This is a genomic window from Streptomyces sp. NPDC031210, from assembly GCF_055570395.1.
On record NZ_JBVIHH010000004.1, the window covers coordinates 198,759 to 290,122 of the forward strand.

At 71.3% G+C, this 91,364-nt stretch carries 84 protein-coding genes and 2 pseudogenes; 43 read left to right on the forward strand and 43 right to left on the reverse strand.

Annotation, left to right across the window (positions count from 1 at the left end; genetic code table 11):
• Positions 1-135 precede the first annotated feature (135 nt).
• The 6 genes from ACZ45Z_RS10375 to ACZ45Z_RS10400 form a co-directional block, all read right to left on the reverse strand.
• On the reverse strand, positions 136-2,811 hold the full coding sequence (locus ACZ45Z_RS10375) for a SpoIIE family protein phosphatase (RefSeq protein ID WP_468359789.1): 2,676 nt from the start codon (positions 2,809-2,811) through the stop codon (positions 136-138).
• A 171-nt stretch (positions 2,812-2,982) separates the two neighbouring features.
• Complete coding sequence (locus tag ACZ45Z_RS10380) at positions 2,983-3,444, reverse strand: ATP-binding protein (protein ID WP_468359792.1); 462 nt, start codon at positions 3,442-3,444, stop codon at positions 2,983-2,985.
• A gap of 171 nt (positions 3,445-3,615) precedes the next feature.
• Positions 3,616-4,059, reverse strand: a complete 444-nt coding sequence (locus ACZ45Z_RS10385; RefSeq protein WP_468359203.1) for a (deoxy)nucleoside triphosphate pyrophosphohydrolase — start codon at positions 4,057-4,059, stop codon at positions 3,616-3,618.
• 51 nt (positions 4,060-4,110) lie between these two features.
• A complete protein-coding gene (locus ACZ45Z_RS10390; protein WP_468359205.1) occupies positions 4,111-4,290 on the reverse strand; it encodes an SPOR domain-containing protein in 180 nt (59 codons plus the stop codon).
• A 209-nt stretch (positions 4,291-4,499) separates the two neighbouring features.
• Entirely contained in the window at positions 4,500-6,308 is a 1,809-nt protein-coding gene (locus tag ACZ45Z_RS10395; RefSeq protein WP_468359208.1) for an APC family permease, read from the reverse strand.
• 556 nt (positions 6,309-6,864) lie between these two features.
• Positions 6,865-7,617, reverse strand: coding sequence for a GntR family transcriptional regulator (locus ACZ45Z_RS10400; RefSeq protein ID WP_468359211.1), 753 nt, complete (start codon positions 7,615-7,617; stop codon positions 6,865-6,867).
• 612 nt (positions 7,618-8,229) lie between these two features.
• On the opposite strand from ACZ45Z_RS10400, the gene ACZ45Z_RS10405 reads away from it, so the two are divergent.
• Positions 8,230-8,949 carry a PIG-L deacetylase family protein gene (locus tag ACZ45Z_RS10405; protein WP_468359796.1) on the forward strand — a complete coding sequence of 240 codons (720 nt, stop codon included), beginning with the start codon at positions 8,230-8,232 and terminating at the stop codon, positions 8,947-8,949.
• Positions 8,950-9,188: 239 nt separating this feature from the next.
• Here the strand turns inward: ACZ45Z_RS10405 and ACZ45Z_RS10410 are convergent, their stop codons facing one another.
• On the reverse strand, positions 9,189-10,067 hold the full coding sequence (locus ACZ45Z_RS10410) for an alpha/beta fold hydrolase (protein WP_468359214.1): 879 nt from the start codon (positions 10,065-10,067) through the stop codon (positions 9,189-9,191).
• Between the two features lie 270 nt (positions 10,068-10,337).
• Here ACZ45Z_RS10410 and ACZ45Z_RS10415 point away from each other — a divergent pair, with 270 nt between their 5' ends.
• Positions 10,338-10,787 (forward strand): SRPBCC family protein, encoded by a 450-nt coding sequence (locus tag ACZ45Z_RS10415; protein ID WP_468359216.1) that lies wholly within the window; start codon positions 10,338-10,340, stop codon positions 10,785-10,787.
• Positions 10,788-11,320: 533 nt separating this feature from the next.
• On the opposite strand, the gene ACZ45Z_RS10420 is transcribed toward ACZ45Z_RS10415, so the two are convergent.
• Positions 11,321-11,764, reverse strand: a complete 444-nt coding sequence (locus ACZ45Z_RS10420; RefSeq protein ID WP_468359219.1) for a hypothetical protein — start codon at positions 11,762-11,764, stop codon at positions 11,321-11,323.
• A gap of 107 nt (positions 11,765-11,871) precedes the next feature.
• On the opposite strand from ACZ45Z_RS10420, the gene ACZ45Z_RS10425 reads away from it, so the two are divergent.
• Positions 11,872-12,453, forward strand: a complete 582-nt coding sequence (locus tag ACZ45Z_RS10425; protein ID WP_468359222.1) for a Uma2 family endonuclease — start codon at positions 11,872-11,874, stop codon at positions 12,451-12,453.
• 122 nt (positions 12,454-12,575) lie between these two features.
• Here ACZ45Z_RS10425 and ychF read toward each other — a convergent pair whose 3' ends face one another.
• Positions 12,576-13,664 carry a redox-regulated ATPase YchF gene (ychF, locus tag ACZ45Z_RS10430; protein ID WP_468359224.1) on the reverse strand — a complete coding sequence of 363 codons (1,089 nt, stop codon included), beginning with the start codon at positions 13,662-13,664 and terminating at the stop codon, positions 12,576-12,578.
• Between the two features lie 661 nt (positions 13,665-14,325).
• Between ychF and ACZ45Z_RS10435 the strand changes: the two are divergent.
• A pseudogene (locus ACZ45Z_RS10435) lies at positions 14,326-14,616 on the forward strand (DUF6542 domain-containing protein); the annotation flags it as partial.
• 61 nt (positions 14,617-14,677) lie between these two features.
• Here ACZ45Z_RS10435 and ppgK read toward each other — a convergent pair.
• Positions 14,678-15,541, reverse strand: a complete 864-nt coding sequence (gene ppgK, locus ACZ45Z_RS10440; RefSeq protein WP_468359227.1) for a polyphosphate--glucose phosphotransferase — start codon at positions 15,539-15,541, stop codon at positions 14,678-14,680.
• A gap of 146 nt (positions 15,542-15,687) precedes the next feature.
• Entirely contained in the window at positions 15,688-16,719 is a 1,032-nt protein-coding gene (locus ACZ45Z_RS10445; RefSeq protein WP_468359230.1) for a 4-hydroxy-3-methylbut-2-enyl diphosphate reductase, read from the reverse strand.
• Positions 16,720-16,801: 82 nt separating this feature from the next.
• On the opposite strand from ACZ45Z_RS10445, the gene ACZ45Z_RS10450 reads away from it, so the two are divergent.
• From ACZ45Z_RS10450 to ACZ45Z_RS10465, 4 genes are all read left to right on the forward strand, one after another.
• The gene (locus ACZ45Z_RS10450; protein WP_468359233.1) at positions 16,802-18,253 is read left to right on the forward strand and encodes an APC family permease; all 1,452 of its coding nucleotides are present in this window, start codon (positions 16,802-16,804) and stop codon (positions 18,251-18,253) included.
• A 151-nt stretch (positions 18,254-18,404) separates the two neighbouring features.
• The gene (gene xseA, locus ACZ45Z_RS10455) at positions 18,405-19,640 is read left to right on the forward strand and encodes an exodeoxyribonuclease VII large subunit (protein WP_468359236.1); all 1,236 of its coding nucleotides are present in this window, start codon (positions 18,405-18,407) and stop codon (positions 19,638-19,640) included.
• Between the two features lie 10 nt (positions 19,641-19,650).
• Positions 19,651-20,007 (forward strand): exodeoxyribonuclease VII small subunit, encoded by a 357-nt coding sequence (locus ACZ45Z_RS10460; RefSeq protein ID WP_468359238.1) that lies wholly within the window; start codon positions 19,651-19,653, stop codon positions 20,005-20,007.
• Between the two features lie 196 nt (positions 20,008-20,203).
• Positions 20,204-20,797, forward strand: coding sequence for a malonic semialdehyde reductase (locus ACZ45Z_RS10465; protein WP_468359241.1), 594 nt, complete (start codon positions 20,204-20,206; stop codon positions 20,795-20,797).
• 106 nt (positions 20,798-20,903) lie between these two features.
• Here ACZ45Z_RS10465 and ACZ45Z_RS10470 read toward each other — a convergent pair whose 3' ends face one another.
• Positions 20,904-21,440 (reverse strand): DUF4245 domain-containing protein, encoded by a 537-nt coding sequence (locus ACZ45Z_RS10470; protein WP_468359799.1) that lies wholly within the window; start codon positions 21,438-21,440, stop codon positions 20,904-20,906.
• A 263-nt stretch (positions 21,441-21,703) separates the two neighbouring features.
• Between ACZ45Z_RS10470 and glpX the strand changes: the two genes are divergently transcribed.
• The gene (gene glpX, locus ACZ45Z_RS10475; protein ID WP_468359244.1) at positions 21,704-22,735 is read left to right on the forward strand and encodes a class II fructose-bisphosphatase; all 1,032 of its coding nucleotides are present in this window, start codon (positions 21,704-21,706) and stop codon (positions 22,733-22,735) included.
• A gap of 137 nt (positions 22,736-22,872) precedes the next feature.
• Here glpX and ACZ45Z_RS10480 read toward each other — a convergent pair whose 3' ends face one another.
• Together ACZ45Z_RS10480 and ACZ45Z_RS10485 are read right to left on the reverse strand one after the other, a co-directional pair.
• A complete protein-coding gene (locus ACZ45Z_RS10480) occupies positions 22,873-23,232 on the reverse strand; it encodes a WhiB family transcriptional regulator (RefSeq protein WP_468359246.1) in 360 nt (119 codons plus the stop codon).
• Between the two features lie 155 nt (positions 23,233-23,387).
• Complete coding sequence (locus tag ACZ45Z_RS10485) at positions 23,388-24,095, reverse strand: DUF1707 SHOCT-like domain-containing protein (RefSeq protein WP_468359249.1); 708 nt, start codon at positions 24,093-24,095, stop codon at positions 23,388-23,390.
• A gap of 264 nt (positions 24,096-24,359) precedes the next feature.
• On the opposite strand from ACZ45Z_RS10485, the gene ACZ45Z_RS10490 reads away from it, so the two are divergent.
• The 8 genes and pseudogenes from ACZ45Z_RS10490 to ACZ45Z_RS10525 all read left to right on the forward strand — a co-directional run bounded on the left by ACZ45Z_RS10490 (position 24,360) and on the right by ACZ45Z_RS10525 (position 31,370).
• Positions 24,360-26,042, forward strand: coding sequence for a fumarate hydratase (locus tag ACZ45Z_RS10490; protein WP_468359252.1), 1,683 nt, complete (start codon positions 24,360-24,362; stop codon positions 26,040-26,042).
• A 352-nt stretch (positions 26,043-26,394) separates the two neighbouring features.
• Positions 26,395-26,850 (forward strand): DUF6879 family protein, encoded by a 456-nt coding sequence (locus tag ACZ45Z_RS10495; RefSeq protein ID WP_468359255.1) that lies wholly within the window; start codon positions 26,395-26,397, stop codon positions 26,848-26,850.
• A 15-nt stretch (positions 26,851-26,865) separates the two neighbouring features.
• Positions 26,866-27,714, forward strand: a pseudogene (locus tag ACZ45Z_RS10500) (helix-turn-helix domain-containing protein).
• A 642-nt stretch (positions 27,715-28,356) separates the two neighbouring features.
• Complete coding sequence (locus tag ACZ45Z_RS10505; RefSeq protein ID WP_423554114.1) at positions 28,357-28,491, forward strand: hypothetical protein; 135 nt, start codon at positions 28,357-28,359, stop codon at positions 28,489-28,491.
• Positions 28,492-28,707, forward strand: coding sequence for a hypothetical protein (locus tag ACZ45Z_RS10510; protein ID WP_468359837.1), 216 nt, complete (start codon positions 28,492-28,494; stop codon positions 28,705-28,707). It abuts the gene before it with no gap.
• The gene (locus ACZ45Z_RS10515; protein WP_468359259.1) at positions 28,619-29,635 is read left to right on the forward strand and encodes a methyltransferase domain-containing protein; all 1,017 of its coding nucleotides are present in this window, start codon (positions 28,619-28,621) and stop codon (positions 29,633-29,635) included. The genes ACZ45Z_RS10510 and ACZ45Z_RS10515 overlap by 89 nt, the downstream gene beginning before the upstream one ends.
• 755 nt (positions 29,636-30,390) lie before the next feature.
• A complete protein-coding gene (locus tag ACZ45Z_RS10520) occupies positions 30,391-30,555 on the forward strand; it encodes a hypothetical protein (protein WP_468359262.1) in 165 nt (54 codons plus the stop codon).
• A gap of 230 nt (positions 30,556-30,785) precedes the next feature.
• Positions 30,786-31,370, forward strand: a complete 585-nt coding sequence (locus ACZ45Z_RS10525; RefSeq protein WP_468359265.1) for a hypothetical protein — start codon at positions 30,786-30,788, stop codon at positions 31,368-31,370.
• Between the two features lie 252 nt (positions 31,371-31,622).
• On the opposite strand, the gene ACZ45Z_RS10530 is transcribed toward ACZ45Z_RS10525, so the two are convergent.
• A complete protein-coding gene (locus ACZ45Z_RS10530) occupies positions 31,623-32,060 on the reverse strand; it encodes a hypothetical protein (RefSeq protein ID WP_468359267.1) in 438 nt (145 codons plus the stop codon).
• A gap of 213 nt (positions 32,061-32,273) precedes the next feature.
• A complete protein-coding gene (locus ACZ45Z_RS10535; protein WP_468359270.1) occupies positions 32,274-33,842 on the reverse strand; it encodes a recombinase family protein in 1,569 nt (522 codons plus the stop codon).
• Between the two features lie 270 nt (positions 33,843-34,112).
• Between ACZ45Z_RS10535 and ACZ45Z_RS10540 the strand changes: the two genes are divergently transcribed.
• From ACZ45Z_RS10540 to ACZ45Z_RS10555, 4 genes are all read left to right on the forward strand, one after another.
• Positions 34,113-35,534: a class II fumarate hydratase gene (locus ACZ45Z_RS10540; RefSeq protein ID WP_468359273.1), complete on the forward strand. Its 1,422-nt coding sequence runs from the start codon at positions 34,113-34,115 to the stop codon at positions 35,532-35,534.
• Positions 35,535-35,590: 56 nt separating this feature from the next.
• Complete coding sequence (gene fomD / locus ACZ45Z_RS10545) at positions 35,591-36,310, forward strand: cytidylyl-2-hydroxypropylphosphonate hydrolase (RefSeq protein WP_468359276.1); 720 nt, start codon at positions 35,591-35,593, stop codon at positions 36,308-36,310.
• Positions 36,311-36,539: 229 nt separating this feature from the next.
• The gene (locus ACZ45Z_RS10550; protein WP_468359278.1) at positions 36,540-37,223 is read left to right on the forward strand and encodes a class I SAM-dependent DNA methyltransferase; all 684 of its coding nucleotides are present in this window, start codon (positions 36,540-36,542) and stop codon (positions 37,221-37,223) included.
• 569 nt (positions 37,224-37,792) lie between these two features.
• Positions 37,793-39,982 (forward strand): SpoIIE family protein phosphatase, encoded by a 2,190-nt coding sequence (locus tag ACZ45Z_RS10555; RefSeq protein WP_468359802.1) that lies wholly within the window; start codon positions 37,793-37,795, stop codon positions 39,980-39,982.
• Positions 39,983-40,070: 88 nt separating this feature from the next.
• Here the strand turns inward: ACZ45Z_RS10555 and ACZ45Z_RS10560 are convergent, their stop codons facing one another.
• Positions 40,071-42,344 (reverse strand): transglycosylase domain-containing protein, encoded by a 2,274-nt coding sequence (locus ACZ45Z_RS10560; protein WP_468359281.1) that lies wholly within the window; start codon positions 42,342-42,344, stop codon positions 40,071-40,073.
• Positions 42,345-42,608: 264 nt separating this feature from the next.
• On the opposite strand from ACZ45Z_RS10560, the gene ACZ45Z_RS10565 reads away from it, so the two are divergent.
• The 5 genes from ACZ45Z_RS10565 (at position 42,609) to ACZ45Z_RS10585 (ending at position 47,656) form a co-directional block, all read left to right on the forward strand.
• Positions 42,609-43,580 (forward strand): SPFH domain-containing protein, encoded by a 972-nt coding sequence (locus tag ACZ45Z_RS10565; protein ID WP_468359284.1) that lies wholly within the window; start codon positions 42,609-42,611, stop codon positions 43,578-43,580.
• On the forward strand, positions 43,577-43,861 hold the full coding sequence (locus ACZ45Z_RS10570; protein ID WP_468359287.1) for a type II toxin-antitoxin system antitoxin: 285 nt from the start codon (positions 43,577-43,579) through the stop codon (positions 43,859-43,861). The genes ACZ45Z_RS10565 and ACZ45Z_RS10570 overlap by 4 nt, the downstream gene beginning before the upstream one ends.
• A 131-nt stretch (positions 43,862-43,992) precedes the next feature.
• On the forward strand, positions 43,993-44,517 hold the full coding sequence (locus ACZ45Z_RS10575; RefSeq protein ID WP_468359290.1) for a PadR family transcriptional regulator: 525 nt from the start codon (positions 43,993-43,995) through the stop codon (positions 44,515-44,517).
• On the forward strand, positions 44,514-45,203 hold the full coding sequence (locus tag ACZ45Z_RS10580) for an ABC transporter ATP-binding protein (protein WP_468359293.1): 690 nt from the start codon (positions 44,514-44,516) through the stop codon (positions 45,201-45,203). Before ACZ45Z_RS10575 ends, ACZ45Z_RS10580 begins: the two co-directional genes overlap by 4 nt.
• Positions 45,200-47,656: an ABC transporter permease gene (locus tag ACZ45Z_RS10585; RefSeq protein ID WP_468359296.1), complete on the forward strand. Its 2,457-nt coding sequence runs from the start codon at positions 45,200-45,202 to the stop codon at positions 47,654-47,656. The genes ACZ45Z_RS10580 and ACZ45Z_RS10585 overlap by 4 nt, the downstream gene beginning before the upstream one ends.
• Before the next feature lie 83 nt (positions 47,657-47,739).
• On the opposite strand, the gene ACZ45Z_RS10590 is transcribed toward ACZ45Z_RS10585, so the two are convergent.
• Positions 47,740-48,699, reverse strand: coding sequence for a hydrogen peroxide-inducible genes activator (locus tag ACZ45Z_RS10590; protein WP_468359300.1), 960 nt, complete (start codon positions 48,697-48,699; stop codon positions 47,740-47,742).
• Between the two features lie 247 nt (positions 48,700-48,946).
• Here ACZ45Z_RS10590 and ACZ45Z_RS10595 point away from each other — a divergent pair, with 247 nt between their 5' ends.
• Complete coding sequence (locus tag ACZ45Z_RS10595) at positions 48,947-49,501, forward strand: peroxiredoxin (RefSeq protein WP_468359303.1); 555 nt, start codon at positions 48,947-48,949, stop codon at positions 49,499-49,501.
• An 11-nt stretch (positions 49,502-49,512) separates the two neighbouring features.
• Positions 49,513-50,046, forward strand: a complete 534-nt coding sequence (locus ACZ45Z_RS10600; RefSeq protein ID WP_468359306.1) for an alkyl hydroperoxide reductase — start codon at positions 49,513-49,515, stop codon at positions 50,044-50,046.
• Positions 50,047-50,150: 104 nt separating this feature from the next.
• Here the strand turns inward: ACZ45Z_RS10600 and ACZ45Z_RS10605 are convergent, their stop codons facing one another.
• The 4 genes from ACZ45Z_RS10605 to ACZ45Z_RS10620 form a co-directional block, all read right to left on the reverse strand.
• Positions 50,151-51,638 (reverse strand): AI-2E family transporter, encoded by a 1,488-nt coding sequence (locus ACZ45Z_RS10605; RefSeq protein ID WP_468359309.1) that lies wholly within the window; start codon positions 51,636-51,638, stop codon positions 50,151-50,153.
• Positions 51,639-51,772: 134 nt separating this feature from the next.
• Positions 51,773-52,471 carry an aggregation-promoting factor C-terminal-like domain-containing protein gene (locus tag ACZ45Z_RS10610; RefSeq protein WP_468359312.1) on the reverse strand — a complete coding sequence of 233 codons (699 nt, stop codon included), beginning with the start codon at positions 52,469-52,471 and terminating at the stop codon, positions 51,773-51,775.
• Between the two features lie 406 nt (positions 52,472-52,877).
• Positions 52,878-54,215, reverse strand: a complete 1,338-nt coding sequence (locus ACZ45Z_RS10615; protein ID WP_468359315.1) for a PhoH family protein — start codon at positions 54,213-54,215, stop codon at positions 52,878-52,880.
• Between the two features lie 317 nt (positions 54,216-54,532).
• On the reverse strand, positions 54,533-55,330 hold the full coding sequence (locus ACZ45Z_RS10620) for an isoprenyl transferase (RefSeq protein ID WP_468359317.1): 798 nt from the start codon (positions 55,328-55,330) through the stop codon (positions 54,533-54,535).
• 124 nt (positions 55,331-55,454) lie between these two features.
• Here ACZ45Z_RS10620 and mgrA point away from each other — a divergent pair, with 124 nt between their 5' ends.
• Entirely contained in the window at positions 55,455-56,492 is a 1,038-nt protein-coding gene (mgrA, locus tag ACZ45Z_RS10625) for an L-glyceraldehyde 3-phosphate reductase (RefSeq protein WP_468359320.1), read from the forward strand.
• A gap of 246 nt (positions 56,493-56,738) precedes the next feature.
• Here the strand turns inward: mgrA and ACZ45Z_RS10630 are convergent, their stop codons facing one another.
• Positions 56,739-57,476 (reverse strand): prepilin peptidase, encoded by a 738-nt coding sequence (locus ACZ45Z_RS10630; RefSeq protein ID WP_468359322.1) that lies wholly within the window; start codon positions 57,474-57,476, stop codon positions 56,739-56,741.
• A 32-nt stretch (positions 57,477-57,508) separates the two neighbouring features.
• On the opposite strand from ACZ45Z_RS10630, the gene ACZ45Z_RS10635 reads away from it, so the two are divergent.
• The gene (locus ACZ45Z_RS10635; RefSeq protein ID WP_468359325.1) at positions 57,509-57,889 is read left to right on the forward strand and encodes a DUF192 domain-containing protein; all 381 of its coding nucleotides are present in this window, start codon (positions 57,509-57,511) and stop codon (positions 57,887-57,889) included.
• Here ACZ45Z_RS10635 and ACZ45Z_RS10640 read toward each other — a convergent pair.
• The 12 genes from ACZ45Z_RS10640 to ACZ45Z_RS10695 form a co-directional block, all read right to left on the reverse strand.
• Positions 57,864-58,538 carry an OmpA family protein gene (locus ACZ45Z_RS10640; protein ID WP_468359328.1) on the reverse strand — a complete coding sequence of 225 codons (675 nt, stop codon included), beginning with the start codon at positions 58,536-58,538 and terminating at the stop codon, positions 57,864-57,866. The two genes, ACZ45Z_RS10635 and ACZ45Z_RS10640, sit on opposite strands and share 26 nt — an antisense overlap.
• A gap of 8 nt (positions 58,539-58,546) precedes the next feature.
• Positions 58,547-59,131 (reverse strand): hypothetical protein, encoded by a 585-nt coding sequence (locus ACZ45Z_RS10645; RefSeq protein ID WP_468359331.1) that lies wholly within the window; start codon positions 59,129-59,131, stop codon positions 58,547-58,549.
• Positions 59,132-59,261: 130 nt separating this feature from the next.
• Positions 59,262-59,972: a pilus assembly protein TadG-related protein gene (locus ACZ45Z_RS10650; RefSeq protein WP_468359334.1), complete on the reverse strand. Its 711-nt coding sequence runs from the start codon at positions 59,970-59,972 to the stop codon at positions 59,262-59,264.
• Between the two features lie 14 nt (positions 59,973-59,986).
• Positions 59,987-60,151: a membrane protein gene (locus ACZ45Z_RS10655; RefSeq protein ID WP_033266190.1), complete on the reverse strand. Its 165-nt coding sequence runs from the start codon at positions 60,149-60,151 to the stop codon at positions 59,987-59,989.
• Positions 60,152-60,567: 416 nt separating this feature from the next.
• Positions 60,568-61,461 carry a DUF5936 domain-containing protein gene (locus tag ACZ45Z_RS10660; protein ID WP_468359337.1) on the reverse strand — a complete coding sequence of 298 codons (894 nt, stop codon included), beginning with the start codon at positions 61,459-61,461 and terminating at the stop codon, positions 60,568-60,570.
• A gap of 15 nt (positions 61,462-61,476) precedes the next feature.
• A complete protein-coding gene (locus ACZ45Z_RS10665) occupies positions 61,477-62,424 on the reverse strand; it encodes a type II secretion system F family protein (protein ID WP_468359340.1) in 948 nt (315 codons plus the stop codon).
• The gene (locus tag ACZ45Z_RS10670; RefSeq protein WP_468359344.1) at positions 62,421-63,761 is read right to left on the reverse strand and encodes a CpaF family protein; all 1,341 of its coding nucleotides are present in this window, start codon (positions 63,759-63,761) and stop codon (positions 62,421-62,423) included. The genes ACZ45Z_RS10665 and ACZ45Z_RS10670 overlap by 4 nt, the downstream gene beginning before the upstream one ends.
• Positions 63,758-64,288 (reverse strand): TadE/TadG family type IV pilus assembly protein, encoded by a 531-nt coding sequence (locus ACZ45Z_RS10675; protein ID WP_468359347.1) that lies wholly within the window; start codon positions 64,286-64,288, stop codon positions 63,758-63,760. The genes ACZ45Z_RS10670 and ACZ45Z_RS10675 overlap by 4 nt, the downstream gene beginning before the upstream one ends.
• Entirely contained in the window at positions 64,285-64,668 is a 384-nt protein-coding gene (locus ACZ45Z_RS10680) for a TadE/TadG family type IV pilus assembly protein (RefSeq protein WP_468359350.1), read from the reverse strand. Before ACZ45Z_RS10680 ends, ACZ45Z_RS10675 begins: the two co-directional genes overlap by 4 nt.
• A 3-nt stretch (positions 64,669-64,671) precedes the next feature.
• On the reverse strand, positions 64,672-66,012 hold the full coding sequence (locus ACZ45Z_RS10685) for an AAA family ATPase (protein WP_468359353.1): 1,341 nt from the start codon (positions 66,010-66,012) through the stop codon (positions 64,672-64,674).
• 13 nt (positions 66,013-66,025) lie between these two features.
• The gene (gene cpaB / locus ACZ45Z_RS10690) at positions 66,026-66,742 is read right to left on the reverse strand and encodes a Flp pilus assembly protein CpaB (protein ID WP_468359356.1); all 717 of its coding nucleotides are present in this window, start codon (positions 66,740-66,742) and stop codon (positions 66,026-66,028) included.
• Between the two features lie 90 nt (positions 66,743-66,832).
• Positions 66,833-67,960, reverse strand: a complete 1,128-nt coding sequence (locus ACZ45Z_RS10695; protein ID WP_468359359.1) for a hypothetical protein — start codon at positions 67,958-67,960, stop codon at positions 66,833-66,835.
• A 277-nt stretch (positions 67,961-68,237) separates the two neighbouring features.
• Here ACZ45Z_RS10695 and ACZ45Z_RS10700 point away from each other — a divergent pair, with 277 nt between their 5' ends.
• A complete protein-coding gene (locus ACZ45Z_RS10700) occupies positions 68,238-69,251 on the forward strand; it encodes a chitinase (protein ID WP_468359362.1) in 1,014 nt (337 codons plus the stop codon).
• A 242-nt stretch (positions 69,252-69,493) separates the two neighbouring features.
• Here the strand turns inward: ACZ45Z_RS10700 and ACZ45Z_RS10705 are convergent, their stop codons facing one another.
• On the reverse strand, positions 69,494-70,408 hold the full coding sequence (locus ACZ45Z_RS10705) for a trypsin-like peptidase domain-containing protein (protein WP_468359365.1): 915 nt from the start codon (positions 70,406-70,408) through the stop codon (positions 69,494-69,496).
• 263 nt (positions 70,409-70,671) lie between these two features.
• On the opposite strand from ACZ45Z_RS10705, the gene ACZ45Z_RS10710 reads away from it, so the two are divergent.
• From ACZ45Z_RS10710 to ACZ45Z_RS10730, 5 genes are all read left to right on the forward strand, one after another.
• Complete coding sequence (locus ACZ45Z_RS10710) at positions 70,672-72,030, forward strand: M14 family metallopeptidase (protein ID WP_468359368.1); 1,359 nt, start codon at positions 70,672-70,674, stop codon at positions 72,028-72,030.
• Between the two features lie 390 nt (positions 72,031-72,420).
• Positions 72,421-74,148, forward strand: coding sequence for an asparagine synthase-related protein (locus ACZ45Z_RS10715; RefSeq protein ID WP_468359371.1), 1,728 nt, complete (start codon positions 72,421-72,423; stop codon positions 74,146-74,148).
• On the forward strand, positions 74,145-74,429 hold the full coding sequence (locus tag ACZ45Z_RS10720; protein WP_468359374.1) for a PqqD family protein: 285 nt from the start codon (positions 74,145-74,147) through the stop codon (positions 74,427-74,429). The genes ACZ45Z_RS10715 and ACZ45Z_RS10720 overlap by 4 nt, the downstream gene beginning before the upstream one ends.
• Positions 74,429-74,938, forward strand: coding sequence for a lasso peptide biosynthesis B2 protein (locus ACZ45Z_RS10725; RefSeq protein WP_468359377.1), 510 nt, complete (start codon positions 74,429-74,431; stop codon positions 74,936-74,938). Before ACZ45Z_RS10720 ends, ACZ45Z_RS10725 begins: the two co-directional genes overlap by 1 nt.
• The gene (locus ACZ45Z_RS10730; protein ID WP_468359380.1) at positions 74,938-76,719 is read left to right on the forward strand and encodes an ABC transporter ATP-binding protein; all 1,782 of its coding nucleotides are present in this window, start codon (positions 74,938-74,940) and stop codon (positions 76,717-76,719) included. The genes ACZ45Z_RS10725 and ACZ45Z_RS10730 overlap by 1 nt, the downstream gene beginning before the upstream one ends.
• A 35-nt stretch (positions 76,720-76,754) precedes the next feature.
• Here the strand turns inward: ACZ45Z_RS10730 and ACZ45Z_RS10735 are convergent, their stop codons facing one another.
• From ACZ45Z_RS10735 to ACZ45Z_RS10745, 3 genes are read right to left on the reverse strand one after another with little or no spacing between them, the layout of a single operon-like run.
• Positions 76,755-77,165 (reverse strand): RidA family protein, encoded by a 411-nt coding sequence (locus ACZ45Z_RS10735; protein ID WP_468359382.1) that lies wholly within the window; start codon positions 77,163-77,165, stop codon positions 76,755-76,757.
• Positions 77,162-77,926 carry an IclR family transcriptional regulator gene (locus ACZ45Z_RS10740; RefSeq protein ID WP_468359385.1) on the reverse strand — a complete coding sequence of 255 codons (765 nt, stop codon included), beginning with the start codon at positions 77,924-77,926 and terminating at the stop codon, positions 77,162-77,164. Before ACZ45Z_RS10740 ends, ACZ45Z_RS10735 begins: the two co-directional genes overlap by 4 nt.
• On the reverse strand, positions 77,923-78,960 hold the full coding sequence (locus ACZ45Z_RS10745) for a sugar kinase (protein WP_468359806.1): 1,038 nt from the start codon (positions 78,958-78,960) through the stop codon (positions 77,923-77,925). The genes ACZ45Z_RS10740 and ACZ45Z_RS10745 overlap by 4 nt, the downstream gene beginning before the upstream one ends.
• A gap of 255 nt (positions 78,961-79,215) precedes the next feature.
• On the opposite strand from ACZ45Z_RS10745, the gene ACZ45Z_RS10750 reads away from it, so the two are divergent.
• Together ACZ45Z_RS10750 and ACZ45Z_RS10755 are read left to right on the forward strand one after the other, a co-directional pair.
• On the forward strand, positions 79,216-80,505 hold the full coding sequence (locus ACZ45Z_RS10750) for an alanine racemase (RefSeq protein WP_468359388.1): 1,290 nt from the start codon (positions 79,216-79,218) through the stop codon (positions 80,503-80,505).
• Positions 80,506-80,521: 16 nt separating this feature from the next.
• Complete coding sequence (locus ACZ45Z_RS10755; protein ID WP_468359391.1) at positions 80,522-82,180, forward strand: N-acyl-D-amino-acid deacylase family protein; 1,659 nt, start codon at positions 80,522-80,524, stop codon at positions 82,178-82,180.
• 34 nt (positions 82,181-82,214) lie between these two features.
• On the opposite strand, the gene ACZ45Z_RS10760 is transcribed toward ACZ45Z_RS10755, so the two are convergent.
• Genes ACZ45Z_RS10760 through ACZ45Z_RS10770 form a run of 3 tightly spaced genes read right to left on the reverse strand, consistent with a single transcriptional unit; the run spans position 82,215 to position 85,615 of the window.
• Positions 82,215-84,449 carry a P-loop NTPase fold protein gene (locus ACZ45Z_RS10760; protein WP_468359394.1) on the reverse strand — a complete coding sequence of 745 codons (2,235 nt, stop codon included), beginning with the start codon at positions 84,447-84,449 and terminating at the stop codon, positions 82,215-82,217.
• A gap of 40 nt (positions 84,450-84,489) precedes the next feature.
• Complete coding sequence (locus tag ACZ45Z_RS10765) at positions 84,490-84,783, reverse strand: DUF397 domain-containing protein (RefSeq protein ID WP_468359397.1); 294 nt, start codon at positions 84,781-84,783, stop codon at positions 84,490-84,492.
• Positions 84,764-85,615 (reverse strand): helix-turn-helix domain-containing protein, encoded by an 852-nt coding sequence (locus ACZ45Z_RS10770; protein WP_468359400.1) that lies wholly within the window; start codon positions 85,613-85,615, stop codon positions 84,764-84,766. The genes ACZ45Z_RS10765 and ACZ45Z_RS10770 overlap by 20 nt, the downstream gene beginning before the upstream one ends.
• A 109-nt stretch (positions 85,616-85,724) precedes the next feature.
• Here ACZ45Z_RS10770 and ACZ45Z_RS10775 point away from each other — a divergent pair, with 109 nt between their 5' ends.
• The 4 genes from ACZ45Z_RS10775 to ACZ45Z_RS10790 all read left to right on the forward strand — a co-directional run bounded on the left by ACZ45Z_RS10775 (position 85,725) and on the right by ACZ45Z_RS10790 (position 88,321).
• On the forward strand, positions 85,725-85,943 hold the full coding sequence (locus ACZ45Z_RS10775) for a hypothetical protein (protein ID WP_468359403.1): 219 nt from the start codon (positions 85,725-85,727) through the stop codon (positions 85,941-85,943).
• Positions 85,944-86,009: 66 nt separating this feature from the next.
• The gene (locus ACZ45Z_RS10780) at positions 86,010-86,339 is read left to right on the forward strand and encodes a hypothetical protein (RefSeq protein ID WP_468359405.1); all 330 of its coding nucleotides are present in this window, start codon (positions 86,010-86,012) and stop codon (positions 86,337-86,339) included.
• Positions 86,340-86,581: 242 nt separating this feature from the next.
• A complete protein-coding gene (locus tag ACZ45Z_RS10785; protein ID WP_468359408.1) occupies positions 86,582-87,793 on the forward strand; it encodes a pyridoxal phosphate-dependent aminotransferase in 1,212 nt (403 codons plus the stop codon).
• Positions 87,794-87,877: 84 nt separating this feature from the next.
• Positions 87,878-88,321, forward strand: coding sequence for an SCO4983 family protein (locus ACZ45Z_RS10790; protein WP_468359410.1), 444 nt, complete (start codon positions 87,878-87,880; stop codon positions 88,319-88,321).
• 64 nt (positions 88,322-88,385) lie between these two features.
• Here ACZ45Z_RS10790 and ACZ45Z_RS10795 read toward each other — a convergent pair whose 3' ends face one another.
• On the reverse strand, positions 88,386-90,206 hold the full coding sequence (locus ACZ45Z_RS10795) for a phosphoenolpyruvate carboxykinase (GTP) (protein WP_468359413.1): 1,821 nt from the start codon (positions 90,204-90,206) through the stop codon (positions 88,386-88,388).
• A 242-nt stretch (positions 90,207-90,448) separates the two neighbouring features.
• On the opposite strand from ACZ45Z_RS10795, the gene trhA reads away from it, so the two are divergent.
• Entirely contained in the window at positions 90,449-91,174 is a 726-nt protein-coding gene (gene trhA, locus ACZ45Z_RS10800) for a PAQR family membrane homeostasis protein TrhA (RefSeq protein WP_468359415.1), read from the forward strand.
• Positions 91,175-91,364: the final 190 nt, after the last annotated feature.

Consider the following 91,364-nt stretch of genomic DNA (forward strand, 5'->3'; position numbering starts at 1 on the left):
ACTAGAAGCCCACCCGTTGCTTTGAGGCGAGAAACAGACGCGCGGTGGGGGGGAGGGAACAGCGGCGAGCCTCCTCTCCGGGCCGGGGGGGGCCGCCGCCCCCCCCCCCCCCGCCCCCCCCCCCCCCCCCCACGCTCAGAACAGGCTCAGCAGCGCTTCCGCCGCGTCCGCGGGCTCCGACTCACCGTCGGGGAGCGCGAGTTCGAACCAGACGGTCTTGCCGCGGGGGGTGCGGCGGCTGCCCCACCCGGCGCTGAGCAGACCGACCAGTTGCAGGCCGCGGCCGCCCTCGTCGGTGTCCCGGGCGCGGCGGCGGCGCGGCTGCGCCAGGTCCGCGTCCCACACCTCGCACACCAGGGTGCGGTCCAGCAGCAGCCGGAGCCTGATCTCGCCGTGGCCGTGCCGCAGGGCGTTGGTCACCAGCTCGCTGACCAGCAGCTCGGTGGTGTCGACCAGCTCCTGAAGGCCCCAGTCGGTGAGCTGATCGCGCGCCAGCTCCCGGGCGCGGGCGACCGAGCGGGCGTCCGGCGCCAGATTCCAGTCCCCCACCGCGTCCTTGGGCAGGCCGTGCACCCGGGCCATCAGCAACGCGATGTCGTCCTCGCCGTGCGAGGTGTCCAGGGCACTGAGCACGTGGTCGCAGGCGTCCTCCAGCGGCCGGTCGGCGTCCGACAGGGCCCGGCGGAAGGCCCGCAGCCCCTCGTCCAGCGGATGGTCGCGCGACTCCACCAGGCCGTCGGTGTAGAGGGCGAGCAGCGCGCCGTCCGGCAGGTCGACCTCGATCTCCTCGAACGGCTCACCGCCCACTCCCAGCGGCATCCCGGGCGGCACGTCCAGCAGCAGGGCGTCCTCGCCCTCCTCGACCAGCACCGGCGGCAGATGGCCGGCGTTGGCGAACGTGCAGCGCCGGGTCACCGGGTCGTAGACGGCGTAGACGCAGGTGGCGAGGTAGACCTCGGACAAGTCGGCGGTACGGGCGGAGCGGTGCGGCTCGGGGCCGGCGGCGCCGGCGGCCGACCGGCTGCGCGGCGCCCGCCCGCTCGCCCGGCCGTCGCCGCCCCCGCCCAGGCCGCGTGCGATCTCGTCCAGCGCCGAGAGGACCTCGGCCGGCTCCAGGTCCAGGAGCGCCAGCGTCCGTACGGCGGTGCGCAGTTCGCCCATGGCCACGGCGGCGCGCAGGCCGCGCCCCATGACGTCCCCGACGACCAGCGCGGTGCGGTGCCCGGGCAGCTCGATGACGTCGAACCAGTCGCCGCCGACCTCGGTGGCGGTGGTGCCGGGCAGGTAGCGGCAGGCGATGTCCAGGCCGGCGGCCTCCGGGTCGCCGGGTGGCAGCAGGCTGCGCTGCAGGATCAGCGCGCGTTCGTGTTCGCGCCGGTAGAGGCGGGCGTTGTCGATGCAGACCGCGGCGCGCGCGGCCAGCTCCACCGCCAGCGCCGTGTCGCGCTCGCCGAACGGCTCGCTGCCCTTCGTACGGGAGAACTGCACCAGCCCGACGACGGTGTCCCTGGCGACCATGGGGACGGCGAGGGTGGAGTGCACCACCGCGCCCAGCTCCTGGCGGTCGTCGGCGTCCCGGCCCGGGATGATCTGCGCCTGGGCGGTCCGCAGGGCGCCCGCGCAGGGCGAGTTGAAGGGATAGCGGTGCACGGCGCCGACGGCGACCGGGTCCGGCCCCTCCTCGGGCACGCAGCAGGCGGTCGTGGCGAGCGGGGCGTCGGAGACGGCGCTGGCGAACGCGACCCGGCGCAGCTCCGCGCTGCCGTCGGTCATGCCGGGCGGCGCCTCGTCACCGGCCAGCAGTCCTTGGTAGAGGTCGACGGAGGCCAGGTCGCAGAACTGCGGGACGGCGACGTCCAGGAGGGTGCGGGCGGTGGTCTCCAGGTCGAGGGAGTTGCCTATCCGGGCGCCGGCCTCGTTGAGCAGGGCGAGGTTGCGGCGGGCGTTGGCGGCCTCCCGCTCCGCCCGCCGACGCCCCGTCACATCGGCGGCGAGCGCCGCGACTCCGATGGGGCGGCCGCTGGCGCCGTGCAGGCGGTAGAGCGACACCGACCAGCGGCGGCGGTCGTCCTCGCCGGGCACCGCGCCGACCAACTGCATCTCGGTGACCGGCTCCCCGGTCTCCAGCACCCGGCGCAGCGCGGCGGTCATCCGGTCCGCTTCGTGGCGGGGCAGGAAGTCGTGGGGGGTGCGGCCGCGGTACTTGGCGGCGGGGCCGCCGAAGACGGTGGCGAACCGTTCGTTGACCCGCAGCAGCTTCAGATCCGTGCCGAACAGGGTGAATCCCATGGGAGATTGACCGAAAACGGCCTGCGAGGCGGCGAGGTCGGTCTCGATGCCGCGCAGCGCGCGCACATCCACCACGAGACAGACCGCGGCGCGCTCGCCGCTCTCCGTCTCGGAGGGCATCACATAGATCTCGGCGAGCCCCTCGGCCTCGGCGTCCGCTTCCCGGCGGTAGGGCACCAGGCCGGTCCACTCCCGGCCGTCGAGGATCTCGGAGACCTTGCGGTACCCGCTCTCGCGCAGCTCGCCGGGGATGAACGCCTCGATGGGGTCCTTGCCCACGGCGTACCGGGCGGGGATGCCCAGCATCTGGGCGGCCCGCTCGCTCCACTGCTCGATGCGCCCGTCGGGGCCCAGCGAGAAGGAGGCGACGCGGATGTAGTCGTAGATCGATCCGGGTTGGCTGCTCTGCCAGAGCGGCAGTCCGTGCCCGTCGCGCGCATGCGGACGCTCACCTGGGCCGCCGGGGCCGTCCGCACCGCCCTGACCTTCGGCCTGCGCGGGTCCTGCCCCGCCAGATGACATCTCGCTCACGAGCCCCGTCCCCTCCAGCTCATCGTGCCCGGACCGGACCAGCCGAGTATCCAGCACCTCGGCGATCCGGAACACGGTCTTCACGATCACAGCACAGTCTCGATCGCAGGCCATCGACGGAATGACGATGAAACGGCAACGATCACGACTCCAACCTGTCTCCTAACCAGCCACCGACAGCTCGAACCACACTGTCTTGCCCGTCTTTCCGGCGCGGGTGCCCCAGCGGCGCGCGCTGCCCGCGACGAGCTGCAATCCACGGCCGCTCTCGTCGTCCGGTGCGGCGGCCCGTTCCCGTGGCGGATCGGGCAGCGGATCGGAGACCTCCACGAGCAGTCCACCCCCACTGAGCAGCATCATGCGTACGCCGATCGGGCCGCTGGCGTAGCGCAGCGAGTTGGTGACGAGTTCGCTGACGAGCAGCACGGCCATGTCGGCCATGCCGTTGACCCCCCATTCGGCCAGTACGTCGCGGACCATGCCACGGGCGGTGCGGACCGCGCCGGGTTCGGCCGGAAAGCTCCATTCGGCGGTGGAGGGGCCGGTGGCTGCGCCGGGCGGGCGGGCATCGGCGGAGGGCGGTTCCCAGGCCCCTGCCGCTGCGCTGTCGCTCACGCCGATCACTTCCCAGCCGGAGGGGTCCCCCACGAGACGCCCACATGACAAAGGGGGCTAACCAGGACATACCCGGTATCACGGTCGGCGTATCGCCTACGAGGTCGCGCTGTGGCACCAATGGCGTACCGGGCGCGGCGGATGCGGCGGGCGCCAGGGGGAACCCGCCCGCCGGGCCGGTCAGCGTCCCGGTGCCGTCCCCGCCCGCGGCGCCCGCTCGGCCTCGGCCGTCGCCGCCAGCCGCCGCATCACCTCGGTGACCGCCGGGCGGTCCTGGTCGAGCCAGTCGACCTGCCCCTCCTCGCCGGGCAGCAGCCACCGCAGTTCGTCGTGATCCTGGAGCGGGCGCGGCGAGCCGGACACCAGCCGGACCTGCCATACGCCGAGAACGAAGCCGGGCCGCAGGATCCATTCACCCGGGATGCGATCCAGCACCGCCGCCTCGACGCCCAGCTCCTCGCGGAGTTCGCGCACCAGCGCCTGCTCGGGCGTCTCGTCGTCCTCCACCTTGCCGCCGGGCAGCTCCCAGCGGCCGGCCAGGGCGGGCGGCGCACTCCGCCGGGCGGCCAGCAGCCGACCGCCGTCGCACACCGCTCCCCCGACCACTATGCGCACCGTTGTCATGCCCGGCAGCCTACGTCCCCCGCTCGCGTCCCGCCCCTCGTCCGCCGCCGCTCAGCCGACCGCCCGGCTCACCCGCTCGACCACGTAAAGCTGCTGGTGAGCCCGGGTGACGAGCCGGTCGGCGACCCGCTCCGCCTCTGCCCGGGTCGCGTAACGACCGACGCGATAGCGGTTACCACCTTCATCCTGGCGGATGACGAGCCAGGGCAGCACGGCTCCACTGTCGGTCATCGCGCCCCTCCGTCCGCCGCGCAGCGCGCCGTTACGCGCCCCTCCTGTGCTGATGCCGAAACCGCAATCCGCATATGCCCGAGCGTACGCCCGACCTTCACGCAGCGGATACGGATTTGCACAAAGAGGTACCGAACCGGCCACCCGCGGCCCGGTATGCCGGGTGGGGCCCGCGAGTGGCCGGTGGGTGTGCGGTGGTCCGCGGGGGCTCAGGCGCCGACGGGAGCCTTGTCGTCGTCCGACCGGCGGCCGTCGGAGTCCGGGTCCGCGTCCGGGTCCGCGTCCGTGTCCGACGAGGCCGTCCCCGCTGCGGCCGCCGCGTCCGCCGCGTGCCCGGCCAGGGTCTCGGCCTCGACCGCGACCAGCGACGGGTTGCGCCACGAACTGCGCACGCCCCAGTAGTAGAAGGCCAGGCCGATGACCGCGACCACGAGGAGGTCCCAGCCCTCGGGCAGGTAGCCCCGGCCGCCGAAGTCCTTGCCACCGGCGTACGAGACCGCGGCCATGACCAGCAGGTACGCCACCATCCAGGCGCCGGCCTTGAGGTGCGGCCGCAGTTCGGCCCACGGCTTGCGGCCCCGCGTGAGCGGCTTGCCGATCTCGTACCAGGCCCACACCGGCAGCCCGACCGCCATGATCAGGATGACCTTGCCGGTGAGCGGCCAGCGGCCCCAGTACAGGACGAGCGAGCCGAAGACCATCGCGACGGGGGCGATGAACGGCATCGCGCGCAGTTGGACCGGGCGCTTGAGGTCGGGCGACAGGCGGCGCAGCGACATCACCGCCACCGGGCCGGTGATGTAGGAGATGACCGTCGCGACCGACACGATCTCGGCGAGCGAACCCCAGCCGCGGAACACCGCGAGGAAGAGGAAGGCGATCACGAGGTTGAGCACCAGGGCCGGTCGCGGCACGCCGGTCTTCTTGTCGACGCGGCCGAAGATGCCCGGCAGGTGGCCGTTCTCCTGCACGCCCTGGATCATGCGCGAGGTGGTGGCCGCGTAGATCATGCCGGTGCCGGACGGGGAGACGAAGGCGTCCGCGTACAGCAGCAGCGCCAGCCAGTTCAGGCCCCAGGCCACCGCGAGGTCGGCGAGCGGGGAGTTGTAGCCGAGCGAGGCCCAACCGCCGCCGGCGGTCAGTTCGTCACCGGGGACGGCCATCAAGAACGCCACCTGGAGGGCGACGTAGATGACCAGCGCGATCACGATCGACCAGATGACGGCCTTGGGCAGCGACCTGCCCGGGTTGCGGGCCTCGGCGGCGAGGTTCAGCGGCGACTGGAAGCCGTTGTAGGCCCAGACGATGCCGGAGACGGCGACGGCGGTGAACACCGAGCTCCAGCCGTTGGGCGTGAAACCGCCGTGCTGGACGATGTTGCCGGTGTCGAAGTGCGCCAGCATCAGCGCGCCCGCGGTCAGGATCGGGACGACGACCTTGAAGACGGTGATCGCCGTGTTGGTCTTGGCGAACAGCGAGATCGCGAACCAGTTCAGGAAGAAGTAGAAGATCAGCAGGACGCTGGCCAGGCCGACGCCGGTGCCGGTCAGCTCCTTGCCGTCGTAGAGAGCCCGCGTCCAGCCGAAGTCCCAGGAACTCATGTACTGGACGGAGGCGGTGGCCTCGCCGGGGATGACCGAGACGATCGCGATCCAGTTCGCCCAGGCCGCGAGGTAGCCGGCGAGCGAGCCGTGCGAGTACTGGCCGTAGCGGACCATGCCGCCGGCCTTGGGGAACATCGAGCCCAGCTCGGTGTAGGTCAGCGCGATCGTGAGCGCGACCACCGCGCCGATGACCCAGGCGAGGATCGCGGCCGGTCCGGCGATCGCCGCGGCCCGCTCGGCCCCGAAGAGCCAGCCGGAGCCGATGATGGACCCGAGCCCCGTCGCGGTCAGGGCGATGGTCCCGAGGGACCGACGGTAATTCGAGTGCGAGCCCTGCTCCGCACCCGGGATCTTCGTCGTGCTCACGTGCTTGGTCTCCTGGTCTTCCCCCGTGCCGTGCACAAACTTCGCCATCGTAAGAGCGAATCGGAAGATCGGATTCCCGCATTTGGCGAAAACTCCCTCCTAGCTGAGGGTCTGTGAGGTTCCCAACACCAAGATCCAGCCACCATTTACCGGAAATCCAGACAAAAGCGGCAAGGGCGGCGGGGGATGTGCGGGCACAAGTGGCATTACGGGAGGGGGTGGTGGGGCGGTGTTACGGCGGGGGCGGCGTTACGGCGGGGGGGCGGCGTGGCGGCGGGAGCGGTGCGGCCGCCGGGGCGGTGCGGGGAGGGGGCGAGTCGACGGCGTGACGGCGGCGAGGGGGCGGCGTGCGGCGGGGCGGGCGGTGTGGCCGCCGGGGGCGGTGCGGCGGCGAGGGGCGGCGTGCAGCGGGGGCGGCGTGGCGGCGAGGGCGAGGGGACGGTGTGGCGGCCGGGGCAGTGCGGCGGCGAGGGGCGAGTCGGCGGCGGAGCACGGACCCCCGCCCCCGACAGCCCCGGCCCGCCCGTCCCTCAGCCCGTCCGTCCGTCAGCCCGTCCGTCCGTCAGCCCATCCGCCCGTCAGCCCCCTCCCCCGTCGCCCCTCGCTACTTCACCGGCAGGTGATACGTCACCCGGTGGCGGTCGGCGAGGGTCACCACGTCCGCCGTCTCGACCGGGCGGCCGCCCGCGAAGTACGTACGCGAGATGACCAGGACCGCATGGCCGGGCACCCCGCCCAGGGCATGGGCCTCCTCGGCCAGCGCCGGGCGCGCCCCGACCTCCTCCACGACGTTGTCCACCACGAGGTCGATGGCCGCCATCCGCTCGACCACCCCGCGCCCGGCGAGCGGCCCTTCCTCCGGCAGCATCACGGGCGTCCGCCCCGTGACCTCCAGGGGCTCCCACGACGTGGAGAGCATCGAGGGCTCGCCCTCGGCCCGGAAGACGTAGCGGGTGCGCATCACCTTCGCGCCCGCCGGGACGCGCAATCGGGCCGCGACCGCCGAACTGGCCGCCTCCTGCTCGCTGCTGGACTCCCAGGTGCCCTTCACCCGCTCGTCCGTCTGCTCCTGCCGGAACGGCGTACAGCCGCCGCCGGAGCGGTAACCGGCCCGGGCGATACTGCGCGGGACGGGCCGCTCGCGCACATAGGTGCCCGACCCCGAACGGCCCTCGACGAGCCCCTCGGCCATCAGCACCTTGCGGGCCTCCAGCGCGACGGTGTCCGAGACGCCGTATTCCTCGCGGATGCGCGCCTGGGAGGGAAGGCGGGTGTGCGGCGGCAGCACCCCGTCGACGATCTTCTGGCGCAGGTCGCCGGCGACGCGGAGGTACGCGGGCTGCTCACCGAAAGGCACGTGCCCCTCCCAACAGCTTGACAGTCAGCAACAGCGTGACAACCGCGTGTCGCCAACCGCAACCTCAGGCCAGAAATTCACCCGATGTGATGAAGCGCAGCTCAACGGGTATACAGATGAGCCCTCAAGCCCGACGTCTCCCCGCGACGCGGCTCTCCCACACCATCCCCGGCACGCTCCACCCCCTCCGCACGCCCCCTCCACACCCCGGCACGCTCCACTGCGACTCCACCACACCCGAGCACCCGGCCGCTCCCCCACCGGATTTGGCGAATTTCCGGCGCCCGCCGTCCCCAGATGCCATGATCGAAACGGACGCAAACGTCCTTCGGAACGCCTCATGGGACGTCTCACGAGAGGTCCCACGAGCGGTCTCAAGGAGCATCACCCGCGCGGCCCCCTCCGGAAAACCACAGACCGCTCCGGAAAGATCGGAAACCACGGCGCGCACCACCGTTGCCGGCGGCCCGGCCCCCCGGCGAGACTCCGGCCGCCCGGCCCCGGCCGCACTCAGCAAAGGAAACCCTCACCGTGCCCGAAGAATCCGCCTCGTCGGCCTCGTCGGCCTCGTCGGCTTCGTCCGCCCCGTCGGCCGCTTCCGCCCTCGCGCCCATGCCCGAGGACTGGCAGCGCGCCCTCGCCGTCGTCGCCCACCCCGACGACCTCGAATACGGCGCGGCGGCCGCCATCGCCGAATGGACGGACGCCGGACGGGAGATCACCTACCTCCTGGTCACCCGTGGCGAGGCCGGCATCGACGGACTCGCCCCCGGCGAGTGCGCCGCGATCCGCGAGGCCGAACAGCGGGCCAGCGCCGCGCTCGTCGGCGTCGACGCCGTCGAGTTCCTCGACCACCGCGACGGCGTCATCGAGGCCGGCACGCCGCTGCGCCGCGATCTGGCCGCCGCGATCCGCCGCCACCGCCCCGAGCTCCTGATCACGCTCAACCACCACGACACCTGGGGCGGTGTCCACTGGAACACCCCCGACCACCGGGTGGTCGGCCGCGCCGTCCTGGACGCGGCGGGCGACGCCGGCAACCGCTGGATCTTCCCCGAACTCACCGACGAGCAGGGGCTCGCCCCCTGGAACGGCGTCCGCTGGGTGGCCGTGGCCGGCTCCCCCTACCCCACCCACGCGGCCGAGGTCGGCCCCGGAATCGACCGCGCGGTCGCCTCCCTCGCCGCCCACGAGGCGTACATCAAGGGCCTGGGCGGCCCCGAACAGGACCCGCACGCCTACGCCCGCACCTTCATCGAAAATATGCTCCACACATCCGGCGAACGCCACCTCGGCCGCCCGGCCACCTTGTTCCAAGTGTTCCCACGCTGAGGCGGGGCCGGGGGCTCCGGCTGACCGCCTCAGGCATTCCCACGCCGAGGCGAGGCGTGGCCTCCGGCTGACCACCTCAGGTGTCCCCACACCGACGAGGCCCGGGGGGACCGGGGCGCTCCGGCGAGCCGCCGCTACGGGAGCCCCCGCGCGAACCAACGGCCCGCCGAGGCAGCGCACCCACAAACGACCGACCCCTCACCCCTCCCCGGTCACCCCAGCCACCCCGGTCACCCCGGTCACCCGGCCACCCCGGTCACAAACTCCGCGACCAGGCCGGCGACCTCCTCCGGCCGCTCCACGACCATCGCATGCGTCCCCTCGACGCCCGCGACGGTCACGTTCGGGCACGCCCGCGCCAACTCCCCCAGATCCCGGCGCAATCCCTCCACGTACGCGGCCATCAACCCGTCGAACCACTCTGGCATACCCGGCACCGGCGGGTTCGGCCGCAGTGCGCGGGCGATCAGCAGCGGCCGCGCCAGGCGCCGGTACAGCGCGAACAGATCGAGCCCTGCCATCGCCTCCTGCGCCTGCGCGGCCTGCGCCCGTCCCGGCCGCAGGAACAACTGCCCACCGGGCGCCCGGCCCAGCGACCGCCGCACCCCGGCCTCCATCAGCTCCGCCGGAATCCCCAACTCCGCGCCCATCGCGGCCTGATACCCCAGCACCCCCGCCAACGCCTCCGCGCCGAACGTCCGCCCACCTGCCTCCTCCGCGAACTTCCGCGCCTGAGCGAGCCGTTGACGCACGTACGCGGGCTCCAACCCCACGTACTGCTCGGGCCGCCCCATCCCGTGCCCGTCGAGATTCACCGCCGTCGGCGTCGCGCCGTCACCCTCCAGGCACAGCGCCGCCACCCTCCCGCCCATCGAATGTCCGACCACCACCGCGTCCGGCATCCCGCACGCCGCCAGCACGGCCCGCACGCCCTCGACCGCCAGCTCGAACGTCCACGGCGCCGTCCCGTCACCCGACCGTCCATGCCCCCGCAGATCCATCGCCACCACCCGGTGCCGCGCCGCCAGCAACGGCGCGACCCGCTCCCAGTCGACGAGCGTGCGCCCCGCCCCGTGCAGCAACAGCACGCCCGGCCCCTGCCCACCGTGACCGCGCACGGCCAGCTCCACCCCGTCGCCCGCCCCCTGCACGACGTCACGGCAGCGGTCCCGCGATTCGGGGACAAGGTGGCCGTAGCTGCCCACTGCGGCCCGGGCACACCGCCGCCGCCGGCACCGGGCGAGGCCCGCCTCCCGCCTCCTCGGCACCCGACACGACACCCCCATCTCCCCCCTGCGCCGTCCGCGCCGATCCGCGCGTCCTGCCACGCTGCGCCGACAGGCGGCGCCGGTGAGATCATGGGGATATAAGCCAACAAAGGAGGCGAAATGTCCGCCATCAAGGAGAGCGTCACCATCGCGCGCCGACCTGAGGACATCTACTCCTACGTGACCGACCCAACCCACCTCACGGAGTGGCAGGAGAGTGCCGTATCCGTGCGGCCGCTCGGCGAGCTTCCGCTGAGAGTGGGGTCGCGCGTGGTCGTGACGCGGCGCCTCGGCCGTCGGGAGTTCCCGATGACCATGGAGGTCACCGACATCGACCCGCCGCACGGCTGGCACCTCAGGGGCATCGACGGGCCCGTCAGAAGCGAGGTCCAGGGCACGATCGAGCCGTTCGGCGACGGCGAGCGGTCGCGTGTGACGATCGACCTCGACTTCGAGGGCCACGGCATGGGCAAGCTCCTGGTTCCCCTGGTCGTCCGCCCCAGGGCGCGGAAGGAGATGCCGCTCGACGAACAGAAACTCAAGGAACTGCTGGAGGGCGGCGTGGGGTAGGCCTCGGCATCGATTCCGCTACGGCGCCCCGGGCATGACGAAGGGGCCGAGCCACGACGGCCCGACCCACGACGGCCCGACCCCTCCTCACATGCTGCCGTACGCCGTTCGAGGCTGCCGTGCGTCAGACGTTGAAGCGGAACGTATAGCACCCCTCCCACCTGCGAAAACGTGGTTTTTGGCGGGCTAAGACAGCACAGAATCAGCACGGGAGTATGACCGTTACGCCGGATCGCCATCGTCACTCAACGGCGCCATAGGGGTTTCAGGGAGGGCGGGTTCCATCGAGTCGGGAACGTCAGCGTCCGACGGGCGCTCCGAGTCCTGCCGTTCAACACCCCCGCTGAATCTGCTGACTCAACTCGTCAAGCGACCGCGCCTGCCGCCCCAGCGCTTTCACGGTCTCCCCAAAGTGTTTGGCGACCTGATGCACACTCCACTCCACCGAGTCGGTCTCAAGGGCGCTATCCCTCAGGGCCTCAAGATCCACTGTGTAGGTCAGCGTGCCCACACGACCGAAGGGGCCGTCCACGTCAACCTGGAACTCGTACACCTTGGGGAGTTCCGAGGAGAAGAGTTGATGGCCCGACATCCATGACGAAGGGGACGCGGCGCTTGGGGGGAAGGGTCGCGATGCGCCGACCAACAGCACGGTTGAGGGTCTCGGCCCGCTCGGCACCCAGAGTGGTCTGGAGCGGAGGGCTCACCGAGATGCGCACGTTGCGGGCCAGCGTCTGGCCGATGTTCTCGATCACCAGCACAAGCAATGACGAACCAGGGATGCGGGGCCTGATGTCGACGATGACGTACGGTTCCGCCTGCTCGCGTTGGGCCCTCTCCGTGAGGGCGTTGGCCTCGGCAACCGCCCTCGCCTGACGCCGGTTGTAGACGAGAGACCAGAACGCGGCCGTCGTGGAGAAGACGAGAGCCGCCACGGAAATGACCACCGTGGCGATCTGAACCGATGAGTCGCTCATGACCGGATGCTAGGCAGGTGGCTGGTGCAGCGTGGAAAGTTGCCGAAAATCATCCGGCTGAGATCGTCAGCTCTCCAGCCTGCGCTGCGGGCCGCTACCGTGAAGCCATGACCGCACTGCCCGACTGGATGCGCCCGCCGCGCGCGGAAGGCTGGTTCGCGGAGGACTTGGACCGCCTCCCGGAAGCGCCGCGCCACACCGAGCTGATCGACGGAGCCCTCGTATTCATGATGTCGCCCCAGCGCTGGTGGCACGGAGAGATCGTCACCGACCTCACGTTGGCTCTCAGGGCGCAGGCCCCAGCGGGTTTCCGGGTCGGCCGGGAGATGACCATCCGCCTCGATGCCCGGAACCGCCCGGAACCGGACCTCGTGGTGACCACGGCCCCATACGACCCTGACTGCACCTGGTTCGCTCCCGAAGACGTCCAGCTCGTCGTCGAGGTCGTCTCGCCGGAATCTGCCCACCGCGACCGGACCGTCAAGCTTCGTAAGTACGCCGAGGCCGGCATCCGGCACTACTGGTGTATCGAGGACGAGGACACCGTCCCCGCCGTGCACGTCTACGAGCTCGACGAGCCGACCGGCTCGTACGCGCCGGCGGGGATCTTCCGCCACGCGCTCCAGCGATCCCTGCCGTTCGAGATCAGCCTCGACCTGGACAAGCTGGTACCGGGCCAGTCGGCCTGACATCGCGATTCCAAGTCAGCACCAAGTCAGCACGGGAATACAGAAAGGGTCGGACTCGACGGAGCCCGACCCCTCCTGACTTGCACGTTTGACTAATCAGTTAACGCACAGCATGGACGTCACTACACGTTGAAGCGGAACTCCACCACGTCGCCGTCCTGCATGACGTAGTCCTTGCCCTCCATGCGGGCCTTGCCGGCGGCGCGGGCTTCGGCTACCGAGCCGGTTTCCACGAGGTCGGCGAAGGAGATGACCTCCGCCTTGATGAAACCCTTTTGGAAGTCGGTGTGGATGACGCCGGCGGCCTCGGGGGCGGTGGCGCCCTTCTTGATCGTCCAGGCGCGGGTTTCCTTGGGGCCGGCGGTCAGGTACGTCTGGAGGCCGAGGGTGTTGAAGCCGACGTGGGCGAGGGTGGCGAGGCCGGGCTCCTGCTGGCCGACGGACTGGAGGAGTTCGAGGGCCTCGTCGTCGTCGAGCTCGGCGAGGTCCTGTTCGAGCTTGGCGTTGAGGAAGATGGCCTCGGCCGGGGCGACGAGGGCGCGCTGCTCGTTCTTGAAGTCCTCGTCGACCAGCTCGTCCTCGTCGACGTTGAAGACGTAGAGGAACGGCTTGGTGGTGAGCAGGTGCAGGTCGTGCAGGAGGGCGCCGCGGTCGGTGTCCTTGGTGATGCCCGCGGAGAAGAGGGTGCGGCCCTCCTCCAGGATGGCCTTGACCTCTTCGACGGCCTTGACCTGGACGGCCTTGTCCTTCTGGATCCGGGACTCCTTGACCAGGCGCGGCAGCACCTTCTCGATGGTCTGGAGGTCGGCGAGGATCAGCTCGGTGTTGATGGTCTCGATGTCGTCCTTGGGCGAGACCTTGCCGTCGACGTGGACGACGTTCTCGTCCTTGAAGGCGCGGATGACCTGGCAGATCGCGTCGGACTCGCGGATGTTGGCGAGGAACTTGTTGCCCAGGCCCTCGCCCTCGGAGGCGCCGCGGACGATGCCGGCGATGTCGACGAAGTCGACGGTCGCGGGAAGGATCTTCTGTGAGCCGAAGATCCCGGCGAGGGTGGCCAGACGCGGGTCCGGGACGCCGACGACGCCGACGTTGGGCTCGATGGTGGCGAACGGGTAGTTGGCCGCCAGCACGTCGTTCTTGGTCAGGGCATTGAACATGGTCGACTTGCCGACATTCGGCAGACCGACGATTCCGATCGTGAGCGACACGGTGGCGACTTCCCGGAGCGAGGAGGTGGAGGGCGGTGGACGGCTCCCTGAGGGGCCGATCCACCAGTCTACGGGGCGCCCGGCGGCGGGGGCCCAGCCCGGCCGGGGACGGCGGCCCAGCCCTGCTGGGGACGACCGCCCGGCCCGGCCAGGTACGACCGCCCAGCCCGCCAGGAGCGACCGTCCAGCCCGCCCGGGAGCGACGGCCCAGCCCGGCCATGGACGACTGCCCACCCCACCCGGCCACGCCCGCCCGGCCGCCGCCCCCCTCACCCCCCATCCGCTCCCCCACCTCGGCCAAAGGGCGTGTCTCAGGGCCTCTTGGTCAGGTTCGGCGGCCTACCGTTGGCGGGTGGAGCAACATGAAGCGCGTACGCCGAAGCAGAGCCCGTCGCAGCGTCGTCGTCCGGTCGTGGGCCAGGACGGACGGCACTCCCGCGGCGGGGAAGCGGTGCCCGGGCCCGTGGGAGGTGGGGCGCGGGCCCCGGCGCACGGGCCGGCGCAGGACGGGGCGCGGGCCCCGACCCGGTCCCGGGCGCCGGGGACCGGGTCGGGGCCGGAGAACGGGCAGGGGCCGGCGGAGGGCGTGGAGACGACGACCGTCTACCGGGCCCGGCCGAAGCGGCGCGCGCTGCTGGGCCCGGTCGCCGTCCTGCGGCGGATGCCGGAGCCCAAGCTCACCGGGCTGGGCTGCTGGCTGCTGGCCACCCTGGCGCTGCTGGCTTTCGCGGGCGTGGACCGGCTGCTGTTCGGCGGCGCGCAAACCGCGTACGGCGTGTTCTTTCTGCTGGTGGGCATCGGCGCGGCGGTGTGGGTGCGGCCGTACGACCTGATCACCGCGCCGGTCACGCTGCCCCTCGCCTTCACCCTCGGCGCGGTGCCGCTGCACCGGGGTCCGGCGGGCTTCGGCGGGCTGGTGATGGGCGTCTTCACCGTCCTGGCGCTGAACGCCGGGTGGCTGTACGCGGGCACTCTGGCCTGCGGGCTGTTCGCGCTGGGCCGCCGGGTGATGATCAGCGCCCGGCGCCGGGCGGCGGTGGTGCCGCCGGGGAAGCGCTCCGGGGGACCGGGGAGCCGGGCGGCGGAGGCGGCGCGGCAGTCGGCGGGGAGCCGTCCGTCGCGGGTGGGTCGCCGGCCGCGGCGGCGTGCGCAGCCATCGCCGCCCCCACGATCCCCGCGTTGTTCTGAAGCCGAGCCGGCACGATCTCGGCCCTGATGTCCTCGATCAGCGGCAGGAACTTCTCCGCCTTGCGGCTGATCCCGCCGCCGATGACGAACAGCTCGGGCGAGAACAGCATCTCCACGTGGGCGAGGTAGTCGCGGACCCGGTGCGCCCACTGCGGCCAGGTGAGGTCCTCGTCCTCCTTGGCCTTGGTGGAGGCGCGTTTCTCCGCGTCGTGACCGTGCAGTCGCAGGTGGCCGAGCTCGGTGTTGGGCACCAGGCGGCCGCCGGTGAAGACGGCGCTGCCGATGCCGGTGCCGAAGGTGAGGACGACGACGGTGCCGGTGCGGCCGCGGCCCGCGCCGTAGCGCATTTCGGCCAGGCCGGCCGCGTCCGCGTCATTGAGCAGGGTCACCGGGCTGCCGCCGAGACGACCGCTGAGCAGCGCGCCGGCGTCCGTGCCGATCCAGTGGGCGTCGACGTTGGCGGCCGTGCGGGTCGTGCCGCCGGTGACCACGCCGGGGAAGGTGGCCCCGACCGGGCCCGTCCAGCCGAAGTGGTCCACGACCTCCCGGACGCGGTCCGCGACCGCCTCCGGGGTGGCCGGGTGCGGGGTGAACACCTTGTAGCGCTCGTCCGCGAGAGCGCCGCGCTCCAGATCCACCGGGGCGCCCTTGATGCCCGTACCGCCGATGTCCACGCCGAAGACATTCATGGGGAAAGGCTAGAGGCTGCCCGGCGGATGTTCGCGGGATCGCGGGCATCCGCCGGACGGGGCGCGAGCATCCGCCGGACGGGCCCCGGACGGCGCGCCGGGCCCCGGACGGCACCCGGCGGGCGGGGCGGGTCCCTGCGGCCGGTTCAGCCCTCGACGGCGGAGCGGGCCTCGGCGCGCAGGTCGCGCCGGAGTTCCTTGGGGAGCGAGAAGGCGATGGACTCCTTGGCGGCCGTGATCGTCTCGACGTCTTCGTAGCCGCGCGCGGCGAGCCAGTCCAGGACGCCGTGGACGAGGATTTCCGGGACCGAGGCGCCGGAGGTGACACCGACCGTGCGCACGCCCTCCAGCCAGGACTCGTCGATCTCGTCGGCGTAGTCGACCAGGTGGGCGTCGCGGGCGCCGGCGCCGAGGGCGACCTCTACGAGGCGGACGGAGTTGGAGGAGTTCTTGGAGCCGACGACGATGACGAGGTCGGCCTCGGCGCCCATCTGCTTGACCGCGACCTGGCGGTTCTGGGTGGCGTAGCAGATGTCGTCGCTGGGCGGCGAGAGGAGGTTGGGGTAGCGGCCCTTGAGGGCGTCGACGGTCTCCATCGTCTCGTCCACGGAGAGCGTGGTCTGGGAGAGCCAGACGACCTTGTCGGGGTCGCGGACCTCGACGTTCGCGACGTCCTCGGGGCCGTCGACGATGGTGATGTGCTCGGGGGCCTCGCCGCTGGTGCCGACGACCTCTTCGTGGCCTTCGTGGCCGATGAGGAGGATGTCGTAGTCCTCCTGGGCGAAGCGGACGGCTTCCTTGTGGACCTTGGTGACCAGCGGGCACGTGGCGTCGATGGTGGCGAGCTTGCCGCGCTTGGCCTCGTCGTGGACGACGGGGGCGACGCCGTGCGCGGAGAAGATGACGATGTTGCCCTCGGGCACCTCTTCCGTCTCCTCGACGAAGATCGCGCCCTTCTTCTCCAGGGTCTTCACGACGTACTTGTTGTGCACGATCTCGTGACGTACGTAGACGGGCGCGCCGTACTGCTCAAGGGCCTTCTCGACGGCGATCACCGCCCGGTCCACGCCCGCGCAATAGCCCCGGGGGGCGGCGAGCAGGACCCGGCGGGTGTCACCGCGACGCGAAGCGTCTCCGCTCGGGGTGGTGGCGGGCGGGGTGCTGGGCGTAGCAGTCATGCGTCCCATCGTACGGGCGTACCTCGGCCGCCGAAGATCGGCTCGTGGACCAGACTGATGACGAGCGCACGGAGGAGGCACGATGCCGGGCACGATCGGCGAGACCAGCGGCGGCGGGGCGGGCGGCGGCGGTGTCGCGGCGACCGGTGCGGGCCCCGGGAGCGGCTCGCTGCACCGGACCCTGACGTTCCGGGATCTGCTCGTCTACGGGCTGCTCTTCATCGCCCCCATGGCGCCGGTGGGCATCTTCGGCACGCTGCGGGCCACGTCACACGGCGCGATCACCGCCGTCTACCTCGTCGCGACGGTGGCGATGGCGTTCACCGCCTGCTCATACGCCCAGATGGTGCGGGTCGCCCCCCGGGCCGGGTCGGTCTATACGTACGCGCGGGTGGGGCTGGGTGAGGGCCCGGGGTTCATCGCCGGGTGGATGGCGATGCTGGACTATCTGCTGATCCCGGCGGTCGCGTACCTCTTCTCGGGGATCGCGATGCACGCGCTGGTGCCTTCGGTGCGGGCGTGGGTGTGGACGGCGCTGGCGGTGCTGGTGACGACGCTGCTGAACCTGTGGGGGGTGCGGGCCGCGGCCGTCGCCGGGTTCGCGGTGCTGGCCATGGAGATCGCGGTGCTGGCGGTGTTCGTGGTCGCGGCGGTGGCGGAGCTGATCGCGCACGGCGCGCGGCGCGGCTGGGCCGAGCCGCTGACGGGTGAGGGCGGCTTCTCGGTGAACGCGGTGCTGGCCGCGGTGTCGGTGGCGGTGTTGTCGTATCTGGGCTTCGACGCCGTCGCGGCGTTCGCGGAGGAGGCGCGGGGCGCGCCGGGGGGCGGGAAGCGGCGGGGGCCGCTCGGGTCCGACCGGGTGGCGCGGGCGGTGCTCACGTGTCTGGTGGTGGCCGGGACGCTGTTCGCGGTGCAGACGTATCTGGCGGCGCTGCTCGCGCCGATGAGCGCGGCGGAGCTGGCGGCGCGGCCGGCGGAGCAGGGCGACGCGTTCTACGCCACGGTCGACGCGGCGGTGGGCGGCTGGCTGCACGACCTGGTGGCGGTGAGCAAGGCGGTCGGGGCGGCCTTCGCGGCGCTGGCGGGGCAGGCGGCGGCGGGGCGGCTGCTGTTCGCGATGGCCCGGGACCGGCGGCTGCCGGGGGCGATGGCGAAGGTGGACGCGGGCAGCGGGGTGCCGCGCCGGGCGCTGCTGGGCGCGGCCCTGGTGACCCTGGTGGCGGCGGTCTGGGCGGCCCGGCGGGACGACGGCCTGGACCGGTTGTCGTCGATCGTCAACGTCGGGGCGCTGACGGCCTTCGGGCTGCTGCACGCGTCGGTGATCGGGTGGTTCTGGGTCCGCCGGCGGGGCGGGACGCCGCGGGTGCTCACGCACGCGGTGGTGCCGCTGCTGGGTCTGACGGTGGTGAGCGCGGTGATCGCCGAGGCGTCGGGGACGGCGCGGGCGGTGGGCGGGGTGTGGCTGGTGGCGGGGCTGGCGGTGCTGGCGTGGGAGTACGGGCGGGGCCGGGCGGTGAGGCGGGGGGCGCGCTGAAGCGGCGGGGGCGGTGCGCGGAGGGCGGAGGGCGTGCGTGCGGCACCGTACGCCCCGCGCCCGTCCCGTAACGGCCCGCGCTCGTGCCCGTACGCCCGCGCCCGTCCCCGTACGGCCTCCGCTGTCAGTGGCCGCCGTTACTCTCGCTCGTATGGCTGTCTCCACGTCCCCGCAAACGCCGATCCCGGTCGGCGAGGTCTCCCGGCTCATCGGCGGATGGATCGACCGGCTCGGCGCGGTATGGGTGGAGGGGCAGATCACCCAGCTCTCGCGGCGGCCTGGCGCGGGCGTGGTCTTTTTGACGCTGCGCGACCCGTCGTACGACATCTCGATCAGCGTGACCTGCTACCGCCAGGTGTTCGACAAGGTGGCCGAGGTGGTGAGCGAGGGCGCCCGGGTGGTGGTGCACGCCAAACCGGAGTGGTACGCGCCGCGGGGCCAGTTGTCGCTGCGGGCCGCCGAGATCAAGCCCGTCGGGGTGGGTGAACTCCTCGCGCGTCTGGAGCAGTTGAAGAAGTCGCTGGCGGCGGAGGGGCTGTTCGCCGCGGACCGCAAGAAGCCGCTCCCGTTCCTGCCGCAGCTCATCGGGCTGGTCTGCGGCCGGGCGAGCGCGGCCGAGCGGGACGTCCTGGAGAACGCCCGGCACCGCTGGCCGGCCGTCCGCTTCGAGGTGCGCAATGTGCCGGTGCAGGGGGTGCACGCGGTGCCGCAGGTGATCGAGGCCGTCCGGGAGCTGGACGCGCTGCCCGAGGTGGACGTGATCATCGTGGCGCGGGGCGGCGGCAGTGTGGAGGATCTGCTGCCGTTCTCCGACGAGCAGTTGGTGCGGGTCGTGGGGGCGGCGCGGACGCCCGTGGTCTCGGCGATCGGGCACGAGCCGGACAGCCCGCTGCTGGATCTGGTCGCCGACCTGCGGGCCTCGACGCCGACCGACGCGGCGAAGAAGGTCGTGCCGGACGTCGGTGAGGAGCTGGTCCGCGTCGAGCAGCTCCGCCAGCGGGCCCGGCGCGCGGTCGGTGGGTTCCTGGAGCGCGAGGAGCGGGGGCTGGCCGCGGCCCTGCACCGCCCGTCGATGCAGCGGCCGCAGCGCATGATCGAGGAGCGCGAGCAGCAGGTGACGGCGGTGCTGGAGCGCGGCCGGCGGACGCTGGGGCACCTGCTGGACCGGGCCGACTCCGAGTTGTCGCACACCCTCGCCCGGGTGGTCGCACTTTCCCCCAAGGCGACCCTGGAGCGTGGTTACGCCGTGCTCCAGAAGCCGGACGGGGCGGCGGTGCGGTCGCCGGAAGAGGTCGGGGCGGACGAGGAGTTGCGGGCCAGGGTGGCCGAGGGCGAGTTCCGGGTGCGGGTGGACGGCGTCCCGGGCGCTGTCACACCCCGCGCATAGGGTGGGAGACATGGCGAAGGCGAAGACGGGCGACGATGTGACGGACGCGGAGCGCGGGGCGGCGGCCGGCGCGGGCGGCCCGGGGGAATCCGTGGCGCCGTCGGGATCGGACGAGGCGGCGGGCCCGACGGGATCGGTGGAATCGGTGGGATCGGACTCCACGCTCGGCTACGAGCAGGCGCGGGACGAGCTGATCGAGGTCGTCCGCAGCCTGGAGGCGGGCGGCACGACGCTGGAGGAGTCGCTCGCGCTGTGGGAGCGCGGGGAGGAGCTGGCGAAGGTCTGCCGCCGGTGGCTGGACGGCGCGCGGGCCCGACTGGACGCGGCGCTCGCGGAGTCGGGCGAGGGGGAGGCGGGGCGCGCGTAGAGGCGCCTGCCACGGGGGTCGGACGAGCACCGCGCGACCCCTCCGCACTTACACGCTCATGTGAGGCGGCTCACAATAGGCCAGCTTTAGTTGAAACTTCACCTATTCCGGTTAGAGTGGTTTGTCGTAGCCCCAGGAGCCTCCTCGGACCCGATCGAGGAACCTGGTCATCCCGCCGACTCACCGAGGTGCCCTTATGTCTCTCGCCCTTGACGCCGCCGCTCAGGACCTGCTTTTCCGCGAGGCCCAGACCGCCAACACGTTCACGGACGAGCCGGTGACGGACGAGCAGGTCCAGGCGATCTACGACCTCGTGAAGTACGCGCCGACCGCCTTCAACCAGTCGCCGCTGCGGATCACCCTGGTCCGGTCCGAGGAGGCCCGGCAGCGCCTGGCCGACCACGCCATGGGCGCCAACGGCCCCAAGACGCTGTCCGCGCCGCTGACCGTGATCCTCTCCGTGGACCTGGACTTCCACGAGAAGCTCCCGGTGCTCTTCCCGGCCATGCCGGGCCTCAAGGACGCGTACTTCTCCGAGCTCGCCGCCCGTGAGGCCGCCGGCACGCAGAACGCCACCCTCCAGGCCGGCTACTTCATCGTGGGCATCCGCGCCGCCGGCCTGGCCGCCGGCCCGATGACCGGCTTCGACTTCACCGGCGTCGACAAGGAGTTCTTCGGCGACGGCAAGCAGAAGTCCTTCCTCGTCATCAACATCGGCAAGCCGGGCGCCGACGCCTTCTTCCCGCGCTCGCCGCGCCTGGAGTTCGCCGAGGCCACCGCCACCGTCTGAGGCCCCCACGGCGACCTGAGACCCCCATGACGACGAGGCCGCCGCACCCCTCACGGGTGCGGCGGCCTCGTCGTACGTCCGGATCCCGCCAGGGACCGCGCCCATATCAGCCCTTCTTCGCCTCCAGGGAGGCGGCCAGCTCCGCGAGCCGCCCGTACGGCGCGGTGCCGGTGACGACCGTGGTCACGCCGGCCTCCCGTCGCACCAGGGCGTTGTACTTCTCGCCCTTGTACCGGTCCCACTTCGCGCCGCCCACGGCCTGCTTGCCGGCGGCCTTCGTCGCGCCCAGCGTCACGTCCTCGATGAACGTCCGAGCGGTCTCGTCGCTCTGCTCGACCGCCGCGTACTCCTGCTCCGGGTCCAGCAGACCCAGGTGCCAGGCACCGCCCTTGCCGTCGCTGGTCGCCTTGTACGAGACGGAGGTGGCGCGCCAGGTCTTCGGCAGTCCCTTGGGGGCGGCGACCGCGTACGGTGCCGCACGCCGGGCCGTCATGAGCTCCACGCGGTAGTCGACCGTCTTCACCGCGCTCCGGGCGGCGCTCTCGCTGTCGTCGTGCGGGATGAAGAAATAGATCGCCCCGACCAGAGCGCCGATCACCGCCAGCGACAGGACCATGTCCCGCACCGTTTGCCTGCCTCGCATACCTGCCACGCCCCTATGGTCCCCCATGCCCCCGGCGCGTCGGACAGGCCCCCCGGCGACGGCCCGCACCCGGCCTCACGAGCCGCCACCCGGACGCCGCCCGGACGCCGCGCGAGCCGCCGTGACCAGGGCCTACGGCCCCGCCGCCCGGCGCCCTGGCGGCTGCTCATGCGATAGGGCCCCCTGCTCATTTTCGCGACCTACCGATAAAGTCGTGCCCACCCTCAATATTCCGGCCGTCGCCGTACAGAAAGGTGCGCTCGATGACCGAGCATCATCTCCCGCCCCCGCTAGAGGTCAGCCCCGAGGCCCCCGACCGCAACCTCGCCCTGGAGCTGGTCCGGGTCACCGAGGCCGGCGCCATGGCGTCGGGCCGCTGGGTCGGGCGCGGTGACAAGAACGGTGCGGACGGCGCGGCGGTCAAGGCCATGCGCGCCCTGATCCACACCGTCTCGATGAACGGCGTCGTGGTCATCGGGGAGGGCGAGAAGGACAACGCCCCGATGCTCTACAACGGCGAGCGGGTCGGCGACGGCACCGGCGCCGAGTGCGACGTCGCCGTGGACCCCGTGGACGGTACGACGCTGACCGCCAAGGGCATGGCCAACGCCGTGTCGGTGATGGCCGTCGCCGACCGCGGCACGATGTTCGACCCGTCGGCGGTCTTCTACATGGACAAGCTCGCCACCGGCCCCGAGGCGGCGGACTACGTCGACATCACCGCGCCGGTGGCCGTGAACATCAAGCGGATCGCGAAGGCCAAGCGGTCCGCCGTCGAGGACGTCACCGTCGTCATCCTGGACCGGCCCCGCCACGACGGCCTGGTCAAGGAGGTCCGCGAGGCCGGCGCCCGGATCAAGTTCATCTCCGACGGCGACGTCGCCGGCGCGATCATGGCGGCCCGCGAGGGCACCGGCGTGGACCTGCTGCTGGGCATCGGCGGCACCCCCGAGGGCATCATCGCCGCCTGCGCGCTCAAGTGCCTGGGCGGCACGCTCCAGGCAAAGCTGTGGCCCAAGGACGACGAGGAGCGGCAGCGCGCCCTCGACGCGGGCCACGACCTGGACAAGGTGCTCCAGATCGAGGACCTGGTCAGCGGCGACAACGTCTTCTTCGTCGCCACCGGCATCACCGACGGCGACCTGCTGCGCGGCGTGCGCTACCGCGCCGAGACCGCCTACACCCAGTCCCTGGTGATGCGCTCGAAGTCGGGCACCATCCGCCAGATCGACTCCCAGCACCGGCTGTCCAAGCTCCGCGCGTACAGCTCGGTGGACTTCGAGCGTCCCAGCTAGCCGCCGTCCGCGCACGGCCCCCCCGGGGGCGTGCGCGGAGCGAAGGACACGCTTCGCCCCCGCCGGAGACGCTCCGGCGGGGGCGAAGTGGTCCGTATGCGAGGAGGAGTGCCGCGCTCCGGCGCCGTCCGGCGCCGTCAGCTCACGACGGGCAGGTGGGCGGCGCGCTGCAACTCGGTCTCCCGGCGCCGCCGACGGGCCAGCACCACCCGGCGCTCGGCCGCGGTCAGCCCGCCCCAGACGCCGTAGGGCTCCGGCTGGAGCAGCGCGTGCTCACGGCACTCGACCATCACCGGGCAGCGGGCGCACACCCGCTTGGCGGCCTCTTCCCTGGCCAGTCGCGCGGCGGTCGGCTCCTTGGACGGGGCGAAGAACAGCCCGGCTTCGTCCCGGCGGCACACCGCCTCCGAATGCCAGGGGCCGGCCTCGTCGCGAGCGGGCACTCGCTGGGACGGAACGACAGCGGCATTCTGCAGGGGCTGATGCGGTAGCAGCACGGTCTACTCCTGACGACGGCTTCGGCGAAGAACTCACCCTTGCCCGTCTCGCTGCGCACGGCTTTTCGCACCCCGCAGCCGTACGAGAGACGATGCCCCAGCCCTACCCGCTGTGCGCACGCTTATGCACACCGTGGCCACCGGAGAAAGCCGCGTCAGCCGTCGAGGTCCTTACGGAAGCGGTCGCGGCGCTCATGGAGCGTCCGGTCGTGCCGGTCGCGGCGCTCCGCGCGGAGCCGGTCGCGCAGATCGCGCAGCACGGCGCCCCGCCGGGGCTTGGCCTCGACGCTGCCCAGCACGGCGTAACCGTTGACCATGATCTGCGGGGCGTCGCGGTCGTCGGCCTCGTGCGACGTGATCTCGAAGGCGCCGAGCACGCCGGAGCCGCTGCCGCGCACCGTGACGTTCTCCGGGACGCGGATCTCGACGGCGCCGAAGACGGCGGTGACGTTGATCTCGATCCGCTGCTGGGGGAAGAGCGCCTCGGTCAGATCGATCTCCACGCTGCCGAAGATCGCGACGGCGTTGATCCGGGCGGGCACCCGCCAGCGGCCCTTGCGGATCGAGGCGCTGAAGACCGCGACCAGATTCTGGTCCGGCGGGGTGCCGACATCGGCGTACGCGCCGGTGGCGGGCTGCGGACGGGCGGCGGCCACCGGCAGGTCGCGGACGAAGGGCTCCAGCTCGCCCAGGGTCTTGGCGCGGTAGACGCCGTCGATCCGCTCGGCGTGCTCCTCGGCGTCCAGCCGGCCTTCCGCCAGCGCCTCCCGGAGGATTCCGGCGATCCGGTCCCGGTCGGCGTCGGAGGCGCGGAGGGGCCCGGGCGGGGGCTGGGGGCTCGGCACTCGATTGTCGGCGTCCACGGCACCAGCGTAGCGAAACGCGATAGGTCGCGAGTGGCGAATCGTGAGGTTCCCCTCCAGGCGGCTCCGCGGCGACGCGGTTCCCGGATCGGCCGGAGTCCGGAAGGCGGGGCGGGGTTCCCGGATCGGCCGGAGTCCGGAAGGCGGTGCGGGCCCGCCAACTGAGCCTTACCTCACAGCGGCGGCCGGGCGCCAGGGTTCTACGCTGTTCAGGCGCTGCCGTAGATGCCAGCCGAAGCCCCTCCGAGTAAGGAATGACCCCCAATGCCGGAATTCGCCTACACCGACCTGCTCCCCCTGGGCGAGGACAACACCCCGTACCGCCTGGTCACTTCGGAGGGCGTGAGCACCTTCGAGGCCGACGGCCGGACGTTCCTCAAGGTCGAGCCGGAGGCGCTGCGCAAGCTGGCCGCCGAGGCGATGCACGACATCTCGCACTACCTGCGCCCGGCCCACCTCGCCCAGCTCCGCAAGATCCTGGACGACCCCGAGGCCAGCGGCAACGACCGTTTCGTGGCCCTCGACCTCCTCAAGAACGCCAACATCGCGGCGGCCGGCGTGCTGCCGATGTGCCAGGACACCGGCACCGCGATCGTGATGGGCAAGCGCGGCCAGAACGTCCTGACCGAGGGCGGCGACGAGGCGGCCCTCTCCCGCGGCATCTACGACGCCTACACCCAGCTCAACCTGCGCTACTCGCAGATGGCCCCGCTGACCATGTGGGACGAGAAGAACACCGGCTCCAACCTCCCGGCCCAGATCGAGCTGTACGCCACCGACGGCGGCGCCTACAAGTTCCTGTTCATGGCCAAGGGCGGCGGCTCGGCGAACAAGTCCTTCCTCTTCCAGGAGACCAAGGCGGTCCTCAACGAGGGCTCCATGATGAAGTTCCTGGAGCAGAAGATCCGCTCGCTCGGCACCGCCGCCTGCCCGCCGTACCACCTCGCGATCGTGGTGGGCGGCACCTCCGCCGAGTACGCGCTCAAGACCGCCAAGTACGCCTCCGCGCACTACCTGGACGAGCTGCCCGCCGAGGGCTCCCCCACCGGCCACGGCTTCCGCGACAAGGAGCTGGAGGAGAAGGTCTTCGAGCTGACGCAGAAGATCGGCATCGGCGCCCAGTTCGGCGGCAAGTACTTCTGCCACGACGTGCGCGTGGTCCGCCTGCCCCGGCACGGCGCGTCCTGCCCGGTCGCCATCGCCGTCTCCTGCTCCGCCGACCGCCAGGCCGTCGCGAAGATCACCGCCGAGGGCGTCTTCCTGGAGCAGTTGGAGACCGACCCGGCGCGCTTCCTGCCGGAGACCACCGACGAGGAGCTGACCGAGGGCGCGGGCCCGGACCTCGACGCCGTCCGCGTCGACCTCAACCGCCCCATGGACGACATCCTCGCCGAGCTGACCAAGCACCCGGTCAAGACGCGGCTGTCCCTGACCGGCACGCTGGTCGTGGCGCGCGACATCGCGCACGCCAAGATCAAGGAGCGGCTGGACGCGGGCGAGGGCATGCCGCAGTACCTCAAGGACCACCCGGTCTACTACGCCGGCCCGGCCAAGACCCCCGAGGGCTACGCCTCCGGCTCCTTCGGCCCGACGACGGCCGGCCGCATGGACGCCTACGTCGAGCAGTTCCAGGCGGCCGGCGGCTCCAAGATCATGCTGGCCAAGGGCAACCGCTCCCAGCAGGTCACCGACGCCTGCGCCGCGCACGGCGGCTTCTACCTCGGCTCCATCGGCGGCCCGGCCGCCCGCCTCGCCCAGGACTGCATCAAGAAGGTCGAGGTCCTGGAATACGAGGAGCTCGGCATGGAGGCGGTCTGGAAGATCGAGGTCGAGGACTTCCCCGCCTTCATCGTCGTCGACGACAAGGGCAACGACTTCTTCACTTCGCCGGAACCAGAGCAGCCGACGTTCACCAGCATCCCGGTGCGGGGCCCCGGCCTGTCCTGAGCCACCCCTAAGAGCCTCACAGACCCCTCGGCGTCGCCGGGGGGTCTGCTGCTGTCCCCTGGGTGGCGCTATTAGCCCGCCGTTCCCATGGCTTGAAGCGCACCCTTGACGCCAGCACGGCAGCATCGGGAGGTCCGTGCGTAGAAGTCTGTGCAATCCGCGTAGCCCGGGAGGCTGCTGTGTCGCTACGGTTCATCGCCAAGGACCCGAACACGGACGGGGCGAACTGCCCCACGGCCTGGGTCGACGAGGAGAAGCAAGAGATCGTATTGCAGGGTTGGACGGTGGACGAGGCGACGCGCGCCGAGTGCCTGAAGACCGGCCCCATCCCCGACAGTGAGACCGTCGTCCGATGCGCGACTTCTACGACGACCCCGACGAGGCCCCGCGTGTGGCCGCGTGGAAGGCCGGTCATCGGCCGGACCCGAATGACCGGGCGTCTTGGTGGCGTCCCTGGCTCGACATCGTGTCCGAGGCCGTCTCCCGGGGCGTCGTGATCCGCCGTGCCCGGATCGTCTCCGAGCCAGTGAGCGAGTACACGCGGTATCTCTACGATGGCACGTTCACCAACGTCGCCGCCGGTGAGCAGATCCGCTGGCTTCCCCGGCGGAACGCGTCGGATCTGGCACTCCCCGGCAATGACTTCTGGTGCTTCGATGGTCGGCTGGTGAGGTTCGGCTACTTCTCCGGTGAGGGCGTCTACCTCGGCGACGAAGTGCACGACCGCCCGGAGGTGGTCAAGCTGTGCGCCTCGGCATTCGAAGCCGTCTGGGACCGAGCCATTCCGCACGACCGTTACAGGATCTGAGAACGCACAGCACCAATGGCCCGTTCCCCTTCGTCCAGCGTCCAGGCGGCCCGTGAGGCACTTGCAGCACGACTGCGGGATATTCGCCTAGACGCTGGCCTGAAGGCCCGTGAGGTGGCCGTACAGGCCGGCTGGCACCCCTCAAAGGCAAGTCGGCTTGAGAACGCCGTAACGCCCCCTCGGACGCCGACATTCGCGATTGGTGCCGTATCTGTGGGGCCGACGACCAAGCAGCCGACTTGATCGCTGCGTCTCGCTCGGCGGAGTCGATGTACGTCCAGTGGCGACGGCTCCAGCGCACCGGGCTACGCCGACTCCAGGAGTCGTACGTACCTCTCTTCGAGCGCACCCGAACCTTTCGGATCTACTGCTCCAACGTGGTGCCCGGCCTGCTCCAGACCCCGGCATATGCGACCGCGCTACTGACTGAAATCACCGACTTCCGGCAGACGCCCAATGACGTCACCGAAGCAGTAGCCGCCCGCATGGACCGGGCACAGGTCCTCCACGAAGGAGATCACCGTTTCGCCATCCTCGTTGAGGAAGCCGTCTTGCGGTACCGCATCGGCGACGCGGGGAGTGATGGCCGGGCAACTGGGTCACCTTCTGTCGATCATTTCCCTACCGGCGGTTTCCCTTGGAGTAGTGCTGTTTAGCGCCTCCCGGCACATGTGGCCGCTGGAGACGTTTTCGATCTATGACAGCGCACAAGCCCAGGTAGAACTACTGACTGCCGCTGTGAATGTCACAGCGCCATCGGAGATCGAGCAGTACGCGCGAGCGTTCGAGCGCCTGTCAGAAGCGGCGGTCTACGGAGGGGCGGCCCGCACCTTGATCACGAAGGCAATCGAGGCCCTCGGCTAACCCGCGTGCAGTTTTGTAGAACTTCGTAGAGCCCCGATGTGGCCCGTTCTTAGCGTGGCCTGCACGACCAGAGGAGGGGCGAGCGATCATGGCGAGCGACGCAAGAGCCCGACTATCCGAGGCGTTCGAGTTGTTCGGCAGCGACGGCAGGTTGCGGGTGTTCCACGACCCGGACGACCCGTTGGGAATGACGGCCGAAGGGGCGGACACTCCCCCGCACTCGGGAGTGGAACGTGCGCGCCTACGGGAACGGGTCGCCGAAGCCAATGCACGGAGCCGTGGCGAAATCCTCTGATGGCGCGCACCGTCCCGCGCCGTTCCCTCACGTTCATGCAAACCCTGTGGTCTTTCGGCGAGTAACGCGGAACGTGTGTCGGGCACGGCGAAACCTGGTGCCCCATCTGCTTCGGCTTCGAAGGTTGCCCAGGTTTCAACAACCGGCAGAAGGTGCCTTGCCCCGCGTGTGCCGGCGGTCAGCTCCTGCCCTTTGCCTAGTGATCCCTTTCCACTGATCTCCGCCCCTGTCGGAAGTGACCCGACCATCTATCCCCCACGGCGGGAATCCCGGCAGGGGCGGGCAGCACCCCGTTTCGCAGACAGCGGGACGGCCAACGAACACCATGGAACTCTGGAGGCAATCAAGTGCGTAGCTGGTGGCTCACGATGGCGGACGGCAACCCGCAGGACGACAGCGACAGCGGGAACAAGCACGGCGGTGGTGGGTCCGACGAAGGCGGCAACACCAACGACGGCCAGGGACCGGCGGACGGCCGCTAGATGACCGGGCAGCAAGGAACGGACGCCAGCCTTTACGGGCTGGCGTCCGCGCTCATGGAGGAGGGCGCACTGTCGTCTGACTGGCTTCCCGCGTTCAAGCGGGCACCCCGTCACCTGTTCATCCCGGATGTCATCTGGCCGGGTACGGCGGGCGGCAACCAGCACATGGCGGGAAGCCGTTTACACGGATGCGCCGATCACGACGCAATGGGATGACGGCAGGTACACCGGTCCCGGTACGGGCAAGATCCCGCCGTCGTCCAACTCCATGCCCACCATGGTCTTCTTAATGCTCGACGCCTTGGCCGTCGAGGAAGGCCCTCGGGTCTTGGAGATCGGGACGGGTACGGGCTGGAACGCCGCCCTTCTGTCGCACCGCGTCGGCCCTGAGAACGTCGTCACGGTCGAAGTGGACGAAGCCACGGCGGCGGACGCAAGGGAGCGTCTCCAGAGCGCGGGATTCGTTCCCCTGGCCGTCGTCGGCGATGGTGCCGCCGGATTTGCGATGGAGGCCCCGTATGACCGAGTGATCGCCACTTGCTCAATCGGCAGAGTGCCTTACGCCTGGGTCGAGCAGACGAAGCCTGGAGGCCTAATCGTCGCGCCGTGGGGGCCGACCTATGGCGGCGAAGCCATCGTTCGGCTCACCGTGCAGTCGGACGGTACCGCGTCGGGGAAGTTCCTTGGTTCCTCGGCATTCATGCGGCTTCGTGCCCAGCGCACCGAGCGAAGACACGTCCGTGAGTACCTGAGGGGCAAGCCGTGGCCCGCCGACGGCATCAGATCGACCTCGGCCCTCTCCCCGGACGACGTGGGCGCCTGGCACGTCATGTTCGCCATCGGGCTTCAGGTGGCCGATGCGTTTCCGTGGATGGAGTCATACAAAGACGGCTCTTACACCCTGTGGCTTCGAGACACGGCGGTTACTTCCTGGGCGACTGTCGATTTCGAGAAGGGCCGGAGAGAATGCGAAGTCGTACAGTCCGGCCCCCGCAAACTGTGGAACGAAGTCGAAAAGCCGTACCGGTGGTGGGAGTCTCAAGGACGCCCCGGCTTCGGTCGGTTCGGGCTCACGGTGAGCACCCATGGTGAGGCCGTATGGCTCGATGATCCAGGGAACCCGGTTCCACCGGTACTGGGCTGAAACGAAAAAACGAGGGGCACCCGAATCAAGCCGGACGCCCCTGAGTTGTTAGACGGCCCTGTTTAGCTAGCGGCAGCCTTCACGACCTGGACCGAGGAGGACTCTGCGAGGGAAACGCCATCAACACGCATAGTGAGCTTGAAGCCGAACTGGTCCTCATCGAAGCGAGCGTCTTCGCTGACCTTGATAAGGGCATTCCGGCGAACACCGACCTTGATACGGATCACATCCGCGACCACGAGAGTCTTAGCCCTCTCGCTTAGCCCTCTCGGGTGATTATTTGCTGCGCTTGGGCTACGCAGCGCCAGGAGTTGAGTGTCGCTGACCACAGTAAAGAAACTAATCTTTACGGTCCGGCATATGGGACTTTCGTACGAGCTATCAGCAGCCTGACTTGGAGCGGACTGGGGGTCAGTCCCGGCTTGGGCCGGGGCGGGCTCATTGGCCGTAGCAGCAATTTCATTCCTGCGCAGCCAGAGCGACAAGAAGCGCGAACACGCCAGCAGGCTTGGAGCTTGGATTGGCAAGAGACCCGCGGAGGGCGGTAAGTACTACGTAACCGTGTGCAACACCAATAGTGCCCCAGCCTACGAAATCAAGGTCAAGCCCTCTGGCTCCGGTGAAACACTTCTCGACATCCCGGAACTTCCCGCAAATAGTACGGTTCCAGGGAAGTCAAAAAGAACGAGGAGAGCTGGCATCCAGCAAACGCAGCCTGGCGAATGAAAGTTCTCCCGTCTGACAATGGGGTAGTAATGGCCACGTTCATGGTCAAAAATCCAGCAGTTTATGTTGAATTTAGGGACGCGCTTGAAAGGGAATGGAAGAATGATGAAGCCGGGAAAATCACCCGCAGGAAATCCGAACATTACAGAAAATTTCAAGTGAGCATCGGAGGAAAAGAAGACGAAGGGGCGTAGCCCTGGGCCAGGATTCACCGCCGCATTCCCACAATTTCAGGCGAACCCCCGCGCGTGCAAGCGAAGCGAAGGACGCGGGTGCCCGGAAGGATGTCTTCAGAGTTTCAGACTCCCTTTCCCAGCTCTTTCCGGTGGCCAGGGCCATTGTGGGACGCTCCGCGACGTGAACACCGGTGCCTTCCCCGTCAGCCGGCTGAAATCCCCTTGACGGTGTCAGTACCGTGAACCGCATGGGTTGGTCGCTGAGCTATCTGAAGCCGCGTGAGCCACGGTTGCTGGACGCGCTTTTCCTGTCGGCTGGTCGAGCGTTGCACCTGGCCAATGCCTTCGAGTCGAAGTGTCAGTACGTCTTGCGGATGGCCAGCCTTGCCGAGGCTGCACAAGCCGACCCGGTGTTGGGTCTGCAGGAGATGATCAATGGCCTGCCCCCGGACAAGATGCTCGGGGGGACGTTGCGGGACCTAGCGAACACATCGCTCGGCTCGCGAACCTCCGACTTCGACGCCCTCGATGGGGCAAGGAAAGCCCGCAACTTCATTGCGCATGAAGGAGCCTCGGTAGGCTCAATATCTGCCGTGCGTCAAGGCGACATCTTGGAGCATGCAACGCGGCTGCGCGCTGCTGTAGCCGATCTAGCCTTGGGCGACAACGTCGTGTCGCAATGGTGCTTCCACCTCGATGAGCCGAAAGACTCTCTTCCGAGGATACTGATAGACGCTTACCCAACCATGGTCGATGGTTGGGTGTTTGGTCACTTCGGCGGCCTACTCGACGTCGAGGACGACTCGCCCTCAGACGTCGTTGAAGCTGAGTAATTCTGCCTCGCAGATAGAGGCACCCTCCACGGGGTGCCCTAGGTTGCTATGAAGCCTGGCCTCCATTCCTCGGCCAGGGTGAGAAGCGAACGCTAGTGAGCTTCTATAGAGAGCGCCCTTAGAGGGGCGCTGCTTCTCCCTAAGGCCATAAGTTCCCTGGCCTTGATCGGCCAGGGATAGCTGCGCAGCGGAGCGCAGCAGCTAACGGCCCCAGAGGGGTCCTCACTAAGGCCATAAGTCGCCGAGGACCGTTCAGGCAGCCTCGGTGAACCATTCCCGGTCATCGATCCAGCCCAGGCACTCCGAGGAACGGTCACCCGCCAGGAGGCGGAACGTCGTCTTCGCTCCGCGCTTACTCCCAACCGTCTCGACTTCGAGCCATCCGGCATCGATCAGGGCCTTCACTCCACGCTCGGCATAGCGGCGAAGGTTCCCGGCCTGGTCGCGCACGCCGACAGCATCCACAAGCGAACGCCACGGAACAGTCACCTCAGATTCGTCGCCGCAGAGGCGGGCTATCTGCCGGGCCACGGCCTGACTGCTACGCGGCACGCATTGAACCGCGTCGGCATACCACAGGGCGGCTTGCCCGGTCGGGGGAGCCGTCTCTGCCGCAAGGGCGAACCCGCGCTTTCGCAGCTTCACTCTGCGCCCCTCGATAGCGTCCACGTACTGTTCGGCAAAGGTCATCGGTCAGGTTCCCTTTCGAGCGATGCGGGCACGGAAAAGGCCCCGGCCATCCGGGGCCTTTGTGCGGTCTTCTATGCCTAGTTTTTAACCCGTCAGGGGTGGCGGAATCAAGGAAGAGCGTTTAAACGGCCAAGGGCCGAGCGTGGGCATGGAAAGGCCACCGAAGTGTTTACACGCGACGGGGGAAAAGGTTGGGAGCGTGGGCGGCCCTACCTACTTCCGCTTATAAGCCATCTGCTTCGGCAGAATATATTCCGCCTCCGGCTCGATCAACCAGTATCCCTCGGGAACTTGAAGCCCGGTTTCCTTCGCGATCTCGGCAACCTCCGGCACCTTGCAGACGACTCGCCGGCTCCCGCCTTCCGCGGCCCCCACCGTCACAGTTATGCCGTGCCGTTGCAGGAAGACACGCTTCTGTTCGTCATCCTTAGCCGTCCACTCTTCGGAGTAAGTCCGACCCGTCTCCTTCCAGGACGGGGCATCCTCGGCAGTCTTGATTTCCTCCCGCAGACGCTCAACCTTGGCCGACTGGAATTCGTGCTGCCCCCAGTAGCGTTCGACCTGAACGTCGGTCTTGAACCGTCCAGCCAGGTAATCGGCTTCCAGTCGGTCTAGCGTCGCCTCGGCTTCGGCAAGCTCGGTCTTGGCCTGACTGATGGAATTACCGGCCCGCTCCATAACCGGGAGCGGTCCGAGAGTGACCTTCACGAAAGTCCCAACAGCCGTGTCCAGGTCATCGCGTCGAATGCGGCCAGGGGTAGTACACGTTCCGGTGTTGACGTTGTTGCAGGCGTAGTAGTGATGCACGCGGCCGTTCGGCTTCGTCTTCTTGTTGGACGACATCCGGGCGCCGCAACCCTGGCAGGTAGCCACACCGCCGAGCATCGACCGCGAAGGAGTGGACCGCCTGACCGGGCGATCACTCTTGAGCGCGGCCATGAATTCCGACCACTCGGCAAAATCCATCAACGGATCATCGGTGATCCGAACATTCTCGCCGTTCTCGTCTACGACGTTCTCGCCCTTGTACGTGTAGATGCCGGCCACCGTGGGATTCATGGCTATGGCTCGAATCGCGTTGGCAGTCCAGGCAACGCCCCTCGGATCTTCCCCCTTCACGATTCGAAGATGATCCCGCCAGGTGGGAACGCCACGCTTATTCAGATCAAGCGCGATCTTGTACGACGACCAGTCGCCCTTGAGGCGCTCGACAATCTCGCGGAACAGTTCCGCATACATGGGGTCCTGAACCAGCTTCTTTCCGCCGCCTTCCTGCCGTTCGAAGCGGTACCCATACGGTTCGACGCCACCGATCCAAACGCCCTTGGCCTTACGAGCGGCCGAGCCAGAGAGCGCGCGGGCGCGAATGGTGTCCAACTCGCCCTCGGCAAAGGCGGCGATGATCTGAGCGAACATCTTGCCCATCGGGGTGGACATGTCGATGCCCTCCGTCACGGACACGATGGACTTCCCGTGCTTCTGGCACCACTCGAAGACCTCGGCGAAGTGACCCGCCTTTCTACTGAGGCGGTCGAGCTTCCAGACGGCCAACAAGTCCCACTCGTCGGCTCGCTCGTTGAACCAAGGTCCGAGGCCCGGTCGCTTAAAGGGGTGCATCGCACCGGACACGTCCAGGTCTTCCGCCCAGCCCGCTATGCGGCCGTCCACGGCGGGGCCAGCAGTCCAGTGCTCCACGGCCTGCCGCTGCTTCTCGGGGCTGGTGGTGTCGTCCTTGAGGATGGACAGGCGGACAGCGCCCAGGACCCTCGGATGCTTGATCATGGCGGCGATCGTACGAGGGTCCACTCGAGATGAACAAGTCGAGCGACTTCTTCCAGGACCCCGCCTCGGCCCGACGTTCACCAGCATCCCGGTGCGCCAGGGAAGCTGACGCGCCCGCTCCCGTGGCGGCCTGACGGGCCGCTACGGGGCAGCCGCCTGTACCCGGGGCCGCGCCGCGGAGGCCGCCCGCCGCCGTACTCACCGGGAAAAGACCGGCGACTCGTGCCCCAACCCGGGAACAGATCGCCGTTCCCTGGTACTGACATAGGTATGAGCGACAACAGCGGCTTCAGCGACGCGGCGGAATCCGGCGAGTACCGCATCGAGCACGACTCCATGGGCGAGGTGCGGGTGCCCGCGCATGCCAAGTGGCGGGCGCAGACCCAGCGTGCGGTGGAGAACTTCCCGGTTTCCGGGCAGCGGCTGGAGCGGGCGCACATCGAGGCGCTGGCGCGGGTCAAGGCGGCGGCCGCCGTCGTCAACGCCGAGCTGGGCGTGCTGGACAAGGACGTCGCGGCGGCCATCCAGGAGGCGGCCGGGGAGGTGGCGCAGGGGCGTTGGGACGACCACTTTCCCGTTGACGTGTTCCAGACCGGCTCGGGCACGTCGTCCAACATGAACGCCAACGAGGTCATCGCGACGCTGGCGAGCGAACGGCTGGGCAGGGACGTCCACCCCAACGACCATGTCAACGCCAGCCAGTCGTCCAACGACGTCTTCCCCTCCTCCATCCATATCGCGGCGACGGCGGCCGTCACCCGCGACCTCGTTCCGGCGCTCGATCACCTCGCCGCCTCTTTGGAGCGGAAGGCGGAGGAGTTCGCCGAGGTCGTGAAGTCGGGCCGGACGCACCTGATGGACGCGACGCCCGTCACGCTGGGGCAGGAGTTCGGCGGGTACGCGGCGCAGGTGCGCTACGGCGTCGAGCGGCTGCGGGCCTCCCTGCCCCGGCTCGCCGAACTCCCGCTGGGCGGCACGGCCGTGGGGACGGGCATCAACACCCCGCCCGGCTTCCCCGCGGCGGTGATCGCCGAGGTGGCGCGCGCGACGGGGCTGCCGCTGACCGAGGCGCGCAACCACTTCGAGGCGCAGAGCGCGCGGGACGGCATCGTGGAGACGAGTGGTCAGCTCCGGACGATCGGGGTGGGCCTGACGAAGATCGCGAACGACCTGCGGTGGATGGCGTCCGGTCCCCGGACGGGACTCGCCGAGATCACGCTGCCCGACCTCCAGCCCGGCTCGTCGATCATGCCGGGGAAGGTGAACCCGGTGATCCCCGAGGCGGTGCTGATGGTCGCGGCGCAGGTCACCGGCAACGACGCGACGGTGGCGGCGGCCGGCGCGGCCGGCAACTTCGAACTGAACGTGATGCTGCCGGTCATCGCCAAGAACGTGCTGGAGTCGGTGCGGCTGCTCGCCAACGTCGCGCGGCTGCTGGCGGACCGCACGGTCGACGGGATCACCGCCGACGCCGAACGGGCCCGCGAGTACGCCGAGTCGTCGCCCTCGGTGGTCACCCCGCTGAACAAGTACCTCGGCTACGAGGAGGCGGCGAAGGTCGCGAAGGAGTCGCTGGCGCAGCGGAAGACGATCCGCCAGGTGGTCGTGGAGGGCGGCTACGTCGAGCGGGGCCTGCTGACCGAGGAGCAGTTGGACCGGGCGCTGGACGTGCTGCGCATGACCCGTCCGTAACGCCGGGTGCGGCTCAGGTCACGGCGGGCGTAACGTGCCGCGCCTAAGATCTGCGCATGACAGCGGACATGGTGGACACCACGGAAGGCGGGGCGGGCGGCACCCGCGGGCGGGACGCGGCGGGGCCGGGGCGTTGGGCGCCGGGGGATCAGATCCTGTGGCGTTATCGCGACAACGCCGACGCCGGCCGGTTCCATATCTGCCGTCCGATGACCGTGGTGCAGGACACCGAGGAGCTGCTGGCGGCGTGGATGGCGCCGGGTACGCCGTGTGTGAAGCCGGTGCTGGCCGACGGCACGCCGGTGCACCGCGAGCCGCTGTCCAGCCGTTACACCAAGCCGCGGCGCACCGCCCTCGACCAGTGGTTCGGCACCGGTGTGCTGAAGTTGGCGCGGCCGGGCGATCCGTGGTCGGTGTGGTTGTTCTGGGAGCGCGGCTGGCAGTTCAAGAACTGGTACGTCAATCTTGAGGAGCCCCGCCACCGTTGGGCGGGCGGTGTCGACTCCGAGGACCACTTCCTCGATCTGTGCGTCTATCCGGACCGGCACTGGGAGTGGCGGGACGAGGACGAGTTCGCACAGGCGCAGCGGGACGGCCTGATGTCGCCCGCGCGGGCCGACCGGGTGCGGGCCGCCGGTCGGGCCGCGGTGGCGCACATCGCGGCGTGGGGCGGGCCGTTCGGCGACGGCTGGGAGGACTGGCGGCCCGATCCGGCGTGGGAGGTTCCCCGGCTGCCGGAGGACTGGGACCGCCCGGCGGAGCGTTTGCGGTCGTGAGCGGGTGAAGGTGAACGGTGCGAGTGCGGTGCACCGGAGAGAGTGAAGCGGGCGAATGTGGAAAGGTGCGCCTGTGGGCCGGGCTGTTATCCCGCGGGGTGAGAAGCGGGCCGAGCCCCCTTGCTGCGCCAGGGGTCTTCAACCGTAGGATCGTCCTCCGCAAGACTGCACAGGCGCAACTCCAGAACTGGAAAACGAACTTGACTGCGGTCGCAGGAGGGGCGAGGTCGTGAGCGCGACGAGCTACGACGGATATGAGGGCCTGAACCGGTTAGCACTGGACCGGGCCGGCCAGGCCGAGGCGTTCGACGCGATCGGTGACCGGTACGACGACGCCTTCCCGCACAAGGAGGGGCAGCTCGCGTCGGGCGAATGGCTGGCCGGGGCGCTTCCCGCCGGCTCGCGCATCCTGGATCTGGGGTGCGGTACGGGCCTGCCGACCGCCCGTCAGCTAGCCGACGCGGGGCACCGCGTGGTGGGGGTGGATCTGTCGCCCTCGATGATCGAACTGGCCCGGGAGAATGTCCCGGCCGTGGAATTCCATCGGCTGGACATCGCGGATCTGCGGGCCGGCCGGCTCGGCGGTCCGGGTTCTTTCGACGGAATCGCCGCCTTTTTCTCCCTGCTGATGCTGCCACGTGCGGAAATCCCTTACGCGCTGCGCATGCTGCATGATCTGCTACGACCGGAGGGGCTGCTCGCCCTGTCGATGGTCGAGGCGGATGTGGACGACTTCACGATTCCGTTCCTGGGCAACTCGATCCGGGTATCGGGTTATCTGCGGGACGACCTGCGGAAGGTCGTGCACGACGCGGGTTTCTACGTCACCGGGGAGGACTCGTATGCGTATGCCCCGGCGAGTACGGACGTACCACCCGAAATCCAGCTCTTTCTGCACCTGCGACGCGCTTGAGACGCCGCGCGTCAGGCCCGCAGCCCCGGACGGATGGAATCCCACGCGTGACGGAGCACCCCACCTCCTACGAATCGCGGCAGCCGCCTTCGCCTGCCGCGCCCTCGGCGTCCCCTTCGCGGGGGCCGGCCGGGACGGCGCCGTTCGGCGCGGTTCCCGACCCGCGCAGCGCCTTGCAGCAGCCCGCGGCACCCGGGTTCGCGCCCGTACCCGGCACGGGGTTCGCCGTGCGCGGGGGTGACGACATCGGCATGGGCGACGACCTCGGCAGGGGCCGGGATCTCGGCCTGGGCCAAGACCTCGGCGGGTACGGCGGCGTGCCCGAGGCGCCGGGTGCGGCGTCCGCGCCCGGCTTCGTCACCGGGGTCGTCGCGGCCGCCGCGGGCCGGCCGGAGGACGAGCCGGCCGCGGATCACGGCACGGCGGAGCGGGACCCGGCGGGCCACTCCGGCCTGGACGCGGCCAGGCACGGCGGCGACCGCGCCGCGGGCCACGCCGCCGCGCGGGACGCCACGGGCCCGTACGTCGATCCGTACGGGCCGGTGCCGGGGCCCGGGCGGTCCTGCGGGGTGCCGGACGCGGACCGGCGGGCCGCGCACGACGCGGCGGGGCGGGGCCGGGAGCACCGCGCGACCGCGGCGGCGACCCGCACCGTGCAGGCCGCGGGCGAGGGCGCGGCGCGGCCGGAAGCCGACGAGCGGGCCGCGCGCCGGGCCGCCCGGGGCGCGGTCGGCCGGGCGGAGGTGCCCGGGCCGGGCGAGGAGCCCCAGCCGGGTGGCGAGGGGATCGGCCGTCCCCGTGAGGGCGACGGCACGCCGGGCGCCGCGGGTCCGTCCCGGCCGCGTGGCGGCGAGCCGTCCGGTACGCCGTCGGTTCCGCCGCCGGCCTCCCCCGGCGAGCGGCAGGTGCCGTCGGGCGTGGGCGGTGGTGCGGCGCGGGCGGCCGGGGAGGCCGCCGGGGCGCAGGTGCCCGGGCCGGTGGTGCCGCCGGCGCGTTCCGCGCATCCCGGTGAGAGCGGTGAGGTGGCGGCGGCCCGTCAGGCGGGCGGCGACCGGCTGCGGTTCATCGGGGCGGCGACGCGGCGGATCGCCCGCGGCATAGACCTCGACGAGATCGTGCTGGGGCTGTGCCGGGCGACGGTGCCGACGTTCGCCGACGCGATTTTGGTGTATTTGCGTGATCCGCTGCCGGTGGGCGACGAGCGGCCGACCGGTCCGGTGGTGCTGCGGCTGCGCCGTACCGACCGGATTCCGGAGGAGCCGGACACCAACGGCACCCGGCTGCCGATGCTGCCCGCGCAGCCGGATCTGGGCCCCGCGATGGGCGGCAGCGCGGCCGAGCTGGCCGAGGTGCGCCCCGGCGGGCCGCTGGCGGAGGTGCTGCGCGGGGTGCGGCCGCTGTTCGGCGAGGCCCAGGCCGCGCGGACGGCGCTGCCGGAGCTGCTGGGGCCCGACACCCGGCTGCCGGGTGGTCACCGGGTGGTGCTGGCGCCGTTGCGCGGGCGCCGGCGGGTGATCGGCGCGGCGGTGTTCCTGCGCCGCCCGGACCGCCCGGCGTTCGAGCCGGACGATCTGCTGGTGGCGGCGCAGTTGGCGACCCACACCGCGCTGGGCGTGGACAAGGCGGTGCTCTACGGCCGGGAGGCGTACATCGCCGACGCGCTCCAGCGCACGATGCTGCCGGACTCGCTGCCGCAGCCGACGGGCGTGCGGCTGGCCAGCCGTTATCTGCCGGCGGCCGAGACGGCCCGGGTGGGCGGCGACTGGTACGACGCGATTCCGCTGCCGGGCAGCCGGGTGGCGCTGGTGGTCGGTGACGTCATGGGGCACTCGATGACGTCGGCGGCGATCATGGGCCAGCTCCGGACGACGGCGCAGACGCTGGCGGGTCTGGACCTGCCGCCGCAGGAGGTGTTGCACCATCTCGACGAGCAGGCGCAGCGGCTGGGTTCGGACCGGATGGCGACGTGCCTTTACGCGGTGTACGACCCGGTGGCGCACCGGATCGTGATCGCCAACGCCGGGCATCCGCCGCCGGTGATGCTGCACCGGGGCGGCCGTGCGGAGGTGCTGCGGGTGCCGCCGGGCGCGCCGATCGGTGTGGGCGGTGTGGACTTCGAGGCGGTGGAGCTGGACGCCCCGGCGGGCGCCACGCTCGTGCTGTACACCGACGGTCTGGTGGAGTCGCGGATCCGGGACGTGTGGACCGGGATCGAGCAGTTGCGGGAGCGGTTGACGGAGACGGCCCGGTTGACGGGTCCCAATCCGCCGCCGTTGGAGCCGCTCTGCGACGAGGTGCTGGACATGCTGGGGCCCGGTGACCGCGATGACGACATCGCGCTGCTGGCGGCCCGGTTCGACGGGATCGCGCCGAGCGATGTGGCGTACTGGTATCTGGATCCGAAGGCGCAGACGGCCGGGCAGGCGCGCCGGCTGGCCCGGCGGGCGTTGGCGCGCTGGGGGCTGGACGAGCTGACCGATCAACTGGAGCTGCTGGTCAGCGAGGTGGTGACCAACGCGGTGCGGTACGCGGAGCGGCCGATCACGCTGCGGCTGCTGCGTACGGACGTGTTGCGCTGCGAGGTGGGTGACGACGTGCCGCAGTTGCCGCGGCTGCGCCAGGCCCGGCCGTCGGACGAGGGCGGGCGGGGCCTGTATCTCGTCAACCGGATGGCGCGGCGCTGGGGCGCGACCCGGCTGAGCATGGGCAAGGTCGTGTGGTTCGAGCTGTCGATGCCGCCGGGCGCGGCGCACGGCTGAGGCGGCGACGTGGCGCAGGCCCCCGTCCGGGGTTCCGGGCGGGGGCCTGCTGTCGCCGGCCGGGACGGCGGCCGGTCTGGGTGGCCCGTCAGTCGAAGCCGGGCAGGGTCTTGTCGCCGTCGGGTCCGGTGCCGCCGCCGGTGCCGTCGCCGGTGCCGCCGTCCGTGGTGCCCCCGTCGGGCGGGGACGAGCCGGTCGGGTTGGGCGTCGTCGGGGTCACCGGCGGGCTGCTCGTGGGGTCCTTCGGGCTCTGGGTGGGTGCCGTCGGGGTCTGCGAGGGGGTCTGGCTCGGTGTCTGGGACGGGGTGGCGGACGCGGAGGGGGTGCGGGTCGGCGTCGGGGCGGTGGTCGGGGGCACCCCCGCGCCGAGGTCGGTCTCCAGGTCGAAGTCGGCGCCCGTGGCGCCGCCGATCGCGGCTGCGGTGTAGTCGGCCCACACCAGGGCGGGGTAGCCGCCGCCGTTGACGCGGCCGCCGCCCCCGGTGCCCTTGAGGGTGACCTGGGCACCCTGGCCGATCTTGCCCTCGGACTTGGCTGCCTCGCCGAACATGCCGACGGCGGTGACCAGCTTGGGCGTGTAGCCCACGAACCAGGCGGACTTGTTGTCGTCGGAGGTGCCGGTCTTGCCGGCCGCCTTGTAGTCGGCGTTCTTCACGGAGTCCGTGGCCGTGCCGTCGTTGACGACGCCGGTCAGGACGGAGGTGACGGTGTCGGCCGTCTCGCGGCTGAGGACCTGGTCGCCGATCGGGTCGGGCAGGTCGGTGGGCTCGGTGCCGTGCACGGCCTTGGTGACCAGCGTCGGGGTGACCTTCTTGCCGTGGTTGTCGAGCGTGGCGTAGGCGCCGGCCATCTGGAGGGTGCTGGCGCCCATGGTGCCCAGCGTCATGGCGGGCTGGACGTCCATCTTGGCCCCGTCCATGCCGAGGCTGACGGCGGTCTTCTTGACCTTGTCCAGGCCGACGTCGGCGCCCATCTGGGCGAAGACGCTGTTGACGGAGTTGTTCGTCGCGGTCTGGACGCTGATCTTGCCGTACTGGTGCTCGTCCTCGTTGGGCGGTGCGAAGGGGGACATCCCGCCGACGACCGGGCGGCGGTTGCGGCCGTCGTAGATCGTGTTCGGGGTGATCGGGACGCCGCTTTGTGTGGTGGCCTTGTTCTCCATGGCCGAGGCGAGGATCAGCGGCTTGAAGGTGGAGGCGGGCTGGTAGTCCGAGCGCAGGGCGTTGTTGGTGTAGTGCGTGGTGTAGCCCGCGCCGCCGTACATCGCCACGATGTGACCGGTCTTGGGGTCGACGGAGGTGGCGCCGATCTGGGCGTCGGCGTCGACGTCGCGCTTCTTGGGGTCGAGGTCGTCGGTCAGCTTGTGCTTGACGGCCTTCTCCAGCGCCCGCTGCTTGTCCCGCTCGATGCCGAGGGTGACGGTCCAGCCGCCGGCCGCGAATTCCTTCTCGTCGACGCCGTGGGCGAAGAGTTCCTTCTTGGCCGCCTCGACGAGGTAGCCGCTCTGGCCGTCGAGCCCGGGCAGCGGCTTGGGGTCATGCGGCGTGGGGAACGTCTGCTTGTCGCGCTCGGACGAGGGCAGCCAGTGCATCTCGACCATGTTGTTGAGGGTGTAGGCCCAGCGTTCCTTGACCCGCTTCCTGCCGGCCTCGGTCGCGGTGGTCCAGTCGTACTGGCTCGGCGCCTGGAGCAGCGAGGCGAGATAGGCGCCCTGGGAGACGGTGAGCTTCTCGACGTCCACGCTGTAGTAGGCCTGGGCGGCGGCCTGGATGCCGTACGCGCCGCGGCCGTAGTAGCTGGTGTTGATGTAGCCGGCGAGGATCTGCTCCTTGGTGAACTTGTTGTCCACCTTGAGCGAGATGACGATCTCCTGGAGCTTGCGGCTGACCGTCTGCTCCTGGCTCAGGTAGTAGTTCTTGACGTACTGCTGGGTGATCGTCGAGCCACCCTGCTTGCCGCGGCCCATCAGGGTGTTGAGGATGCCGCGGAAGGTGCCCTTGAGGTCGACGCCGGAGTCCTTGAAGAAGGTCTTGTTCTCGGCGGCGACGAAGGTGTACTGGACGGCCTTGGGGATGCGGCTGATGTCGACGGTCTCGCGGTTGACCGCGCCGGCCCGTGCCATGACCTTGCCGTCGGCGTACTTGTAGATGTTGCTCTGCTGCTCGGCGTCCTGATTGCCGTGCGTGGGGACATCGACGTAGAGGTACAGGCCGATGAAGCCGAGGATGCCCAGCAGGCACACCCCGAGGAAGGTTCCGAGGATCTTCTTCCAGGTGAACAGGCGGCGTATGACGCCCTTCTGCTGTTTCCTGGCCCGGCGGGCGCTCCCCTGTCGCGCCCGTCTCGCTTCCGCACGGCCCATCGCTTAAGCAACTCCAGTCAATTCCGCCCCCAGCCAACTAGCTGTTGAAGCTAACACCGCATCTGTCAACAAATACTCATCGATCAAGGCTTTTCCCGACGTGACAAACAGCACCCGGGGCGAGGGAACCCCACACCGGGTTTTCCGCGTCGGCCTGGCGGCGTACGGGATCCGTGGGCTAAAGTGCTAGCACTTTGCTAAGCCAGTGACATCAGCAGTCGCATCGTGGCCTCAACTGTCGCGGCGCGAGGAAACGGGGATCCCATGTCCGACCGGACAACCGCCGACCGCACCACCGACTCCGGCGGCGCACTCGCCGCCGACACCCCCGAGATGCCGCAGCCGCAGGTCCGCGAGACCGCGGCGCACAGCATCCCGGGCGGCGTCGCCCTGCTACTGACCGTGCTGGGGGTGTTCCTGGGCATCGCCGGCCTCGTCGCCGGCGGCGTGCTCGGCTCGGGCGGCAACGACGCGGCCGGCGTGGCGCTGGTCGTCGTCGGCATCCTGGTGCTCGTCGGCTCCTTCTTCTGCATGACCGGCGTCAAGATGGTCGCGCCCGGCGAGGCCCGGGTCATCCAGCTCTTCGGACGGTACGTCGGCACGATCCGCACCGACGGCCTGCGCTGGGTCAACCCGCTCACCTCCGCCCGGAAGATCTCCACCCGGGTGCGCAACCACGAGACCGCCGTCCTGAAGGTCAACGACGCCTACGGCAACCCCATCGAGCTGGCCTCGATCGTGGTGTGGAGGGTGGAGGACACCGCCCAGGCGCTGTTCGAGGTCGACGACTTCCTGGAGTTCGTCGCCACCCAGACCGAGGCGGCCGTCCGGCACATCGCCATCGAGTACCCCTATGACGCGCACGACGAGAACGCCCTCTCCCTGCGCGGCAACGCCGAGGAGATCACCGAGAAGCTCGCCGCCGAACTGACCGCCCGGGTCCAGGCCGCCGGCGTACGGATCATCGAGTCGCGCTTCAGCCACCTCGCCTACGCCCCCGAGATCGCCTCCGCGATGCTCCAGCGGCAGCAGGCCGGCGCGGTCGTCGCGGCCCGCCAGCAGATCGTCGAGGGCGCGGTGGGCATGGTCGAGCAGGCGCTGGCGCGGATCAGCGAGCAGGGCATCGTCGAGCTGGACGAGGAGCGCAAGGCGGCCATGGTGAGCAATCTGATGGTGGTGCTGTGCGGCGACCGGGCCGCCCAGCCGGTGCTGAACACGGGCTCCCTCTACCAGTGAGCGCCGACACCCCCCAGGGGCCCGGCGCCGAGGGCGAACGGGCCCCCGCGAGAGGGCCGCGGCAGCGCAAGCAGGTGCTGCTGCGGCTCGATCCGCTGATCCACGACGCGCTGGCGCGGTGGGCCAACGACGAGCTGCGCAGCGCCAACGCGCAGATCGAGTTCCTGCTCCGCAAGGCCCTCGCGGACGCGGGACGGCTGCCCAAGGGCGCGGGCGCCATCCCGCGGCGGGGCCGGCCCCCCAAGGGGCGGCCGCCGGCCGGCACGTCGGACGAGGACTGAGCGTCCGGCGGCGTGTGCGGAGTGCGGTCCGGGCGCGCCCCGAGATCCGCGACCGGGCGCGGGGTGTGCCCACCCAGGCCGTATACATCGCGCGTATACACCCGGATTACAGGCCAAGTAAAGTGGTCGGCATGTCAATCGGTCATACGCTGCTGGGCCTCCTGGAGTCCGGCCCCCGCCATGGCTACGACCTCAAGCGGGCCTTCGACGAGCGCTTCGGCCACGACCGCCCGCTGCACTACGGTCAGGTCTACTCCACGATGTCCCGGCTGCTGAAGAACGGTCTGGTCGAGGTGGACGCGGTGGAGGCCGGTGCCGGCCCCGAGCGCAAGCGGTACGCCATCACGGAGGCGGGCGTCACCGACGTCGAGCGGTGGCTGGCCCGACCGGAGAAGCCCGAGCCCTACCTCCAGTCGACGCTCTACACCAAGGTCGTCCTGGCCCTGATGACCGGCCGGAACGCCGCCGAGCTGCTCGACACCCAGCGGGCCGAGCACCTGCGGCTGATGCGCGGGCTGACCGAGCGCAAGCGCGGCGGCGACCTCGCCGACCAGCTCATCTGCGACCACGCCCTGTTCCACCTCGAAGCGGATCTGCGCTGGCTGGAACTGACCGCGGCCCGCCTGGACGGGCTCGCGGAGACGGTCCGCGTATGACGCCCGAGGGATCCCTGCTGGCGGCCGAGGGGCTGCGCAAGGCGTACGGAGCCACACCCGCGCTGGACGGCGCGGAGTTCTCCGTCCACCCGGGCGAGGTCGTCGCCGTCATGGGCCCCTCCGGCTCCGGCAAGTCGACGCTGCTGCACTGCCTGGCCGGCATCATCCGGCCGGACGCCGGCACCGTCCGCTACGGCCCGCACGACCTGACCGCCCTCTCCGACGCCCAGCGCAGCGCGCTGCGCCGCGGCGACTTCGGCTTCGTCTTCCAATTCGGGCAGCTCGTGCCGGAGTTGACCTGCCTGGAGAACGTCGCGCTGCCGCTGCGACTCAACGGCGTCAAGCGCAAGGACGCCGAGCGCCGGTCGCGGGAGTGGCTGGAGCGGCTGGAGGTGACGGGCGTCGGTGGCCGGCGGCCCGGTGAGATATCCGGCGGCCAGGCGCAGCGCGTCGCCGTCGCCCGCGCCCTGGTCACCCGCCCCCGCGTCCTGTTCGCCGACGAACCGACCGGCGCCCTGGACTCCCTCAACGGCGAACGGGTGCTGACGCTGCTGACGGACGCCGCCCGCGAGACCAACGCCGCCGTCGTCCTGGTCACCCACGAGGCCCGGGTCGCCGCCTACTCCGACCGCGAGATCGTCGTCCGCGACGGCAGGGTCAAGGACATGCTGGCGGGCCTGGGATGAATCCGCTCCGCTCGCGGTCCGGCGCCGGCGGCGGGCGGGACGGTGACCGCGGACGCCCGGGCCCGGCGGACGCCGCCGCCCGCCCCGGTCCCGTGCACCCCGCCCCGCTCCCCACCCCGCGCACCGGCCCCTCCGTCTGGGCCCGTGACCTGGCCATGGGCATGCGGTGCGCGGCCGGCGGCGGCCGTACGGGCTGGATCCGTACGGCGCTGACCGCCGCGGGCGTAGCGCTGGGCGTGGCCGTCCTGCTGCTCGGCGCTTCCGTGCCGTCCCTGATGGATTCCTGGCACGGCCGGGAGAAGGCGCGCGAGAACCTCGGCCAGCGGCACGAGCCCGCGCCCGCCGACGACACCGTGCTCTACGCCCCCGCCGACACCACCTTCCGCGGCGAACCGGTCCGCGGCCGGCTGGTGCGCCCGGACGGCGCGCACCCGCCCGTGCCGCCCGGTGTGGGTCACCTGCCCGGCCCCGGCCGGATGCTGGTCTCCCCCGCGCTCAAGGAGCTGCTGGCCTCGCCGGGCGGCGCACTGCTGCGTGACCGGCTGGACTTCGAGGTGGCCGGCGTCATCGGTGACGAGGGGCTGCGCGGCCCGGCGGAGCTGACCTACTTCGCGCAGAGCGCCACCCTGGCCGAGTCCGCCGGCTACCGCGTCGACCACTTCGGCAAGGACTGGGAGGCGCCGCCGATGCGGGCGCCCGTCGTCCTGCTGGTGATCATGACGTGTGTGGCGCTGATGACGCCGGTCATGGTCTTCATCGGCACCTCCGTGCGGTTCGGCAACGAACGGCGCGAGCGCCGGCTGGCCGCGCTGCGGCTCGTCGGCTCCGACGTGCCGACCACCCGCCGGATCGCCTCCGGCGAGGCCCTGTTCGGCTCGCTGCTGGGGCTGGTCGCGGGTGCCGCGCTGTTCCTGGGCGGGCGGCGGTTCGCCTCGGTGGTCACGCTGTGGGACGTCAACGTCTTCCCCTCCGACGTGTCCCCCGGCGTGCCGGCCACGGCACTGATCGTGCTGCTCGTCCCGACGGCGTCGGTCCTGGTCACGCTGTTCGCGCAGCGGTCCGTCACCGTCGAGCCGCTGGGCATCGTCCGCGACCGGCCGGCCGTCCGCCGCCGGCTGTGGTGGCGCCTGGCGCTGCCCGCCACGGGCGTCCTGCTGCTGCTTTCCCTGGCCGGGGAGCGGCCGTGGACGGACAGCACACCGAACACCCTCCGGCTCGCGAGCGGCGCGATGCTGCTGCTGCTCGGCGTCACGGCCCTGCTGCCGTGGCTGGTCGACGCGGTGGTGCGGCGGCTGCGCGGCGGCCCGGTGCCCTGGCAACTGGCCACCCGGCGCCTGCAGTTGAGCAGCGCTTCGGCCACCCGCGCGGTCAGCGGCCTCACCGTCGCGGTCGCCGGCGCCATCGCGATCCACATGCTGATGACGGGCATGCAGGCCGGCTACGCGCAGGCGTACGCGAAGTCCGGCGAACGCCCGCGGATCGGCCTGTGGAGCGGCTCCGGGAGCTGGCCGCAGACCCAGCGGGCGCTCACCGCGCTGCGGGCCACACCGGGGGTGACCGCCGCGCACGGCACGGTCGACGGCCTCGTCGGCAAGCTGCCCGCCACGGGCCGCGGCGCCGCGGACGCCACCGCGACGCTCGCCGTCGGCAACTGCGCCGAGCTGCGCGTACTGGCCCGTCTGGCGTCCTGCCGGGACGGCGATGTCTTCGTCACCGACGCCCGGGAGAAGGACTCCCCCGTGGCGCCCGGGGCGACCGTCGACCTCAACCCGGCGCTCACGGAGGGCGAGCGGGCGGCCCCGCGCCCCTGGAAGATCCCCGCCGCGGCCCGCGCCACGTCGCTGATCGCCTCCGGCCAGGACGCCGACCTCTCCTCTTACGACCTGCTGGCCACCCCGTCCGCGCTCGACACCGCCCGGCTCGGGAGCGCCGACATGGAGCTGCGGGTCGATTTCGACCGCGGCACCAAGGACGCGGTGGAGTACCTCCGCAACACCGCCGCGCACATCGACCCGACGCTGCGCGAGGCGTCGAGCGTCGACAATCCGCATGACGCGCAGTACACGAGCGTGCGCGACGGCCTGTTCCTCGGCGCGGTGGTCACCCTGCTGCTGATCGGCGCGGGCCTGATCATCTCCACCGTCGAACAACTCCAGGAACGCCGCCGCCTGCTGTCCACCCTCGACGCCTTCGGCACCCGCCGCGCCACGCTCGGCTGGTCGGTGCTGTGGCAGACCGCCATCCCGGTGACGCTCGGCCTGGGCCTGGCGCTGGGCTGCGGGCTGGGGCTCGGCGCGCTGCTGCTGACGATGACCGACAGCGCGGTGACGGTGGACTGGCCGGTGGTGGCGGGCATGACCGGCATCGGCGGCGGGGTGATCCTGTTGGTGACGGCGCTCAGCCTGCCGCCGCTGTGGCGCCTGATGCGGCCCGACGGCCTGCGCACGGAGTGACGGCCGCCGCCACCGGCCGCCCCCGACGCCTCCTCTTCGGCGCCGACGGCCGCTCGTTGACGACGGCTACTCGTTGACGAGAGCTACTCGTCGATGATCCGTACGGGCAGCCGCCGCAGCGCCACCCGCAGCGCGTCCGCGAACTCCTCGAACTCGCGCTGCCGGGCCGACCCGCCGCGCATCGCCAGCGCGATCCGCCGGGCGGGCGCCGGGTCGGCGAAGTACCCGGTCGTCAACTGGTCGTTGCGGCCGGTCTCGACCCGCAGCGCGGTGCGCGGCAGCAGGGTCACGCCCAGCCCGCCGGCCACAAGCTGCACCAGCGTGGACAGCCCCGCCGCGCTCGTCGTCACCGGCACCCCCTCCTCGCGGCCCGCCTCCCGGCAGATGTCCAGCGCCTGGTCGCGCAGGCAGTGCCCCTCGTCGAGGAGGAGCAGATCCAGTTCCTTCAGCGCCTGGCGCGGGATGTCGCCGCGCCCGCCCAGCCAGTGGTCCTTGGGCGCGACGAGGACGAAGTCCTCCTCGAAGAGCGGGAGTTCGGTGACCTGGGGGACGCCGAGGGGCACCGCGAGCAGCAGCAGGTCCAGGCGCCCGTGCCCGAGGCCGTCCAGCAGGGAGGCGGTCTGCTCCTCGTGGACCTGGAGATCGAGGTCGGGGTAGGTCTGGTGGACCAGGCGCAGGACGGTCGGCAGCAGATACGGCGCGACGGTCGGGATCACCCCGAGCCGCAGCACTCCGGTGAACGGCGCCCGCGCCGCCTCCGCTTCCTCCATCAGATCCCCGACCGCCTCCAGGACCGTACGGGCGCGCGCGGCCACCCGCTCCCCCGCGGGCGAGAGCAGCACCTTGCGTGTCGTACGCTCCAGCAGTTGCACGCCGAGCGCTTCCTCCAGCGCGGACACGGCACCGGACAGGGCGGGCTGGCTCATCCCGATCTCGGCCGCCGCCTCCCGGAAGTGCAGGTGCTCGGCGACGGCGACGAAGGCCCGCAACTGGGCCAGGCTGGGTTGGCGGGGTCTCCCGCCGGGGGTCAGAGGCGAAGCCACTGATAACCACCTCCGATCGAGATCACCCATTCTAGCGAGGGTTTCTGATCAATGCCCGGCGGGGCGGGGCGGCCACCCGGGGCCACGCCAGTCCACTGATAGCCAGACCCGATCAACATCAACCAGTCCGGCTATTTCCCTGATCAATGTCCGCTGTGCCACTGTGTCCACCGTCCAAGCCTCAAGAAAAGCCCCCGAATCCTCACAAGGGACGTCGAGCGGGCTTGCATTTTCGCAAGGAGAGCGCGTGCTCACTGTTGGTGACAAGTTCCCCGAGTTCGATCTGACCGCCTGTGTCTCCCTGGAGACCGGCAAGGAGTTCGAGCAGATCAACCACAAGACCTACGAGGGCAAGTGGAAGATCGTCTTCGCGTGGCCCAAGGACTTCACCTTCGTGTGCCCCACCGAGATCGCCGCGTTCGGCAAGCTGAACGAGGAGTTCGCCGACCGTGACGCGCAGATCCTCGGCTTCTCCGGTGACTCCGAGTTCGTGCACCACGCCTGGCGCAAGGACCACCCGGACCTGACCGACCTGCCCTTCCCGATGCTCGCCGACTCCAAGCACGAGCTGATGCGCGACCTGGGCATCGAGGGCGAGGACGGCTTCGCGCAGCGCGCCGTCTTCATCGTCGACCAGAACAACGAGATCCAGTTCACCATGGTGACCGCCGGCTCCGTCGGCCGTAACCCCAAGGAGGTCCTGCGGGTGCTGGACGCCCTGCAGACCGACGAGCTGTGCCCGTGCAACTGGAGCAAGGGCGACGAGACCCTCGACCCGGTCGCGCTCCTCTCGGGCGAGTGAGCTGATCCGACATGGCACTCGACGCACTGAAGTCCGCTCTGCCGGACTACGCCAAGGACCTGAAGCTGAACCTCGGTTCGGTCATCGGCAACAGCGAACTCCCCCAGCAGCAGCTCTGGGGCACCGTGCTGGCCTGCGCGATCGCCTCGCGCTCGCCGAAGGTGCTGCGTGAGCTGGAGCCGGAGGCCAAGGCCAACCTCTCCGCCGAGGCGTACACCGCCGCCAAGTCGGCGGCCGCCATCATGGCGATGAACAACGTCTTCTACCGCACCCGGCACCTGCTGTCGGACCCGGAGTACGGCACCATGCGCGCCGGTCTGCGGATGAACGTCATCGGCAACCCCGGTGTGGAGAAGGTCGACTTCGAGCTGTGGTCGCTGGCCGTCTCGGCCATCAACGGCTGCGGCATGTGCCTGGACTCGCACGAGCAGGTGCTGCGCAAGGCGGGCGTGGACCGCGAGACGATCCTTGAGGCCATCAAGATCGCCTCGGTGCTCCAGGCCGTCGGCGCCACCCTCGACTCCGAGGCCACCCTCGCCGAGTAGTGAGGCGGTGCGGGCACCCGCATCACCCGTCATACGACGAAACCCCGCGGACACCTCGTGTCCGCGGGGTTTCGCGCGTACGGGGATGAGCCCCCGGCCCGCTCCTAGTCCCGGGCCGCTTCCGCGTCCGCCGTCGGCGGCGCCTGCGCCTGCGCCGGCGTCGCACCGAGCGCCGTGGAGCCGTGCGCCGGCGGCATCATCCGCAGCGCCTGCTCCTTGGAGTACGCGCGCAGGAACCCGACGACGGTGTTGGTGACCGCCACCAGCGGCACCGCGACGACCGCCCCGCCGATGCCCGCGATCAGACCGCCCGCGGCGACCGACAGGATCACGGCGAGCGGGTGGACGCGGACCGCGCGGCCCAGGATGAAGGGCTGGAGGATATGGCCCTCGATCTGCTGGACGGCCAGCACCACCGCCAGCACCAGCAGGGCCGTGAACACGCCCTGGGTGACCAGCGAGACCACGCACGCCAGCGCGCCCGAGACCACCGCGCCCACGAGCGGGATGAAGGCGAACAGGAAGATGAAGACGGCCAGCGGCACGGCCAGCGGCACATCGAGGAACCACAGGCCGATGCCGATGAAGATGGCGTCGATCAGGGCCACCACGACCGTGCCGCGCACATAGGCGGTCAGCGTGCGCCAGGCCCGCGGCCCGGCACCGGCCACCCCCTCGCGGGCCGCGGCCGGTACGAGTTTGAGCAGCCAGGTCCAGATCCGGCGGCCGTCGTAGAGCAGGAAGAGCGTGGTGAACATCGCCAGCAGGATGCCGGTGAGCACTTCGAGGACGACGGTGACGCCCTCCAGGCCCGCGGAGGTGATCGCCTCGGTGTTGGCGCCGATCGCGTCCTGGAGATTCTTGGCGATGTGGTTGATCTGACCCTCGGTCACATGGAACGGGCTCTTGAGCAGCCAGTCCTTGAGCTCGCTGATGCCCTCCTGGATGCGGCGGGACACCGAGTCGATGTTGTCCTGGACCTGCCACACCACGAACCAGCCGACCAGTCCCATGACGACGAACCCGCCGACGAAGGACAGCACGGTCGCGGGCCCGCGCGGCAGGCCGCGGTTGCGCAGCCACCCGACGGCGGGCTGGAGCAGCGCGGTGATCAGCAGCGCGGCGATGAAGGCCAGCACGACCAGTTCGATGGTGGTGATGACCCGCGCGAGCACCCACAGCGTCCCGGCCAGGATGAGCAGCCGCCAGCCGACCTCGGCGGCGACCCGTACGCCCCACGGCACCGCGTCGACCGGATCGGGCCGGGCGGCGACGGCGGGCGCGTACAAAGGGGGCGCGGGTACGGAGTCCGGCGGACGGACCTCGTCGGACCGCGCGGCGGCCGGAGTGCCGGGGTGCGGGACGCCGTCCGAGGTGTCCGGCACCCGCTTGGCGGTGGCGGTCGCGGTCGCGCTCCCGGACGTCCAGGAGTGGCCCGTGCCGTCCTGGGCGTCCGCGTCCCCGGCCCGCCCCATCCCGTCCGGGTCGTCGTCGGCCGCCGCTTCCGCGCGGCGGCGCTGTTCCTCAAGCCGCTGCGAGAGCCGGGTCAGACCTGCTCCCAGGTCACCGACCCACTGAGGCAATCTGGACATGTCGCTTCCTCTTCCCCGCCCGCCCGCACAACTGACGGCACGACGTTACCCGTGACGGATGCGCGAAACCCCCGACGCGGACGCGGTCGGGGGTTTCGCGACGTGCTGCTGTGCTGCCGGCGGCCTGGGTCGGCCTAGTACCAGCTATTGGCCTGCCAGAACGACCAGGCGCCGCAGGGGCTGCCGTAGCGGTCGTTCATGTAGTTCAGGCCCCACTTTATCTGCGTGGCCGGGTTGGTCTGCCAGTCGGCGCCGGCCGAGGCCATCTTCGAGCCGGGCAGCGCCTGCACCAGCCCGTACGCGCCCGAGGAGGCGTTGGTGGCCCGGTAGTTCCAGCCCGATTCGTGATCCACTATGTTGCTGAAGCACTGGAACTGGTCGCCGGCCATCATCTGGCGCGCCATGGCCTGGGTCTCGGCGATGGTGTATGAGCCCTTGACGGTGAAGTCGCTCGCGTCGCGCGCGGCGGAGCGGGACGCGGCCAGCTCCTTCTTCTCACGCGCTTCGGCGGCCTTCTTCGCCGCTGCCTCTTCCGCGGCGTCCTTCTTGTCCTGCGCGGTCTGTGCGGCTGCCTTGCGCGCCGACTCCTGTGCGGACTTCAGCGCCGCGGCATCGGCCTGGGTGGACTGCTCGTCCGCCTGCTGCGTCAGGGAAGCCGTCTGTACCTGGGCCTGCTGGCCCGCGGGGATGTCGGCGATCGTCGCTTCGGCAGCGGCGGCTTCGGCGTTACCGACCGAGGCCTGGCTGCCTGACGCGACGCCGACGACGGCGCCGACGGTGGTGACCGCGGTGGCGGAGGCCACGGCGAATCCCCGGACCGAGATCCGGCTCACACGTTTTCCTTCCAGCATCGCCCGCATAGGTGACCTCGCGGACGCAATCGTGCCCCTGGCGCTGGTCTCCCCTTGTTCCGGCCCCTGTTGAGCGGTAGGGACCGACTGGTCACGGGAGGCACTGGCCCGGTACGTCCCCTAGGGGTCCGCGTGGTGCTCGGGCGGCATACGGCGACTCGCTATGAAGTTCGGGGTGTTCCGCACCTCTGGGGATGCTGGTGTGCCGTATGCGGGGCCTGACAGGACCCAGACTCTGCCCCAACGAGAGGCCCCGAATCAATTCTCCGTTGCGTGTGAAAGCTCACACCCCGTTTACACCTGCGGTTTTTCGGATATCCCCGCGCGGCGCGACGCCGCCCGGCTAAGCTCCTTCGCTTTGCCGGGCGGCGCACGGGTTTACAAAGGGTCAGATCCGGCCGTCCTCCAGCATTTCGGTCACCAGCGCCGCGATCGGCGAACGCTCCGAGCGGGTGAGCGTGACATGGGCGAACAGCGGATGGCCCTTCAGCTTCTCCACGACGGCGACCACTCCGTCATACCGCCCGACCCGGAGATTGTCGCGTTGTGCGACGTCATGCGTCAGCACCACCCGGGAATTGGCCCCGATCCTGGACAGAACCGTCAAAAGGACGTTCTTCTCCAGTGACTGGGCCTCGTCCACGATGACGAACGCGTCATGCAGCGACCGTCCGCGAATATGGGTGAGCGGCAGCACCTCCAGCATTCCGCGGCCCACCACCTCTTCGATGACGTCCTTGCTCGTCACCGCGGACAGCGTGTCGAAGACGGCCTGAGCCCAGGGGCTCATCTTCTCCGCCTCGCTGCCCGGCAGATAGCCCAGCTCCTGCCCGCCGACGGCGTACAGCGGCCGGAACACCATCACCTTGCGGTGCTGCTGCCGCTCCAGCACGGCCTCCAGGCCCGCGCACAGCGCCAGCGCCGACTTCCCGGTGCCGGCCCGGCCGCCCATCGAGACGATGCCGACCTCGGGATCGAGCAGCAGGTCCAGCGCGATGCGCTGCTCGGCGCTGCGGCCGTGGATGCCGAACGCCTCCCGGTCGCCGCGCACCAGCCGGACCGCGCCCTCCGGCGTGACCCGGCCGAGCGCCTTGCCGCGTTCGCTCTGGAGCACCAGCCCGGTGTGCACCGGGAGTCCGGCGGCCTCCGGCACGTGGGCGGTCTCGGCGGCGAACAGGTCGTCGACCTGCTCGGCGGTGACGGGCAGCTCGGCCATGCCCGTCCAGCCGGAGTCGGTGACCGCCAGCTCGGCGCGGTACTCCTCGGCCAGCAGTCCGACCGACGACGCCTTGATGCGCAGCGGCAGGTCCTTGGAGACGACCGTGACGTCGTACCCCTCGGCCTGGAGGTTGCGCGCCACCGCCAGGATGCGCGAGTCGTTGTCGCCGAGCCGGTTGTGCTGGTTCAAGAAGGCCGCGGGCAGGATGCCCGGGTCGGAGTGGTTCAGTTCGACGCGCAGCGAGCCGCCGAGGTCCCCGATGGGGATGGGGGCGTCCAGCCTCCCGAACTGCACGCGGTAGCCGTCGAGCAGGCGCAGCGCCTGGCGCGCGAAATAGCCGAGTTCGGGATGGTGCCTCTTCGCCTCCAACTCCGTGACGACGACGACGGGCAGCACGACTTCGTGCTCGTCGAAGCGGGACATGGCGCCTGGATCGGCCAGCAGGACGCTGGTGTCGAGGACGTAAGTGCGCCGGCCGTTCTCACGGCGCTTGTTGCTGTTCACCACGGGTGGACGAACCCCCTCGGATGAGGTCGGGGTGCGACGGCGTCGCGGGGGACAGGACCGGGTTCTGGCCACGACGCGCGGGCCGAACGCCGGCCCTCCGCGTCATCCGTGCGGTACGCACGATCGTCCGTGATGAGCAACGGGCCTCCCGGGCGGACAGCCCCATGCCATCCGCTGAGATACGGCGCCCGATGTCTGGTTCCGGACGCCGACCTGCTTGGGATATGCCCTTGTTGGCGCGCGCCCATGCCACGGCATATGACGCCCGCTCGGTGAATCTTTGGTTACGCGTGATCGTCCGGGGGTCGGCTCGGGGGTCAGAAGCCGTAACGCCGGTGCCGGGCGGCGTAGTCACGCAGGGCGCGCAGGAAGTCGACCTTCCGGAACGCCGGCCAGAAGACCTCGCAGAAGTAGTACTCCGAATGGGCACTCTGCCAGAGCATGAAGCCCGACAGCCGCTGTTCGCCGCTCGTGCGGATCACCAGGTCCGGGTCGGGCTGGCCGCGGGTGTAGAGGTGCTCGGAGATGCGTTCGATGTCGACGATCTCGGCGAGCTCCTCGAAGGAGGTGCCGCGCGCGGCGTGTTCCAGCAGCAGCGAGCGCACCGCGTCCGCGATCTCCTGGCGGCCGCCGTACCCGACGGCGACATTGACCAAAATGCCCGTGTTGTCGACGGTGGTGTCTTCGGCTTCCTTCAGTACCTTCTGCGTCCCGGCGGGCAGCAGGTCCCGGTTGCCGACGTGGTGCACCCGCCAGCGGCCGTCGGCCGCCAGGTCGCGCACGGTGTTCTCGATGATGCCCAGCAGCGGCGTCAGCTCGTCCTCGGGCCGGTCGAGGTTGTCCGTGGAGAGCATCCAGAGCGTGACGACCTCCACATCGGTCTCCGCGCACCAGCCCAGCAGCTCGCTGATCTTGGCCGCGCCGGCCTGGTGGCCCTGTTCGGGCGTCCGCCCGTCGGCCCGGGCCCAGCGCCGGTTGCCGTCCAGGATGACGCCGATGTGCTTGGGCACCTGGCTGTGGTCCAGACGGCCCTCGACCCGGCGCGCGTACAGCCGGTAGACCAGATCGCGCAGTGCGGGCGGATACGGGATGCGCACCCCGGAAGATCGCAGCATGTGTGGTCCAGCCCCTCCGTGCCGAAATGGCGGTCGCCCCGTCGCCTCAAGTCGGCAACTTTACTTCTCCGGTCTGTGGAAGGCCCAATCAGGTGTGTCACAAGTACGTGATAGGGAGATGAGCATGACTGGCACCTCTCACTACCGCGCCGTGGATTCGCGCTATGACTCCATGGAGTACCGGCGCACCGGCCGCAGCGGCCTCAAACTCCCCGCTATCTCCCTCGGACTGTGGCACAACTTCGGGGACGACCGCACCCTCGCCTCGCAGCGTGCCATCCTGCGCCGCGCCTTCGACCTGGGCGTCACGCACTTCGACCTGGCGAACAACTACGGTCCGCCGCCCGGATCCGCGGAGCTGAACTTCGGAAAGATCTTCGCGCAGGACTTCCGGCCCTACCGCGACGAGATCATTCTCTCCACGAAGGCCGGATATCTGATGCACCCCGGCCCGTACGGCGAATGGGGCTCGCGGAAATATCTCCTCTCGTCGCTCGATGCCTCACTGAAGCGGATGGGTGTCGATTACGTCGATATCTTCTACTCGCACCGCTTCGACCCGGCCACCCCGCTGGAGGAGACGATGGGCGCGCTCGCGTCCGCCGTCCAGCAGGGCAAGGCGCTGTACGCGGGCGTCTCGTCCTACAACGCCCAGCAGACCCGCGAGGCGGCCCGCATCCTGCGCGGCATGGGCGTCCCGGCGCTCATCCACCAGCCCTCGTACTCGATGATCAACCGCTGGACCGAGGACGACGGGCTGCTGGACACCCTGGAGGCGGAGGGGATGGGCTGCATCTCCTTCGCACCGCTGGCGCAGGGCCTGCTGACGGACAAGTACCTGCACGGCATCCCCGAGGGCTCGCGGGCCTCGCAGGGCAAGTCGCTGGACCCGGACCTGCTGTCGGAGGACGTGCTGCGCCGGCTCCACGGCCTGAACGAGATCGCCGACCGCCGCGGCCAGTCGCTGGCGCAACTGGCGCTGTGCTGGGTGCTGCGCGACGAGCGGATGACGTCCGCCCTGATCGGCGCGAGCAGCGTCGCCCAGTTGGAGGCCAACGTCGCGGCGCTGGGCGCGCCCGAGATCACGGCGGCGGAGCTGGCCGAGATCGATCAGTTCGCGAAGTCCACGGACGGCGTGAACATCTGGGCCCGCCGGGGCTGACGGCGGGGCGGGGGCGCCGGACGCGGCGGGCGGACCGGCGGGGGCGGCGGGCCCGGCGGGCGGCGGCGCGCTCGTCCGGGCAAGAAAAAGCGGGCCGGTCCGTGGGGGGGATACGGACCGGCCCGAGGGGGGGTTTCCACCATAACCCCGTGGGAGGGGTGCTGCGTGCAAGGCGGGGAGGGTGGGCGTGGCCCGGCGGGGGCGCGGGCGGGCGGAGAGCGGCCGGGAAGGCCGGCCGGGCGGCGGTCAGGAGACCGCGGCGGCGCTCAGCAGCAATCCGCAGAACGCGCCGACGATCATGGACGGGCCCAGGGGCATGGTCTGTTTCCGCCGGTCGCGCCTGGTGAGCAGCAGTCCGGCACCGTAGAGGGCGCCGAGCAGCACCCCGGCCGCGCCGCCGGTGACGACGGCGCGCCAGCCGTACCACCCAAGGGCGACCCCCAGGCCGACCGCGAGCTTGACGTCACCCAGCCCGATGCCCGCCGGGTTGACGACGAACAGCAGGAGATAGAACGCGCCGAGCGCGGCGCCGCCCAGCAGCGCCCGCAGCCACGCCCCGCTGTGATCCGTCTGCCATCCGACGACGCCGAGCACCGCGGCCGGCAGGAGGGCGAGCGGCAGGGTCAGGGCGTCCGGGAGGCGACCCACCCGTACGTCGACGATCACCAACAGGACCGCGACGGGCGTCGCCGGCAGCCAGGCCGCCAGCTCGGGCCGGGCGCCGGTGGCGGCCGCCAGGGCCGCGCAGACCAGCGCGGTCACGGCCGCCGTGGGCAGCGCGGCGGGCCCGTAGGCCGCCCGGCAGTCGCGGCAGCGGGCCGGGCCCAGCCAGCCGCGCGCCGGCCCGGTGAGGACGTGGCCCCCCGGACAGGCGGCGCGCCACTCCTCTTCGGGCCCGACGCCCATCCGGTGGGCGGGCCGCGGCAGGAGCAGCCCGGCCGCGGCCCCGTAGGCGGCGGCGAGAACCATCAGCGTCACTGGCACGCCTCGACCATAGAGCTGATAGAACGACGGCCATGGCGCGTTGGGAGAACGGTCCGGGGATCCTGCGGGGCGCGGCGGCGGACATTCCGCTGGAGATCGCGGCGTCCTACCGCGCCCGCACCCGCGGTCTGCTGGGTCGCGACGGTGTCGAGGGGGCTCTGCTGCTGACGCCGGCGAGCGGGGTGCACACCTTCGGGATGCGGTTCGCGCTCGATGTCGCCTATCTGAGCCGGGACTTCACGGTGCTGGCGGTGCGGACGATGCCGCCGGGACGGATGGGGCTGCCCCGCCCGCGCGCCCGGCACGTCCTGGAGGCCGAGGCGGGCGCGATGGCGCGCTGGGGACTGCGGCCCGGCCTGCGCGTGACGGTGGTCCGCGGCACGGCGGTCAGGACGCGGCGCGCGGGAAGCTGACCTCGACCCGGCGGTTCTTCTTACGGCCGGCTTCGGTGGAGTTGTCGGCGATGGGGTACTGCTCGCCGTAACCGCGGATCTGGAAGGAGACCGACGAGCCGAGGTCCTCGGCCAGCTCCCGCTGGACGGCGTTGGCCCGGTCCTTGGACAGCACCAGGCCGTGCCCGGCCGAGCCGAGGTTGTCGGTGAAGCCGAAGACCCGCAGGCTGGTGGCGTGCTGCTTGCGGATCTCGGCGGCGATGGTGCGGATACGGGAGAGCGCGTCCGGGGTCAGGTCGGCGCTGTCCTTGCCGAAGAGCACCTCGGCCTGGAGCGCGAAGGTCACGTTGTCGTTGGTGTCCTGGCGCCGCTCGGACCCGTCGTCGGTCTCGACGATCGACTTGATGTTGAGGACCTTGGACGGGGCGAGCTTGGCTCCCTGGACCATGCGCAGGTCGGGGTCGTGCGGGTCGATGCGCACCGGCGGGCTGGTGTCCTCGGTCATCCCGGGCGGGTCGGCCCGCGCGGCCGGGGCCGTGAGCGTCGAGGTCAGCAGCAGGGCCGCAGCGACGGTGCCGGCCGTACGGAGGGCGTGCGACGTGCGGGACGTGGGTGACGCGTGGGTCACCAGGGGCGTGGCAGGCGCGGCGGGGGTGGAGGTCGTGGTCATCGGCCCGCTCAGTCCGTGATCCGCACGCTGGCCGGCGGCATCGTCGGCAACTGGAAGTCGACCTCGGTCACCTTGGCCGGCGGCGCCGGGAACTGCGCGAAGACCGGGCGGCTGGCCCCCGGCAGCAGACCGCTGAGCCCGGTGGTGCACAGGCATTCGCCGTTGGTGTCCCGCAGCACCAAATACCGTTTCTTGCCGGCCTTGTCCACGAGCGTGGCGCCGGAGATGGAGGAACGCGACCGCATCTCCGTCTCGTTGGAGCGCCAGTCGATGGCGTTGAAGGCGCGGGTGCCGCGGTTGGTCACCGTGCCGTTGACGGTGACGAAGCCGCCGGAGTCACGGACGACGGAGTGCAGCGTGACCACGATGCCGTCCGGTCCCTTCATCTCGCCGATCACCTTGTCGGAGTCGGCCGCCGGTGCGCCGGGGCCGCTCTCCGCCGAGGAGGTGGCGGGGGCGGGGGGCTTGCCGCCGTCCCCACCCCGCGCGCCGCCGCCGTCGCCACCGCAGCCGGCCACGACGAGAGCCAGGCCGGCAGCGCTCGCCATGGCGACCGCTCCCCTGGCGGCCTTCGTGGTGCGCCGAATGCTCATGGATGCGATTCCTTTGATCGTCGGTGGCTCGTCGGTGGTCCGGGGTCTCGCTCGGGTCGGTGGCTCGGGGCCGTGCGGTCCGGTGGGTCCGGTCTGTCGGCTCGGTTCGTCAGGGGCGCCGCCGCGCCGGTCAGTTGGCGAGGCGTACGGCGAAGAGGTCGGAGGCGTCGGGTGGATCGCTGAGGTCGTCGGGGTCGAGCGTCCGGCTCTCGCCGTCGCAGAGGAGCGCGACGGTCGCGGGCTTGTCACCCTCGCCCTTGCCGTCCTCGCCGTCGCCCGTCCCGTCCTCCCCGCTCCCGGTGCCCGTGCCGCCCGTGGGCCCGTCCTCGTCCGCCGGGGCCGGGTCGCGGGTGCAGCGGGGTGCGACGACGGCCTTGGCGCGCGCGGCGGCGTGCTCCTTCTCCGTGCCCGGGATGACCGAATCGCCGACCGTGCGGCGGGACTTGACCGTCACGTCGAACGAGGTGGGCCAGGAGCCCGGCACGCAGCCGGCGCCGGTGAGGACCGCGTCGTTGCGGCCCGCGAACCAGGCCGCGTGCGCGCAGGCCGCCGCCGAGGGCGCGCCCCGCCCGCGCAACAGCTCCTCCCACGCCGCCGCGTCGTCGTCGGCACTGCCGTCCCGGACGCCCTGGAGCACTTTCGCGGTGAGCTGCTCGCGGTACTTCTGGCCGGCGGCGAGCGCGGCCGCGTCGGCGGCGGTCTGCGCGCCGTTGCGGGTGGCCGCCGCCTGGCCCACGGCGAAGAACGCGAACGCGAGAAAGAGCAGGCCCCCGACCGCAACGATGTAGAGCGGAAAGGCCTGCCCCGCGTCGCGCCGCCGGCGCGTGGGAAGGGCCGTCATGGCCGTGGCGCCGGCTAGATGCCGACGACGTCGGAGATCTTGTTCGCGATGGCGTTCGCGATCTGGCTGCCGAAGTCCGTGGTCGACAGGACCAGGACGATCGCCACGACCACCGCGATGATGCCGAGGTACTCGATCGAGGTCTGTCCCCGGTCGTTCCCCAAAACCCGCTTCGCCATCGTCTTCCCCTCCATGGGCGGCCGTCCCGCTCTGGTCCGGCTGGTCTGTCCCCGTGGTGCCGGCGCGCTTGTCCGCGCTCTTGACACGAGAAAAGTACGCTGGAAGAGGGTTCCCGGAACAGGGATTCCGTACCCCGTCTCCTTTCGGGAACACGAACAAGCGGCACAACGGCCTGTTTTGGCCACTCCCGCGCACCCCGCCCACCCCCGCTCCCCCTCCAGAACCCTCCGCCGCACCGACACCTTCGAGACCGGCCGGTCCGCCCGTATCGCGGTACGGAGGGAGCCGCCAGGCCCACCACTGTGGCACAACTCGTTGCTGTTGCGAAGACGTTGGCGAGAAGCGGGCGGTGCGCCGCCCGCATCCGGCCGGGTGCGCCGGGCGGGACCGGCCGGCGCGGCCCGAGGCGGCACGGTCAGTCCCCCATCAGTGAGCCGAAGTTGGTCCCCGAGCCCAGGAAGAAGCCCGCGAGCAGCAGGATCATGGTGGCCGGGACCATGAAGGTGGTGACGATCATGGTGGCTTTGGGCACCGCCCGGGCCGCGCGCCGGCGGGCGTTCTGGGCGTCGGTGCGGCGCATGTCGTCGGCGATCTGGATCAGCGTCTCGACGATCGGCGAACCCAGTTCCTCGCCCTGCTGGAGGGCGGTGACGAACTGGGCGACCTGTTCGGAGTCGTTGCGTTTGCGCAGTTCATCGAAGGCCGCACGGCGGCTGACACCCATGTCCATCTGCCGCAGGGTGATGCGCAGTTCGTCGGCCCAGGGGCCCTCGTACTTCTCCGCGACCCGGTCCAGCGCCTGGCGGAAACCGAGCCCCGCGCTGACGACGACGGCGAGGACGTCCAGGAAGTCGGGGAGGGTGCGTTCGATGGTGTCGCGGCGCAGGCGGATCGCGGCCCAGATCCCGACCTCTGTCCAGAAGAGGCCGAACAGGACCATCAGGACGCCGAGAACCGGCTGGCCGCGCAGGAACATCACCACCGCGCCGAAGAAGCCGAGGGCGCCGTAGACGGCGCGGCGGGCGGCGTAGCGGTCGACGGTCAGGCCGCCGGGGTTGCCCGCGAGATCGATGCGCCGGCGCAGGCGGGCGACGCGTCTGCCGCCCATCAGGCGCAGGACGAGGGGGGCGTAGCGCATGCCGGTGCGGTCGACGGCGGAGCCGACGGCGGTCGTCCGGGTCGAGCCGACCTCCAGGGCCAGCGCGAGGTCCGGCGGCAGCCTGGCCTCGCGGCGGTAGAGGGCGGTTCCGCAGGCGATGCCGGCGACCGAGAGGGCGAAGAGGAGGGCCAGCCAGATTCCGGTTCCCATGGCGATACCTGACACCTAGACGTCGATCTTGGAGAAGCGGCGGATGAGGAAGAAGCCCAGCGCGTAGAGGGCGAAGGCCACCAGGACCGCGAGCTGGCCGAGGAAGGAGGAGGTCATCCGGTCGATGGCGCCGGGCGCGATCCGGTTCATCAGCAGCAGGGTGCCGATGCCGAGCAGCGGGACGACGTAGGCGGTGACGACGACCTGGGAGAGCTGGGTGCGCACCTCGCGGCGGGTCTCCTTGCGCTCCTCCAGCGTCTTGGTGAGGTTGCGCAGCGAGCCGACGACGGTGCCGCCGGCGCGGTTGGCGAGGACCAGGGTGGTGACCAGCACGACGAGTTCGCGGGAGGGGAGGCGGTCGGCGAGTTCGCCGAGCGCCTCGTCGATGGAGTGGCCGACGGCGAGCTTGTCGCAGACCTTGGCCAGCTCCTCGCCCGCCGGTGCCTCCAGTTCCTCGGCGGCCATGGCCAGGGCCGTCCGCAGGGCCAGCCCGGCCTGGGTGGCGTTGGCGAGGATGCGGGAGAGTTCGGGGAGCTGGCCGATGAATTTCTCGATGCGCTTCTGGCGCTGCCAGTTGAGGAAGGCGAACGCGGCCCAGACGGCGGCCAGGGCCGCGAGCGGGCCGAAGAACGCGGCGAGGGTGGCCTGGGCGATCAGCCACACCGCCAGCACCGTGCCGAGCAGGTAGACGACGAATTCGCCGGGGGTGACCTCCAGGCCGGTGGCGGCCAGCCGCAGGCCGAGGCGGCGGCCGAAGCGGGTGCCGCGCAGGGTGCGGTCGACGGAGGGGAAACGGCGGCGCCGGCCGGCCGCGGGCAGGCTCCGCTCGTCGGCGAGCCGGTCGACGACGGCCTGGCGCTGGGCGCGCCCGGCCGCGTAGGTCCGCACTCCGGCGACCGCCAGCACCCCGCACAGGACGGTGGCTCCCAGGGCGAGGAGGGCGGGGTCGCGCGGGCCGGTCATGAGGTGGCCTTCCGGGTGGCGAGCTGGTCGTCGCTGGTGGCGACGCCGAAGGCGGGCGGGGTGGCCTCGCTCGCCATGAAGAGGCGTTCGGCGGCTCGGCGCGGCAGCGGGAAGTAGCGGAACCGGCCGTGCACGACGCGGTCGGCGCCCATCGGTTCGGCGTCGAAGCGGCAGATGGTGGCGATGCGGTAGTCCTCGTGGCCCCGGGAGTCCAGGAGGGCGATCTCGCCGATCCGGCGGGAGCCGTCGGCGTGCCGGCCGAGTTGGACGATGCAGTCGACGGCGCTGTTGATCTGGTCGCGCAGCGCCTCGAAGGGGATGGTGACGTCCGACATGGAGGCGAGCGTCTGGAGGCGCATCAGGGCGTCCTCGGCGTTGTTGGCGTGGACGGTGGCGAGCGAGCCGTCGTGGCCGGTGGACATGGCCTGGAGCATGTCGAGGGTCTCACCGCCGCGTACCTCGCCGACGATGATGCGGTCGGGGCGCATGCGCAGGGAGTTGCGTACGAGGTCGCGGATGGTGATCCGGCCCTTGCCCTCGACGTTGGGCGGCCGCGACTCCAGCCGGATGACGTGGGTCTGCTGGAGCTGGAGTTCGGCGGCGTCCTCGACGGTGATGATGCGCTCGCCGTCCGGGATGAGGCCGGAGAGGGCGTTGAGCAGGGTGGTCTTGCCGGCGCCGGTGGCGCCGGAGACGACGACGTTGAACTTGGCGCGCACCAGCGCGGCCAGCAGCATCAGCATCTGCTCGTCGAGGGTGCCCATGCCGATGAGTTCGGCGAGGGTGTAGGCGCGGGGGAAGCGGCGGATGGTGAGGGTGGCGCCGTTGAGGGCGAGCGGCGGGATGATGACGTTGACGCGTTCGCCGGACGGCAGTCGCGCGTCGACCATCGGGTTGGACTCGTCGACCCGCCGGTTGACGGTGGAGACGATCCGCTCGATCGTCTGCATCAGTTGTTCGTGGGAGGCGAAGCGGACGGGGAGGAGTTCGACGCGGCCGTTGCGCTCGACGTACACCTGGTCGGGGCCGTTGACCATGATCTCGGTGATCGAGGGGTCTTCCAGGAGCGGTTCGAGGACGCCCAGGCCCAGCGCCTCGTCGACGACGCGGCGGATGAGCTGGGCGCGTTCGGCGGTGGACAGGACCGGGCCCTCGCGGCTGATGAGGTGGCCCAGGACACGCTCCAGGCGGGTCCGGCGTTCGGCCGCGGCCAGCGAGGACATCTCGGCCAGGTCGATCTCTTCGAGCAGCTTGGCGCGGTAGACCGCGACGAGGTGGCTGTCGTGGCGTGCCTCGGCGGGCGGCTCGGGCGCGACGATCCGGGCTTTCAGACTCATCGCGGGGCTGCTCCTTGGTGAACGCGGCCGACGGGCGCCGCGGCGTGCGGGCGGCCGGCATACGCGACGGCGGTGCCGGGTGCGGTACGGGGCATGGTGGCGCTGCGGCGGGCGGAGCCGAAGTCCACCCCGGGGAGGAGCGAGGGGATGCGCACGGTCGCGGTGGCGCGGACCGAACCGCCGCCCGCCTCCACGGAGATGGTGGCGCCGTCGGCGACCCAGCCGCTCATCGCGGCAAGGCCCGCGGCCCGTGGCGGAAGCTCGCGGTCGGGCTCGTCCAGGGACGCCGTACGGGCCGCGGCGCGGGCGCCGGTGCCGGCCTGCTGGACGGCGTAGGCGCCCAGGCCCAGTTGGACCACGGCGAGGGCGACCAGGAGCAGGATCGGCAGGAAGCCGAGGAATTCGATGGAGACCTGGCCCCGGTCCCGGCCGCGGCCGCGCAGCCGGCCGGGAAGGCGCGGGTGGCGGCGCTCCGGGCGGCGTGCCATGGCGCTCCCCTCTCGCTTCGTGCTGTCCGCCGCGCTCATCCCCGGGCCTCCTTCACCGCGCCGGCCGTACCGGTGACCGTCCAGGGGAAGTCGGCGGCGCCGGGGAAGAGCACGGGGACCTTGAGGTGGACGGTGGCCCGCCACAGGCCGGCCTCGGCGCCGCACCGGAAGGTGGCACCGCCGCGCCAGGAGCCCGGCAGGTCGCGTGCGGCGGCGGTGCGGCAGGCGCCCGCGCCGCCGCCCTGGGTGGCGGTGGCGGCCCGCGCTCCCCGGTCGGCGGCGTGCGCGGCGAGCGAGTAGGTGTAGCCGACCAGCACGAACTGCCAGACCAGGGCGAGGACCGTCGCGATCAGGGGGAGCAGACCGAGGAATTCGACGGAGACCTGTCCCCGGTCGCTGCCGCCCAGCGGCCGGCGCACCGCTCAGCCCTCCTCGGGCGGACCGGCCGGGCCGAAGGGCCCCGCCTCCGGGGCCGCCGCGCCCGCCGTGAGGGCCTTGCGCTTGCGCCCGGTCAGCGACGTACGGCCGCGCGGCCCGCCGCGCCCCTGGTGGGTGGCGGGCCCGTCGACCAGGCCCAGCTCGCCGGCCAGCGCCCACAGGGCCTGCTTGACCGTCGACCGGCTGTCGAGGTCCTGCATCCGGCCGGCGTCGACGCAGGGCTGGAGCTCTTTGAAGGCGGCCGGGACGGGTGTCCTGGCCACCTGGGTGCCGGTGGCCTTGGCGACCAGCGGCGGCTGGATCTCGGTGTTGCGGGTGAGGCGGTTGACGACGGTGAGGGTGTCCTGCGCCTTGCGGATGCGCAGCCGGTCCCACAGCCGCACCTGCCGTTTGGCGGCGCGTACGGAGATCACGTCGGGGGTGGTCACCAGCAGGGCGGTGTCGGCGAGTTCGACGGCGGCGGCGTTCGCGGACTGCATCTGCGAACCGCAGTCGGCGATCACGACTTCGTAGCGCGAGCGCAGCGCGGTGACGATCTGGCGGGCGGCCCGGTCGTCGACCTCCTCGCCGCGCTCGCCCTCCTCCGGGGCCAGCAGCAGCCCGAGCCCGGTGTGGTGGTCGTGCACCGCGTCCTGGAGCACCCGTACGGAGATGTCCTCGATGCCGGCCAGGTCGACGATCGAGCGGCGGAACTGGACGTCCAGGTAGGAGGCGACGTCGCCGGACTGGAGGTCCATGTCCACCAGCGCGACGCTGCGGCCGGCGGCGCGCGCGGCCAGCGCGAGCTGGACGGCGGTGACGGTGGTGCCGACGCCGCCCTTGGCGCCGGTGACGGTCACCAGGATGCCGTTCGGTGCGGGCAGCGTCTCGCCGCCGCCTCCCAGGTGCGCCCGTACGCCCGCCGACCACTGGGCGGCGGCCCGTACCCGGGCGGCCAGTTCGTCGTAGGCGAGCGGCAGTCCGACGATGCCGCGGGCGCCGGCGTCCATCGCGGCGGAGAAGAGGGCGGGCCCGGCGTCGGTGGTGATCAGGACGACGCCGACGGCGGGGAAGCGCAGCGCGACCTCGCGGATCAGTTCCAGCGCCGGGGCCGGGCCGATCCGCTCGTGGACGAGGACGACTTCGGGCAGACCCTCGATCGCGGCGGGCGGTTGGCCGGCGCTCTGGCCGGTGGCCGGTGCGGCGGCCGCCGCCAGGGCGTGCAGCAGGGCGGTGGAGTCGGTCACGGCGGGCTCGGGCTCGGCGTCCGGCAACTGGCCGAGCAGCGCGGACACCGTGCGGGCGGCGTCCGGGTCGCCGACCGCCGGGAGGATACGGATGGTCACCTGTGCCTCCGGGTCACTTGTCGCCGTCGAGGGTGTAGGTGCGCTCGCCGGGCGGGATCGTGCTCTGGCCGCCGGGGGCGAGGAGGGCGAGCCGTACGTGGGAGGCGAAGGATTCGGCGTAGGCGACGCGCTGGGCGTCGCGGGTGCCCAGGGCGAAGGTGATGGGCACGGCCTCGCCGGCCTGGCGGGTGCCGGTGGTGTCGCCGGGGTCCTTGGCCTCCAGGGGCGTCAGCTTGCCGACGTCGATGACCTGGGCGCCGGCCACGATGACCTTGGAGACGGGCTTGTCCTCGGGGCGCTTGCCCTCGAAGGTGGCGTAGATGTTCACCCGGGAGCCGGGGGTGATCTTGCCGGCGACTCCGGTGGCGGCGTCGATCATGATGGCGATCTCCTGCTGCCCGGTTTTCAGGGCGGGGCGCTCGACGATCATGTCGTCCTGAAGGAGTGACCCCTTCTTCAGCGGGGTCACGGCTATCTTGCCGCTGACCTCGTCGAGGTCGGTGACGGCGGTGGGCGGCAGCCACCGCTGAGGCATGCGCACCTTTTCGAACTGCCCCGGATCCAGCGTTTTATAGGCGGCGACATCCGCCTTCAGCCGGTACGCCGTCCTTTCCGGGCCGACCTTGGACTCGACGTCCTTGATCACCGACAGCACGCCGACGAACGCGCCGACGGCGCACAGGACCGACAGGAGCAGCAGGATCACTCCGCGGCGCTGGCGTGAGTTCATGGGGAAGGGACCTCGATCGGGACGGGGCGGCGGGGGCGGGGCGGGCGGATCGGTGGGGGGGGCGGCGGCGCGGCCGTGCGGCGGGGTCTCTCAGCGCACGCGGGCCACCGTCCGCGGGCCCGTGGCCGGTTGGGGGCCACAGGGGACGCCGGGGACGCCGGTGACGCCGGTGGCGCCGGGGACGCTTGGGGCGTACGAGAGGCCGGGAACGCCGGCGGGGGCGACGGGCGAGAGGCCGCGGCGGGTGAGCGGCGAGGGGGGCGGGGCGGCGGGCCCGGGGGGTGCGGGCGTGGTGGGCGCGGGGGCGGTGCGGGCGGGGGCGGCGCTCGTGGCGGCCGGCCCGGCTATGGCCGCGGGGCGGTCCGCGCGCCGGCCGCCGCCGTGCGCGGCGTCCCTGGCCAGGGGCGCCGCGCAGAACGCGCAGCGGTCGCCCAGGACTTCCAGGCCGCACCAGCGGCACGACTCGCGCCGTACGGAGGCCACGAGCGGGTGCAGGACCGACAGGTCGGGCAGGGCCGCGGCGAACTCGATCAGCTTGCCGGTACCCCACCACCGGGCGGACTCGGCGGGCAGCGGCGCCTCGCAGACACCGCCCACCTGCCAGGCGGGGGCGAGCACCCGGTCGACCCACTCCGTGGTGAGCTGCCCGCGCGCGACGGCGAGGTGGGTGGCGTACCCGGGGGCCGGCAGCCCGGATTCGGCGCTGTGCCGGTCCACGGCGACCAACCGGGGTTCGGGGTGGGCGAGCACCGCGAACTGGGTGCCGGGCAGCCAGGACTTCAGATGGGAGCGCAGGTCGACCGCGACCCGGTCCAGGCCGCTGAGGCTGCCGAGCAGGGCGCCCGCGTGGACGTAATGGGCCAGCAGGCGCGCCGCGCAGGCCAGTACGCCGGGGCTGAAGTCGCACAGCGACAACTGCCGTAGCTGGCGGGCGAGCACGGCCACGCCCAGCGGCGGCAGGGCCAGCGGCACGATGGCGATCCGGTCGCTCTCCAGGACGGCGCGCAGGGTGTGCAGGCGGCGGACGTGCTCCGGCGGGCAGGCGGCGGAGTACAGGGCGATCAGATGGCCGTGGTGTTCGAGGACGGCGCTGGTATAGGTCAGCGCGTCGTCCAGCGGCTGGAGGTGCGGGGCCTGGAGGACGACGGCCGCCGGGGTGCGGTGGTCGGTGGCGGGCAGCGCGAGGTCAGGGCTGGTGACTGCAATCGCGGTCGGCACGTCGCTCCCCCACTTCCTCCGGCCGCCGGGGGTCCGGGACCGCGGATCGGCACAGCTCTGCGCCATCGGCGCCATACGCTCAGCACTTTATCCACGAGATACGCCCCAAGAGAACACGTTCTGGGCTACTCGTCATGACCGTCCCGCCACCGGGAACGGCCGGTTCCCGCAGGAGTCTTGACAGGCCGAATGGTCTGGACCACCTTGTACGCCAAGCCCAGGGGCCCCTGAGCGCGTATCGCAGCACTCCCCAAACTCCCCCCACACGGAGGCAGTCGTGGTTCGCGCACGATCAGGAAGAGTCCCCTTCAGGCTGCTGGCGTCCCTGGCCGCCACGGTGCTGGTGTCGGCCGGCGTCCTCGCGTCGGGCACCGCGCAGGGCGCCGAGGACCACCCGCGGCGGGCCGCCGCGGTCCCGGGGCACGCGGTCACCGGCTACTGGCAGAACTTCGACAACGGCGCCACGGTGCAAAAGCTCGGGGACGTCGACGACGCCTACGACATCATCGCGGTGTCGTTCGCGGAGGCGGCCGGCGCACCCGGGGCGGTGACCTTCCGCCTCGATCCGGCCACCGGTTACGGCTCCGCCGACGACTTCAAGGCGGACATCAAGGACCGGCAGGCGGCCGGCAAGTCCGTCGTCCTCTCCGTCGGCGGCGAGAAGGGCGCGGTGTCCGTCAGCGACGACGCCTCCGCGAAGAACTTCGCCGACTCCGTCAACGGCCTGATGGACGAGTACGGCTTCGACGGTGTCGACATCGACCTGGAGAACGGCCTCGACTCCACCTATATGACGCGGGCGCTGAAGGCGGTGCACGCCGCGCACGGCGATGTGGTGGTGACCATGGCGCCCCAGACCGTCGACATGCAGTCGACCCGGAACGAGTACTTCAAGACGGCGCTCGGCATCAAGGACTTCCTGACCGTCGTCAACATGCAGTACTACAACAGCGGTTCGATGAACGGCTGCGACGGCAACGTCTACGCCCAGGGCACGGTGGACTTCCTGACCGCGCTGGCCTGCGTCCAACTGGAGGGCGGCCTCGATCCGTCCCAGGTCGGCATCGGCGTGCCGGCTTCCTCCCGCGCGGCCGGCAGCGGCTACGTCGAACCGTCGGTGGTCAACGCGGCGCTGGACTGCCTCACCCAGGGCACCCACTGCGGCTCCTTCAAGCCGCCGCGGACGTACCCGGGGCTGCGCGGCGCGATGACCTGGTCGACGAACTGGGACGCCGCCGGCGGCAACGCCTTCGCGAGCCAGGTGGGCGCGCACGTCCACGGTCTGCCGTAGCCCCTGGCGCCTTGGCGCCCCGGCCGGGGGGGGGGGGGGGGGGGGGGGGGGGGGGGGGGGGGGGGGTGGGGGGGGGGGGGGGGGGTGGGGGGGGGGGGGGGGGGGGGACGTTCCAACCCCCCCCTCCCCCCCCCCCCCCCCCCCCCCCCCCCCCCCCCCCCCTCCCCCCCCCCCCCCCCCCCCCCCCCCCCCCCCCGGCGTCCTTCTCAGGGTTTCTCGGGGTTTCTCAGGGTGCGCGTCGTTCAGCGACGGGTGGCCGACGGCTTGGGCAGTTCACAGCCGGGCCGGCCGAGGTCCAGCTTGTTGCCGGTGCCGAAGCACTTCGGTATCCCGTAGGTCTGCTCGGCGTAGTTGATGCCCTTGTGGACGGTGACCTGGCCGTTCTCGTCCACCTCGCACGGGTTGTTGACGGTGCACTCCTCGCCGTCCTCGTTGCCCGTGTTGTTGACGGCCGCGACCTTGCCGGTGGCGGTGTCGATCACCGGCGATCCGGAGGTGCCGCCTATCGTGTGGCACTCGGGGGTGTAGCGGACGGAGTCCTTCCAGGTCCAGTCGCCCTCCTTCAGGACGGGCACGAATCCGTCGATGGCGCAGGAGTAGATCTTCTTCCAGTAGCCGGAGACCACGCTGATCTTGGCGCCCTGGGTGGGGTGCGTGGTGGCGAGTTCCAGCGGCTTGATGCCGTACTTGCTCTCGATCGCGGCGTAGGTGGAGCCGGTCTCGTAGAGCGAGACGTCGGTGTCGGTCATCGTGGCGTACGCGACCTTGGTGGCCTTGATCGTGCCGAGCCGGCCGGCCGAGGCGCTCAGCAGCGTGAAGCTGCGGCTGGACGGTTCGTCGACGACGACCTCGCCCGGGCCGGGCATTCCGCCTTCCAGGCAGTGGCCGTTGGACATCACCATGGCGGGGTCGTTCGGCTGCGAGTCGGGCATCCGCACCACGGAGCCCGAGCAGTTGCTCAGTGCGACCGTGCCCGCGAAGTTCACGGCCTTGGTCTTCGTCTTGGCCTCGGGGGCGTGCGCGACCGCGCGCGCCCCGTCGGCCGGTGCCGACTTTCCGGGGTGGGCGGCCGCACCGGCCGTTCCGGCGGTGCTGCCCACCAGTGCCGCGGCGGCCAGGACGGCCGTGGCCAGGGTGCCGACGAGAGGTCGGTTCATGTGGGGGTCCTCTCAGCTTCCGTCACCGAAGTCCCTTGTGGGTCCTTCGGTGTTGTCGTGCGCATTGTTGGCGCACGAGCGCCGGGAGGCAATGAACGTCCCTGAATCGATGAGAAGTTGCCGGTTCGCGTCGGCCGCCGGGCCGTTCGGCCGCGCCTTCGCGGGGCCGTTTCCGCTTCCGGACGTCCAAAGTCTTGACCAGCCCATGCCAACGGCCGAACACTGGCGCGGTCGCTTCGCCTCACCACCCCACAGGAGACCGCATGCGACCACCCCTCAGCGGCCGGCGCACCACCGTCCTCGCCGCACTCCTCTCCCTCACGCTCGCCGCGCCGATCGCCGCACAGGCGCAGGACTCCCCACCGGCCGGCTCCACGGCGGCCGGCCTCTCGCTCACCGCCTCGCCCGACACCGAACGTCCGCACCAGTACGAGCTGACAGGTCCCGCCACGGTGGCGGCGCGGACCGTGCTCGCCTCGGCCGGCGTCACCATCGACGAGGTGCACGCGGACACCGTCGTCATCACCGCGGACCGCGCCCAGGCCGCCGCCGTACGCGAACTCGGCTACGCGCTGCGCAAGTTGCCCGACCCGCCCGGCGCCGCCCCCGGCGCCTCGAACGCCCGCGTCAAGGACTTCCCGGCCGGCTACACGAATTACCACACCTACGCGGAGGCGACGAAGGAGATCGACGCCCTCGTCGCGAAGTATCCGGCGCTGCTGAGCAAAAAGGTCATCGGCACCTCGCACGAGGGCCGCGACATCCTCGCCCTGAAACTCAGCAAGAACGTCACGAAGGACGAGGCGGAGCCCGAAGTCCTCATCACCGCACACCAGCACGCCAGGGAACACCTGACGGTGGAAATGGCGCTGTATCTGCTGGGCGAGTTCACCTCGAAATACGGCACGGACGCCCGGCTCACCAAAATGCTCGACTCCCGCGAGATATGGGTGATACCGGACCTCAACCCGGACGGCGGTGAATACGACATCGCCGGCGGTTCGTTCCGGAGCTGGCGCAAGAACCGTCAGCCCAACGCCGGTTCCAGCAATGTCGGTACGGACCTCAACCGCAACTGGGACTTCAAATGGGGCTGCTGCGGCGGCTCGTCCGGCAGCACCTCGGCCGAGACCTACCGCGGCCCCTCGCCCGCCTCGGCCCCCGAGGTCAAGGTGGTCTCGGACTTCGTCCGCGGCCGCGTCACCGGTGGAAAGCAGCAGATCACCGCGGCCATCGACTTCCACACGTACAGCGAACTGGTGCTGTGGCCCTTCGGTTACACCTACAGCGAGACCGGCCCCGGCATGACCCAGGACGACCACGACGCCTTCGCCGCCATCGGCAAGAGCATGGCCGCGAGCAACGGCTACACCCCCGAGCAGTCCAGCGACCTCTACATCACCGACGGGTCGATCGACGACTGGCTGTGGGGGGACCAGAAAATCTTCGCGTACACCTTCGAGATGTATCCGTCGTCCGGGCACGGCGGTTTCTATCCGCGCGACACCGTCATCCCCAAGGAAACGGCGCGTAACCGCGAGGCGGTGCTCCGGCTGCTGGAGAACGCCGACTGCGTCTACCGTTCCATCGGCAAGGAAGCGCAGTACTGCAAGACCGGTTGAGACCGCCGCCAGGTGGGGCGCCCACCGGTCCGTCGGGGGCCGGTGGGCGCCCGTAATTCATCGGTCAACTTATTCACTTGACGCTTCCAACAACCGCCGGTGGACCGCCATTTCCGAAAACCACTCCGAAAGGCGTGAAAGCGGCCCCGGTGTTAATCTGAACAGGTGCAGAACCCTGAATACCCATAGTGTGGAAGAAGGTGACCACATGCTGAGGTACACCACTCCGACCATCATCCGCCTGGGGCGCATCGAGGAACTGACCGGCCAACTCCGTCGCGGAACCCCGGACCTCCTCGGGCACGGCAACCTTCTGTGAGAAGTCCCCGTCCCCACCCCTCACCCGCTCCGCCGACAGCGAAGCGGGGAGGGGTTTTCGACGGGCTCCCGGTGACCGGGCCGCTGGTCACCGACTGGGTCGGCTGCTCGGGCCGCGCCCGGCCGGGCGAGCGGCATTCCGCCCCGCGCTACGGGGTGATGCGCGGGGACGCGCGGACCACACTGCCCGCCTCGGAATGTTGCGCCCTTCAATGGTTGCGCCCCGGAACCGACGCGACTCCCCCGCAACCGGTCCCCGGCTCCTTCCTCCTCCTCGCCGGCCCGCTGCCGCGCCGCTTCACCGCCGGCCGCGTCGAAGAGCTCATCCGGGCGGTGTCCGCCGACGACCACCGCGCCCTGGCGGGCATCCTCACGAGCCTCCCGGCGGAACTCGGCGGATCCGTGGTGACACCGGACCGGGTGGTCCTCTTCCGCGGCCCCGCCGCACCCGGCCAGATCTTCTTCCGCAGAGCGCGGACGGCGGTGGAATGGTCGTCCGACCCCCGGGACCTCCTGGAGGGCCGCTTCCCGGAATTCGGGCGGGAAACGCTGTGGCGCAGTTGCCGGGGCGAGGACGTCTTCGTCTATCCGGACCTGGGCCGCCTCGGCTGGGGCGAACTCGTCGTCCTGGACTCCCGGACGACCCGCACCCGGCGCTACGAGCCGTTGACGCCCCTGGAGTTGCCGCGCCGCACCTCCCTCGAACGGTACGCGCGCCTGACGTACGACCTGCTGCTGGAGGAGACCCGGCCCTACGCCCAGGACGGCGGCCGGCGGGTGGGCATCCTGCTGTCGGGGGGCGTCGATTCGGCCACCGTGCTGGCCGCCGCCGTCGACCACGGCGCCGACATCGTCGCGTACCACATGGGCAGCGACGACCCGTTGGCCGACGAGTCGTCCTACGTCCACCAGGTGTGCCGCCACCTCCGCGTGCCCCTGGTGACGGTCCCCCGGGCCGGCGGGGAGGACTACCTCGGCGGCGACTGGGACTTCCCGCACCCCTACAACCACGTCTGGCTACGGTCACTGGAGCGCCTCGCCGACCGGATCGCGGCGGACGGCGTGCGGGTGGTGCTGTCCGGCCTGGAGGGCGACATGCTGTTCGGCCCGCTGCGCTACGGACTGCACACCGTCCTCACCGGCGACGTCGCGCGGCGCGAGAAGTGGCGCATGCTGCGCGGACTGGCCGCCACCCGCTGGGAGCTGAGCCGCATCCTGCGCAGCGCCGCCCCGTCGTACTCCCTGTACGCCGACGCCGAGGGCCTCAGCGAGGTCGAGCCGGACAGCGACTTCCTCATCCCGGTGCCGGGCGCCGCCCCCGAGGCGTACGACGTGGATTTCGCGCCGCAGGAGCACACCCTGAACCTCGTCCTGTGGCAACCGCGCGGTATCCATCTCGCCAAGCCGCTCGGCGGCCGGCGCCTGCGCCGCCTGGCGGCGCGGCTGCCCGACGCCTACCGCCTGATCCCGTACGCCGGGCGGACCATCGACAAACCGGTCCTGCGGCTGGCCGCCGCGCACCGGTTGCCCCCGGCCGTGTGGCGCCACTACGGACGCACCTGGCTGGGCTCCCCCGACGAGACCTGGTGCCTGCGCCACCCCGACGCCCTCGCCCGCGTCCTCGGCGACCCGCGGGCCCAACTGGCCGCCGCGGGAGTGCTGGACCAGCGGCGGCTGGCCGACGTCCTCGCCGACCCCAGAGCCCTGCGCCGCAACGCCGAGAACCTGCTGTGCTCCGCCATGGTCGAGCTGTTCCTGCGCGACCTGGAAGCGAAAACCGGCCCCGCCCCCTGGAGATGACCGCCATGCCTCTGCTCCAGCTCACTCCCCAGACGGCCTTCGACCCGGCGGACGGCGCCGGCATCCTGATGGACGGCGCCCAGGGCGTCTACTTCGAACTCAACCCCGTCGCCACCCTCATGCTCGACGCCGCGCTGCGCTACGACACCGTCGAGGACGCCGCCCACCACCTCGGCGCACGCATCGACGCGAGCGAGGCCACGCTGCGCGACGGCATCGTGGCACTGACCGCCCAGCTCGCCGAGAACCACCTCGCCGAGCGCGGCCGCGCGGGTACCTGATGCGGGGCGCCGCCACCGACTGGGAGTTCCTGCTCTGGGACACCGGCCGGGACCCCGCGCCGCCGCCGCTGCCACCCCGGCTGCGGCTGGCCGCCGCCACCCGCACCGGCCGGGCCCTGCGGGTCCTGCGCCGCGAGGGCTGGCCGGCGGCCCAGGGCTGCCTGCGCGAGTTGCGGCCCGTGTGCCACGCCGGGGCCGCGCTCGGCCCGCCCGCCGCGCTGCGCCTGGCCCGCCGCCAGGTGCTGCCCGCTCTGGCGGTGCTGCGGCTGGTCGAGCCGAACGCGCTGTGCCTGCCCCGCTCCTACGCCCTCGCCGTCCACCTGGCCACCCTCGGCCTGCCCGCGGAGGTCGTCGTGGCGCGGCAGCGGTCCTCGATCGGCGGACGGTTCGCCTTCCACGCCTGGGCGGAGCTGTACGACGAGGTGCTGGCCGACCTCCCCGGCGTCCGCACCGGCTTCACCGTCCTCCAGCGCGTGGGCTCCGGCCATGTGCCCGGGTCGGGCCCCTGATGGCGGCCCTCACCGAGCCGGCCACCGCCCGGGGCGCGCGGCGCAGCGGGCGGCGGGAGCTGCTGGGCCTGCTGCGCGGGCAGGGGCGGCGGGTCGGCCTCGCCGTGGGCCTGGCGCTGGCCGGCTCGGTGCTGGCGCTGGCCCAGCCGCTGCTGGTCAAGCGGGTCATCGAACAAGCGCAGGCCGACCGCGGCACCGGCGCCACCATCGGGCTGCTGACCGGCCTGTTCCTCGCCCAGGCGGCCGTCCAGGCGGTGGCCCGCTACGTCCTGGCCCGTACCGGCGAGGGCATCGTGCTCGGGCTGCGCCTGAACCTCATCGACCAGTTGTTGCGGCTGCCCATGCGGACGTACGCCCGGCACCGCACCGGCGACCTGATCTCGCGCACCACCTCCGACAGCACGACGCTGCGGCTGCTGCTGTCCGAGGGCTTCACCGACACGGTCACCGGCGTCATCGGCCTGGTGGGCGTCGCCGCGCTGATGGCGTGGCTGGACTGGGTGCTGTTCCTGGTGGTGCTGGCGGTGATCGCGTTCGGGTCGCTGGCGGTCGCCTCCGTCCTGCGCGGCATCGAGCGGGCCTCGCTCCAGGCCCAGCGGGCCACCGGCGCGATGACCGCCGAGCTGGAGCGGGCGCTGGGCGCCATCCGCACCGTGCGGGCCAGCCGCGCGGAGCTGCGCGAGTCCCGGCGCATCGGGGCGGAGGCCAGGACGGCGTACGCGCAGAGCGTGCGGGTCGGTGCGCTCGACGCGGTGGTGACACCGGCGATCACGCTGACGATCAACGGGTCGTTCCTGCTGGTGCTGCTCATCGGCGGGATGCGGGTGGCCGGCCACGACGGTTCGGTCGCCGACCTCGCGGCGTTCCTGCTCTACATGCTCTTTCTGCTGGGCCCGGTCGGCGCCGTCTTCCAGGCGCTCAGCACCATGCGGCAGGGCCTGGGCGCGCTGCGCCGCATCAACGAGATCATCGATCTGCCGACCGAGGCGGACACCGCCGCACGGCCCGGCCGGGACGTGCCCGCGCCGGGCGGGGAGCGGCCCGCGCTGGAGTTCCGGGACGTCTGGTTCGGCTACGAGGCGCGCCGGCCGGTGCTGCGCGGCGTCTCCTTCGAGGTGCCGCGCCGCGGGCATATCGCGCTGATCGGCGGCTCGGGCGTCGGCAAGTCCACCGTCTTCGCGCTCACCGAGCGGTTCTACGACCCGGACGCGGGCCGGATTCTGTGCGAGGGCAGGGACGTGGCGGCCGTCGGCCGGGCCGCCCACCGGGCCCGGATCGGGCTGGTCGAGCAGGAGGCCCCGGTGCTGTACGGCACGCTCCGGGAGAACCTCCTGTACGCCGCGCCCGACGCCGGTCCGGAGGAGCTGGAGCGGGTGATCGAGCTGACGCATCTGCGGGAGCTGGTCGCCCGGCTGCCGCGCGGGCTGGAGACGGAGGCCGGTGAGCACGGCATGGCGCTCTCCGGCGGTGAGCGCCAGCGGATCGCGCTCGCCCGCTCGCTGCTCACCCGCCCCGGCCTGCTGCTGCTGGACGAGCCGACGGCGCATCTGGACGCGGCCAGCGAGGCGGCGCTGCACCGCGCGATCCGGCGCATCGCGCGGGAGTGCGCCCTGCTCGTCATCGCGCACCGCTACTCCACGATCCGGGCGGCCGACCGCGTCATCGTGCTGGACGGCGGCAAGGTGGTCGCCACCGGCACCCACGACGAGCTGCTGGACACCAGCGACCACTACCGCTTCCTCTTCCGCGCCCAGCGGACCGGCGAGGTGTTCCCGGCGTAGGGCGCCCGGGGCGTCGGCCCAGGACGGCCGGGGTGTCAGCCCAGGACGGCGAGGGCGTCGATCTCGATGAGCAGGCCGGCGGGCAGCCCGACGTAGACGGTGGTGCGGGCGGCGGGCGGTGCCTGGAGGTCCTCGGCCTCGAAGTAGGCGTCGTAGATCTCGTTCATCTCGGCGAAGTGGTCCACGTCGGTGAGGTAGACGCGCAGCATCATCACGTCGTCCCAGCGGGCGCCGCCCTCCTCCAGGACCGCCTTGACGTTGGCGAGGGTCTGGAGGGTCTGCTCGCGCAGGGCCGGCCCGGCGGGTGTGGGGGCCCGCCCCTCGACGGCGGGCAGGAAGCCGACCTGGCCGGCGACCTGGAGGAGGTTGCCCTTCTTGACGCCGTGCGAGAACTTCGCGGGCGGGGTGGTGTGGGTGGCCGGGATGATCGCGGTCTTCTCGCTCATGGGTGGGGCTCCTTGGTCGGGGTGGTGCCGGAGAACTCCCGGCTGACGGCGTCGGCGGTGCGGCGTACCAGCGGGAGCAGGGTGAGGAGTTCCGCGGCGGTGACGACGACGTTCGGCGCGGACACCGACAGGGCGGCGACCAGGCGTCCGTCCGGACCGCGGACGGGCGCGGCGACGCAGTTGATGGACTCCTCGTGGCCACCGAGGTCGGTGGCCCAGCCCTGTTCGCGGACCTTGGCCAGTTCGGCGAGGAACGCCGTGGCGTGGGGTGTCGAACGGGACGTGTAGCGGGGGTAGTCGAGTCTTTCGGCCAGCGCGCGGCGCTCGGCTTCGGGCAGGTCGGCGAGGAGCAGCTTGGCGACCGCGGCGACGGTGAGGGCCACGGGTCTGCCGATACGGGAGTACATCCGGACCGGGTAGCGGCTCTCCACCTTGTCGATGTAGAGGACTTCGCCGTCCTCCTGGACGGCGAGGTGGACGGTGTGGCCGCACCGCTCGTTGAGCGCGGCGAGGTGCGGGTGGGCGATGTCGCGGATGTCGAGGCCCTCGGCGGCCTGCTGGGCGAGCGCGAACAGCCGCGCGCCGAGGCGGTAGCGCTGGTCGGGCTGGCGGTGGACGAGGCCGTGCGCGTGGAGGGTGCGCAGCAGCCGCAGGGCGGTGGATTTGTGCACGCCGAGCCGGACCGAGACCTGTTCGAGGTTGGCCGGGCCCTCCGCGAGCAGCGGCAGGATGCTCAGTGCGCGATCGACGGTCTGACTCATGCGCGGACCTCGCCGCACGTCGTGGCCTCCGCCTGTACGGTGCGCGCCCGCTCGCCCGTCCAGCCGGGGCCCGGGCGCAGGCGGGCCCAGTCGGCGGGGGCGAGGGCGGCGAGGCGGTCGGCGAGGGCGGGGGCGGGCGGGGTGGCGAGGTCGGTGGTGACGGTGAGGGAGGCGGCGGCCATCAGGTGGCCGTGCCGCAGGCGGGCGAAGAGGGGCAGGGCGCGCAGGACGCCGGAGAGGAAGCCGGCGGCGAAGGCGTCGCCGGCGCCGGTCGGGGAGACGACGTCGACGGCGAGGGCGGGGGCGAAGGTGACGGTGTCGGTGCCGTCCTCCCGGCGCGCGTAGGCGGTGGCGCCGGCCGCGCCCTGCTTGACGACGAGGGTGGCGGGCTCGGGGAGGGCGGCGCGTACGGCGTCGGGGCCGTGCAGGCCCCAGGCGGCCGCGGCCTCGTCCTCGCCGACGAAGACCAGGTCGCAGTCGCGGGCGAGGTCGAGGAGGACTTCGGGCCCCGGGCTCGCCCGGCGCCAGAGGCCGACGCGGTGGTTGACGTCGAAGGAGAGCAGGGGGCGGCCCGGGGTGCGGCGGGTGAGCAGGCGCAGCACGTCCAGGCAGTCGCCGGAGAGGGCGGCGGTGATGCCGCTGAGGTGGAGGACGCGGGTGTCCTCCAGGGCGCGGCGGTCGAGGAGGGCGGGGCTCATGGCGGACGCGGCGGATCCGGCGCGGTAGTAGAGGACTTCGGCGCGGTCGCCGGTTTCGCCGTCGGCGCCGGTGGCGCGTTCCCCGGCGGTACGGAAGTACAGGCCGGTGGGGCGCAGCGGATCGCGCTGGACGTGGGAGACGTCGACGCCGGTGTCGGCGATGGCGGCGAGGAGGTGGTCGCCGAAGGCGTCGGCGCCGACCCGGGAGACCCAGCGGGTGCGGTGACCGAGACGGGCCAGCGCGCAGGCGACGTTGGATTCGGCGCCGCCGATGGCCCGGTCGAAGGAGGGTGCGTCGGCGAGCCGGCCGGGCCGGGTGGGCAGGAAGGTGATCATGGACTCGCCGAGGCAGACGACGTCGGCGGCCGGGTCGGCGCGAGGGTGGGCGGTGTGGCGGGCGGTGTGGCCGGCGTCCGGGCCGGCGTCCGGGGAGGTGGGCACGATCGCTTCGGCTCCTTCGCTGGGCGATTCGCCGCCCGTTTCCCGCCGTTTCGCGCACCATTGACCGGGCGATGGCTCGGATGTTAGACAGCTCGAAGCAATACCCGCAATGGGTGTTGCACTGTGTGCAACGGACGTGGAGGAGGCCGCATGGCCGGCGAGCGGCTCGCGACGGGACTGAGGAAACTCTCTGACGAGCGGGTCGATCACCGCTTCAAGGCACTCCCCCCGGACGCCGAGGGACTGACCGTCGGTCAACTGGCCGCCGAGCGCCGCAACCTCTTCCTCGACGGCTTCACCACCCCCGTGCTGACCCTCTCCGCCGCCTCGGTCGAGCACAACCTCGCCCTGATGGAGACCTACGCCACCCGGCACGGCCTGGACTTCGCCCCGCACGGCAAGACCTCCATGGCCCCGCAGCTCTTCGCCCGCCAGTTGGAGCGCGGCGCGTGGGGCATCACCGCCGCCGTCCCCCACCAGGTCCGCGTCTACCGCGCCTACGGCATCCAGCGCGTCTTCCTGGCCAACGAGGTGGTGGACGCCGCCGCCCTGCGCTGGTTCGCCGCCGAGCTGGCCGCCGACCCCGCCTTCCACCTGATCTGCTACGTCGACTCACCGCGCGGTGTGGAGCTGATGGACGCCGCGCTCCGCGAGGCCGGGACCGCCCGCCCCGTCGACGTCGTCATCGAGCTGGCCGCCGGCGAGGGCGCGCGCACCGGCGTCCGCACCGAAGCCGACTGCCAGGCGCTCGCCGACGCCGTCGCGGCCGTGGACACCCTGCGGCTGGTCGGCGTCGCCGGCTACGAAGGCGAGGTGCCCGAGGCCACCCACGAGCGGGTGACCGCCTGGCTGCGCCGACTGGTCGCGCTCGCCGAGGAGTTGGACAAGGCCGGCCACTTCACCGGCGTCGACCGGATCGTCGTGAGCGCGGGCGGCAGCGCCTGGTTCGACGCGGTCGCCGAGGTCTTCGACGACCTCCCGCCGCTGTCCGCCCCGCCGTTGAAGCTGCTGCGCTCGGGCGCGTACGTCTCGCACGACGACGGCCACTACCGCGACCTGACCCCCTTCAACCGGGTCCCGCGCGAGGGCGCGCTCCAGCCCGCCTTCCGGCTGTGGGCGCAGGTCGTCTCCCGCCCGACACCCGGGCAGGCGTTCGTCAACGCCGGCAAGCGCGACGCGGCCCACGACCTGCGTCTGCCGCAGGCCCAGGTCGTACGGTCCCTCCGGGACGGCGGCGTCCGGCCGGCCGACGGCATCACCGTCACGAAACTGTCCGACCAGCACGCCTGGCTCACCACCGAGCACGCCGACGACGTGGAGGTGGGCGACTGGGTGGGCCTGGGCCTGTCCCATCCGTGCACGGCCTTCGACAAGTGGCAGCTCATCCCGGTGGTCGAAGAGGACGGCACGGTCACGGAGTTCGTGCGCACGTTCTTCTAGGCGCGGTGGCCCACCCGTGGACATCGTGGTGCGCGACGTGCGCGTCGTCGACGGCTCCGGCGGCCCGTCCTACCGCGCCGACGTCGGCCTGGCAGGCGGCCGGATCGCCCGGATCCGGCGGGAGAAGGACGGCGACGGCGGCCCCCGCCCGTCGGCCCGCCGCGTGGTGGACGCCGCCGGCCTCGCGCTCGCCCCCGGCTTCATCGACATGCACGCCCACAGCGACCTCGCCCTGCTGCGCGACCCCGCCCACGAAGCGAAGGCCGCCCAGGGCGTCACCCTCGAAGTCCTGGGCCAGGACGGCCTGTCGTACGCGCCGGTCGACGAGCGCACCCTGACCGGGGTGCGCGCCCAGATCGCCGGCTGGAACGGCTGCGCGCCCGGCAGCGGTGAACTGGACTTCACCTGGCGCACGGTCGGGGAATACCTCGACCGCCTCGACCACGGCTTCGACGGCCAGGGCATCGCCGTCAACGCCGCCTACCTCATCCCGCAGGGCAGCGTGCGGGCGCTGGCCGTCGGCTGGGACGACCGCGCGGCCACCGGCGAGGAGGCCGCGCGGATGCGGCGGCTGGTCGCCGAGGGCATGGAAGAGGGCGCGGTCGGCCTGTCCTCGGGCCTGACGTACACCCCGGGCATGTACGCGAGCGACGCCGAACTGACCGACCTGTGCCGGGTGGTGGCCCAGTACGGCGGCTACTACTGCCCGCACCATCGCTCCTACGGCGCCGGCGCGCTCCAGGCGTACGCGGAGATGATCGCCCTCACCCGGGAGGCGGGCTGCGCCCTGCACCTCGCGCACGCCACGCTGAACTTCTCCGTCAACCAGGGCCGCGCCCCCGAGCTGCTGCGCCTGCTCGACGCGGCGCTGGACGCCGGCGCCGACCTCACCCTCGACAGCTATCCCTACACGCCCGGCTGCACCACGCTGGCCGCCCTGCTGCCGAGCTGGGCGGCCGAGGGCGGCCCGGAGGCGGCCCTGGCGCGGCTGTCGGACGACGCGACGGCCGCGCGGATCCGCCGGGTCATGGAGGCCGAGGGCGCGGACGGCTGCCACGGCGTGCCGATCGAGTGGGACACCGTCGAGGTCTCCGGGGTGGGCGATCCGGGCCTTGCCGGATACGTCGGCAAGACCGTCGCGCACAGCGCCGCCGAGCGCGGCGAGGAGCCGTGGCACACCGCCCGGCGCCTGCTGATCGCCGACCGGCTGCGGCCGACCGTCCTCCAGCACGTCGGGCACGAGGAGAACGTGCGGCAGATCATGCGGCACCGGGCGCACACCGGCGGCAGCGACGGCATCCTCCAGGGCGCCAAGCCGCATCCGCGCGCCTACGGCACGTTCCCGCACTACCTCGGCGCGTACGTCCGCGAACGGGGCGTGCTCTCCCTGGAGGAGTGCGTCGCGCACCTCACCTCGCGCCCCGCGGCCCGCCTGCGGCTGCCCGACCGGGGCCTGGTGCGCGAGGGCTACCGCGCCGACCTGGTCCTCTTCGACCCCGCGACGGTCGCCGCGGGGTCCACCTTCGAAAACCCGCGGGTCCTGCCGGCCGGCATTCCGTACGTGCTGATCGACGGCCGGTTCGTGGTGGCCGACGGGCGCCGCACGGACGTCCTGGCGGGGCGGGCCGTCCGCGGGCGGGCGGCCCCGCCGGGGGTGAGCTTCAGCCGGGGGTGAGTCAGCCAGGGGTGAGCTTCCGCGGGCGCGGGCGTCAGCCGGTGGCGGGCGGCGGCGACTCCGGCCGGGCGGCCGGGGCGCGCGCCTGGTCCCACAGGGCGGCCACGACCATCCCCGTGAGGTCGTCGGCGTTCGAGGTCAGCCCGGCGCCCATCCCGGCGGCGCGGTCCACGCGATCGCGGGAGCGCCGGATCGTGAAGAAGATGACCGGACCGGTGTACAGCCCCTCCCGCGCGAACCCCTCGACCATCTCGAAGCCCTTGTTGTGCTTGTCCCCCCGGCTGAGGTCGGACACCAGCAGATGGGGGGTCCGGCCCCGAAGCGCCCTGGCCGCCTCCTCGGTGTCGGCACAGTGCTTGACCTGCGCGCCCAGCCCCTCCAGCACCTGGCGCACCACCGCCTTGCGTTCGGGCTGGTCGTCCACCCACACCACGTAGGGCCGGGGGAACGGCAGCAGGGGACCGGGCCCGTCCCCGCCCGCCTGCTGGTACGGGGTCGGTGCCGGGTAGCCGGACGGCGCCTGCCCGTACCCCGACTGCGGGGCCGGGTAGGCGCCTTGGCCGGGCTGCGGCACGTACGGCTGGGGAGCGTACGGCTGGGGACCGTACTGCTGGGCGGCCGCACGCTCCACCGGTCTCGGCTGGCCCGCCGGCCTCGGCTCGGCGGACCGCGCCGACGGCTCCGGGGACGGCACCGGCACGGCCGACCCCTGCGGCCCGCCCCGGGGGTCCGCCGCCTGCGTAACGGGCCGCTGCGGCTGGGCGGGCGGCTGCTGGAAGACCGGCGCCGGATAAGCCCACGGCTCGTCGTCCTGCCAGGCCAGCGGCGGTCCGAACCCCGTACCGGAACCGTCGGCGGCCGGCAGCGGCAGGCCGCGCCACAGCGGATCCCACTCCCGCGACATCCGCGCCGGCCCGTCCCCGGCGCCCGGCGGGCCCTCGCGCAGCCGCAGCAGCAGTTGGGCCGCGTCGGGGCGGGCGGTCAGCTCGTCGACGAGCGAGGTGAACGCCGAATTGACCACCAGGTCGGGGAATTCGCTGGGCAGTTGGCGTTCCAGCGCGGCCAGCACCGCCTCACCGGCGCCGTCGAGCGGTTCGGGCAGCACCAGCTCGTACTGCGCGAGGAAGTCACGCACCGCCGCCCGGTCCTGGGCCGGTACGCCGCCCGCGGCCGCCAGGAGCGTGCGGCGCACCTCGCGGTAGGTACGGAATTCGGCCACCACATCGCCGTCGACGGTGCCGGAGGGGCCGGTCATCATCCGGTAGAAGTCGGGATAGAAGTACTGGAGCAGCAGCGTTCTGATCACCGCGCCCGGCCCGAAGTCGCGCCAGACGGGGTTGAGGGTGGCTTCCAGGACGAAGCCGTTCACCAGGCGTTTGATGCGGCGCGGATTGCGACCCGAGCGCTGGACCAGCAGGTCCACCAGCGTGTCGTCGAGCAGCGGCGCCACGCCGGCGGTCCGGGCGCACCAGCGGATGTAGTCCTTGACGCCCTGCCCGTCGGCGGCCGGGATCCGGTAGCTGGTCTGAAAGATCTTCTCCATGAACGCCGAGCCGGCCGGCGACAGATCGCGCAGCAGGCCGTTCGGGCCCAGCGCCGACCGGTCGCAGCCGACGACGAACGCCAGCCCCGGCACGTCGAGGTAGACCTTCACCGCCTCGCAGACCGCCAGTACCGTCTCCTCCGAGCAGCGGTCCAGATCGTCGATGAAGACCACCAGCAGGCGGCGTGGCCCTGATCCGCCGGTATCGGCCCACTCCTGGACCAGATCGCCGATCGCGCCGCGCATCTCGTTGCGCGCCTGGGAGTTGACCGACAGGTTCTTCCACAGCTCGTCGACCAGGCCGGCCACCCCGAGCGGCCCGGCGGCGACGGTCAGCACGGACCGCACCGCCCGCAGCAGGACTCTTTGCTCGGAGACCCGTTGCAGCCCGCGCCGCAGCACCCGCCGGTCGAACCGCATCAGGACGGACTTGATCAGCCCTTCGAGCGCGTCCGCGCCGGTCGAGGTCCAGGCGTTGTACCAGACGGTGTGCACCTCGGATGCCTGCGCCAGCTCCGCGTCGACCAGCCGCATCAGGCTGCTCTTGCCCATGCCCCAGCCGGAGTCGACGGCGAGGGTGAAGGGGGTGGAGGCGCGGGAGGCGACGAGCAGCCCGGCGAGCTGGCGGGCGGCCCGGCCGGCACCGAGCAGGTCGGCGCCGGGATCGTCCACCGGCTCGTCGTTGAGCAGGGCGAAGTGCCCGTGCGGGCCCGGTGTGCTCGCCATCGTGGTCCCCGTTGTGGTCAGTTCAGGCGGTCAGGCGCGGTCAGGCGCTCAGCGAGTCGCCCTTGACGGCGGTGACGAAGTGGCTCCACACCCCGGCGGGGAAAACGAGAGCGGCTCCGGCGGGGTCCTTGGAGTCCCGGACGGGGACGATCCCGGGGAGGTCGTCCGCGACCTCGACGCAGTCTCCGCCGTCGGTGTTGCTGTAGCTGCTCTTGCGCCAGCGGGCGGCGCCGATGAACCCTTCGGCGATCTCGACGCAGTGACCGCCGTCGCCGTTGCTGTAACTGCTCTTGCGCCAGGTGGCGGAGTTCAAGTCAACGCGGTTGCTTGCCATTTCGGTAGTCCTCTGCCGCTGCCTCGATCATGGCCAGGGACGCTCTCGGTGGCAATGCAGCGGCCCTGAGGCGATCGTACGCCTTCATGTACTGCCTCACGATCTTCGGATCATCGATGATTTGACCGCTGTACATGCCCTCCGTGTACAGCAATGGCGGTGCGTCACCAAAGGTCATGATCCTTGTCGTGCCCATCATGAACGGGTGCGCACCTGCGTTCCACGGCAGGATCTGTGGAACGAAGCGGCGGTGCTGCGCAACCTCAACGATGTGCGCAAGCTGCTCTGCCATCTCGGCGTCACCGAGCATCGGTTGCCGGAGAATCGCTTCGCTCATCACCACCCAGGTCTCGGGTCCCTTGGGGTCCTCGAAGAGCCACGCGCGCTCCCGTCGCGCCGTGACCCTTGCGCTGACCATCTCCTCGGCCTCCATCGGCTGGGCAGCGTGCACAACTGCCCTGACGTATGGCTCAAGTTGTAGTGGGCCCGGGATCAGAATGGGGTCCCACTCCTCGACCTCCTGCGCACGCTGTTCATACTCCAGGACATCGGCGAAGTAGCCGGCATGCCCGCTCCGCCGCGCCTCCCGTACATCATTGCAGCGCCGCTCGAAGAACCCGTCGGTCGCCAGCACACGATCCACATGACGTGCCAGATCCAACGGCATGCGCCTCGTGCCGCGTTCGATCTCGCTGAGGTAGCTCGGCCCGTAGAAGCTGCCCTCCACGGTCGCCTGGAGGGTGAGGCCCGCCGCCTCCCGTTTCCAGCGCAATTCCTTGCCGTAGAAGGCGGGGACACTCGCGGACCCGTCAATGTCCTTGCGTGCAGGCATGTTTCACCGTTCCACAGTTCACGCAGTGGCGTCGAAATCCCTTCCACGCTACGCCGCGTCACGTCACGCTGTGAGCAGTTCGTCACCATGCGCACAGGGAGCTGAACCCATGCCTGAACAGACCCCCGCCCACCCCGACGACGTGCACGACTGCACCGCCGCTCTCCGTACCGCCCTCGCGGCGAACGACATCACCTTGCCGTCCCTCGGCATCGACTTGCCGACCTTCGCGGGGCGCTACTCCACCCCGCTGATCACCCTCGGCAACTGCAACACCGCCACCGCCCGCAAGCTGACGAACGCGCTCCGCAGGGCCGCCGCACAGTGACGAAAGACCCCCGCGACCGAGCGACCGGTCCGGGGGCATGGCCATCAAACGCTGGGAGTTGACGACGTGACCGACCTTATCCGAACGCTCTGCGAGCCGCTGCTGCGTTGGTTATTTCCGGCCGGAGGGCAGCACCGGGCGGCGGCCGCCCCGCCCACCGCCCCGCCCGTGAGCGCGCCGGCGCCGCGCCCGCCGCGCGAACGGCCCGCCCACGAGACCCCGCTGCGCGGCGAGGACAGCTCCCTCCTCCGCCCGTACCAGCTCACCGCCGACGAATGGCGGCAGCGGCGCGAACAGCGTGCGCGGCGGGAACGGCGGCGGGCCCTGTGGCTCGCCGTCTACGGCATCGACACCGGGCCGCGCCGGATCCACGGCGTCGAGGTGGCCCCGCGATGAACGGCGATGACGGCGACCAGCGGGAACCCAAGGACCAGGACCCCGAACGCGAGGCACTGGAGGACGCCCTCCGGCGACTGAACAAGTGGTCCTCCGGCGGGGGCGGCAGGCGGTGATCCGGCGGTGATCGGAGGCGGAGGCGTCCACTTCCGTCACCCACCGTGAGAAGGAGGCCACCGTCCGGTGGCCAGGTGGCGAAAAACACCGCGCGGGCGCCGTGACACGCCCGTAAGGTTGCGGACATGCAGGTGATCCAGTCAACGAAGCTCGCCAACGTCTGCTACGAAATCCGTGGCCCGGTGCTTGAGGAGGCTATGCGGCTGGAGGCGGCCGGGCAGCGCATCCTCAAGTTGAACACCGGAAATCCGGCGGCGTTCGGCTTCGAGTGCCCGCCCGAGATCCTGGAGGACATCCTCCGCTCGGTCGGCACGGCACACGGCTACGGCGACGCCAAGGGCCTGCTCTCCGCCCGCCGCGCGGTCATGCAGCACTACCAGACCAAGGGCATCGAGCTCTCCGTCGACGACGTCTATCTGGGCAACGGCGTCTCCGAGCTGATCCAGATGTCGATGCAGGCGCTCCTGGACGACGGCGACGAGGTGCTCGTACCGGCACCGGACTACCCGCTGTGGACGGCCTCGGTCTCCCTCTCCGGCGGCACCGCCGTGCACTACCGCTGCGACGAGCAGGCGGACTGGATGCCCGACCTCGCCGACATCGAGCGCAAGGTCACCGACCGCACCAAGGCCATCGTCGTCATCAACCCGAACAACCCCACGGGCGCGGTGTACGACGACGAGCTGCTGCGCGGCATCGCGGAGATCGCCCGCCGCCACAACCTGATCGTCTGCGCCGACGAGATCTACGACAAGATCCTCTACGACGGCGTCACCCACACCCCGTTCGCCGCCCTCGCCCCGGACCTGCTGACGCTGACCTTCAACGGCCTGTCGAAGTCCTACCGGGTGGCCGGCTACCGCAGCGGCTGGCTGGCGGTCTGCGGCCCGAAGGCCCATGCGTCGTCGTACATCGAGGGCCTGACGATCCTCGCCAACATGCGGCTGTGCGCCAACATGCCGGCCCAGCACGCCGTCGCCACCGCGCTCGGCGGCCGCCAGTCGATCAACGACCTGGTCCTCCCCGGCGGCCGGCTGCTCCAGCAGCGCGACACCGCCCATGAGCTGCTCACCCAGATCCCGGGCGTCACCTGCGTCAAGCCCAAGGGCGCGCTCTACGCCTTCCCACGGCTCGACCCGAAGGTCTACAAGGTCAAGGACGACCGGCAGATGGTGCTGGACCTGCTGCGCGCCGAGAAGATCATGATCGTGCACGGCACCGGGTTCAACTGGCCGGAGCCGGACCACTTCCGTCTGGTGACCCTGCCGAACAAGGCCGACCTGACGGATGCCGTCACCCGGATCGGCTCCTTCCTCGACGGTTACGGACAGTACTGAATCGCATCGACCTCTGTACGCCCCATAACTTTAGACAGAGTCTAAGCTAGGATGGCTTCCTAGACGTTTTCAGGAGGCCGTCCCATGTACGAACCGATCCGCACCAAGTCGGTCCACAGCATGGCCGCCGCCCCGGAGGTCCCGCACCGCTCCCGCGAGGAGGAGCTGGATATCCGGCTCGCCGGTCAGCTCACCGCGTTGCTCACCGTCACCGACGAGCTGCACGCCCTGACCGCCCGCTCCGAGGGCGCCGACGGCGCCGCATCGGCCGGCGCGGAGCTGGCCGCGGCCGCCGACCGCATCGCCGAGCAGGTCGCCCGCCTCAGCGGCGGCCACTATCCGCTGCGCGCCGAGCCCAGCGACGGCGGCGATCCGTCGCGCGTCCCGGCCCTCCAGCAGCGCGCCCGCACGCTCGCCGGCAACGCCCTGGCGGTCGCCACGTCCCGGCACGACAGCGCGGCGATGGAGCTGACGGCGGAGCGTCTGGAGGCGCACAGCGCGGCCCTCCCGGACCTGACTCCGGCGTGACGAACGACGCGGCGGGCCCCGCACAGCACCTGCTGTGCGGGGCCCGCCGTCTGTCGAAGGACCGTCAGCCCAGGCGCTGGACCAGCGCGCGGTACTCGTCCCACAGCTCCTTCGGCGTGTGGTCACCGAAGGTGTTGAGGTGCTCGGGGATCAGCGCCGCCTCCTCGCGCCACACGTCCTTGTCGACGGTGAGCAGGAAGTCCAGGCCGGCGTCGTCCAGGTCGAGGCCGTCGGTGTCCAGCGCGCCCTTCGCCGGGACGATGCCGATGGGCGTCTCGACGCCCTCGGCCTTGCCCTCCAGACGCTCCACGATCCACTTGAGCACCCGGCTGTTCTCGCCGAAGCCCGGCCACACGAAGCGGCCCTTGTCGTCCTTGCGGAACCAGTTGACGTAGTAGATCTTCGGCAGCTTGGACTGGTCCTTGTCCTGGCCGACCTTGATCCAGTGCCCCATGTAGTCGCCCATGTTGTAGCCGCAGAACGGCAGCATGGCGAACGGGTCGCGGCGCAGCTCGCCGACCTTGCCCTCGGCGGCGGCGGTCTTCTCGCTGGCGACGTTGGCGCCGAGGAAGACGCCGTGCTGCCAGGTCAGCGACTCGGTCACCAGTGGCACGGCGCTGGCGCGGCGGCCGCCGAAGAGGATCGCCGAGATCGGCACGCCCTTGGGGTCCTCCCACTCGGGCGCGATGATCGGGCACTGGCCGGCCGGGACGGTGAAGCGGGCGTTGGGGTGGGCGGCCGGGGTCTCGGACGCCGGGGTCCAGTCGTTGCCCTTCCAGTCCGTCAGGTGGGCGGGCGGCTCTTCGGTCATGCCCTCCCACCACACGTCGCCGTCGTCGGTGAGCGCCACGTTGGTGAAGACGGAGTTGCCCCACATGGTCTTCATGGCGTTGGCGTTGGTGTGCTCGCCGGTGCCGGGCGCGACGCCGAAGAAGCCGGCCTCGGGGTTGATGGCGTAGAGACGGCCGTCGTCACCGAAGCGCATCCAGGCGATGTCGTCGCCGATGGTCTCGACGGTCCAGCCGGAGATCGTGGGCTCCAGCATCGCGAGGTTGGTCTTGCCGCAGGCGCTGGGGAAGGCGGCGGCGACGTACTTGGACTCACCGTGCGGCGGGGTGAGTTTGAGGATCAGCATGTGCTCGGCGAGCCAGCCCTCGTCGCGCGCCATGACGGAGGCGATGCGCAGCGCGTAGCACTTCTTGCCGAGCAGGGCGTTGCCGCCGTAGCCGGAGCCGAAGGACCAGATCTCGCGGCTCTCGGGGAAGTGCGAGATGTACTTGGTGGAGTTGCACGGCCACGGCACGTCCGCCTCGCCCTCGGCCAGGGGGGCGCCCAGGGTGTGCACGGCCTTGACGAAGAAGCCGTCCTCACCCAGCTCGTCCAGGACGGCCTGGCCCATGCGGGTCATCGTGCGCATCGAGACGGCGACGTAGGCCGAGTCGGTGATCTCCACGCCGATGGCGGAGAGGTCGGAGCCGAGCGGGCCCATGCAGAACGGGACGACGTACATCGTCCGGCCGCGCATCGCGCCGCGGAAGACGCCCCGCTCGCCCTGGAAGATCTCCCGCATCTCGGCGGGGGCCTTCCAGTGGTTGGTCGGGCCGGCGTCCTCCTCCTTCTCGGAGCAGATGAAGGTGCGGTCCTCCACACGCGCGACGTCCGTCGGGTCGGAGGCGGCGTAGTAGGAGTTGGGGCGCTTGATCGGGTCGAGCTTCTTGAACGTGCCCTTGTCGACGAGCTCCTCGCACAGCCGCTCGTACTCCGCCTCCGAGCCGTCGCACCAGACGACCCGGTCGGGCTGGGTGAGCGCTGCGATCTCGTCGACCCAGGCGATGAGTTCCTGGTGACCGGTGGGGATGGTGGGAGCCGCGTTGTCGCGCGCCACGATCGCTCCTAGATGAGGGTGGGGACAGATCCTTGCCCGATGTGCTGGGAAAAATCCGCTTCTATTGTGATGTTTGCCCCTTGGGGGCCGCGACCCGGATGCTTCGTGACCGCTCATCCGGTGCCGACCGCACTCATTTGATCATCCGACCCCGACCGAGATCTGTCCAGAGGGCGCTGTGGTGACCGTCACCACTTCCGGACGAATCCGTAACTTACGGTGGCGTAGATAGCATTGGCGCCATGACTTCCGCGCCTGACGCCCCCGAGAGCCACACCTCCCACGTGCCTCCCGAGGCCGACGCGGTCTCCGCGCTCGCCGCGGTCACCGCGCCCCTGAAGCCGAAACTGCGCGGCTGGCTGCACGCCGGAATGTTCCCCGCGGCCCTGCTTTCCGGCGTCGTCCTGACCGCGCTCGCCGACAGCACCCGCGGCCGCGTCGCCTGCGGCATCTATACGCTCACCGCCTGCCTGCTGTTCGGCATCAGCGCCCTCTACCACCGCGGCAACTGGGGCCCGCGCACCGATGGGATCCTGCGCCGGCTCGACCACGCGAACATCTTCCTGATCATCGCGGGCACCTACACCCCCCTGACGATGCTGCTCATGCCCGGCTCCCGGGGCCAGGCGCTGCTGTGGGCGGTCTGGGCCGCCGCGCTGGCCGGGATAGCCTTCCGCGTCTTCTGGGTCGGCGCCCCGCGCTGGCTCTACACCCCCTGCTACATCGCGATGGGCTGGGCCGCCGTCTTCTTCCTCCCCGATTTCCTGCACGCGGGCGGCGTCGCCGTGCTCGTGCTCGTCATCGTCGGTGGGCTGCTCTACAGCGCGGGCGGCGTGATCTACGGAATCAAGCGCCCCAACCCCTCACCGCGATGGTTCGGCTTCCACGAGGTCTTCCACTCCCTCACCCTGGCGGCCTTCGTGGTGCACTACATCGGCATCTCACTGGTCGCCTATTCGCATTCCTGAGGCACGCGCCGCCGCCCGGGCGCTGCCCCGGGCCTTCGCGTCCGCTCCCCCGCGCCACCGTGGGGGGGGGGGGGGGGGGGGGGGGGGCCGGGGGGGGGGGGGGGGGGACCTCTCCGGGAGCAAAGAAAAAAAAAAACAAAAAACGAGAAAGAGGGGGTGGTGGGGAGGAGGGGGTTTTTTTTTTTTTGGT

Coding starts and splice junctions, on each gene's coding strand:
- ACZ45Z_RS10655 (WP_033266190.1), bottom strand. CDS start 60,151: ATGGCGAAGCGGGTTTTGGGGAACGACCGGGGACAGACCTCGATCGAG.
- ACZ45Z_RS10675 (WP_468359347.1), bottom strand. CDS start 64,288: ATGAGCGCGGCGGACAGCACGAAGCGAGAGGGGAGCGCCATGGCACGC.
- ACZ45Z_RS10520 (WP_468359262.1), top strand. CDS start 30,391: ATGGCCACGTTCATGGTCAAAAATCCAGCAGTTTATGTTGAATTTAGG.
- ACZ45Z_RS10745 (WP_468359806.1), bottom strand. CDS start 78,960: ATGATCACCTTCCTGCCCACCCGGCCCGGCCGGCTCGCCGACGCACCC.
- ACZ45Z_RS10620 (WP_468359317.1), bottom strand. CDS start 55,330: ATGCTGCGATCTTCCGGGGTGCGCATCCCGTATCCGCCCGCACTGCGC.
- ACZ45Z_RS10385 (WP_468359203.1), bottom strand. CDS start 4,059: ATGACAACGGTGCGCATAGTGGTCGGGGGAGCGGTGTGCGACGGCGGT.
- glpX (WP_468359244.1), top strand. CDS start 21,704: ATGACCGAGCATCATCTCCCGCCCCCGCTAGAGGTCAGCCCCGAGGCC.
- ACZ45Z_RS10535 (WP_468359270.1), bottom strand. CDS start 33,842: ATGATCAAGCATCCGAGGGTCCTGGGCGCTGTCCGCCTGTCCATCCTC.
- ACZ45Z_RS10650 (WP_468359334.1), bottom strand. CDS start 59,972: ATGACGGCCCTTCCCACGCGCCGGCGGCGCGACGCGGGGCAGGCCTTT.
- ACZ45Z_RS10560 (WP_468359281.1), bottom strand. CDS start 42,344: ATGGGCCGTGCGGAAGCGAGACGGGCGCGACAGGGGAGCGCCCGCCGG.
- trhA (WP_468359415.1), top strand. CDS start 90,449: ATGACTTCCGCGCCTGACGCCCCCGAGAGCCACACCTCCCACGTGCCT.
- ACZ45Z_RS10425 (WP_468359222.1), top strand. CDS start 11,872: ATGACCGCACTGCCCGACTGGATGCGCCCGCCGCGCGCGGAAGGCTGG.
- ACZ45Z_RS10765 (WP_468359397.1), bottom strand. CDS start 84,783: ATGGCAAGCAACCGCGTTGACTTGAACTCCGCCACCTGGCGCAAGAGC.
- ACZ45Z_RS10775 (WP_468359403.1), top strand. CDS start 85,725: ATGCCTGAACAGACCCCCGCCCACCCCGACGACGTGCACGACTGCACC.
- ACZ45Z_RS10510 (WP_468359837.1), top strand. CDS start 28,492: ATGACCGGGCAGCAAGGAACGGACGCCAGCCTTTACGGGCTGGCGTCC.
- ACZ45Z_RS10375 (WP_468359789.1), bottom strand. CDS start 2,811: ATGTCATCTGGCGGGGCAGGACCCGCGCAGGCCGAAGGTCAGGGCGGT.
- mgrA (WP_468359320.1), top strand. CDS start 55,455: ATGACTGGCACCTCTCACTACCGCGCCGTGGATTCGCGCTATGACTCC.
- ACZ45Z_RS10790 (WP_468359410.1), top strand. CDS start 87,878: ATGTACGAACCGATCCGCACCAAGTCGGTCCACAGCATGGCCGCCGCC.
- fomD (WP_468359276.1), top strand. CDS start 35,591: ATGACAGCGGACATGGTGGACACCACGGAAGGCGGGGCGGGCGGCACC.
- ACZ45Z_RS10465 (WP_468359241.1), top strand. CDS start 20,204: ATGTCTCTCGCCCTTGACGCCGCCGCTCAGGACCTGCTTTTCCGCGAG.
- ACZ45Z_RS10770 (WP_468359400.1), bottom strand. CDS start 85,615: ATGCCTGCACGCAAGGACATTGACGGGTCCGCGAGTGTCCCCGCCTTC.
- ACZ45Z_RS10710 (WP_468359368.1), top strand. CDS start 70,672: ATGCGACCACCCCTCAGCGGCCGGCGCACCACCGTCCTCGCCGCACTC.
- ACZ45Z_RS10415 (WP_468359216.1), top strand. CDS start 10,338: ATGTCCGCCATCAAGGAGAGCGTCACCATCGCGCGCCGACCTGAGGAC.
- ACZ45Z_RS10420 (WP_468359219.1), bottom strand. CDS start 11,764: ATGAGCGACTCATCGGTTCAGATCGCCACGGTGGTCATTTCCGTGGCG.
- ACZ45Z_RS10750 (WP_468359388.1), top strand. CDS start 79,216: ATGGCCGGCGAGCGGCTCGCGACGGGACTGAGGAAACTCTCTGACGAG.
- ACZ45Z_RS10730 (WP_468359380.1), top strand. CDS start 74,938: ATGGCGGCCCTCACCGAGCCGGCCACCGCCCGGGGCGCGCGGCGCAGC.
- ACZ45Z_RS10575 (WP_468359290.1), top strand. CDS start 43,993: ATGTCAATCGGTCATACGCTGCTGGGCCTCCTGGAGTCCGGCCCCCGC.
- ACZ45Z_RS10645 (WP_468359331.1), bottom strand. CDS start 59,131: ATGAGCATTCGGCGCACCACGAAGGCCGCCAGGGGAGCGGTCGCCATG.
- ACZ45Z_RS10495 (WP_468359255.1), top strand. CDS start 26,395: ATGCGCGACTTCTACGACGACCCCGACGAGGCCCCGCGTGTGGCCGCG.
- ACZ45Z_RS10405 (WP_468359796.1), top strand. CDS start 8,230: ATGCCCGAGGACTGGCAGCGCGCCCTCGCCGTCGTCGCCCACCCCGAC.
- ACZ45Z_RS10540 (WP_468359273.1), top strand. CDS start 34,113: ATGAGCGACAACAGCGGCTTCAGCGACGCGGCGGAATCCGGCGAGTAC.
- ACZ45Z_RS10760 (WP_468359394.1), bottom strand. CDS start 84,449: ATGGCGAGCACACCGGGCCCGCACGGGCACTTCGCCCTGCTCAACGAC.
- ACZ45Z_RS10665 (WP_468359340.1), bottom strand. CDS start 62,424: ATGACCGGCCCGCGCGACCCCGCCCTCCTCGCCCTGGGAGCCACCGTC.
- ACZ45Z_RS10670 (WP_468359344.1), bottom strand. CDS start 63,761: ATGAGTCTGAAAGCCCGGATCGTCGCGCCCGAGCCGCCCGCCGAGGCA.
- ACZ45Z_RS10600 (WP_468359306.1), top strand. CDS start 49,513: ATGGCACTCGACGCACTGAAGTCCGCTCTGCCGGACTACGCCAAGGAC.
- ACZ45Z_RS10740 (WP_468359385.1), bottom strand. CDS start 77,926: ATGAGTCAGACCGTCGATCGCGCACTGAGCATCCTGCCGCTGCTCGCG.
- ACZ45Z_RS10395 (WP_468359208.1), bottom strand. CDS start 6,308: ATGGCGAAGTTTGTGCACGGCACGGGGGAAGACCAGGAGACCAAGCAC.
- cpaB (WP_468359356.1), bottom strand. CDS start 66,742: ATGAACTCACGCCAGCGCCGCGGAGTGATCCTGCTGCTCCTGTCGGTC.
- ACZ45Z_RS10490 (WP_468359252.1), top strand. CDS start 24,360: ATGCCGGAATTCGCCTACACCGACCTGCTCCCCCTGGGCGAGGACAAC.
- ACZ45Z_RS10585 (WP_468359296.1), top strand. CDS start 45,200: ATGAATCCGCTCCGCTCGCGGTCCGGCGCCGGCGGCGGGCGGGACGGT.
- ACZ45Z_RS10705 (WP_468359365.1), bottom strand. CDS start 70,408: ATGAACCGACCTCTCGTCGGCACCCTGGCCACGGCCGTCCTGGCCGCC.
- ACZ45Z_RS10390 (WP_468359205.1), bottom strand. CDS start 4,290: ATGACCGACAGTGGAGCCGTGCTGCCCTGGCTCGTCATCCGCCAGGAT.
- ACZ45Z_RS10460 (WP_468359238.1), top strand. CDS start 19,651: ATGGCGAAGGCGAAGACGGGCGACGATGTGACGGACGCGGAGCGCGGG.
- ACZ45Z_RS10660 (WP_468359337.1), bottom strand. CDS start 61,461: ATGGGAACCGGAATCTGGCTGGCCCTCCTCTTCGCCCTCTCGGTCGCC.
- ACZ45Z_RS10445 (WP_468359230.1), bottom strand. CDS start 16,719: ATGACTGCTACGCCCAGCACCCCGCCCGCCACCACCCCGAGCGGAGAC.
- ACZ45Z_RS10640 (WP_468359328.1), bottom strand. CDS start 58,538: ATGACCACGACCTCCACCCCCGCCGCGCCTGCCACGCCCCTGGTGACC.
- ACZ45Z_RS10605 (WP_468359309.1), bottom strand. CDS start 51,638: ATGTCCAGATTGCCTCAGTGGGTCGGTGACCTGGGAGCAGGTCTGACC.
- ACZ45Z_RS10515 (WP_468359259.1), top strand. CDS start 28,619: ATGTCATCTGGCCGGGTACGGCGGGCGGCAACCAGCACATGGCGGGAA.
- ACZ45Z_RS10735 (WP_468359382.1), bottom strand. CDS start 77,165: ATGAGCGAGAAGACCGCGATCATCCCGGCCACCCACACCACCCCGCCC.
- ACZ45Z_RS10450 (WP_468359233.1), top strand. CDS start 16,802: ATGCCGGGCACGATCGGCGAGACCAGCGGCGGCGGGGCGGGCGGCGGC.
- ACZ45Z_RS10565 (WP_468359284.1), top strand. CDS start 42,609: ATGTCCGACCGGACAACCGCCGACCGCACCACCGACTCCGGCGGCGCA.
- ACZ45Z_RS10635 (WP_468359325.1), top strand. CDS start 57,509: ATGGCGCGTTGGGAGAACGGTCCGGGGATCCTGCGGGGCGCGGCGGCG.
- ACZ45Z_RS10580 (WP_468359293.1), top strand. CDS start 44,514: ATGACGCCCGAGGGATCCCTGCTGGCGGCCGAGGGGCTGCGCAAGGCG.
- ACZ45Z_RS10720 (WP_468359374.1), top strand. CDS start 74,145: ATGACCGCCATGCCTCTGCTCCAGCTCACTCCCCAGACGGCCTTCGAC.
- ACZ45Z_RS10525 (WP_468359265.1), top strand. CDS start 30,786: ATGGGTTGGTCGCTGAGCTATCTGAAGCCGCGTGAGCCACGGTTGCTG.
- ACZ45Z_RS10785 (WP_468359408.1), top strand. CDS start 86,582: ATGCAGGTGATCCAGTCAACGAAGCTCGCCAACGTCTGCTACGAAATC.
- ppgK (WP_468359227.1), bottom strand. CDS start 15,541: ATGAATGTCTTCGGCGTGGACATCGGCGGTACGGGCATCAAGGGCGCC.
- ACZ45Z_RS10530 (WP_468359267.1), bottom strand. CDS start 32,060: ATGACCTTTGCCGAACAGTACGTGGACGCTATCGAGGGGCGCAGAGTG.
- ACZ45Z_RS10470 (WP_468359799.1), bottom strand. CDS start 21,440: ATGCGAGGCAGGCAAACGGTGCGGGACATGGTCCTGTCGCTGGCGGTG.
- ACZ45Z_RS10725 (WP_468359377.1), top strand. CDS start 74,429: ATGCGGGGCGCCGCCACCGACTGGGAGTTCCTGCTCTGGGACACCGGC.
- xseA (WP_468359236.1), top strand. CDS start 18,405: ATGGCTGTCTCCACGTCCCCGCAAACGCCGATCCCGGTCGGCGAGGTC.